The organism is Paenarthrobacter sp., assembly GCF_031180005.1.
In the GTDB taxonomy this organism is placed as follows: domain Bacteria; phylum Actinomycetota; class Actinomycetes; order Actinomycetales; family Micrococcaceae; genus Arthrobacter.
On the sequence record NZ_JAPSHI010000013.1, the window covers coordinates 1 to 115343 of the forward strand.

Annotated in this window: 104 protein-coding genes, 1 tRNA gene and 2 pseudogenes (1 of these 107 running past the window's edge); 66 read left to right on the top strand and 41 right to left on the bottom strand. The window is 61.2% G+C overall.

Features of this window, described 5'->3' with window-relative positions:
* The 4 genes and pseudogenes from RIF72_RS11085 to tkt all read right to left on the bottom strand — a co-directional run.
* A pseudogene (locus RIF72_RS11085) lies at positions 1-169 on the bottom strand (glucose-6-phosphate dehydrogenase); the annotation flags it as partial.
* 15 nt (positions 170-184) lie between these two features.
* On the bottom strand, positions 185-1816 hold the full coding sequence (locus RIF72_RS11090; RefSeq protein ID WP_309074892.1) for a glucose-6-phosphate isomerase: 1632 nt from the start codon (positions 1814-1816) through the stop codon (positions 185-187).
* A 6-nt stretch (positions 1817-1822) separates the two neighbouring features.
* The gene (tal, locus tag RIF72_RS11095; protein ID WP_309074894.1) at positions 1823-2941 is read right to left on the bottom strand and encodes a transaldolase; all 1119 of its coding nucleotides are present in this window, start codon (positions 2939-2941) and stop codon (positions 1823-1825) included.
* A gap of 33 nt (positions 2942-2974) precedes the next feature.
* Positions 2975-5101 carry a transketolase gene (gene tkt / locus RIF72_RS11100; protein WP_309074895.1) on the bottom strand — a complete coding sequence of 709 codons (2127 nt, stop codon included), beginning with the start codon at positions 5099-5101 and terminating at the stop codon, positions 2975-2977.
* A gap of 416 nt (positions 5102-5517) precedes the next feature.
* Between tkt and RIF72_RS11105 the strand changes: the two genes are divergently transcribed.
* Together RIF72_RS11105 and RIF72_RS11110 are read left to right on the top strand one after the other, a co-directional pair.
* Positions 5518-6480, top strand: a complete 963-nt coding sequence (locus tag RIF72_RS11105; protein WP_309074897.1) for a heme o synthase — start codon at positions 5518-5520, stop codon at positions 6478-6480.
* Between the two features lie 281 nt (positions 6481-6761).
* Positions 6762-6899, top strand: coding sequence for a hypothetical protein (locus tag RIF72_RS11110; RefSeq protein WP_309075041.1), 138 nt, complete (start codon positions 6762-6764; stop codon positions 6897-6899).
* 111 nt (positions 6900-7010) lie between these two features.
* Here the strand turns inward: RIF72_RS11110 and RIF72_RS11115 are convergent.
* The 4 genes and pseudogenes from RIF72_RS11115 to RIF72_RS11130 all read right to left on the bottom strand — a co-directional run.
* Positions 7011-7145: pseudogene (locus tag RIF72_RS11115) on the bottom strand (TOPRIM nucleotidyl transferase/hydrolase domain-containing protein); the annotation flags it as partial.
* 167 nt (positions 7146-7312) lie between these two features.
* On the bottom strand, positions 7313-8257 hold the full coding sequence (locus RIF72_RS11120; RefSeq protein ID WP_309074899.1) for a COX15/CtaA family protein: 945 nt from the start codon (positions 8255-8257) through the stop codon (positions 7313-7315).
* Positions 8258-8305: 48 nt separating this feature from the next.
* Positions 8306-9070, bottom strand: a complete 765-nt coding sequence (locus tag RIF72_RS11125) for an ABC transporter permease (RefSeq protein ID WP_309074900.1) — start codon at positions 9068-9070, stop codon at positions 8306-8308.
* The gene (locus tag RIF72_RS11130; protein ID WP_309074902.1) at positions 9067-10032 is read right to left on the bottom strand and encodes an ABC transporter ATP-binding protein; all 966 of its coding nucleotides are present in this window, start codon (positions 10030-10032) and stop codon (positions 9067-9069) included. Before RIF72_RS11130 ends, RIF72_RS11125 begins: the two co-directional genes overlap by 4 nt.
* 109 nt (positions 10033-10141) lie before the next feature.
* On the opposite strand from RIF72_RS11130, the gene RIF72_RS11135 reads away from it, so the two are divergent.
* The 6 genes from RIF72_RS11135 to RIF72_RS11160 are packed head-to-tail and all read left to right on the top strand — an operon-like array spanning position 10142 to position 15294.
* Positions 10142-10963, top strand: coding sequence for a helix-turn-helix domain-containing protein (locus RIF72_RS11135; RefSeq protein ID WP_309074904.1), 822 nt, complete (start codon positions 10142-10144; stop codon positions 10961-10963).
* A complete protein-coding gene (gene sufB, locus RIF72_RS11140) occupies positions 10963-12426 on the top strand; it encodes a Fe-S cluster assembly protein SufB (protein WP_011774792.1) in 1464 nt (487 codons plus the stop codon). Before RIF72_RS11135 ends, sufB begins: the two co-directional genes overlap by 1 nt.
* Positions 12427-12428: 2 nt before the next feature.
* A complete protein-coding gene (gene sufD / locus RIF72_RS11145) occupies positions 12429-13742 on the top strand; it encodes a Fe-S cluster assembly protein SufD (RefSeq protein WP_309074908.1) in 1314 nt (437 codons plus the stop codon).
* A gap of 20 nt (positions 13743-13762) precedes the next feature.
* Positions 13763-14119 (top strand): non-heme iron oxygenase ferredoxin subunit, encoded by a 357-nt coding sequence (locus RIF72_RS11150; protein WP_017200887.1) that lies wholly within the window; start codon positions 13763-13765, stop codon positions 14117-14119.
* Between the two features lie 43 nt (positions 14120-14162).
* Positions 14163-14948 (top strand): Fe-S cluster assembly ATPase SufC, encoded by a 786-nt coding sequence (gene sufC / locus RIF72_RS11155; RefSeq protein ID WP_011774795.1) that lies wholly within the window; start codon positions 14163-14165, stop codon positions 14946-14948.
* 13 nt (positions 14949-14961) lie between these two features.
* The gene (locus RIF72_RS11160) at positions 14962-15294 is read left to right on the top strand and encodes a metal-sulfur cluster assembly factor (protein WP_054808115.1); all 333 of its coding nucleotides are present in this window, start codon (positions 14962-14964) and stop codon (positions 15292-15294) included.
* 103 nt (positions 15295-15397) lie between these two features.
* Here RIF72_RS11160 and RIF72_RS11165 read toward each other — a convergent pair whose 3' ends face one another.
* Complete coding sequence (locus tag RIF72_RS11165) at positions 15398-16300, bottom strand: neutral zinc metallopeptidase (RefSeq protein ID WP_309074911.1); 903 nt, start codon at positions 16298-16300, stop codon at positions 15398-15400.
* A gap of 61 nt (positions 16301-16361) precedes the next feature.
* On the opposite strand from RIF72_RS11165, the gene RIF72_RS11170 reads away from it, so the two are divergent.
* Positions 16362-17753 (top strand): AMP-binding protein, encoded by a 1392-nt coding sequence (locus RIF72_RS11170; protein ID WP_309074912.1) that lies wholly within the window; start codon positions 16362-16364, stop codon positions 17751-17753.
* The gene (locus RIF72_RS11175) at positions 17725-18978 is read left to right on the top strand and encodes a thiolase family protein (RefSeq protein WP_309074914.1); all 1254 of its coding nucleotides are present in this window, start codon (positions 17725-17727) and stop codon (positions 18976-18978) included. The genes RIF72_RS11170 and RIF72_RS11175 overlap by 29 nt, the downstream gene beginning before the upstream one ends.
* Here the strand turns inward: RIF72_RS11175 and RIF72_RS11180 are convergent.
* Genes RIF72_RS11180 through RIF72_RS11190 form a run of 3 tightly spaced genes read right to left on the bottom strand, consistent with a single transcriptional unit; the run spans position 18975 to position 20992 of the window.
* Positions 18975-19601: an energy-coupling factor transporter transmembrane component T gene (locus tag RIF72_RS11180; RefSeq protein ID WP_309074915.1), complete on the bottom strand. Its 627-nt coding sequence runs from the start codon at positions 19599-19601 to the stop codon at positions 18975-18977. The two genes, RIF72_RS11175 and RIF72_RS11180, sit on opposite strands and share 4 nt — an antisense overlap.
* Positions 19598-20335 carry an ABC transporter ATP-binding protein gene (locus RIF72_RS11185; protein ID WP_309074917.1) on the bottom strand — a complete coding sequence of 246 codons (738 nt, stop codon included), beginning with the start codon at positions 20333-20335 and terminating at the stop codon, positions 19598-19600. The genes RIF72_RS11180 and RIF72_RS11185 overlap by 4 nt, the downstream gene beginning before the upstream one ends.
* Positions 20336-20353: 18 nt before the next feature.
* Entirely contained in the window at positions 20354-20992 is a 639-nt protein-coding gene (locus RIF72_RS11190) for a biotin transporter BioY (RefSeq protein ID WP_309074918.1), read from the bottom strand.
* Between the two features lie 269 nt (positions 20993-21261).
* On the opposite strand from RIF72_RS11190, the gene RIF72_RS11195 reads away from it, so the two are divergent.
* Positions 21262-22860: an ABC-F family ATP-binding cassette domain-containing protein gene (locus tag RIF72_RS11195; protein WP_011774803.1), complete on the top strand. Its 1599-nt coding sequence runs from the start codon at positions 21262-21264 to the stop codon at positions 22858-22860.
* An 8-nt stretch (positions 22861-22868) separates the two neighbouring features.
* Here the strand turns inward: RIF72_RS11195 and RIF72_RS11200 are convergent, their stop codons facing one another.
* Genes RIF72_RS11200 through RIF72_RS11215 form a run of 4 tightly spaced genes read right to left on the bottom strand, consistent with a single transcriptional unit; the run spans position 22869 to position 24974 of the window.
* Positions 22869-23354, bottom strand: a complete 486-nt coding sequence (locus RIF72_RS11200; RefSeq protein ID WP_309074920.1) for a YbaK/EbsC family protein — start codon at positions 23352-23354, stop codon at positions 22869-22871.
* Positions 23338-24204: an SURF1 family protein gene (locus tag RIF72_RS11205; protein ID WP_309074922.1), complete on the bottom strand. Its 867-nt coding sequence runs from the start codon at positions 24202-24204 to the stop codon at positions 23338-23340. The genes RIF72_RS11200 and RIF72_RS11205 overlap by 17 nt, the downstream gene beginning before the upstream one ends.
* Positions 24205-24480: a hypothetical protein gene (locus tag RIF72_RS11210; protein ID WP_309074924.1), complete on the bottom strand. Its 276-nt coding sequence runs from the start codon at positions 24478-24480 to the stop codon at positions 24205-24207.
* Entirely contained in the window at positions 24477-24974 is a 498-nt protein-coding gene (locus RIF72_RS11215) for a DUF3099 domain-containing protein (protein ID WP_309074926.1), read from the bottom strand. The genes RIF72_RS11210 and RIF72_RS11215 overlap by 4 nt, the downstream gene beginning before the upstream one ends.
* 153 nt (positions 24975-25127) lie before the next feature.
* Between RIF72_RS11215 and fabG the strand changes: the two genes are divergently transcribed.
* From fabG to RIF72_RS11230, 3 genes are all read left to right on the top strand, one after another.
* Positions 25128-25853, top strand: a complete 726-nt coding sequence (fabG, locus tag RIF72_RS11220) for a 3-oxoacyl-ACP reductase FabG (protein ID WP_309074927.1) — start codon at positions 25128-25130, stop codon at positions 25851-25853.
* A 116-nt stretch (positions 25854-25969) separates the two neighbouring features.
* Positions 25970-26722: an SDR family oxidoreductase gene (locus RIF72_RS11225; RefSeq protein WP_309074929.1), complete on the top strand. Its 753-nt coding sequence runs from the start codon at positions 25970-25972 to the stop codon at positions 26720-26722.
* Positions 26723-27045: 323 nt separating this feature from the next.
* Positions 27046-28548 (top strand): sugar ABC transporter ATP-binding protein, encoded by a 1503-nt coding sequence (locus tag RIF72_RS11230; RefSeq protein WP_309074931.1) that lies wholly within the window; start codon positions 27046-27048, stop codon positions 28546-28548.
* A 99-nt stretch (positions 28549-28647) separates the two neighbouring features.
* On the opposite strand, the gene RIF72_RS11235 is transcribed toward RIF72_RS11230, so the two are convergent.
* Positions 28648-29016: a hypothetical protein gene (locus RIF72_RS11235; protein WP_309074932.1), complete on the bottom strand. Its 369-nt coding sequence runs from the start codon at positions 29014-29016 to the stop codon at positions 28648-28650.
* Positions 29017-29524: 508 nt separating this feature from the next.
* Entirely contained in the window at positions 29525-30418 is an 894-nt protein-coding gene (gene serB, locus RIF72_RS11240) for a phosphoserine phosphatase SerB (protein WP_309074933.1), read from the bottom strand.
* 111 nt (positions 30419-30529) lie between these two features.
* Between serB and RIF72_RS11245 the strand changes: the two genes are divergently transcribed.
* The 5 genes from RIF72_RS11245 (at position 30530) to RIF72_RS11265 (ending at position 34523) form a co-directional block, all read left to right on the top strand.
* Positions 30530-31315, top strand: a complete 786-nt coding sequence (locus tag RIF72_RS11245; RefSeq protein ID WP_309074934.1) for an ABC transporter ATP-binding protein — start codon at positions 30530-30532, stop codon at positions 31313-31315.
* Between the two features lie 19 nt (positions 31316-31334).
* Complete coding sequence (locus tag RIF72_RS11250; protein WP_309074936.1) at positions 31335-32120, top strand: sulfite exporter TauE/SafE family protein; 786 nt, start codon at positions 31335-31337, stop codon at positions 32118-32120.
* 7 nt (positions 32121-32127) lie between these two features.
* Positions 32128-32937: an RNA methyltransferase gene (locus RIF72_RS11255; protein WP_309074937.1), complete on the top strand. Its 810-nt coding sequence runs from the start codon at positions 32128-32130 to the stop codon at positions 32935-32937.
* A gap of 141 nt (positions 32938-33078) precedes the next feature.
* On the top strand, positions 33079-33336 hold the full coding sequence (locus RIF72_RS11260; RefSeq protein WP_017200906.1) for a type B 50S ribosomal protein L31: 258 nt from the start codon (positions 33079-33081) through the stop codon (positions 33334-33336).
* An 86-nt stretch (positions 33337-33422) separates the two neighbouring features.
* The gene (locus RIF72_RS11265; protein ID WP_309074945.1) at positions 33423-34523 is read left to right on the top strand and encodes a biotin/lipoate A/B protein ligase family protein; all 1101 of its coding nucleotides are present in this window, start codon (positions 33423-33425) and stop codon (positions 34521-34523) included.
* Between the two features lie 11 nt (positions 34524-34534).
* Here the strand turns inward: RIF72_RS11265 and pepN are convergent, their stop codons facing one another.
* Both pepN and RIF72_RS11275 read right to left on the bottom strand, forming a co-directional pair.
* A complete protein-coding gene (gene pepN, locus RIF72_RS11270) occupies positions 34535-37138 on the bottom strand; it encodes an aminopeptidase N (protein ID WP_309074946.1) in 2604 nt (867 codons plus the stop codon).
* A 4-nt stretch (positions 37139-37142) separates the two neighbouring features.
* The gene (locus RIF72_RS11275; protein WP_309074948.1) at positions 37143-38192 is read right to left on the bottom strand and encodes a putative sulfate exporter family transporter; all 1050 of its coding nucleotides are present in this window, start codon (positions 38190-38192) and stop codon (positions 37143-37145) included.
* Positions 38193-38302: 110 nt separating this feature from the next.
* Between RIF72_RS11275 and RIF72_RS11280 the strand changes: the two genes are divergently transcribed.
* From RIF72_RS11280 to RIF72_RS11290, 3 genes are read left to right on the top strand one after another with little or no spacing between them, the layout of a single operon-like run.
* Positions 38303-39859, top strand: coding sequence for a circularly permuted type 2 ATP-grasp protein (locus RIF72_RS11280; RefSeq protein ID WP_309074950.1), 1557 nt, complete (start codon positions 38303-38305; stop codon positions 39857-39859).
* Between the two features lie 55 nt (positions 39860-39914).
* Positions 39915-40841 carry an alpha-E domain-containing protein gene (locus RIF72_RS11285; RefSeq protein ID WP_014921898.1) on the top strand — a complete coding sequence of 309 codons (927 nt, stop codon included), beginning with the start codon at positions 39915-39917 and terminating at the stop codon, positions 40839-40841.
* A complete protein-coding gene (locus RIF72_RS11290; RefSeq protein ID WP_309074952.1) occupies positions 40838-41689 on the top strand; it encodes a transglutaminase family protein in 852 nt (283 codons plus the stop codon). The genes RIF72_RS11285 and RIF72_RS11290 overlap by 4 nt, the downstream gene beginning before the upstream one ends.
* Positions 41690-41754: 65 nt before the next feature.
* Here the strand turns inward: RIF72_RS11290 and RIF72_RS11295 are convergent, their stop codons facing one another.
* Positions 41755-43206 (bottom strand): SDR family NAD(P)-dependent oxidoreductase, encoded by a 1452-nt coding sequence (locus RIF72_RS11295; protein WP_309074954.1) that lies wholly within the window; start codon positions 43204-43206, stop codon positions 41755-41757.
* A gap of 73 nt (positions 43207-43279) precedes the next feature.
* Positions 43280-44692, bottom strand: a complete 1413-nt coding sequence (gene glgC, locus RIF72_RS11300) for a glucose-1-phosphate adenylyltransferase (RefSeq protein WP_309074955.1) — start codon at positions 44690-44692, stop codon at positions 43280-43282.
* A 93-nt stretch (positions 44693-44785) separates the two neighbouring features.
* Between glgC and glgA the strand changes: the two genes are divergently transcribed.
* Positions 44786-45982, top strand: a complete 1197-nt coding sequence (gene glgA, locus RIF72_RS11305; protein ID WP_309074957.1) for a glycogen synthase — start codon at positions 44786-44788, stop codon at positions 45980-45982.
* 118 nt (positions 45983-46100) lie between these two features.
* Here the strand turns inward: glgA and RIF72_RS11310 are convergent, their stop codons facing one another.
* Together RIF72_RS11310 and RIF72_RS11315 are read right to left on the bottom strand one after the other, a co-directional pair.
* A complete protein-coding gene (locus RIF72_RS11310; protein WP_309074959.1) occupies positions 46101-48200 on the bottom strand; it encodes an acyl-CoA dehydrogenase in 2100 nt (699 codons plus the stop codon).
* A gap of 46 nt (positions 48201-48246) precedes the next feature.
* Positions 48247-49035 (bottom strand): TetR/AcrR family transcriptional regulator, encoded by a 789-nt coding sequence (locus RIF72_RS11315; RefSeq protein WP_309074961.1) that lies wholly within the window; start codon positions 49033-49035, stop codon positions 48247-48249.
* Here RIF72_RS11315 and RIF72_RS11320 point away from each other — a divergent pair.
* Genes RIF72_RS11320 through RIF72_RS11330 form a run of 3 tightly spaced genes read left to right on the top strand, consistent with a single transcriptional unit; the run spans position 49034 to position 52660 of the window.
* Entirely contained in the window at positions 49034-50386 is a 1353-nt protein-coding gene (locus tag RIF72_RS11320; RefSeq protein WP_309074963.1) for an acetyl-CoA C-acetyltransferase, read from the top strand. The two genes, RIF72_RS11315 and RIF72_RS11320, sit on opposite strands and share 2 nt — an antisense overlap.
* A gap of 10 nt (positions 50387-50396) precedes the next feature.
* Positions 50397-51737 (top strand): 3-oxoacyl-ACP reductase, encoded by a 1341-nt coding sequence (locus RIF72_RS11325; RefSeq protein ID WP_309074965.1) that lies wholly within the window; start codon positions 50397-50399, stop codon positions 51735-51737.
* Positions 51734-52660 (top strand): MaoC/PaaZ C-terminal domain-containing protein, encoded by a 927-nt coding sequence (locus RIF72_RS11330; RefSeq protein WP_309074967.1) that lies wholly within the window; start codon positions 51734-51736, stop codon positions 52658-52660. The genes RIF72_RS11325 and RIF72_RS11330 overlap by 4 nt, the downstream gene beginning before the upstream one ends.
* A 111-nt stretch (positions 52661-52771) precedes the next feature.
* Here RIF72_RS11330 and RIF72_RS11335 read toward each other — a convergent pair.
* Positions 52772-52857: transfer RNA gene (locus tag RIF72_RS11335), tRNA-Leu, on the bottom strand.
* A gap of 267 nt (positions 52858-53124) precedes the next feature.
* Here RIF72_RS11335 and RIF72_RS11340 point away from each other — a divergent pair.
* Positions 53125-54429 carry a M20/M25/M40 family metallo-hydrolase gene (locus RIF72_RS11340; protein WP_309074969.1) on the top strand — a complete coding sequence of 435 codons (1305 nt, stop codon included), beginning with the start codon at positions 53125-53127 and terminating at the stop codon, positions 54427-54429.
* Between the two features lie 42 nt (positions 54430-54471).
* On the top strand, positions 54472-55638 hold the full coding sequence (locus tag RIF72_RS11345; protein WP_309074970.1) for an acyl-CoA dehydrogenase family protein: 1167 nt from the start codon (positions 54472-54474) through the stop codon (positions 55636-55638).
* A gap of 26 nt (positions 55639-55664) precedes the next feature.
* Here the strand turns inward: RIF72_RS11345 and RIF72_RS11350 are convergent, their stop codons facing one another.
* Positions 55665-55898: a DUF5703 family protein gene (locus RIF72_RS11350; RefSeq protein ID WP_017200923.1), complete on the bottom strand. Its 234-nt coding sequence runs from the start codon at positions 55896-55898 to the stop codon at positions 55665-55667.
* Positions 55899-55937: 39 nt separating this feature from the next.
* On the opposite strand from RIF72_RS11350, the gene RIF72_RS11355 reads away from it, so the two are divergent.
* From RIF72_RS11355 to RIF72_RS11415, 13 genes are all read left to right on the top strand, one after another.
* Positions 55938-56195, top strand: coding sequence for a hypothetical protein (locus RIF72_RS11355; protein WP_309074973.1), 258 nt, complete (start codon positions 55938-55940; stop codon positions 56193-56195).
* Between the two features lie 267 nt (positions 56196-56462).
* Positions 56463-58142, top strand: coding sequence for a sugar transferase (locus RIF72_RS11360; RefSeq protein WP_309074976.1), 1680 nt, complete (start codon positions 56463-56465; stop codon positions 58140-58142).
* A 57-nt stretch (positions 58143-58199) separates the two neighbouring features.
* Positions 58200-59309, top strand: a complete 1110-nt coding sequence (locus RIF72_RS11365) for a Gfo/Idh/MocA family oxidoreductase (protein ID WP_309074978.1) — start codon at positions 58200-58202, stop codon at positions 59307-59309.
* Positions 59306-60322, top strand: coding sequence for an NAD-dependent epimerase/dehydratase family protein (locus tag RIF72_RS11370; protein WP_309074980.1), 1017 nt, complete (start codon positions 59306-59308; stop codon positions 60320-60322). The genes RIF72_RS11365 and RIF72_RS11370 overlap by 4 nt, the downstream gene beginning before the upstream one ends.
* Positions 60319-61482 carry a DegT/DnrJ/EryC1/StrS family aminotransferase gene (locus RIF72_RS11375; protein ID WP_309074981.1) on the top strand — a complete coding sequence of 388 codons (1164 nt, stop codon included), beginning with the start codon at positions 60319-60321 and terminating at the stop codon, positions 61480-61482. The genes RIF72_RS11370 and RIF72_RS11375 overlap by 4 nt, the downstream gene beginning before the upstream one ends.
* Positions 61479-62141 (top strand): acetyltransferase, encoded by a 663-nt coding sequence (locus RIF72_RS11380; RefSeq protein ID WP_309074983.1) that lies wholly within the window; start codon positions 61479-61481, stop codon positions 62139-62141. The genes RIF72_RS11375 and RIF72_RS11380 overlap by 4 nt, the downstream gene beginning before the upstream one ends.
* A complete protein-coding gene (locus RIF72_RS11385; RefSeq protein ID WP_309074985.1) occupies positions 62138-63610 on the top strand; it encodes an oligosaccharide flippase family protein in 1473 nt (490 codons plus the stop codon). The genes RIF72_RS11380 and RIF72_RS11385 overlap by 4 nt, the downstream gene beginning before the upstream one ends.
* The gene (locus RIF72_RS11390; protein ID WP_309074986.1) at positions 63607-64878 is read left to right on the top strand and encodes a glycosyltransferase family 4 protein; all 1272 of its coding nucleotides are present in this window, start codon (positions 63607-63609) and stop codon (positions 64876-64878) included. The genes RIF72_RS11385 and RIF72_RS11390 overlap by 4 nt, the downstream gene beginning before the upstream one ends.
* A gap of 170 nt (positions 64879-65048) precedes the next feature.
* Positions 65049-66044: a glycosyltransferase gene (locus RIF72_RS11395; RefSeq protein ID WP_309074988.1), complete on the top strand. Its 996-nt coding sequence runs from the start codon at positions 65049-65051 to the stop codon at positions 66042-66044.
* Positions 66045-66184: 140 nt separating this feature from the next.
* A complete protein-coding gene (locus RIF72_RS11400; RefSeq protein WP_309074990.1) occupies positions 66185-66772 on the top strand; it encodes a hypothetical protein in 588 nt (195 codons plus the stop codon).
* 2 nt (positions 66773-66774) lie between these two features.
* On the top strand, positions 66775-67464 hold the full coding sequence (locus RIF72_RS11405) for a hypothetical protein (RefSeq protein ID WP_309074992.1): 690 nt from the start codon (positions 66775-66777) through the stop codon (positions 67462-67464).
* A complete protein-coding gene (locus tag RIF72_RS11410) occupies positions 67448-68812 on the top strand; it encodes an O-antigen ligase family protein (protein WP_309074993.1) in 1365 nt (454 codons plus the stop codon). Before RIF72_RS11405 ends, RIF72_RS11410 begins: the two co-directional genes overlap by 17 nt.
* Before the next feature lie 2 nt (positions 68813-68814).
* Positions 68815-70149, top strand: coding sequence for a hypothetical protein (locus RIF72_RS11415; protein ID WP_309074995.1), 1335 nt, complete (start codon positions 68815-68817; stop codon positions 70147-70149).
* On the opposite strand, the gene RIF72_RS11420 is transcribed toward RIF72_RS11415, so the two are convergent.
* The 4 genes from RIF72_RS11420 to rfbB form a co-directional block, all read right to left on the bottom strand.
* Positions 70150-70986, bottom strand: coding sequence for a glycosyltransferase (locus tag RIF72_RS11420; RefSeq protein ID WP_309074997.1), 837 nt, complete (start codon positions 70984-70986; stop codon positions 70150-70152). It abuts the gene before it with no gap.
* A complete protein-coding gene (locus RIF72_RS11425) occupies positions 70983-72911 on the bottom strand; it encodes a WecB/TagA/CpsF family glycosyltransferase (RefSeq protein ID WP_309074999.1) in 1929 nt (642 codons plus the stop codon). The genes RIF72_RS11420 and RIF72_RS11425 overlap by 4 nt, the downstream gene beginning before the upstream one ends.
* A 173-nt stretch (positions 72912-73084) precedes the next feature.
* Positions 73085-74494 (bottom strand): bifunctional dTDP-4-dehydrorhamnose 3,5-epimerase family protein/NAD(P)-dependent oxidoreductase, encoded by a 1410-nt coding sequence (locus tag RIF72_RS11430; protein ID WP_309075001.1) that lies wholly within the window; start codon positions 74492-74494, stop codon positions 73085-73087.
* 3 nt (positions 74495-74497) lie between these two features.
* A complete protein-coding gene (gene rfbB / locus RIF72_RS11435; protein ID WP_309075003.1) occupies positions 74498-75496 on the bottom strand; it encodes a dTDP-glucose 4,6-dehydratase in 999 nt (332 codons plus the stop codon).
* Positions 75497-75549: 53 nt separating this feature from the next.
* Here rfbB and rfbA point away from each other — a divergent pair, with 53 nt between their 5' ends.
* A complete protein-coding gene (gene rfbA, locus RIF72_RS11440; RefSeq protein ID WP_309075004.1) occupies positions 75550-76416 on the top strand; it encodes a glucose-1-phosphate thymidylyltransferase RfbA in 867 nt (288 codons plus the stop codon).
* Between the two features lie 7 nt (positions 76417-76423).
* Here the strand turns inward: rfbA and RIF72_RS11445 are convergent, their stop codons facing one another.
* Complete coding sequence (locus tag RIF72_RS11445) at positions 76424-77356, bottom strand: aldo/keto reductase (protein ID WP_309075006.1); 933 nt, start codon at positions 77354-77356, stop codon at positions 76424-76426.
* 52 nt (positions 77357-77408) lie between these two features.
* Between RIF72_RS11445 and RIF72_RS11450 the strand changes: the two genes are divergently transcribed.
* Positions 77409-78242, top strand: coding sequence for an undecaprenyl-diphosphate phosphatase (locus tag RIF72_RS11450; protein WP_309075008.1), 834 nt, complete (start codon positions 77409-77411; stop codon positions 78240-78242).
* A gap of 15 nt (positions 78243-78257) precedes the next feature.
* Entirely contained in the window at positions 78258-79535 is a 1278-nt protein-coding gene (mshC, locus tag RIF72_RS11455; RefSeq protein ID WP_309075011.1) for a cysteine--1-D-myo-inosityl 2-amino-2-deoxy-alpha-D-glucopyranoside ligase, read from the top strand.
* Positions 79536-79607: 72 nt separating this feature from the next.
* Here the strand turns inward: mshC and RIF72_RS11460 are convergent, their stop codons facing one another.
* Positions 79608-80513: a PAC2 family protein gene (locus tag RIF72_RS11460; protein ID WP_309075014.1), complete on the bottom strand. Its 906-nt coding sequence runs from the start codon at positions 80511-80513 to the stop codon at positions 79608-79610.
* Between the two features lie 30 nt (positions 80514-80543).
* Between RIF72_RS11460 and RIF72_RS11465 the strand changes: the two genes are divergently transcribed.
* From RIF72_RS11465 to RIF72_RS11550, 18 genes are all read left to right on the top strand, one after another.
* Positions 80544-81356 (top strand): HAD family phosphatase, encoded by an 813-nt coding sequence (locus RIF72_RS11465; RefSeq protein ID WP_309075015.1) that lies wholly within the window; start codon positions 80544-80546, stop codon positions 81354-81356.
* Entirely contained in the window at positions 81357-82523 is a 1167-nt protein-coding gene (locus RIF72_RS11470; protein ID WP_309075016.1) for a site-2 protease family protein, read from the top strand.
* A 119-nt stretch (positions 82524-82642) separates the two neighbouring features.
* Positions 82643-83704 (top strand): tRNA (adenine-N1)-methyltransferase, encoded by a 1062-nt coding sequence (locus RIF72_RS11475; RefSeq protein ID WP_309075017.1) that lies wholly within the window; start codon positions 82643-82645, stop codon positions 83702-83704.
* Between the two features lie 97 nt (positions 83705-83801).
* Positions 83802-85610: a proteasome ATPase gene (arc, locus tag RIF72_RS11480; RefSeq protein ID WP_309075018.1), complete on the top strand. Its 1809-nt coding sequence runs from the start codon at positions 83802-83804 to the stop codon at positions 85608-85610.
* A gap of 50 nt (positions 85611-85660) precedes the next feature.
* Positions 85661-87280, top strand: a complete 1620-nt coding sequence (gene dop / locus RIF72_RS11485) for a depupylase/deamidase Dop (protein ID WP_309075040.1) — start codon at positions 85661-85663, stop codon at positions 87278-87280.
* 119 nt (positions 87281-87399) lie between these two features.
* Entirely contained in the window at positions 87400-87603 is a 204-nt protein-coding gene (locus RIF72_RS11490; protein WP_017200952.1) for a ubiquitin-like protein Pup, read from the top strand.
* Positions 87604-87682: 79 nt separating this feature from the next.
* On the top strand, positions 87683-88492 hold the full coding sequence (gene prcB / locus RIF72_RS11495; protein WP_309075019.1) for a proteasome subunit beta: 810 nt from the start codon (positions 87683-87685) through the stop codon (positions 88490-88492).
* A 1-nt stretch (position 88493) separates the two neighbouring features.
* Positions 88494-89201, top strand: coding sequence for a proteasome subunit alpha (gene prcA, locus RIF72_RS11500; protein WP_309075020.1), 708 nt, complete (start codon positions 88494-88496; stop codon positions 89199-89201).
* Position 89202: 1 nt separating this feature from the next.
* Positions 89203-90567 carry a Pup--protein ligase gene (gene pafA, locus RIF72_RS11505; RefSeq protein WP_091470747.1) on the top strand — a complete coding sequence of 455 codons (1365 nt, stop codon included), beginning with the start codon at positions 89203-89205 and terminating at the stop codon, positions 90565-90567.
* A gap of 129 nt (positions 90568-90696) precedes the next feature.
* Positions 90697-91623: an FKBP-type peptidyl-prolyl cis-trans isomerase gene (locus RIF72_RS11510; protein ID WP_309075021.1), complete on the top strand. Its 927-nt coding sequence runs from the start codon at positions 90697-90699 to the stop codon at positions 91621-91623.
* An 87-nt stretch (positions 91624-91710) separates the two neighbouring features.
* A complete protein-coding gene (locus RIF72_RS11515) occupies positions 91711-92106 on the top strand; it encodes an FKBP-type peptidyl-prolyl cis-trans isomerase (protein WP_309075022.1) in 396 nt (131 codons plus the stop codon).
* A gap of 95 nt (positions 92107-92201) precedes the next feature.
* Positions 92202-94220: a WYL domain-containing protein gene (locus RIF72_RS11520; RefSeq protein ID WP_309075023.1), complete on the top strand. Its 2019-nt coding sequence runs from the start codon at positions 92202-92204 to the stop codon at positions 94218-94220.
* A gap of 9 nt (positions 94221-94229) precedes the next feature.
* The gene (locus RIF72_RS11525) at positions 94230-94580 is read left to right on the top strand and encodes a hypothetical protein (protein ID WP_309075024.1); all 351 of its coding nucleotides are present in this window, start codon (positions 94230-94232) and stop codon (positions 94578-94580) included.
* A gap of 36 nt (positions 94581-94616) precedes the next feature.
* Entirely contained in the window at positions 94617-94886 is a 270-nt protein-coding gene (tatA, locus tag RIF72_RS11530; RefSeq protein ID WP_309075025.1) for a Sec-independent protein translocase subunit TatA, read from the top strand.
* 6 nt (positions 94887-94892) lie between these two features.
* Entirely contained in the window at positions 94893-95729 is an 837-nt protein-coding gene (gene tatC, locus RIF72_RS11535; protein ID WP_309075026.1) for a twin-arginine translocase subunit TatC, read from the top strand.
* A gap of 24 nt (positions 95730-95753) precedes the next feature.
* Positions 95754-98729, top strand: coding sequence for a DEAD/DEAH box helicase (locus tag RIF72_RS11540; protein WP_309075027.1), 2976 nt, complete (start codon positions 95754-95756; stop codon positions 98727-98729).
* Positions 98730-98778: 49 nt separating this feature from the next.
* Positions 98779-100437: an amidohydrolase family protein gene (locus RIF72_RS11545; RefSeq protein ID WP_309075028.1), complete on the top strand. Its 1659-nt coding sequence runs from the start codon at positions 98779-98781 to the stop codon at positions 100435-100437.
* Positions 100438-100604: 167 nt separating this feature from the next.
* Complete coding sequence (locus tag RIF72_RS11550; RefSeq protein WP_091470758.1) at positions 100605-101348, top strand: polyprenol monophosphomannose synthase; 744 nt, start codon at positions 100605-100607, stop codon at positions 101346-101348.
* A gap of 83 nt (positions 101349-101431) precedes the next feature.
* Here the strand turns inward: RIF72_RS11550 and RIF72_RS11555 are convergent, their stop codons facing one another.
* From RIF72_RS11555 to RIF72_RS11570, 4 genes are all read right to left on the bottom strand, one after another.
* On the bottom strand, positions 101432-101779 hold the full coding sequence (locus tag RIF72_RS11555) for an RNA polymerase-binding protein RbpA (protein ID WP_011774875.1): 348 nt from the start codon (positions 101777-101779) through the stop codon (positions 101432-101434).
* Between the two features lie 256 nt (positions 101780-102035).
* Positions 102036-103013 carry an SPFH domain-containing protein gene (locus RIF72_RS11560; RefSeq protein WP_309075029.1) on the bottom strand — a complete coding sequence of 326 codons (978 nt, stop codon included), beginning with the start codon at positions 103011-103013 and terminating at the stop codon, positions 102036-102038.
* Positions 103014-103105: 92 nt separating this feature from the next.
* A complete protein-coding gene (locus RIF72_RS11565) occupies positions 103106-103567 on the bottom strand; it encodes an NfeD family protein (RefSeq protein ID WP_043471323.1) in 462 nt (153 codons plus the stop codon).
* An 80-nt stretch (positions 103568-103647) separates the two neighbouring features.
* The gene (locus RIF72_RS11570) at positions 103648-104490 is read right to left on the bottom strand and encodes a methyltransferase domain-containing protein (protein WP_309075030.1); all 843 of its coding nucleotides are present in this window, start codon (positions 104488-104490) and stop codon (positions 103648-103650) included.
* A 68-nt stretch (positions 104491-104558) separates the two neighbouring features.
* On the opposite strand from RIF72_RS11570, the gene RIF72_RS11575 reads away from it, so the two are divergent.
* Positions 104559-106580, top strand: a complete 2022-nt coding sequence (locus RIF72_RS11575; RefSeq protein ID WP_309075031.1) for a S9 family peptidase — start codon at positions 104559-104561, stop codon at positions 106578-106580.
* Positions 106581-106601: 21 nt separating this feature from the next.
* Here RIF72_RS11575 and RIF72_RS11580 read toward each other — a convergent pair whose 3' ends face one another.
* On the bottom strand, positions 106602-107276 hold the full coding sequence (locus RIF72_RS11580) for a peptide deformylase (RefSeq protein WP_309075032.1): 675 nt from the start codon (positions 107274-107276) through the stop codon (positions 106602-106604).
* A 53-nt stretch (positions 107277-107329) separates the two neighbouring features.
* Here RIF72_RS11580 and RIF72_RS11585 point away from each other — a divergent pair, with 53 nt between their 5' ends.
* Entirely contained in the window at positions 107330-107737 is a 408-nt protein-coding gene (locus RIF72_RS11585; RefSeq protein ID WP_309075033.1) for a nuclear transport factor 2 family protein, read from the top strand.
* Positions 107738-107754: 17 nt separating this feature from the next.
* Here RIF72_RS11585 and RIF72_RS11590 read toward each other — a convergent pair whose 3' ends face one another.
* From RIF72_RS11590 to RIF72_RS11600, 3 genes are read right to left on the bottom strand one after another with little or no spacing between them, the layout of a single operon-like run.
* Positions 107755-108885, bottom strand: a complete 1131-nt coding sequence (locus RIF72_RS11590; protein WP_309075034.1) for an NAD(P)/FAD-dependent oxidoreductase — start codon at positions 108883-108885, stop codon at positions 107755-107757.
* Complete coding sequence (locus RIF72_RS11595; RefSeq protein ID WP_309075035.1) at positions 108878-109630, bottom strand: class I SAM-dependent methyltransferase; 753 nt, start codon at positions 109628-109630, stop codon at positions 108878-108880. Before RIF72_RS11595 ends, RIF72_RS11590 begins: the two co-directional genes overlap by 8 nt.
* Positions 109627-110763: a type III polyketide synthase gene (locus RIF72_RS11600; RefSeq protein WP_309075036.1), complete on the bottom strand. Its 1137-nt coding sequence runs from the start codon at positions 110761-110763 to the stop codon at positions 109627-109629. Before RIF72_RS11600 ends, RIF72_RS11595 begins: the two co-directional genes overlap by 4 nt.
* Positions 110764-110894: 131 nt before the next feature.
* On the opposite strand from RIF72_RS11600, the gene RIF72_RS11605 reads away from it, so the two are divergent.
* Complete coding sequence (locus tag RIF72_RS11605) at positions 110895-113288, top strand: excinuclease ABC subunit UvrA (protein ID WP_309075037.1); 2394 nt, start codon at positions 110895-110897, stop codon at positions 113286-113288.
* Positions 113289-113394: 106 nt separating this feature from the next.
* On the opposite strand, the gene RIF72_RS11610 is transcribed toward RIF72_RS11605, so the two are convergent.
* Positions 113395-114936, bottom strand: coding sequence for an alanine/glycine:cation symporter family protein (locus tag RIF72_RS11610; protein WP_309075038.1), 1542 nt, complete (start codon positions 114934-114936; stop codon positions 113395-113397).
* A 302-nt stretch (positions 114937-115238) separates the two neighbouring features.
* Here RIF72_RS11610 and RIF72_RS11615 point away from each other — a divergent pair, with 302 nt between their 5' ends.
* Positions 115239-115343, top strand: the beginning of a protein-coding gene (locus tag RIF72_RS11615; RefSeq protein WP_309075039.1) for a DUF6924 domain-containing protein. 309 nt of this gene lie beyond the right edge of the window; only the first 105 of its 414 coding nucleotides appear in the window; its start codon is at positions 115239-115241; its stop codon lies beyond the right edge, outside the window.

Sequence of the window (115343 nt, forward strand, 5' to 3'; positions counted from 1 at the left end):
TCGCCAAGTCATAAACCGCAGGCATGAGCTTCTTACGGGCAAGATCACCAGTGACTCCGAAGAACACCAACGACGACGGCCCGGCAATACGATTCAAGCGCCGATCCCGCGGATCCCGCAAAGGATTCCGGAGGCCGGCGTTCTTCCTGCCGTTTTCAGTTTCTGGCATGTTTGGTTCTGTGCCTTAGCTTTCGAGTGCGCTGGCTTGGTTGGCCAATGCAGCGACGACTTCCTGGAGTTGGGCTACACCCGCAGCGCGCTCAGTGAGGTGCAGGCGCAATACGGGGCGGCCATGGCCTTCGAGGACCTGGGCGTCGCCCGAGGCCTGGGCAGCAATGAGCTGACCGAAGGTGAAAGGCCGCTCCGGGATCTCAAGATCAGTGGAGGATGCTGCAGTTACCTGCAGGAACACACCGATGGCCGGTCCGCCCTTGTGGAACTGGCCGGTGGAGTGAAGGAACCGAGGACCCCAGCCGAACGTCACCGGACGCCCGGATACGGCTGCGAGTTCATCGCGGATGCCTTCAAGCGGCGCGTGGGAAATGCGGTCAAGGTAAGCCTGAACGCTGAGGTAACCGTCCGCGCCGAGCTGGCCAAGGAGCGCCTGCACGGCATCGGAAACAGTGGAGGCAGAGCCGAGCCAGTCGGCGCCGCGAACTTCCACAGCGCCATCAGTGAAGGCTGCGGGTGTGGGTTCTGGGCGGGCGTCCAGCAAGCCACGCGCAGCCACCTTGGCGGCCTCGACGTCGGGCTGGTCAAACGGGTTGATGCCCAGCAGTCGACCCGCCACGACAGTGGCAAACTCCCACACAAACATCTGCGAAGCCAAGCCACCGGCAATGGCAACCTCGTTGTCACGCAGTTCTACATCCGCATCGGCGTCCACCAGCCGGACCACCAGGATGTCCTCGGCACCGTTCAGGGCTTCCGGGGATTCCGGGCCTGCTACGACCGGCAGGACGCCGGTGCCCAGCTTGCCTGTGGACTCCGCGATGAGCTGTTCGGCCCAATCGGCGAAACCTGCTATGCCTGAACCGTCCTCGGCGATGACGATCTTGTTACGCAGCGGGCTGGTACCACCAAGGGCAATGCCCAGAGCCAGTCCGATGTTGTCAGCAGAGTCCTCGTTGAGGATCTCAGCAGCCTCTTCTGCCTCGTCCAGGAACGCCTGGATATCCACGCCGGCCAGCCCGCATGGCACCAAGCCAAATGCGGTTAGCGCCGAGAAACGGCCGCCGACGTTGGGGTCAGCGTTGAACACTGCACGGTAACCGGCCTCGCGGGAAACCTTATCCAGCGGAGAACCCGGGTCAGTAACAATGATGATCCTGCTCTTGGCGTCGATACCGGCATCGTTGAACGCCTTTTCGAACACGCGGCGCTGGGAGTCAGTTTCAACGGTGGAGCCGGACTTGGAGGAAACAACGATGGCAGTTTCCGCCAGCCGGTCCGCCAAGGCAGCACTGACCTGTTCAGGATCAGTGCTGTCCAAAACAGTCAGCTCGACGCCGGCAGTGCCGGCGATGACCTCGGGAGCCAACGACGACCCACCCATGCCACACAGGACAATGCGTGAGACGCCGTCGGCGCGGAGGGCATCGCGAAGTTCCAGAATGCCTTCGACCAAAGGTTGGGACACGGTGGCAGCCTCTACCCAGCCGAGACGAATCGCCGACTCAGACTCCGCTTCAGGACCCCATAGAGTGTGGTCTTTCGCGAAAATCCGGGTTGCGATCTTTTCCTCGACCAGGCTGTCAATGTGCTGGGCGATGGCCTCTTGGGCAGCACCGCTGGCGTCGTAGCTGATTGTGCTCATGATGGGTTAGGAAGCCTTCCGTGCGGTGGCGAGTGCGCCTTCGACGTCGGCGAGGAGTTCCTTCCAGGAGCCTACGAACTTCTCGAGGCCTTCGGTCTCGAGGAGGGTGACGACGTCGTTGTAGGAGACGCCGAGGGCTTCGAGGGCGTTGAGGGTCTCGTTCGCTTCGTCGTAAGTGCCGCTGATGGTGTCACCTGTAACGACGCCGTGATCGAACGTGGCGTCGAGGGTCTTTTCCGGCATGGTGTTGACGACGCCGGCTGCGACGAGTTCGGTCACGTAGAGGGTGTCCGGGTAGGCCGGGTCCTTCACGCCAGTGGAGGCCCACAGAGGACGCTGGGGGAGCGCGCCGGCCTCGGCCAGCACTGCCCAGCGCTCGGTGGAGAAGAGCTCTTCGTAGACCTGGTAGGCCAGGCGTGCATTCGCGACGCCGGCTTTGCCCTTGAGTGCCTTGGCTTCATCGGTGCCGATGGCGTCAAGGCGCTTGTCGATCTCGGAGTCAACGCGGGAGACGAAGAACGATGCCACGGAGTGGATCTTGGAGAGGTCGTGGCCGTTCTCCTTGGCCTGCTCAAGGCCGGACTGGAAAGCGTTGATGACCGCGCGGTAGCGCTCCAGGGAGAAGATCAGGGTCACGTTGACGCTGATGCCCTCGGCCAGCGTAGCCGTGATGGCTTCGAGGCCTTCAAGCGTTGCCGGGATCTTGATGTGGACGTTGTCCTTGTTGACCTTGGCGTAGAGGTGCTTGGCCTCGGCGATGGTTCCGGCGGTATCCCATGCAAGGCGGGGGTCGACCTCGATGGAAACGCGGCCATCCACACCCTTGGTGGCGGCGGCGACGGGCGCGAAGAGATCGCAGGCGTCAGCGACGTCCGTGGTGGTGATTTCGAAGATCGTTTCTTCGACGCTGGCACCGGCCGCGGCCTGCGCTGCGATGGTGGCGTCGTAATCCGTGCCGGCAGTGATGGCGGCGTGGAAGATGGACGGGTTGGTGGTCACACCAACGACGTTCTTTTCGTCGATGAGCTTCTGCAGAGTGCCCGTCTCCAAGCGGTTGCGCGAAAGGTCATCAAGCCAGATGGAGACACCGGCGTCGGAGAGCTGCTGTGTGGGAGTTGTAGACATGTGTTTTTCTCCTTGTGAGAGGGAAGCAGACTGTTATGCGTTGGAGTCTGCGAGGGAGTCTTTTGCTGCGGCGGCGACGGCTTCGGCGGTGATGCCGAATTCGTTGAAGAGCCGCTTGTAGTCAGCCGAGGCGCCGAAGTGTTCCAGCGAGATGGAGCGGCCGGCGTCGCCGACGAATTCGCGCCAGCCCAGAGCCAGGCCTGCTTCAACCGAGACACGGGCCTTCACGGATGCCGGGAGGACCGACTCGCGGTAGGCCTCGTCCTGCTTGTTGAACCACTCAACACACGGCATGGACACAACGCGTGCTGCGATGCCTTCGGCCTGCAATGCTTCGCGGGCCTGCACGGCGAGCTGGACTTCGGAGCCCGTGCCGATCAGGATGACCTGCGCGTCAACGGTTTCGCCGTCCTTGGAGGCTTCGGCCAGGACGTAACCGCCCTTGGCCACACCTGCGGTGGAACCGAACGTGTCACCGTTTGCTTCACCTTCGCCGCGGGCATAGGTGGGGATGTTCTGACGTGTCAGGACAATGCCCGCCGGGTTCTCGTGGTTCTCCAGCATGGCCTTCCAGGCAGCGGAGACCTCGTTCGCGTCGCCGGGACGGACAACGTCCAGGCCCGGGATGGCGCGCAGCGAGGCGAGCTGTTCCACCGGCTGGTGGGTGGGGCCGTCTTCGCCCAGACCGATGGAGTCGTGCGTCCATACGTACAGGGACGGAACACCCATCAGCGCGCCGAGGCGGATGGCCGGGCGCTGGTAGTCGCTGAAGATCAGGAACGTGCCGGAGAATGCGCGAGTGCGGCCGTGCAGCGAGATACCGTTCACGATCGACGCGGCAGCGTGCTCACGAATACCGAAGTGCAGCACACGTCCGTACGGGTTGCCCTTCCAGGCGTCCGTGGAACGGGACGTCGGGATGAACGACGGCGAGCCTTCAATGGTGGTGTTGTTGGACTCAGCGAGGTCGGCCGAGCCGCCCCACAGCTCCGGAAGTACCGGTCCGATGGCGTTCAGGACCTTGCCCGAGGCTGCACGGGTGGAAACATCCTTGCCTGCTTCGAACACGGGGAGGGCAGAGTCGATGCCAACGGGGAGCTTCTTGGCTTCAACGCGTTCCAGCAGCGCAGCAGCGTCCGGGTTGGAAGACTGCCATGCCTCAAACGAGGACTGCCAGGCCGCACGCGACTCGGCACCGCGGTCAAGGACCTTGCGGGCGTGCGCAAGGACTTCTTCGTCGACGTCGAAGGACTTTGCCGGATCAAAGCCAAGCACGGTCTTCAATGCTGCGACTTCCTCGGCGCCCAGGGCGGAGCCGTGGATCTTGCCGGTGTTCTGCTTCTTCGGTGCCGGGTAACCGATGATGGTGCGCAGCGAGATGATGGACGGCTTGTTCGTCTCTGCCTTCGCAGCGAGCAGTGCCGCGTAGAGTTCCTGGACATCTTCGACGTAGTCGCCGGTCTTGGTCCAGTCCACGCGCTGGGTGTGCCAGCCGTAGGCCTCGTAACGCTTCAGGACATCTTCGGTGAACGCGATGTCCGTGTCGTCTTCGATGGAGATGTGGTTCTCGTCGTAGATCACTACGAGGTTGCCCAGTTCCTGGTGGCCGGCGAGCGAGGAAGCCTCGGACGTTACGCCTTCCTGGAGGTCACCGTCGGAAGCGATAACCCAGATGGTGTGGTCGAACGGCGATTCGCCGGCGGGAGCATCGGCGTCGAACAATCCGCGCTGGCGACGCTGGGAGTAAGCGAAACCAACAGCCGAGGCAAGGCCTTGGCCCAGCGGACCGGTGGTGATTTCCACACCGGCGGTGTGCTTGTACTCAGGGTGCCCCGGGGTCAGTGAACCCCAGGTACGCAGAGCCTCAAGGTCCTTCAGTTCCAAGCCATAACCGGACAGGAACAACTGGATGTAAAGAGTCAACGACGTGTGGCCCGGCGACAGGACAAAACGGTCACGGCCGAGCCAATCCGGGTTCTTCGGGTCATGACGCATCAGCTTCTGGAACAGCAGGTACGCTGCCGGAGCCAAGCTCATCGCCGTACCAGGGTGGCCATTGCCGACCTTCTCCACGGCGTCAGCGGCCAACACGCGAACGGTGTCAACAGCCTTCTTGTCCAGATCGGTCCATGACAGTTCTTGCTCTTCCAAATGTGGCACGAAAACCGAGCCCCTCTCTGTGCTGACGGCAGGTGTATGGACACGGCACGCAGGAAGCACAGGATGGCGCCCGCTGCAATGTGTCTACCAGCCGTTCACCATTGAAACGTTGATCTCTCATCCAGACGCACGGATATCCAAGAATACGGTTTCCCGGATGGTCAACGTGTGCTGATCTGCTCAACAGCTTAGCCCTAAACGTGTCATGGAACTCAGGGAATCCCACTAACTGGACAGAATTTCCCTTATATGAATCACTATGGCCCGGCGGAAGAGTGAAGATTCGGAAACATTGACGTATTTTGCGGACATCGGAGCGCTTTCCGCCACGGTATGATATTTGGAGGCCAGCAGCGGTTCATGCGCCCGGTTTGAGGGACGGCAGCCGCTGCGAGAACCCCAGAGCATAGAACAGAGTGACTGCCGCCGTGAGCACAACTGATACGCCCGTTAACGCGTCCCCGGCCCGGGGAAGCATCGGAATGTCCCGTAAGTTCAAGGCGTATCTGGCTCTGACAAAGCCCCGTGTCATCGAGTTGCTATTGGTCAGCACACTTCCCACCATGATCTTTGCGCAGCGTGGCTTCCCGTCCATCGGCCTGATCCTTGCAACCCTCGTTGGTGGCGCATTCGCTGCCGGCAGCGCAGGCGTCTTCAACTGCTACATCGACCGCGACATCGATAAATTGATGCACCGCACGGAGAAACGTCCGCTGGTCACCGGTGAAGTGACACCCCGTGAAGCACTGATCTTCGCCTGGATCCTCGGCGCCGCCTCCATCGCAATCCTGTGGTTCGGCGCCAACCCGCTGTCTGCTTGGTTGGGCCTTGGTGCGATCGTGTTCTACGTGGTGATCTACACCATGATCCTCAAACGCCGCACTGCCCAGAACATCGTCTGGGGCGGCGCTGCGGGTTGCTTCCCGGTGCTCATCGCCTGGGCAGCGGTCACCAACACTGTCGAATGGCCCGCCATCGTGCTCTTCATGGTGATTTTCCTCTGGACGCCTCCTCACTACTGGCCGCTGTCCATGCGTTACGGCGAGGACTATCGCAACGCCAAGGTTCCCATGCTCGGCGCCATTGCCGGCGCGAAGGTGGTCTCTGTCCAGGTAGTTCTTTACGCTTGGGCCATGGTTGCCTGCTCGCTGCTGATGATCCCGGTGGGTGGGGCCGGATGGGTCTACACGATCGTGGCCGTTGTTGCCGGAGCCTGGTTCCTTTACGAGAGCCACGCGTTGTACAAGCGTGCGCAGGGTGGCGATGTTTCCAATAAGGGCGCCATGAAGGTGTTTCACGGCTCCATCAGCTACCTGACGTTGCTCTTCATCGCCTTGGCCGTTGATCCCTTCATCGGTTCAGCGATCGTCGGCGGCTAGCCCACCAACGCTCTCTCACCTCCCACGGGCTTGAGGCCAACGCCCTCTCACCTCCCACGGGTTTGAAGCCAACGCCCTCTCACCTCCCACGGGTTTGAAGCCAACGCCCTCTCACCTCACGACCCGAAAGATGCGACTAGTCGGGCTAGGGGAAGAGGCGCCTGTCCTTCCGGTAGCGCATTGACAAGCAGAGGCGCGTAGCGGATCTTATTCCCGCTGCGCCCCGCGAAGAATCGCCGTAACTGCCCTTCCACAGGCTGGTCCCGCAACGAGGGCTGGCGTTGCAGCAACCCAAAGGACGCGAGCTCCCCTTGGTCCGCGATGACGTTGAGCACGGCATCAACGCCAAGGCATCGGATGAGCTCGTCCTCCAAATCGGCGTTACAGACTTGGAAGCCTTGGTCCCGCAGCCCGCCTGACCCTAGGCCAGCCCGCATGAGCGCACGGGCAATGCCCGCAGCCTCGCCGAAATCGCATAGACCCAACAATCGGTGACCCGCCCCAGTGCGCCCATAGCGGTGGACGAAGTGCACGATGCTCGTGGCACCATTCATCGGCACAATCGAAACGCGTTCCATCCTTAGGTCGTGGCCCAGCCTTTTAGCCAGCATTTCCACAGCCAGCCGGTCGCTCTCGCCCTCCACCAAAACTGTCGTCCTCTGCACAGAACCAGTATGGCAAGGGTGGTGACTACTCTCAGGCCGCGATCCCTTGGTATGCGGCGCTGTGGGGAATCGGAGCCGGTCTGGCCAGCGGAACGTTGTCCGCGCTGTACCCGGCCCTGGTGGCTTCGCGGTCCAACCCCGCCCAGCTCATCCGGGCATAGAACGAGCTAGTTGGCCGGGCTGTGCTTCGCAAGGTCGGCAGCGTTGGTGGCCGCGCTCATCAGGACGGCTGCCCCGAACATATGCGCACCAACCAAGAGAGCCGGAATGCCGTTGTAGTACTGGGTGAAGCCGATGACAGCCTGCAGCAACGTCACGCCCAGCAGGAGATAGGTCGCAGTGCGGAACGGACCTTCGATTTTGTGGCGGACCACCAGGTACACCGCGAACAGCGTTCCGGCGGTGATGAGGTAAGCGGGCACGGCGTGGATATGTGAGAAAAGGTCCCAGTCGAGGTTGTTGCGGGGCGCATCTGCGTCGCCTGCGTGCGGCCCTGCGCCAGTGACAACAACGCCCAGCATCACCGAAACCGCCGAGCAGACGGCAACAGCAAACATCACGGGGCGAGCAAGCGAAGGGACGGACGGGAGGGTGCGATTCATGAAACGGCCGGTCCGACCGTAAGCCCGGTTGACCAGCAGCGTGGCAAATACCACCAAAGCCATGGAGACCAGGAAGTGCAGGCCCACAACCCAGGGGTTAAGGCCGGACAGTACGGTGATTCCACCGATCACTGCCTGCGCCGGGATGCTGGCAAGGAGTCCCACTGCAAGCATGAAGAGGTCCCGACGTTCCTTGCGGAGGTTCCACAAGTACACCAACATCATGGCGGCCACCGCCGCGAGGGCGAAGGTGAGTAGGCGGTTGCCGAATTCAATGAACCCGTGAAGGCCCATCTCCGGCGTGTTAACCAACGAATCGCTGGTGCAGCGCGGCCACGTCGGGCAGCCCAGGCCAGACGCTGTGAGTCGTACGGCGCCACCAGTTACCACCAGAACGGTCTGCCCAATGAGGGACAACAACGCCAGGCGGCGCACGGCCTTGTTGACCTCGGTTGGCAACTTGGAGGTCAATCGCTGGACGGTTTTTGGGAGGCGCGATGCCGTGCTCACAGTTTTCTCACTTCTCAGTTCTGCGTTGGTGGTCGGTGCCTGGTCGGGTTAGTTCCACTTGAACCATCGGATGGCCGCGGCGCCGGCCAGGACGGTCCATAGCAGGAGGACTGCTACGGCGGGGAAAGGCACAGCGCCCAACAGGAAGGCGTCCCGAAGTGCTTGGCCCAAGGCCCCGGAAGGAAGAAATTGAACGATCCCTTGAAGCAACGACGGCAATCGTTCGGCAGGCACCACAATGCCGCCCAATGCCCCGAGGAGGATCCACAGCAGGTTGGTAATTGCCAAGGTAGCTTCCGGCCGCACAGTGCCTGCCACCAGCAAGCCCAAAGCAGTGAAGGCAGCGGCGCCGAGAACCAGAAGCCCCATTCCTGGAAGCCAAGCCTCGAGCCGTGGTTGCCATCCCAGCAGGCCGGCAACTGTCCCGACTACCAGCACCTGAAGGAACAGGACCACCAGCACGGCCAAAATCTTGCCCGCGATGAGTCCGCCCCTGCCAAGGGGAGTAGTAGACAGGAAGCGGAGTACTCCGTATCGGCGATCAAAACCGGTGGCGATGCCCTGACCGGTGAAAGCTGTGGACATGGCGCACAGGGCCAGAATCCCAGGCGTGGCGACGTCTACGCGGGACCCGCCGAGGCCGTCAAGTAATGGAGTAACAACCAGACCCACCAGGGCCATCAGGGGTAGGACGACGGCAAGGATGAGTTGCTCACCGTTCCGCAGCATGGTGACGGTCTCGTAGCGGCCCTGCTGCATGATCCGGCGCGGCAGGGACGCCGGTCCGGCGTTGGGGGAGAGGAGCTTGCTCATCGGAGGTCCCTTCCGGAAATGTCCAGGAACACGTCTTCCAGGCTACGCGCTTCCAACCGCAGCGAGGCGGGCATGATGTTCCGTTCAGCCCACCACGCAGTCAGTGATGCGAGGTCTTTCGGCGTGATCGCACCGGTGATTGAGTAACTCCCTGAGCGAGTCTCCGTTATCTGAAGGCCCGCTCCTAAAGCACCGGTGAAATTCAATCCTCCGGGGGCATCGAAGTAAAGCGTCCGATCCGTGATGGGAGAGTCTGCGCCGTGATCGTGCCGTAGCAGCTCGGCGACCGTTCCCTCCACCACGTTGTGACCGCCGTCGATGATGTATACGTAGTCCGCCAGGCGCTCCGCGTCGTCCATCAGGTGCGTTGTCAACACTATGCCCATCCCGGCATCCCGAAGCTCGGCAATAAGTTCGAAAACCATTTGCCGCGACTGCGGATCCAGCCCGGCACTGGGTTCGTCGAGAAACAGGATTTCAGGATTACCAACAAGGGCCGCCGCTAGTGCCAGACGCTGCTTCTGCCCCCCGGAAAGGCGGCGAACGCTGGTCCTGCTGAACTGGTCAATTCCCAGCCGTTCCACCAAGGCGTCAACGTTCATGGGCTTTTGGTACATGCCGGCAACGTGCCGCAAGAGTGGGATTGGACGGGCCGACGGCGGGAGGCCGCCGTCCTGGAGCATCACACCTACGCGGGACCTGAGGTCGGCACCTGCCGTATCCGGGTCCGCTCCCAGCAGGGAAATGCGTCCGCCCGTCCGCTTCTGCAAGCCTTGGGCGCACTCCAAGGTGGTGGTTTTACCAGCGCCGTTCGCCCCCAACAGGGCGGTTACTTGGCCGCGTTCGGCCACAAGGGACAGCCCACTGACCACCCTGAGCATTTTGCCGTCAAGGGAGGCCAGGGGGCCTACGTCCTTTATGAGTCCATCTATAGTGAGGACAGGGGAATCGGGGGATCGCACCAGAGTATTCTACGGGAAGTAGTACGGTCACACTCAGCGACTGGCTAAGGTCAGTCTTGCCTTACTGGATGCATGAAACAAATTACGACATGATTGTGTTGTGTATTCCATGAGCAGTCCAACTTCCATGCCCTCAACGCGGCATGCTGCAGCGGCAGAGGCCTTCGTTGCCTCGCCTGCGCTGCCGGACGCGGATGACCGTACACGGGACCGGGTCTTGAGCGCTGTTCTGGAGAACGGCCCGGTAAGTGCCGCGGAGCTGGGCGACCTTCTGGGATTCACGCCGGCTGCAGTTCGTCGTCACCTTGACCATCTGGAACGCAGCGGGGTTATTGAGGTCAAACGAGTGGCTAAGGCCGGTTCCGGCGCAGGCCGTCCGGCGCGCCGTTACGTCCTTAGCTCGCAGGGGCAGTCCAAGCTCGGCGACGATTACCTGAACATCGCCAGCTCCGCGCTCAGGCGTCTTCAGGAACTTGCCGGCGAGGATGCAGTCCGCGAGTACGCGGAAGAACGCTTCTCGGACATGGAACGCCGCTATGCCCCCGAGGTGGAAGCCGCCGGTGATGACATCACGGCCCGCGCCATGGCATTGTCAAAGGCCCTCAGCCGTGATGGTTTCGTCGCGTCAGCCCACTCCATAGAAGCCAAAGCACCTTTGCCGGCAGCGTTGTCCAGTGTCCAGCTTTGCCAGGGCCACTGCCCGATTCAGCGGCTTGCCGCACAGTTTCCCGTGTTTTGCGACACGGAGACCAAGGTCTTCTCGCGCTTGGTAGGTGTCGATGTCCGGCGCCTGTCCACGCTCGCGCAGGGCGGACACGTCTGCACCACCCACATACCTACCGGGCGCCCGGCTGCCACGGCATCCCCGGATGTCGCAGAGCAGCCCGGGAACCCGTACCAGGAATCAAACAACCAGCAAGAAAGGCCGTGATGACGGACCAAATAGCAGAGAAAGCGGTAGCTGACGGCACTGTGATCTCGGAGATTCTGGAGAAGAATCCCGAACTGCACGGTATCGGAAACTACGAGTACGGCTGGGCCGACAAGAACGACGTAGGCGCCAACGCCCGTCGTGGCCTCAACGAGGAGGTCGTCCGCGATATCTCCTCGAAGAAGAACGAGCCCGAATGGATGCTCGATCTGCGGCTCAAAGGCCTTAAGTACTTCGACCGCAAGCCCATGCCTACCTGGGGTGCAGACCTCTCCGGCATCGACTTCGACAACATCAAGTACTTCGTGCGCTCCACCGAGAAGCAGGCGGCAACGTGGGAAGACCTTCCGGAAGACATCCGGAACACCTACGAAAAGCTGGGCATCCCGGAAGCTGAGCGCAGCCGCCTGGTTTCGGGCGTCGCAGCCCAGTACGAGTCCGAGGTCGTGTACCACCAGATCCGCGAGGACCTGGAAGCCCAGGGCGTCATCTTCCTGGACACTGACACCGCGCTGCGGGAGCACCCGGAGATCTTCCAGGAGTACTTCGGCACCATCATCCCGGTGGGCGACAACAAGTTCGCGTCGCTGAACACGGCCGTATGGTCCGGTGGATCGTTCGTGTACGTGCCCAAGGGCGTGCACGTGGACATCCCGCTCCAGGCATACTTCCGTATTAACACGGAAAACATGGGCCAGTTCGAGCGCACTCTGATCATCGCCGATGAGGACTCCTACGTTCACTACATCGAGGGCTGCACCGCTCCGATCTACACCTCGGATTCCTTGCACTCGGCCGTCGTGGAGATCATCGTGAAGAAGGGCGCCCGCGTCCGCTACACGACCATCCAGAACTGGTCCACCAACGTGTACAACCTCGTCACCAAGCGCGCCATCTGCGAAGAGGGCGCCACCATGGAGTGGATCGATGGCAACATCGGTTCCAAGGTGACCATGAAGTACCCGGCCGTCTACCTTGTGGGCGAGCACGCCAAGGGAGAGACACTGTCCATCGCCTTCGCGGGCGAGGGCCAGCACCAGGACACCGGGTCCAAGATGGTGCACATCGCACCGAACACCAAGAGCTCCATCATTTCCAAGTCTGTGGCCCGCGGCGGCGGACGCGCTGCTTACCGCGGCCTGGTACAAGTCCGTGAAGGCGCGAAGCACTCGGCCAACACGGTCCGTTGTGACGCCCTCCTGGTGGACACCATCTCCCGTTCGGACACGTACCCGTACATTGACATCCGCGAGGATGACGTTGTCATGGGCCACGAGGCCACCGTTTCACGCGTCAGCGAAGAGCAGCTCTTCTATCTGATGTCCCGCGGCATGCCCGAGGACGAGGCCATGGCCATGATCGTGCGCGGCTTCATCGAGCCGATCGCGCGTGAATTGCCCATGGAATACGCTCTTGAGCTGAACCGCCTGATTGAACTGCAGATGGAAGGGTCCGTCGGTTAACAATGACTGATATCACTACTGAAAAGGCGCGCATCGGCGCGCCCTCGGCCCAGCCGTTTATCAACGGCTTCACCGAGGAAGGCGAGAACCTTTCGCCCGTCAACACCGGAACGAACACCAGCACGACGTCGGAGCAGCCTTCCGCTGGCCCTCTCGCCGGTGCTTCGGCCAAGAGCCACTCGCATGGTGGCGGCGTTGGCATCCCGGACAGCTCCCGTGCGGGGCGTCTCACCTCCTACAAGCTGGCGGACTTCAAGCCGTTGAACGGCCTTGAGGAAGACTGGCGCTTCACGCCGCTGAAGCGCCTGCGTGGCCTCCACACCGAAGTCCTCAATGGCGCAGCTCCGGCTGTCAGCGTCACGGCACCGGCCGGCGTCGTTGTTGAAACCGTTGGCCGCGATGACAAGCGCATTGGCCAGGCGGCCATTCCGGAAGACCTCGTGTCTGCCAACGCCTGGGAGAACTTCGCCGAGGCCACTGTCGTCACCGTGCCCGCCGAGCTGCAGGCCGAAAATGAAGTCTCTGTCCTGATTACCGGCGCTGGAGAGGCACCGTCTGCCCAGCACATCGTGATTGTGGCAGAGCGCTTCTCCAAGGCGGTTGTGGTTCTGGACCACCAGGGTTCCGCAGTTGTGTCCGAGAACGTGGAAATCATCGTTGAAGACGGCGCTGAGCTGACCGTTGTGTCCTTGCAGGAATGGGCAGATAACGCTGTCCACGCGTCGTCGCAGCAGGCAAAGATCGGCCGCGACGCCAAGTTCAAGCACATCGTGGTCAGCCTTGGCGGCGACCTCGTACGCGTCACGCCGTCCACGCGCTTCACGGCGCCGGGTGCCGACGTCGAGATGTTCGGCCTGTACTTCGCAGACGCCGGACAGCACCTTGAGCAGCGGCTCTTCGTTGACCACGCAGTGGCCAACTGCAAGTCACGCGTCCTCTACAAGGGCGCCCTTCAGGGCCGCAACGCCCACAGTGTGTGGGTCGGCGACGTCCTGATCCGCAAGGAAGCCGAAGGCACGGATACCTACGAGGCCAACCGTAACCTGGTCCTCACTGATGGCGCCCGCGCGGACTCAGTTCCCAACCTCGAAATCGAAACCGGTTTGATCGATGGTGCAGGCCACGCCAGCGCCACCGGCCGCTTTGACGACGAGCACCTGTTCTACCTTATGGCCCGTGGCATCCCGGAAAAGGTTGCCCGCCGCCTGGTGGTCCGAGGCTTCCTCAACGAGATCATCCAGCAGATCAAGGTCCCGGCAATCGAAGAGCGCCTGACCGCAGCTGTTGAGCGCGAACTCGCCGCGACCGACAACTAGACAGGCCAGGCAGAGCAACAATGAGTGAAGAAACCAAGGGCGAACTGGTATGCAACGCCAATGACATCCAGGTCAAGCAAGCGCTGCGCGTCCTGATTGATGACTACCCTGTAGCCATCGTCAAGGACTCGATGGGCGACATCCATGCCATCGCCGATACCTGCTCGCACGCGGACATCTCGTTGTCCGAGGGTGAGGTTGAAGGCTGCGCGATTGAATGCTGGGGACATGGTTCCCAGTTCGACCTCCGCAGTGGACAGCCGCTCCAGCTGCCTGCTTACGACCCCGTCCCCGTTTTCGCTGTCACCATCGACGGAGACGACGTTTACGTGGACGTGACCAATGTTGTGAACGGCGCCTCGGTAGATCACTACTAAGCGCCCAGTACCGCCAGACTTACGAACGGAAAGAAAGAAGAGCATGTCAACTCTTGAAATCAAGGACCTGCACGTCAGCATCGAGACGGAGCAGGGCACCAAGGAGATCCTGAAGGGCGTCAGCCTCACCATCAAGACCGGTGAAACGCACGCCATCATGGGCCCCAACGGCTCGGGCAAGTCCACCCTTGCCTCCACCATCGCCGGCCACCCGCGCTACAACGTCACCAGCGGCACCATTACGCTGGACGGCGAAGACGTGCTGGAAATGAGCGTTGATGAGCGCGCCCGTGCAGGTGTCTTCCTCGCCATGCAGTACCCGGTAGAGGTTCCCGGCGTCACCATGACCAACTTCCTGCGGACCGCCAAAACCGCGATCGACGGCGAAGCACCCGCCCTGCGCACGTGGACCAAGGACGTCAAGGCTGCCATGCAGCAGCTCCGTATCGACGCCGACTTCGCACAGCGCAACGTCAACGAAGGCTTCTCCGGTGGTGAGAAGAAACGTGTTGAAATCCTTCAGCTCGAACTCTTCAAGCCGAAGTTCGCCATCCTTGACGAGACCGACTCCGGCCTTGACGTCGATGCTTTGAAGGTTGTCTCCGAGGGCGTCAACCGCGCGCACGAAGAGGGCAACATGGGCACACTGCTTATCACCCATTACACCCGTATCCTGCGCTACATCAAGCCGGACTTCGTCCACGTCTTCGTTGACGGCAAGGTTGTTGAAGAGGGCGGACCCGAGCTCGCGGACCGTCTTGAAGAAGAGGGTTACGACCGCTACGCTCCAGGCGCAGGCGTTGCCGTTGCTCCTGCAGTGCAGGCCTAGTTAGGATCGTTCCATGACCGAAATCAACACGGCGCGAACCAGCCTCGAGGACGTCGAGGAAGCGCTCAAGGACGTCATTGACCCCGAACTGGGGGTCAACATCGTGGACTTGGGCCTTCTCTACGGACTCAAGTACTCCGACGAAGACGGCGCGCTCCTGATCGACATGACACTGACCACGGCGGCCTGCCCGCTGACGGACGTGCTTGAAGAGCAGGTGGGCAAGTCCCTCGACGGCGTAGTTGATGATTGGCGCCTGAACTGGGTATGGATGCCGCCATGGGGTCCCGAGCGGATCACCGACGACGGCAAGGACCAGATGCGCGCCCTCGGCTTCAACATCTGATCAGCAGTTTTCGCTCGCTTCGGCGGGCATGAGGAAGGGTTCCGGGCTTGCCGCCCGGAACCCTTCCTTTTCATGTCGCCAATGCATTCATGTCGTCAACACACTAGGGCACAGCCACCCCAAAGGTGTCGCACTTGTTGATATCGCCAGTGGTATACCCCTGATAGAACCATTTCTGCCGCTGCTCACTGGACCCGTGGGTCCAGGATTCAGGAGACACCCGGCCGGTTGCCGCTTCCTGGATCCGGTCATCGCCAACGGCGGAAGCAGCCGAGAGGGCATCCTGCAGGTCCTGTTGGGTCAGGGGATCAAGGAAGGGTTTGCCGCTGGCGTCCGTCTGGGTGGTGGCATGCCTAACCCACAGTCCCGCATAACAATCAGCCTGCAGTTCCACCCTGACGGCGCCGGACTGGGGACCTTGCGGGTCCTGCTGGGCTTGGTCAAGGTTACCGAGGATGTTCTGGACATGGTGTCCAAATTCGTGGGCGACTACGTACTCCTGCGCCAAAGGACCTCCCGACGAGCCGAACCGGGTTACCAGGTCATCAAAGAACCCAGGATCAAAGTAGGCGGTGGTGTCCGCAGGGCAGTAGAACGGACCCACGGCACTTGTGGCCGCACCGCAACCGGTGTTCGTGGCTTGGCTGAAAATGACGGTCTTGGGACGGGGATATTCCACGTTATAGTCCGCCAGGTAGTCAGGCCAGAAGGCATTGAGGCTGTTCACTGTCCCGGTGATCCGGCAGTCCAGGCGCTTGTCCGCGTCGGCACCTGTCCGGCATTCCTGGACACCTCCGGCCCCACCACCACTTTCGACGGCGGGTGGCTGGCTTCCGCTGCCTGTAAGGTCCCCGAGGATATTGGGATTGATACCGAAAAGTGCCAGCAACAGCACCACTATTCCACCGCCGATGCCACCGCCGATCTTCGTGCCACGGCCCATGCCACCGCCACGTCGGTCTTCCACTTGCGAGGGGTCAAGCTGTGCGCCGTCATTGAAACTCATACAGTCAGAATAGACGTCACTATTGGTGCCCGGCGCCGGACACTGCCGTAAAATTGGATGGATGCCTTTCCTGGACAAACTTCAGCTCTGGGCCGAAGAGCGCCCCCACGACACCGCCGTCGTTGTGGGCAGCAGCCGGCTCACCTGGGCGGGACTTCGCGACGCTGCAGCAGGGTTGCTGAGTGACGCTACTGCCACTACTGTTCTTGCCGAGCCCAACTCCGTTCGCTTTGTTGAGCGTTACGCGGCTGCTGTGGCGGGGGAGCGTCGCTGTGCTGTGCTGGACCCCGAATGGCCGGTCCCGATGATCGAGGAAATTTCATCGCGCGTCTTTGGTGGCATCACATCCATGCAGGCTGAGCTGGTGGATGGAGACCCGTCCAGCACCTTCCTGATTGGCCTGACGTCCGGCACCACTTCGGTTCCCAAAGCGTTCACCAGGTCCCGTCGTTCCTGGCAAGTGTCCTTCCAAGCGTCCATTGAATTTTTTGGCCTCTCACAGGATGATTGCACCCTGGCGCCGGGACCCCTGTCAGCCAGCCTGAACTTGTATGCCCTCTCGGAGTGCCTGTATGCGGGGGCCGCGTTCCACACGCTTGAGTCGTTCGACGTCGGCGACGCCCATGCTGCCATCAGTCACGACGGCATCACCCGGCTGGTCCTGGCGCCCACGGCGCTGCGTCTGCTGAGCGAACGGGGACTCGCCGGCGACGTTGATGCTTCGGGCATCCGCAGCATCATTTGCGCGGGTTCCAAGTTGGACGCCCGGACGTTGGAGGCGGCTCGGCGATGGGCGCCCCGCGCGGCCATTTACGAGTACTACGGTGCCTCCGAATTGAGCTTTGTTTCCGGCACCCGCCTTGCCGCTGGTGAACCACTGGACGCGGGCGGCACCAGTATTGGCTTGCCCTTCCCGGGCGTTGAACTGAGCATTCTGGATGACACTGGCAGGTCCGTGCCGGACGGCGACCACGGCAATATCAGCGTTCGCAGCGGAATGGTCAGCAACGGCTACCTTTGGGGGGACGATGGTCAAGCACTACGGTGCCTTGACGGTTGGTACACCGTGGGGGATCAGGGCTTCCTGGAAAACGGCACCCTTCACATTCTCGGCCGCCGCTCGGACATGATCATTACTTCGGGAAAGAATGTCTACCCCCATGAGGTTGAGCTTGCCGTTAGCTCCGTGCCTGGTGTGGACGTTGCGATTGCCGCCGGGGCTCCCGACGATGTCCGCGGCCAAAAGGTGATTGCCGGCGTCGTGCCTGCCTATGGTGCGGTCACCGCTACCCAGCTCCGCACGGGCCTGGATGGGCTGCTGGCACGGGACAAATGGCCGTTGCAGTACTACTTGTTAACGGAGTTGCCCATGACTGACCGGGGCAAGGTCAGTAGAAAAGTCCTGCTGGACTGGATCAAGAATCATGACTCCCGGGCACAGCCCCTTGGATAGGGGCAAACCTTCGGGTAGCGGCAAGCCTGGCGTCGGATTGTTGCACCACGGATCCGACGAATCCCGGCAACCCGTAATCATTGCCGCGCTTCGGTCTCCGATTTGTCGAGCCAAAGGGCAACTGAAGCACCTCCGGGCACCGGATCTCCTGGCACCCGTGTTGGGTTCCCTTCTCCGGGAAATACATGCGGACCCTGCGGATGTGGACGATGTCATCATCGGAAACGCCGTGGGCGGGGGCGGAAATGTGGCCCGGTTCGCCGCACTCCAGGCCGGCTTTCCGGTGACCGTGCCAGGCCTTACCGTTGACCGGCAGTGTGGTTCAGGCCTTGACGCCATTGCGCTGGCGTCACGACTTGTGACTGCCGGGGGCAATCCGCTGTACCTTGCCGGCGGCGTTGAGAGCATCAGCACCGCACCGGCCCGGGCCAACAGAGCCGACGACGGCGAACTCGAGTTTTATTCCAGGGCCAGCTTTGTGCCTCCACAGTTCGGTGACCCTGATATGGGTGTTGCTGCGGAGAACGTGGCCCGCGAATATGGCGTGACCCGGGAGAGGCAGGACGAGTACGCACTCCGGAGCCATCGCCGTGCGGTTGAAGCGTCGCGGGCAGGGGCGTTCGCGGATGAAATCGTTCCGCTTAAGAGCAACGAAAAACTGGTCGATTCCGATGACGGCCCCCGGGCTACTCTGAGGGCTTCGCTGATGTCGAGGTTCCCTGCTGCGTTCGTCCCGGGTGGAACTGTCACGGCTGCCAACTCCTGCTTCGACGCAGACGCAGCCTCCGCTGTGGTCATAACGTCACTCAAGCGAGCCCGGAAGATGAGTGCGTTGGACGGATTGCTGGTGTTGGGGTGCGACACCGCCGGCGTTGGTCCGGAACTCCTTGGTATTGGGGCCGGCCACGCCGCCGAACGGCTCCTTAACCGCCACGAAGTGGATGCGGGTGACATTGACCTGATTGAGTTCAACGAGGCGTTTGCCTCCCAAACCATTGCGTGCATGGATTACTTGCGGGTAGATCCCGAGCGAGCCAACCTCGACGGCGGCGCCTTGGCTTTGGGTCACGGCTACGGCGCCTCGGGCGCGGTCCTGGTAACGCGGTTGATGGCTCAGGCACGCAGCCGATATTCAGCGCATGGCGACAGTCCGTTGGCGTTGGCAATGATCAGCATTGCAGGTGGCATGGGAACCGCCGCGCTGGTGCGGTACACCAGGCTTTAGTCCCTCTCCGGTTCGCCCAGCCCGCGGGCTGCCAGGGCGTCGCCCGTTTGACGGGCGTACGCCACGGTGGTGATGAAGACAGGCAGGACCAACGCGCGGGGATTGCGTTCAAGCCCACGTGCCCGCGCGGAGTCCCGTACGTCAGCGAAAGTGCCCGCAATGAATGGAATGCTCCTGAGCATTACTGCGATGGTCAAGGCGAAACGTTCAGGATCGGCACCGAAACGCCGGAACGGTTTCGCCACTGCCACCACACCATCCAGCAGCTCCTGCACGGGCGTGGTGGCTGTCAGCACGGACGCTGCCACCACACAAACAAGCACGTTCAGCACGATGCGTGCCGCAGTGGGTCCACCGAGTTGCCACCACTGGAAGAGACCGATGACCAGCAGGATGGGCGCCACCATCCAGATGGCCCTCAGAAGTCGCCGTAAGCCTGCTCCGGTGAGGAGGAACATGCCACACATGATGGCGAAAACCACAAGGGAAACGGCATAATCCACAATGAGGAAGGACGCCGTTCCACAGGCGGCAACCACAATGAATTTCAACCACAGGGGAGTGCGGTGGATGATCGAATTACCGCGGACGTAATTCGCAATCAGGAATCCGTGGCCCCTCACCTCGACACATCGCCCAAGGGACCGTTGAGCAGGGCAGCCGCGCAAAGCGCACGGTAACGTGCGACGCCGTCGGCAGCACCGCCGTCGAACACGATTCGTCCGGACTCCACCACCAGCACCCGGTCCATGTCGAGCGCAAGGTCGAGATCGTGCGTGGACATGATCACCTGTTGGTCGAGTTCGGCTACGGTACGCCGCAGAAGTTCGCGGTTCCGGAGGTCCAGGAGGGTGGACGGTTCGTCAAGGACCAGGACTGCCGGATCAACGGCAAGGACTGCAGCCAGTGCCAACAGCTGCCTTTCACCACCGGACAGTTCGTAGATGCTTTGATCGGCAAGGTGCAGCAGGCCGAAGCGATCGAGGACTACTTCTGCCCGTGCTGCCCGTTCCTTGGAGTTCTTGATGGAGCGGCGCAGGGAAAGCTCAACGTCTTCCCGTCCTGTGGGCATCACCAACTGGGACAGGGGATCGGTAAAGACGAAGCCCACATTGCCTCGGACGCGTCTGACGTCGGCCACGGTGTCATCGCCGTGGACCACAACGTTGCCTTCGCTCGGTTCAACCAAACCGTTCAGGAGACGGAGCAGTGTGGATTTCCCGGATCCGTTAGCGCCGATCACCCCGATTCTGCGCTCGGTCAGGTGCAACGAAACGTCCTGCAGCAACGTCTTGGGCACGACGCTGCCATCAACCGGGACGCGCACCGAGACACTACTGAAACTGATGGAGTTCATCTACTGATTGTTCCTGCTTTACTTGACCCGACGCACCAGCACGTCCGGGAATGCCTTGTGAATCGCCATGGCGATGATCACAGCCAGAACGTTCTTCAGAATGTCACCGGGGACGAAGGGGAGGTCTGCGAGGAGAGCTTTGGTGAAGTCCAATTTGGCATTGACCATCATTCCCAGGACACCCAGCGCGTGGATGACCACGATGCTGCTTACCATCGCCGCTGCGAAAAGCCAGAGCGCACGGAACTTGACCGTCCGGCGGAGGACAACCGCCGCTAGGTAGCCGGTTGCCGCTGCGGCCAGCGGGAACGCGATGATGTATCCGGCGGAGGGCGTTGCAAGAATCCCTAATCCGCTGCGGCCGCCGCTGAAGATCGGCAGCCCGGCGAAGCCGAGCAACACATAGAGCCCGACGGCGGCGAAACCGCGTCCGGCGCCCAGCACCAGCCCGCTGAGCATCACCGTCAGGGTCACCAGGGTGATGGGAACACCTAGAGCGCCTACCGGTATGCCGGGGACGATCGCGGAGGCGGCCACGAGGGCTGCGAATACGGCAATGAGGCCGAGGTCGGTGGCATTCCAGCGTTTGCGGGCAGAGGCGGTGCGCTGCGCTGTCGCCTTGGCCGTGGCAGCAGTGTCAGGTTGGGTCTGGCTCATGACGGTCCTATCGGGTGCGGTGCGATGAAAGTTTGTTTCCCCTCTTGTCGAGGGTACGGAGGTAAGGAGGCCGGGATTTTGGAGCCTTCCAACAAAGTCTTTCGGGAATTGTTTGGCCGTTGGCACAGTTTTCCCCTTTGGAGCCCGATGTCCGCCAGCGGCCGGCGTACCGGTAGACTTGAACAGGCTGTTCTCACGGCCGCACCCCGCCGCACTTATCGGACCCACCGGTCCCCGCGAGCGTTCCCCATTGAAAGGCATCACCCGAATTGATTACCGTCCAGGACCTCGAACTCCGCGCCGGCGCACGCCTGCTCATGGACCAGGTCAACTTCAGGGTGGACAAAGGCGACAAGATTGGTCTCGTCGGACGTAACGGTGCCGGCAAGACAACCCTCACCCGGGTCCTCGCCGGCGAAGGCCTTCCCGCAGGCGGCAAAGTCACCCGCAGCGGCGAGATCGGCTACCTGCCACAGGACCCGCGGACGCCTGACATGGAGCAACTTGCCCGGGACCGCATCCTTTCCGCCCGCGGCTTGGACGTCGTGGTGGGCAAACTCAAGAAGGCCCACGAGGATATGGCAAGCGACGATGCGGCTGTACAGCGGAAAGCCATGAACCGCTATGACCGTCTTGAAGCTGAGTTTCTCTCGGGTGGCGGCTATGCTGCGGAGGCCGAAGCCGCTGCGATCTCCTCCAACCTCGCACTGCCGGATCGGCTGCTCAACCAACCGTTGAAGACTCTCTCCGGTGGCCAGCGGCGCCGTGTCGAGTTGGCACGGATCCTTTACTCGGACGCGGAAACCCTGCTCCTTGACGAGCCCACCAACCACCTTGACGCTGACTCCATTACCTGGCTGCGCGACTTCTTGAAGAACCACCAGGGTGGCTTGATCGTGATCAGCCACGACACGGACCTGCTCGAAGCAACCGTGAACAAGGTGTTCCTGCTGGACGCCAACCGCGCCCAGATCGACTTCTACAACATGGACTGGAAGCGCTACTTGCTCCAGCGCGAAACGGATGAGCGCGCCCGGAAGCGCGAACGCGCCAATGCCGAAAAGAAGGCGCAGGTCCTGATTGACCAAGCCAACAAGATGCGCGCCAAGGCCACCAAGGCCGTGGCGGCCCAGAACATGGCCAAGCGCGCCGAGAGGCTCCTGAGTGGACTGGAGGCCGTGCGCGAAAACGACCGCGTGGCCGCGTTGCGCTTCCCCGATCCGTCTCCTTGCGGCAAGACCCCGCTGACCGCGGAGGGCCTGAGCAAGTCCTATGGCTCGTTGGAAATCTTCACGGACGTCGACCTGGCAATTGATCGCGGCTCCAAGGTGGTCATTCTTGGCCTCAACGGTGCCGGCAAGACCACCCTTCTGCGCATGCTGGCGGGGGTCGATAAGCCTGACACAGGCGACATTATCCCCGGGCACGGCCTCAAGGTGGGCTACTACGCCCAGGAGCATGAAACACTCGACGTCGACCGCACGGTCTTGGAGAATATGCGGTCTTCAGCTCCGGACATGAAAGACGCCGAAGTCCGCGGCATCCTGGGTTCATTCCTGTTTTCCGGTGACGACGTCGACAAGCCTGCGGGCGTACTCTCCGGCGGTGAGAAGACACGTTTGGCCCTGGCGACGATTGTGGCCTCCAGCGCCAACGTGCTGCTCCTTGATGAGCCCACCAACAACCTGGACCCTGCCAGCCGCGCCGAAATCCTGGGGGCGCTCAAGAACTACAGCGGCGCCGTCGTCATGGTCAGTCACGACGAAGGTGCCGTGTCTGCGTTGAACCCGGAGCGCGTTGTGTTGCTTCCGGACGGTGTTGAAGACCACTGGAACGAAGACTACCTGGATCTTATTACCCTCGCGTAAGGCTTCGCCTAGCGGACCTCCAGGGGTTCCGCCGCGGTGATGCGTGCCAGTTCTTCGTAGCTGATGGAGAACATGGAATTGTGGTCGCCGGCGCCGGCCCAGAGGACCGGATGCGCTTGGAGTGAGACGTCCAGAAGTGTCCTGATCTTCCGGGGATGCCCCACTGGCGCGACTCCTCCTACTTCCTGGCCTGTATGTTCCAGCACGAAGTCCGGCGTGGCCCTGCGGATCTTTCCGCTGCCCAGGTGCGAAGCAACCAGCGCAGTGTCTACTTTCGCCGCACCGCTGGCGAGGATGAGCAAAGGTGCGCCGTTGAGCTCGAAGATCAAGCTGTTGGTGATAGCGGCCACTTCGCATCCCAGGACCAAGGCAGCGGCGGCCGCCGTCGGGACCTTGTCCTCGAAAGTTTGAACCGTGTCCTGAGCGCCTGAGGTGGTCAGCGCAGACTTAAGATTGAGCACGGCACGTGGGATCGAATCAGTAGCCTTGGGCATCCAGGATGGCGTCTTCCTCTTCTTCGGCCGTGGGCCGCCTGTTTTTACGGGGAACAGGCGTGCGCTGCCTGGGCATGCCACCGGCGGCGAGGATTCGTTCGTCCTCTTCCTCTTCAGCATCGATGGCCGCATTCCGGGCCTGTTGTCGCGCTGCATATCCGAACCCGATAAACATCAAGACGCCAAAGGCGAACCACTGCAAAGAGTAGGAAAGGTGTGTTCCTTCTTCGGTGGCAGGTTTGGGGAAGGGAGTTGGCATCGGCTGCACGGCGGGATCTTCGCTGGCCAGTTGCCCGTACGCCCCGATGGCGATGGGATAAGGAAGTTCACCGGCAAATCCGGCGAGGTCAATGGAGGCCAACTGACCATCCACCGCGCCCCGGTCCAGCTTGGGTTCGGCGGGCTTAAGCCGCGCCACCACCGTGACCTCGCCGGTAGGAGGAGCAGGGATGACGTCAGGACGGCCCGGGGTATTGTTGCCGATCGGCAGCCAACCCCGATCAATCACCACCGCTTCGCCTGTAGTCAGCCGGAAAGGAACCACGACGTCGTAGCCGGGCTGGCCGTTCAGCGGTCGGTTGCGCACCACCCTCTGACCATCGACGTCGTAGCTCCCACGCAATTCAACCTGGGTCCATTCCCGCTCGGGCTCCAGGGAGTCGAACTGGTCTTTGATCTCCGAGTAGGGGATGGGGGTGGCCGAATAGTTGTTCACTACACGGTTAATTTCCGCCAGCGTCTCAGCTCTGCGATCCATCTGCCAGCGGCCCAGGAAAACACAGGCCGTGGCGAAGATAACAGCCAGCACGAAGTATCCCAGCCACTTGCTGGAGAAGAGGAAACGATACATTCAGCCGGCCTCATTTGCTGTTTCTTCACTGGCTTTGAACGGCACAGTTTCTTTCCAAAGGCCACGCGTCTGCAGATAGTCCTCCAGCCAGTCCCGGTGGTCTCCGCACGCTAGCCACACCTTGCGGCGATCCGGTGTGTGGATGCGCGGATTGTTCCACAGGAGTTGCCACCGGGCTCCAGCCCTGCAGCCTTTACGGGAGCACAAAGCCGGACCCGTGGCACGTTCGGATTCCTGGCTGGCCGCACCCTGACCGCCAATGTTAAAGATATTCATGAAGCCGCCCGTTCGTCGCCGGGATGCCCGGCCTCGCTTGCGTGGCCCGTTGCAGGGCCCGCTTGTTTACTTGGTGGTTCGTCATCCACCAGTTCGCCTTGAAGCACTGTTGGCGCGTCCGCAGGCGCTTCTTCCGGCCCCGGGGAACGTTCGATCTCAGGAACGGCCACGTAGTCCAGCAGGGACTCACTGTGGTCCTCTGCTTTGTCGTTGCCATTGGCAATGATCACAGCGATCCACGGCAGGAACACCGCGCCGGCGATGGCAATAATCTTGAACCAGCCGTCAACCACGAAAATCAGGATGATGCAGACCATGCGGATACCCATGGCCACCGCATACTTGATCATCCGGTCACGCATGTCTTCGGAGTGCGCGGCAGCGGCATCTGTGATGCTGTGGACTTCGGGGTCGCTCGAAACAGCGTCCGGTTCCCCGGGCACTTGCTGCAGGGGACTGTCTTCTCGTGTCACAACTGAATCATCACGCTCCAAAGGCCTCTCTCAATTCTCTCACCAAGGCTGTACCCGCCCAAACCGTGCTGGCGGCCGGTTACCCGCGGGTTGCGGCGGGCTGCGGATAGGATCGAAGCAGGAAATCCCCTCTTCACAGCGGCAAACGAATGCCGCGGAACCTGGAGCGAAAGCATGTCTGAAGCAGTATCCACCGGCCGCAGCGTCCTCATCACCGGCGGCAACCGGGGCATTGGCCTTGCCATCGCCGAATCGTTCCTTGCCAACGGTGACAAGGTGGCCGTCACCTACCGCAGTGAAACACAGCTGCCCGAGGGCATCCTGGGCGTCAAGGCCGACGTCACGGACGAGGCATCAATCGATGCTGCCTTTAAGATCGTCGAAGAGGCGCAAGGGCCTGTGGAGGTGCTGGTAGCCAACGCGGGAATCACCAAGGACACGCTGCTTCTGCGGATGAGCGAGGATGACTTCACGTCAGTTCTGGACACCAACCTGACTGGGGCCTTCCGTGTCATCAAGAGGGCCTCCAAGGGCATGATCCGCCTGCGGAAGGGCCGCGTTGTACTCATTTCCTCGGTGTCGGGCCTCTACGGTGCGCCTGGCCAGATCAACTACTCCGCCTCCAAGGCCGGCATGGTGGGCATCGCACGCTCCCTGACCCGCGAACTCGGCAGCCGCGGCATCACCGCGAACGTTGTTGCGCCCGGCTTCATCAACACCGACATGACGGCCGAATTGCCCGAAGACACCCAGAAGTCATACTTGGCCAATGTTCCGGCGGGACGCTTCGCCGAAGCATCCGAAGTAGCCAACGTGGTGCGCTGGGTTGCCAGCGACGAAGCCGCGTATATCTCCGGCGCCGTGATCCCGGTTGATGGCGGCCTCGGGATGGGCCACTAGGCAACTAGTCTGCGCGGCTGTTTTTGTCCGGGGCCAACAACGGATTTCCTTCGTCCCGCTGGCATGATGGAACCCGAGCCCACGGAATTTGGATGAAGTGAACAAAAGGAGCATGAATGGGAACGCTGGATAACAAAACCGCCATCGTCACGGGATCTTCCAGGGGAATCGGCGCCGAAGTTGCCAAGATCCTCGCAAGTGAGGGTGCCGCCGTCGTCGTCAACTACCGTCAGAAGGCGCCGCGTGCCAACAAGGTAGTGACTGAGATCCAGGCAGCAGGCGGACGCGCAGCTGCTGTCGGGGCTGACCTCACAACTGACGAAGGAGTGCACGCACTGGCAAGCACGGCCATGGAGGAGTTTGGCTCCCTCGACGTGCTGGTACTTAACGCCTCCGGTGGAATGGAATCGGGCATGGAGGAGGGGTACGCACTCAAGCTGAACCGCGATGCCCAGGTCAATATGCTCAACGCAGCCGTTCCGCTCATGCCCGAGGGCTCGCGCGTGGTTTTCGTGACCAGCCATCAGGCACACTTTGTGGAAACCGTGCCCACCATGCCCGAGTACGAGCCCGTAGCAAAGAGCAAGCGCGCCGGTGAGGACGCCCTGCGCGCCCTCCTGCCCAACCTTGCAGACAAGGGCATCTCATTGGTGGTCGTATCCGGCGACATGATCGAGGGCACCGTGACGGCCACCTTGCTGGATCGCTCCAATCCGGGAGCCATCGAAGCCCGTCGCGCGGAAGCCGGCAAGCTGTACTCCGTGGAGGAGTTCGCCGCCGAGGTTGCAAAGATGGTGACCGCAGATGTGGAATCCGGTCATACCGAATACGTAGGTGGGGCAGACTACTTCGGCAAGACTGGCGAGTAGCCAGCATACCGAAGCAGCAGCGGCCCGGGACCAGCGTCCCGGGCCGCTGCTGCTTAACCAGCCACTACTTCAACAGATAAACAGTTCCAGAAAATTATTCAGGTTCTCGCGTCACGAAATAGAGAATTGTGTTTCGTAACTTTTGCTTTGCTTTAAATGGATTCATCTGATTGACTCTCCAAGGCGCCCTCGTCCTTGTTTGCAAGCAGGCCGCATAAACCCGCGATGGGGACTTTATGCCAATCACCCACTCAGGCAACAGGTGGAAGCTTCGCGGTCAACTCACAGGGACGACTATTGTCCCTTTGTTATAGGAGCTTTCTTTGGACCTGTTATTGCACGCTGATGATATTCATGCCTCGTACGATCATCGGCGCATCCTTAAAGGCGTCGGGCTTCAAGTGCAACGTGGCGAGATACTGGGGTTGATCGGCACCAACGGTGCGGGAAAAACCACTTTGATGGGCGTACTCGCCGGATCCCATAGGCACGACGCCGGAATGATGACCCTGGCCGGAGAAAAATATGGGCCGGACTCCATCGAGGAAGCACAGGCCTGCGGGGTCGGGCTCATCCCACAGAACTTTCTCATCGATCCTCAACTAACCATTGCATGCGCCATTTTTCGGGGTACCTTCCAAGCAGGCAAGCCCCATCACGAACTCCGCGATCAGGCAAGCAAGTTGATCCGTGATATTGGCATCAATTTGGATCCCGACATGAAGGTCGGAACGCTGATTCGTGCTGAGCAGGCCCTTGTGGAAGTGCTGAGGATGGTTGCCGAAGAGGCCCAGTTGGTCATCATGGATGAGGTTGCCGCTTCACTCCCGGACCACGACGTTGCTGTTCTGCATCAGGTGTTACGCATGCTGGTCAGGCAAGGACGGGCAATCATTTACATCACCCATCGCCTGGATGAAGTGCGGTCCATTGCGCACCGCATAGCGGTCCTCAGGGAAGGCCGGGTGCACAAAATACTTGAAGCCAGTCATACCGACGTCGACGAATTGGCCTTCCTGTTGCTTCAGCAGGAACTCGAAGGTGGCGCCAGGCCCACCGACCCGGCAGCGGGTGAAGAGGCCTTGCGGGTAGTGAACCTCAGCATGGAAGACAAAGTCCGGGAGGTCACCTTCGATGTGTCCAAGGGCGAGATTTTTGGCTTGGTTGGAACACATCGGTCAGGCGTTTACGAATTGGTCGAAGCGCTTGCAGGAGTTCGCCCCAGCACCTCCGGGCATATCCTTTTGAACGGTCAACCGGTACAGATCCAAGGGGTCCAGGATGCTGCCCGCTTGAAAATCGGTTACTTGTCCGATGCAGTCGACAATAGTGAGGAGACGGGCAGCATTGTGGACGGCATTCAGCCTGCTCCAAAAGCGGGCGAGGCCAATCTACGGGATGAGATCTCCCAGCTCCGTGGGGTAACTGACGTCATTCGACGCATGCGCATCAGCACGACGAACATCCACGGCAACATCACCACCCTCTCGGGCGGGGACAGGCAAAAAGTACAACTCGCCAAATGGATGGCCACAGACTGCGACGTGCTGATCCTCAGCCATCCCAGCCGTGGTATTGACATTGGCGCCAAAGAGACGGTGTACAAGATGCTGAGCGAGCTCAGCGACACAGGTATGGCTATCATCCTGTTGTCTTCTGACTTGTCCGAACTGATCAACTGGTGCCACAGGGTCGGCGTGATGCGCGACGGCGAGCTGGTGACCATCGAGGCCAACGCCAATACCAATGAGGACGTTTTGGTACACCACATGTTGGGTGTGAAGTTTGAATCCGGTGGCGGTGAGGCACGCCGCGTCAGGAATTGACGCTGTTTTTTTCTTCTACGAAAGAACGATTCCGCTTGCAAGAAAGAGAAGGGGACGGTAGCGAGTGCGCTACCGTCCCCTAGGCTTTCGCTTGGGAAATCAGATGGTGATGTCCTTGGCAAGGTTCTTGAGCTTGTGCCGGGCCAACGCCAGGTTCGCGTACGTGCGATCGAGTACAAGGTAGACGAAGAGGCCCCTGGAAGCGCTTGAATTCAGGACGTTGATGAGGTGGTATTGGGTCCCGAGCGTGATAAGGATGTCTTCAATGTCGCCGTCAACGCTGAGCTCAGCCATAGTACGCAGTTTGGCGCTAACCACATTTGAGTTACCCGCAGCAGCAACGCCGAGGTCGAAGCCTGGGCTTCCGCCTTGGGCCAATGCCATTCCACTGGAATAGTCCACCACGGCCGCACCTGTGGCTCCTTCAATGGCCAGCAGTTGCTTTATGGCTTCATCAAGTGTGCTCATATCGTGTTGTTCCTGTTCTGTTGTGTCATTGGCAGTGTCCGTGAAGTTGGCAGTTCGGGCTATGTGAACGTCGAAGTGATTCATATGAAGAATCTCGTGGAGGGGTGTTGGACGCTCGTCCAGTATTTCCTCATTAGATTCTTTTGAGTCGAATGCGTAGCTGCGTTTCCACCATTTCCACGTGCGCTCCGAACGGTTCACTTCCTGTCCCCGCACTTCCCTCGTTCCGGACTGCCGCCTGCTATGCGGAGATATTGTTGGAAGTCTTCACTTTACACAACAACTTCTGCTCGAAAGCACACCATTTACGTAATTATCGGAAAGTAGTTTTCATTACGAAGGATAATGACAGTTTGATAAATTAATGACTCTTCTGCGTCACGAAATTCGTTTGGCTGTTTCACTTCGATTGCTTCGTCTCCGGGCAAACAATAACACCGGTGGAGAAACTCCACCGGTGCCGGGTTAGGGTAACGCGAAACGGCGTCGCACATGCGACGCCCAGCCTTCAGACGTTGGCGATATGCCGCACTGCGTCAAGATACGGCATGGTGATGACAGCGTCGGCCACTGCGCGCACTGCTGGTTTGGCGTTGAAGGCGACGCCGAGGCCGGCCGCACTCAGCATGTCCAGGTCGTTGGCGCCGTCGCCCACCGCTATGGTGTGCTCAAGACTGATGCCTTCGGCGGCCGCCCACTCACGCAAGTACTTCTCTTTGGCAGCCCGATCGATAACTGCGCCGAGAACCTTGCCGGTCAACACGCCGTCGACGATCTCGAGCTCGTTGGCAATCCAATAGTCCAAACCAAGTTCTTCAGCGATAGGCGCCAGGATTTGGTTGAATCCTCCGGATACAACAGCCACCACATGCCCTGCCTCTTTGAACGCGGCTACCAGTTCCGCCGCACCAAGGCTAAGGCGCACCTCCTCGCGAACGGCATCAACGACGGCGGCAGGCAGTCCGGCCAGGACGGCCACGCGGGCATGCAGGCTCTGGGCGAAGTCCAACTCACCGCGCATGGCCGCCTCTGTGACCGCAGCGACTTCCTCGCGTTTGCCTGCATGAGCTGCCAGCAGCTCAATGACCTCCTGCTGGATCAGGGTTGAATCCACGTCCATGATCAGGAACTTCCGGGCGGCTTGGCGCAGGCTTCCGGGAACAATGGCCGTGTCCACCCCGGCCTCGGCAGCTTCTGCAACCAGCCGCCTCACTGTCAAAAGGCCCGCTTCCGTGTCGGCGTCCACCATAAGATCGGCCGTGTGCACACCGAAGCGCTCGTCGCCGCGCTGTGATTCCGATGACACTGAGGCGCCGGCGTCAGCCAGTACCTTGAGCACATTTTCCAGTGATTCGGGGGACAAATTCACGCCGTAGCTGACTGCAGCCAAGTTCGAAGTCATGGCCTCAATCCTACTGAGGGGTGCTACGTGCATCCGAATTCGTTTCCCCTCGTAAACGAGCAGAATGTCCGGTTATCAGTCACAGCTATTTTTGTCCTAGTGTCTACTGCTATGAGTGATGTTCTGGAATTGGCTTCCGTCAGCGTTGTCCGAGGCAAGAAGACCCTGTTGGACAAGGTCGACTGGGAAGTCAACGAAGGCGAACGCTGGGTCATCCTGGGACCTAACGGCGCCGGCAAGACCACCCTCCTCCAGATAGCTGCCGCCCGCATGCACCCGAGCAGCGGCAGGGCCGGGATCCTCGACGAAACCTTGGGGCGCGTCGATGTCTTTGAACTCCGTCCCCGCATCGGCCTTTCTTCGGCAGCACTCGCCATCCAGATTCCCGAACACGAGAACGTCCTGAACGTTGTGGTCACGGCAGCCTACGGCGTCACCGGACGCTGGCGTGAAGGATACGAACGCGACGACGAACGCCGTGCCTTCGGCTTGCTCAACGACTGGGGGATGGGTCCCTTGTTGAACCGCACCTTTGCCACCCTGTCCGAGGGCGAACGCAAGCGCGTCCAAATTGCCCGCGCGCTGATGACCGACCCCGAACTGCTGCTGCTGGACGAGCCCGCCGCAGGCCTCGACCTCGGCGGGCGGGAAGAACTGGTCCATAAGCTCGGTGAACTCGCCAGCGACGAAGCCGCTCCGGCGATGGTCCTTGTCACTCATCACCTTGAAGAAGTACCGCCTGGATTCACGCACGCCATGCTGCTCCGCGAAGGCGGAGTGGTGGCTGCTGGTCCCATCAAGGAAGTCCTTACGGACGAACACCTCAGCAAAACCTTCGGCCTGGCGCTGGACGTTTCGGAAAACGCCGGCCGCTACACGGCCACGGCCCGCCGCTAGACGGGTCGCGTAGTCAACAATGGAGATCCTTAGCAGCATCCTGGTCTTTTTCGCGGGCCTGTGGGCCGGCACCATCAACGCGGTAGTCGGTTCCGGCACCCTGGTAACCTTCCCCGTGCTCATAGCCCTTGGTGTCACTCCGGTGGTCGCTTCCATGAGCAACGCGATGGGACTCGTGGCCGGCACGGCAGCGGGAGCCTGGGGCTACCGACGCGAACTGGCAGGCCGTGGCAGGCAGCTGATGAAACTACTGCCAGCCTCCTTGCTGGGGGGAATCACCGGCGCGTGGCTGCTGCTGCACCTGCCGGATAAGGTCTTCCACTACGTAGCACCCGTCCTTCTGGTCCTTGCCCTCCTCATGGTGCTGTTCCAGCCCAAACTGCAGGCATGGGTCCGCAGCAGGGAAGAGAATCCGGAACACGCCATCCGGGACCGCAGCCACGGATTCCTCCTGGTGGTCCTCGTTTATCTGGCTGGCGTGTACGGCGGCTATTTCGTTGCTGCGCAGGGCATTCTCCTGGTGGGCATCCTCGGAGTGTTCCTCACCGGAACCATGCAAAACGCCAATGCCATGAAGAACATCCTGGTACTGGGCGTCAACATGGTGGCGGCAATTTCATATCTGATCTTCGCCTTTGACCGCATTAATTGGCTGGTTGTCCTGCTCATCGCAATCAGCTCAACCATTGGCGGACTCGTCGGTTCCAAGGTAGGCCGGAAGCTGTCTCCCAAGGTCCTCCGGGCAGTGATCTTCACCCTCGGCATCGTGGCCTTGGGCTTCATGGTCGCCAACCTGCTGAAATAATCACCCGGTGACATTCCATTATCTTGAGTCCGCCAACGATCCCCGAGTGACGGACTACACCACGCTCACCGATGTACACCTGAGGAAGCTGCGCGAGCCCCGGGAAGGCATGTACATCGCCGAATCTTCCAAAGTCCTCCGCAGGGCACTCGGTGCAGGCCACCAGCCACGTTCCTTCTTCCTTGCTGAGAAGTGGCTGGAGGACCTCGACGACGTCTTCCGGGCTCATCCTGATATTCCGGTCTTCATCGGCAAGGCCTCCTTGCTGGAAGAAATCACCGGGTTCCACCTGCACCGCGGAGCCATGGCTGCAATGCACCGGCCGGCTCCCGTCCCGTTGTCGGACCTCTTGGCCAACGCGCAGCGGATCGCCGTCCTGGAGGACATCGTGGACCACACCAACGTGGGTGCCATCTTCCGCTCTGCCGCTGCGCTTGGAGTGGATGCGGTCCTCGTGTCGCCACGGTGCGGGGACCCTCTGTACAGGCGCAGTGTTCGCGTCAGCATGGGCACGGTGTTCCAGGTTCCATGGGCGCGTCTGGAGAGCTGGCCGGGTGATCTGGAGCAACTGAAGGAACAGGGCTTCACAGTGGCGGCCATGGAGCTGACCGATGATGCCTTGGACTTGGACGATTTGGCGGCAAGGAACTTCCCCAAACTGGCTCTGGTGCTTGGCACCGAAGGGGCGGGCATGAGCGAGGAGACGTTGGCCGCCGTCGATCTCGCCGTCAAGATTCCCATGCGTCCGGGCGTCGACTCACTCAACGTCGCAGCAGCCTCGGCAGTGGCGTTCTGGGAACTCCGCCCGCGAGACTGAGCCCGGTTAGTCCGGGCAACCCGTTTCCGCTATGATTGGTTGTTGGCCCGGCCGCTGGAATGTTCGCATTGCAGCAAAGGTCCACCTCCATTCATACCTGGCAGCTGGCAAAATCCAGTTGCGCGAACAAAAGGTCCCATTATGAAGTCTGATATCCACCCGAAGTACGAAGCTGTTGTTTTCAACGACCTGGCTTCCGGTACGCAGTTCCTGACCAAGTCCACCGTGTCTTCCTCGAAGACCATCGAGTGGGAAGACGGAAACACCTACCCGGTTATCGACGTCGAAATCTCTTCGGAGTCCCACCCGTTCTACACGGGCAAGCAGCGCATCATGGACTCCGCTGGCCGCGTCGAGCGCTTCAACGCTCGCTTCAAGGGCTTCGGCGGCAAGAAGTAACTCACTTCACCCCATGGCTTTTCAAGGCCCGTATTGCTGGTTTTCCGGCAATGCGGGCCTTTGCGTTTTCCGGCAAGATGGACCCCATGACTTCCCATCCGGCTCCGGAACCGCACACCCACGACGACGACGCGCACCTTCACGGCGAATATAAAGTCCCCGGCGGCAAACTCGTGGTGGTGGATCTGGAAGTGGCCAATGGCCGTTTCTCCAAGGTATCGCTGAGCGGTGACTTTTTCCTGGAGCCCGATGAGGCCCTTGAGGACATCAATCGAGCACTTACAGGCCTCCAGGAGAATTCAACAGCGACAGAAATTGCCGCGGCGGTTAACGCCGGATTGCCTGAGGACGCCGTCCTGTTCGGGTTCTCCGCCGAGGCGGTGGCCGTGACAGTCCGCCGCGCGCTTTCCAAGGCGACGGGCTGGGCGGACCACCAGTGGGAAGTCATTCCACCTTCTGTATTGCCCACGCAGGTGAACGTGGCGTTGGATGAGGTCCTCACGGAGGAAGTAGGAGCAGGGCGGCGTAATCCCACTTTGCGGTTCTGGGACTGGGAAGAACCGTCCGTTGTCATTGGCAGCTTCCAGTCGGTACGGAACGAGGTGGATCCCGACGGCGTTTCCAGGCACGGAATCACGGTGGTACGCCGCATTAGTGGTGGCGGCGCCATGTTCATGGAAGCCGGCAACTGCATCACCTATTCGCTGTACTTGCCGCAGACGCTGGTGGATGGAATCAGCTTCGCTGACTCCTACGCCTTCCTGGATGCCTGGGTCATGGCTGCGCTTGAGAAGCTGGGCATCTCCGCCTTCTACGTGCCCTTGAATGACATCGCCACCGATCAGGGCAAGATCGGAGGTGCAGCACAGAAGCGGCTCGCCAACGGCGGCATGCTCCATCACGTCACCATGAGCTACGACATTGACGCCGACAAGATGGTGGACGTCCTGCGCATCGGCAAGGAGAAACTATCGGACAAGGGAACCCGGAGTGCCAAGAAGCGGGTGGATCCGTTGCGGCGCCAGACAGGTCTTGCACGCTCGGCAATCCTTAAGGCCATGCAGGATGTCTTCACAGAACGTTACGGTGCTGTGGAAACCCGACTCGCCGACAACGAGCTCGACGAAGCAAGGCGGCGTGTGGACGCGAAGTTCGGCACTGAGGAATGGCTGAACCGGGTTCCCTAGGTCCTGTGCGGTCAGACGGCCGCTTGGGCTGTCAAAGCCCGCAGCAAGTGGCTCCGTTGCTCGATGACGATGCGGCGCAAGGCACGGGGAGCGTCAACGTGGTTACGGAGCCAATGGTCAGCACGCACCAGTACCGGGTGATCAGTAGGCCGCACGCCTTCCGGCAGGTCCTGGGCTCCCGGGAAGAGGCCACGGACAATCCGGCCCGCAATTTCAATGCTGCGTTCGGACCACACACGCTCAAGGCACTCAAAGTAGGGCTCAACGTAGCGTTCCAGAAGGTCTCGGGGAGCCGTAACGAAGCCAGTTATCGTTGCGCTGAGGATCTCATTGGAAAGGCCCGTGCTGTTGACCGCGGAATCCCACGCAGCCGCCTTGACCGATGCGTCCGGTCGGGCTGCTGAGGCCAAGGCGTGGCCCTCCCTGCCCGACGCTGTCTTATCAGCCTCAAGCTCGCGGTCCAGCTCGGCCAGTGTCGCCTGCCCGTGGGCCGCCAACGCCTGCCAGAGGCTCCATCGCAATTCGGCGTCCACGGCCAGACCCTCCACCACAGTGGTGCCCTCCAGGATTGCCCGCACGAGGGTTAGCTGGCTGTCGCCGTGCCTGGATACGTCGGCCAAAGTCCTGGCCCATGCCAGTTGCGGGTCAGAGCCGGGAGCAGCAGACATCAACTGCTCAGCGGCCACCGCCAGGAAATCTTTTCGCACGCCTTCGCGTGTCGCCGAGGGTACATAGCGCTCGATGGCGCTGGCAGCGTTGCCCAACACGTTCAGCAGGACACCTATGCCCGTTTCCGAAGGCGCGAACTGCTCGACGGCGGAAACGTAGCGGGCCGCTGGGGTAACTCCGTCCCGGGCCGAATCCCAGAGCGCGGTCCAGCATAAGGCGCGCGCCATGGGGTCCGAAATCTTGTCCAGGGATGTCCGCACAGTGTGTTCCGACTCGGGGTCCAGCCGCACTTTGACGTAGCTCAGGTCGTCATCGTTGACCAGGAGCAGCGCCGGCCGGCGCTTTCCATTCAAGGCGGTTACCAGCGTACGTGGACCGTCAGCGTCCACCTCGATGCTTTCAGTCCTTACCAAGGCGCCGGCTGAGTCGACGTCATACAAGCCCAGCCGCATACGATGTGGACGGAGTTCCTGATGGCCGGTCAGGGGATCGATGGCCTCTTGTTGGAGGGTCACGGCCCCGAAGACTCCGCCATCCTCCACGATCTCAGCGGCAATGGTGGAGATACCGGATGTCTGCAGCCACTGGTGTGCCCAATCAGCCAAGTCCCTGCCGGAGGCATCGCCAAGGGCCTGGAGGAGGTCCTGGAGGGACGTGTTACCGAATTCATGATCCCGAAAGTACTGACGGGACCCCTTGATGAAAGCATCAAAACCGACATAGGCCACCAACTGCTTCAGTACCGAGGCGCCCTTGGCATACGTGATGCCGTCAAAGTTCTGCTTGGCGGCCTCGAGGTCAGGAATGTCCGCGACGATCGGATGCGTTGTGGGTAGTTGGTCCTGCACATAAGCCCATGCTTTGCGCTTGCTGGCGAAATTCACCCATGCAGTGTCCCAATCCGTAGCCCGGTCTACACCCAGGGTTCCCATGTAGTCCGCGAATGACTCCTTGAGCCAGAGATCATCCCACCAGTTCATGGTCACGAGGTCACCGAACCACATGTGGGCCATCTCGTGCATCAGCGTATTGGCTCGGGCTTGGTACTGGGCATCTGTGGCGCGCGAAGCGTAGACGTACTTTTCCGTGAACGTCACCAGCCCGGGGTTTTCCATGGCGCCGAGGTTGTATTCGGGCACAAACGCCTGATCATACTTGCCCCATGGGTAGGGGTAGGCGAAGAGCTCGTTGAAGAATGCCAGTCCATTCTTGGTCAGCCGGAACAACTCGTCGGCGTCGAAGGAGTCCGCCAAGGAGGCCCGGCAGAAAAGTGCCAGCGGGACGTCAAGGCGGGTGCCGTCGTCGAGCGTTGTTGCCCAGTGATCTTCGGCTTTAAAGTAAGGGCCCGCGAGCACAGTGGTGATGTAGGTGGACATTCGCTTGGTGGTGGCAAAATCCCATTGCGCGGCACGTGGATCACCCGGTATGGGCGTGCGGGCCTCTTCCACCCCGTTGGATGCGACTTCCCAAGCAGCGGGAGCGATGACGTGGAAAGTAAACTCAGCTTTGAGGTCGGGCTGTTCGAAATTGGCGAAGACGCGACGGCTGTCCGCGGGTTCATACTGCGTGTAGAGGTAGCATTCGCCGTCGGCGGGATCCACAAAGCGGTGCATGCCTTCGCCGGAGCGGCTGTAGAACGCCGTCCCGGTCACAGTAACGGTGTTTTCGGCCTTGAGGCCTTCCAGGATGATCCTGTCCCGGTCCACCACTGATCCAACATCAAGAGACTGCCCGTTCAACTGCACTGACTCGACTCCGCCGCCGATGAAATCCAGGAAGGTGGCGGAGCCGGGGGCGGCTGAGAAGGTGATGGTACTCGTGCTCGGATATCCGGCGACGGCGGGATCTGCCGCGTCGCGGAGATCAAGCGTGACGTCGTAGCTATGGGTGGTGATCAGGGCTGAACGGGTGGCGGCTTCATCGCGCGACAGATTGTGATTCGACACACAGCTATCTAATCATGATCCACGCGGCCCCCAAGCCCAGCGATGCTATGAGCAACCACGAACCCAACGCCACCAGAATTGCGCGCCCTCCTGTGTGAATCAGGGTGCGCACGCGAACCGCCGAACCAAGCCCGAACAGGGCAATTGCCAAAAGGATGTCCTGAAGAGCAGCAGCGATCTCCAGCCCTGCCGCCGGCGCCCAACCCAAGGAGCGGACGACCACCATGGACAGGAAGCCGATCACGAACAGCGGGACAATCGGCGGGAACCGCCCCTCAACGCCGCTGGCTGCGTCGCCCGTCCCGTTGCTGCGTTCCCTGACATGGCGAATACGCTGGTGCACCCCGGCTGCTGCCGCAACGGGCGCCAGCAGGACCACGCGTGTCAATTTCACGACGACGGCGATCGCCAGCGCCGAGGTACCCGCGGTTTGCGCCGTGGCAACCACCTGGCCGACGTCATGCACGGAGGCACCGGTCCATGCGCCGAATTGTTCGGGATTGAGGTTTAACGGGTGCATGAGAAGTGGGAGGACGCCGATTGCAAGGGTGCCGCACAGTGTCACAAGCGCCACGGGGAGCACCGTGTCTTGATGCTTGATACGGCGCACAGCTGCCATTGCGCCAATCGCGGAGGCACCGCAGATTGAGAAACCCGTGGCGATGAGGAGGGCAGCTTCTCCAGGGAGCCGCAGCAGACGCGCCAGTCCATAAGTTCCTGCGAAGCTCACCAGGACAACACCGGCGATCAGGAGCAGGGATAACCACCCCAGGCCAAGGACGTCGCCGATGCTGACCTTGAGGCCCAAAAGCACGATTCCGGCACGCATGAGGTGCTTTCCACCGAAGTCCAGGCCGGGTCGGGCGCGCCCCGCGGTCAACACGGCCGTGGCCGGTATATTTGCTGAAAGCAGGCCCAAGGCAACAGCAAGTGTCATGGCCGGAAGCGCCGGAAAGACAGTGTGGATGGCGAAGGCAAGACCCGTTGCGGCGATGCTCAGGACCAACCCGGGTCCCAGCCGGGACAGCTGGGGCGCAAGACTGTTGAAGGGCATGCCTCAACCCTGCCGGATGGGGGCACGGAAGGCGAACCGGGAGTACCCGGAAACGGCCACACAACCAGCGCGAAATGCGCTCGACTCAAAAAGGTGATTACCTGAATCCCATGTCTGACCTATTCCAGGATTACTCCGAGGCCGCCGCGCGCAGCGGCGCCTATGACGAGATGTTTGCCCAGGGCCACGTTGCCAGAAGATCCTATGGTCAGGTTTCCGGGGCTCTCCGCGAGCTTTCCCTGGCGGACGTCACCGCCCGGGCCGATTCCATGGCCCGAACCTTCCTGGATCGTGGCGTGACGTTCGACTACGCGGGGGAGGAGCGGCCGTTTCCCCTGGACATAGTCCCGCGCGTCATTCCTGCCGATGAGTGGGATGTACTGGAGCGCGGCGTCGCCCAGCGTGTCAAGGCCCTCGAAGCATTCCTGAACGATGTCTACGGGCGAATGGCAGTAGTAACAGATGGCGTAATTCCGCGGCAGCTTGTGACCACCAGTGCACATTTCCACCGCGCAGTGCACGGCTTCGAACCCTCGGGTGGCGTGCGCGTCCATGTTTCGGGCATTGACGTTGTCCGGGACGCCGCTGGCACCTTCCGCGTACTGGAGGACAACGTCCGTGTACCTTCGGGCGTCAGTTACGTTTTGGAGAACCGTCGGGCCATGGCCAAGGGGTTGCCCGAGGCATTCGGCCAGCAACACATCCGGCCTGTGGAGGAGTACCCTCGCCGGCTCCTCTCTGCCCTGCGTAAGACCGCTCCAGCAGGCGTGGATGATCCCACCGTGGTGGTCCTGACACCGGGCGTCTTCAACAGCGCCTACTTTGAGCACACCCTCCTCGCAGGACTCATGGGCGTGGAGTTGGTGGAAGGCCGTGACCTCATCTGTCGAGGCAACCGCGTATACATGCGGACCACTGCCGGTGAACAGCGCGTGGATGTCATCTACAAACGCATCGATGATGACTTCCTGGATCCGCTGCAGTTCCGCTCGGATTCCATGCTCGGCTGCCCGGGATTGGTTAACGCCGCCCGCGCCGGGGGAGTGACCATCGCCAACGCCGTGGGTAACGGCGTGGCCGACGACAAGCTCGTGTACAGTTACGTGCCTGACCTCATCCGGTACTACCTCCACGAAGAGCCAATCATCGCCAATGTCGACACATTCCGGCTTGAGGAAAAGGAAGCCAGGGAGCACGTTCTTGACCGCCTTGACGAGCTGGTGGTCAAGCCCGTTGACGGATCAGGTGGCAAGGGATTGGTCATTGGGCCGGATGCCACGAAGGACGAGCTCGACGCCCTGCGCAAGCGCGTCATCGCCGATCCCCGTGGCTGGATCGCACAGCCTGTCCTGCAGCTCTCCACGGTGCCGACGCTCTCCGGAGACAAGTTTGGCCCCCGCCACGTGGACCTGCGTCCTTTTGCAGTCAACGACGGCGACGACGTCTGGGTCCTGCCTGGAGGCCTCACCCGGGTGGCGCTCAAGGAAGGGTCCTTGATAGTGAACTCCAGCCAAGGCGGCGGTTCCAAGGACACGTGGGTTTTGGCCGATTCTCCTCAACTGCCTGCCGAGGTCTTACCCCGCCAGTCCGTGACGGTCCGCGAGCAGGTATCCGTGTGGCCGGTGGAAAGCAACTGGCGGGACCGCCAAACGGAGCAACAGCAGTGAACGCGCTCCACCAACACTTGAACTTCGACATGCACCACGCGAAGGAGGCAGTTCCATGCTGAGCCGCATTGCTGAGTCACTCTTCTGGATCGGACGTTACGTAGAGCGCGCCGACGGTACTTCCAGGATTTTGGATGTGCACCTTGAGCGCCTGAACCACCTGCCACTGGAAGAACAGCGCAGCGTAGCCAGGGAGCTCCTTGCCGTCATGGGTGCTAAACCCCAGAGCGAAGACTTTGGCCTTCCCGAACTCCTTCATGCGTTGGCCTACGACAAACACAGCGCGTCCTCCATCGCCGGATCGCTTGGTGCAGCCCGCGAGAATGCACGGCGCGCCCGCGAAACTGTTTCCCAGTCACTCTGGGAAAGCCTCAACACCACCTATTACGGCCTGAACCAACACCGCAAGGACGTTGTGGGTACTTACCGTTTCTGCAACTGGGTTTTGGAGCGGACCGCCATGGTCCGGGGTCTGGCCGACACCACTGTCAGCCATGACGAGAGCTGGTTGTTCATGGTGCTCGGACGCTCCCTGGAACGGGCCGATATGACAGCCCGCATGCTGTCCACCCGCGATGTCCAGTCTGCTGGAATGTCGTGGGTCAACATGTTGAGGTGTGCGGGAGCCTATGAATCGTTCATTCGAACCCGCCGGGCAGCGTTCGGAGATCAGCACGCGGCGGAATTCCTGCTCCTGGACCGCTTGTTCCCGCGTTCCATTGTCTATGCGTTGCGCGACGCCGACGAGTGCCTCGCCAAATTGGATCCGTCCGCGCAGCGTGTGGGGTTCATCAACGATGCCCGGCGAATTGTGGGCCAGGCCCGGACCTTCCTTGAATTCCACCGCACAGACGATCTCATGTCCGAATTGCCCGAACACATGGAACGTGTACAGAAGGCTGTAACGCAGGCCTCGGACGCAATTTCCCGTAAGTACTTCAATCAGGCTGACGAGCACGCCTGGGTGGGAGAAGTTTCATGACCCGGCTAAGCATCGTTCACAAGACTGCCTACAAGTACAACCGCCGCGTGACCTTGTCCTACAACGAGGCCCGGATGACGCCCCTGACGGATGGCCAGCAGGTTGTCCTGGAGGCCTCGCTGAAGGTCTCACCCAACCAGGCTTCTGTCAGCAACTACCGTGACTACTGGGGAACGCGGGTCACCGCGTTCGACATGCAAATGCCGCATGAGAGTCTTGAGGTCCTCGCGACGGCCACCGTTGAAGTGCACCGCACGGAACGGGTGGCCACCGACGATGACATTGTGGGATGGGACGTCATCGCTTCGGACAAGGTCCAGGACGAATTCAGCGACTGGTTGCCGCAGTCCCGGCTCAGCGGGCCAGGCGAGGAAGTCCTGGAGATTGTTCCGGATATTGTCAAGGGAATGAACCCCCATGAGGCGGCGCTTGCGATCTTCGCATGGATGGCTGGTGAGATGACCTACATGAAGGGCACCACCGGGGTCACCACGAATGCGGAACAAGCGTGGTCCCAGCGCCAAGGAGTGTGCCAGGACCTCGCGCACCTGGCAATCGGTGCCCTGCGCTGCAGCGGCATTCCTGCCCGCTACGTTTCGGGTTACATCCACCCCCGCTCCTCGGCGGACATCGGCGAAACTGTTGCCGGCCAATCACACGCCTGGCTTGAATGGTGGGATGGCGAATGGCGCAGCTGGGACCCCACCAACCACAAGCCGGCAGGTGACTACCATGTCACCGTGGCCCGGGGTCGTGACTATCGCGATGTTCCCCCGCTGAAGGGCATCCTGTCCGGTGGAGGCGGCTCAGGGCTTACCGTTTCGGTGGAGATCACCCGCCTCGCGTAAGTATTCTCGAACAGATGAGGCCCTTAAGAGCCGATCTTAAGGGCCTTATCTGTGCTCAAACTCTTCTACCAGGGGGAAGGCTTGTAGTCCTTGAGGAAGACACCATACTGGTCCTCGCCCTTTTCGCCCATCACTATGGGGTCGTACACACGCGCAGCGCCGTCCACCAAGTCCAACGGAGCGTGGAATCCTTCTTCCATAAGCCGGACTTTGGTGTAGTGCGGCCGTTCGTCAGTAATCCAGCCGGTATCTACTGCGGTCATGAGAATGCCATCGGAATCCAGCATTTCCTGGGCGCTGGTCCGGGTCATCATGTTCAGCGCGGCCTTGGCCATGTTGGTGTGGGGGTGTCCAGGGCCTTTGTAGGCACGGGAGAACTGCCCTTCCATGGCTGAGACGTTGACGATGTATTTCCTATGGGCCGTGGATCGCTTCATGGCCTCGCGAAGGCGGCTTACCAACAGGAAGGGTGCCGTGACGTTGCACAGCTGGACTTCGAGCATCTCCAAGGGATCCACCTCGTCCACCACCTGGGTCCAGCTGTTAATGGACGCGAGGTCCGGAACCAGGCCACCGGCATCGATCGCCGTTCCGGATTCAATTCGCTCCAAGGATGCCGATCCAGTGGACAGCGCCAGTGACGTGATCGCGTCGCCCGCCAGGACCGGGTGTTCAGTGACGCTGCTGGCGAGGGCAAGCGGGTGTTTGTCATGCGCATGACCGAAGGTCACCAGCTCGGGGCCACCGTTGACAGCTTCAAGGGCCGCAGGCAGCGGCTCGTCCTCTGCGTCGACCAAGGGCTTGTACGCGTTGCCGGAGCGCCGCACGGTCTGGGCTGCGTTGTTTATGATGATGTCCAACGGGCCGGCCTCGTTGAGCGAGTCGGTCAACGCCATGACTTGTGCCGGATCACGGAGGTCTATGCCAACAATCCTGAGCCGGTGGAGCCACTCGCCGCTGTCTTCCATGGCAGCAAAGCGCCGCGCGGCGTCCTTGGGGAAGCGGGTAGTGATGGTGGTGTGGGCTCCATCCCTGAGCAGGCGCAACGCGATGTACATGCCGATCTTGGCGCGTCCGCCGGTCAATAAGGCCCTGCGTCCCGAGAGATCCGTGCGGGCATCCCGCTTGCTGTGGCTGAAGGCAGCGCATTCGGGACAGAGCTGGTGGTAAAAGGCATCAACCTGCGTGTAGTGCTTCTTACAGATGTAGCAGGGACGCGAGCGGAGGAGGTGCCCGGCGATCTCGCCAGTGGTTGAAGGCGCCAGTTTGTTGCCGCGGGTTTCGTCGTCAATGCGGTCCGGCGCGGCGGTGGCCGTCAGTGCGATGACGGCGCGGTCAGCCTCGGCAATCGAGTCGCGTTTGGTGACACGGCGGTGGCGTTTGACGGCTTTGAACATCTTGCCGGTGGCACGGCGGACAGCAACGTAGTCCGGGTGCTCTTCGTCGTAGACGTGGATCGTGGTCAGAACCTTGAGGCAGGCCTGGATCTCTTCAGGCGTCAGATCGGTGGAGCTCATTGACCTGATTTTACAGCCTTGGGAGCCTGTGGCCTGCCTCGGGTTCTGTCAGCGCCGGCGGGGTACGTTCGGGCTAATGCGAGGCGCCCTGGGCTGCGGCGTCCGCCACGCGTGACTGGATGCCCGCCGCTACCTTTTCGGCGGAGTCGCGGATGTCGGGATCATCATGGGTGGCCGCCTTGACAGCTTCCGGCAGCCCTCGGCGATGTTGCGCCGACAGAGCGAGCTCTGCTTCACCAGGCTCTGGAACAACTTGGCCCTTGGCCAACACCGTAATACCGGACTCCGTGACTTTATAGCCCCGAGCCTTATCCAAGGCAGGGTCCAGACCGATGGCCGCACCGGCGGGGACCTTGACGTTCTTGTCCAGGATTGCCCGCTTAATCACTGCACCTTCGCCGACTCGGACCTTATCCATCAGAACAGAGTCCTGGACGCGACTGCCGGCCGCAACATAGGCGTCGTTGGAGAGCACGGAACCTTCGACGATGCCGCCCGAAACCACCACGCCGCTGGCAACAATGGAATCGAGGGCCGTTCCCACCGTGTTGTTCTCGCCACGGACAAACTTTGCAGGCGGCGAGATGCTCTGGCGCGTGTAGATCGGCCACTCGGAGTTGTACAGGTTGAAGATCGGCACGGGGGAGATGAGGTCCATATGTGCGTCGTAGAACGAATCGATGGTACCGACATCGCGCCAGTAGGTCCGGTCGCGTTCGGTGGCACCGGGGATGTCATTGAGCGTGAAGTCGTACACGCCGGCTTCACCCTGATCCACGAAGTACGGAATGATGTCCCCGCCCATGTCGTGCTTGGTATCGAGTCGTTCCGCATCCACATGCAGGGCCTCTACGAGGGCGTCTGCATTGAAGACGTAGTTGCCCATGGAGGCGAGGAACTGCGTTGGGTCGGCTGCCAGTCCGGGGGTGCTGGCCGGCTTTTCCACGAAGGCCGCAATCTTCTGGGGATCGTTCTGGTCTACCTCGATGACACCAAACTGGTTGGCCATGTTCAGTGGCTGCCGCACTGCAGCAACTGTCGCTTTGGCACCGCTGGCGATGTGCTGCTCCACCATCTGGGAGAAGTCCATGCGGTACACGTGATCAGCGCCGACCACTACCACAATGTCCGGGGCGTCGTCATGGATGAGGTTCAGCGATTGATAAATTGCGTTGGCACTGCCTAGGAACCAGCTCTTGCCCACGCGCTGCTGCGCCGGAACGGAAGCTACATAGCGGCCCAGTTGCGTTGACATACGCCAGGTTTCCGAGATGTGCCGGTCGAGGCTGTGCGACTTATACTGCGTCAGCACGACGATTTTCAAATATCCCGAATTAACGAGATTGGATAGTGCAAAGTCAATTAACCTGTAGCCGCCTGCGAACGGAACCGCGGGCTTGGCCCGATCCGCCGTCAGCGGCATGAGTCGGTTGCCTTCTCCGCCTGCCAATACGATTGCCAGAACTTTCTTCAACGCCATGGTCACAGCTCCCCGTACGTCTTCGTATCCCCCAAAAGTCCGATTTTCCGGACTCTTTCACACTAGAACACATACGCCGGAACGACTACGTTGGTTAGCGTGCGAATAGACATTGTGACTAAAGAATTCCCTCCGGAAATTTATGGCGGTGCCGGTGTCCACGTTGCCGAGCTCAGCCGGGTGCTGGCAAAGCACGTCGACCTTCACGTCCGGGCGTTCGGCGCGCCCCGTGATGCCGACTATCACGGGGCTTCCGTGGCGTCCTACGCCACGCCCGAAGACCTCGGCGATGCCAACGCCGCCATCCAGACCCTCGGCGTGGACCTGAGGATAGTTCCGGACATTGCGGGAGCGGACCTCGTCCACTCGCACACCTGGTACGCCAACATGGCCGGCCATCTCGCGTCGCTGCTTCACGGCATTCCGCACGTGCTCAGCGCTCACAGCCTGGAGCCCCTGCGCCCATGGAAGGCTGAGCAGCTTGGAGGCGGCTATGCGCTGTCCTCTTGGGTGGAAAAGGCGGCGTATGAGGCAGCCGCCGCAATCATCGCCGTTTCCGATGGCATGCGTCAGGATATCCTCCGCAGTTACCCCAACGTGGATCCCGACAAGGTCCGCGTGGTCCACAACGGCATCGATGTCTCCCTGTGGGAGCGTGATGAAGAGGATGACGCGATCCGTGCGCTTGGTATCGATCCGGCCAAGCCCAGCGTGGTCTTTGTGGGCCGCAATACCCGCCAGAAGGGGGTGCCGTACCTGCTCCGTGCAGCGTCAAGCCTGCCGGAAGATGTCCAGCTGGTCCTTTGCCTCGGGGCTGCGGACACTCCCGAGCTTGCCGCAGAAACTGCACGCCTTATTGAAGAACTGCAGGCCAAGCGGGAGGGTGTCATCCTCATCGAGCGCATGCTGCCCCGGAGGGAGCTTATCCAGGTCCTCAGCCATGCCACCGCCTTCGCCTGCCCTTCGATTTACGAGCCCCTGGGCATCGTGAACCTCGAAGCGATGGCATGCGGTGCCGCAGTGGTGGCAAGTGCCACGGGTGGCATTCCGGAGGTGGTCCAGCATGGCGAAACCGGGCTTCTCGTCCAACTGGAGCAGGTCACTGACGGGACCGGGACGCCATTGGATCCCGGGAAGTTCGTCAGCGACTTCGCTGCGGCCCTGAACGAGGTGGTGGCCGATCCTGCGCGCGCCCGTGAGATGGGCATTGCTGGACGACGCCGTGCGGAAGAACACTTCTCCTGGGAGTCCATCACTGAAACAACCCTTGAGGTCTACCGATCAGTCCTGCGCTAGATCCTAGCCTCCCGCTAGCAGGCCAAACCTCGACGGCGCCGTCCCCCTTTGGTGGGGACGGCGCCGTCGTGCTTTACCAAAGTTCCGCAAATGTTCACCGTTTGGTGGCGGGGGGCTGCTAGCGCGACTTCTTGGCCTTCAGGGCAAGGAGCGTCTTCTCATCTGCAGGAGCGCTTCCGCTGGCCCGCAGCTCGCGGAAATGCTCACGCGCCTCATCCTGCCGGACGGCTTCTGCGCCGGTTGCGATGGCGGCGCGAAGATGCTCCGGGCCGTAGCCGAAGGCGTCGACGAGGTCTACGGCGTGCGGACGGATCTTGACCAGGAGTCGGTTGATATAGGTGCCAACGGTCCGGCCACGCTGCATCGAGAGCCTCCCGTTCATCAAGTACCAGGAGAGGTGCTTCTCGATCAGGGACAAGCCGAACAGGTCGCGCAGCCAGGTTAAGACGCGCTTGGTTCCCTCGTCTGTTACGTGGGTCAGGGCCTCGGTGAAGGCTTCCCACTGAAGAAGTTCCGCATGGGCCTGGGCCGCTTCGATGAGTTCGTGCTGGTGCTGGTTGAACAGGGCCGCGGCCTGGTGCTGTGGAAGTTTATTGGCTCCCTTCAGTGCAGCACCGACTTCGGCAACCATCGACTGAACGCGGTCAGCCAGGAGGGTGCGCTGGCCTTCCTCGTCCCGCAACGCCAAAGCCGCCTTCTGGACCGAGCCGGTATCAGCCACGAACTGGGCAACCTGCCGGAGGCCAGTCCGGTGCAGAGCCACACCCGCAGCCTGATCAACTACATAACGGGCAAGAACACCAAAGTCGGCGCTGCGGAATTCCTTCGCGTAGTCAGCCAGGAGCCGCTTGGCTACCAGCTGCAGCAGCACGGTGTTATCACCTTCAAACGTGACGTACACGTCGAGGTCCGCGCGCAAGGATGCAAAGCGGTTCTCGATCAGGAAGCCGGCTCCGCCACACGCTTCGCGGCACTCCTGCAAAGTGTCCAAGGCATGCCAGGTGCTAAGGGGCTTGAGCGCGGCCGCCAGCGTTTCCAGGTCCTGGCGGTCGCCATCCGTATCGTGTGCACCGGAGAAGACGTCGTCGAATTTCTGCAGGAGCTGTTCGTGGGCGAAGCTGGCTGCATAGGTAGTGGCCAAGCGCGTGAACAAGCGGCGCTGGTGCCGCTGATAGTCCAGCAGGACCTCTTCATCTGTGCTGGATGAGGCATTGAACTGGCGGCGCTCGGTGGCGTACTGAATAGCTGTCTTGAGGGCCAGCTTGCTGGCAGCAACAGCGGCTCCATCGAGGGAGACGCGGCCCTGGACCAGGGTGCCGAGCATGGTGAAGAAGCGGCGCCCCGGGCTCTCAATGGTGGAGGAGTACGTACCGTCCTCAGCGACGTCGCCGTAACGGTTCAGGAGGTTGGTCCGGGGGATGCGTACATCCGTAAAGTGCAGTCGGCCGTTGTCGATGCCGTTCAGTCCTCCCTTGATTCCGTCATCTTCACCGCCTATGCCCGGGAGAAATTCCTTGGTGACAGGATCGCGGAGTTCCACATAGAAGGCATGAACACCATGATTCACGTTCTTGGTGATCAGCTGGGCAAACACCACAGCGGCAAGGCCGTCGTTGGCTGCATTGCCGATGTAGTCCTTCCACGCCGCCCGGAAGGGTGTATTGATGACGAATTCCTGACTGGCTTCGTCGTAGGTCGCCGTGGTGGCAATGCTGGCAACGTCCGAGCCATGGCCCGTCTCGGTCATGGCAAAGCAGCCGGGAATCTCGAGGCTCATGATGCCGGGGAGCCACTTGTCCTGGTGTTCCACCGTGCCGAGGTGCATGACTGCAGAGCCGAAGAGGCCCCACTGGACGCCGGCCTTGATCTGAAGGGAGGGGTCTGCCGTGACGATCTCTTCGAAGCCTGCGATGTTGCCGCCGTGATCGTCAGAGCCGCCCAGCCGGGTGGGGAAGGCACGGTGGACTGTGTTGTTATCCACCAGGAACTTCAACTGCTCAAACACCCGGGCGCGGTGTTCGGTGTGGTGCAGGCCTTCGATCTTTTGCACCGCCGGGTTGCCTGCCACCTTGCGGGCTTCGTGGCGGATATGGGCCCATTTTCCAAGGAGCTGCTCGCCGAGGGCAGCGACGTCGACCACCGGGTCTCCGCCGGTGGCAGCTTCTTCGCGGCCGGAGGGTTGCTGGGCGGATGAGGCCCGATCCACTACTTCAGTCATGTTGCTTCCTTCTTTGGTTCCGACAACTGATGAGTCATTGCTGGTGTCACGTGCTGCTTTTGAGCTGCGGGGCGATGCCGAGGCACAGCCAATCCGTAATCTGCGCGGCCATGGTTGCCTGATTTGGCTTGGTGCTGCCGGCAGGACTTCCCAACCACATTTCTCCGGCGTTCCGAACGAGTCCGATAGCGGCCGTGGGCCAGTAGACGATGACCGCTTCTTTCTCTTCACCCAGGTGTTCCCGCATGGGAGTGGCGATCATGTCCGTAATTTGCTCGAAGAAGTTGCCCAGGGCCCCTGAGGCCGCGATGGCGTCCTGAGCTGAGGCCTCCCCGGGGGTAAGACGGGTGATGAAGGCGTACACGTTGGGGCTGGATTCGGCCATCTGCAGATAGGCGGAAACCATGGCGAAGAGTCCCTCCCGCGGGGTTTGCGCCAATTGTGCGGCCTCCCGCATGCGGCGTTGCATCTGCCCCAGCACGACTTCACCCATTGCTTGCTGAAGACCTGCTTTGTCCCCGAAGTAACGGTAGAAGACCGATTTGGATGTACCCGCGGAGCCGGCTATGTCCTCCATGGAGGCGTCGCTTCCGAGCCTATGAACAGCTTTTCGCGCGGCTTTGATGAGTTCGCGCCGGCGCTCCTCACGGTGGGACTGCCAGCGGGCCGCACGTCCATCTACCAAGGCTTCCGCCTCCGTGGCTGCAAGGACTTCAACGGCAACCCCTGCCGAGCCTGCGGCGCTTCCGGATTCTTCATCGCGACTGTTCACGATACCCAGCGTATCAGGTACGCTGGGTATCAGTAACTGGCATTGATCGAAGGAGACAAGCATGGCTACAGCAGACGTGACTACGGACGGGCCCTTGGAACCAACCTTTGGCCCGCCATCAACCCGCAAGGCGTTCATCGTGGGCGGCAACCGCATCCCGTTCGCACGAACCGGCGGCGCCTACGTAAAGTCCTCCAACCAGGACATGCTGACCGCGGCCTTGGAGGGGCTGGTGGCCAGGTTCGGACTCCAGGACGAACGCATCGGAGAGGTAGCGGCCGGGGCAGTGCTTAAGCACTCAAGGGACTTCAACCTCACCCGGGAAGCTGTCCTCGGTTCTGCTTTGTCGCCCGAAACCCCCGCTTACGACCTCCAACAGGCCTGCGCAACGGGCCTGGAGACCGTTCTTGGGTTGTCCAACAAGATCAAGTTGGGCCAGATTGATTCAGGAATCGCCGGTGGCGTGGACTCGGCATCGGATGCCCCGATCGCCGTGAGTGAGGGACTGCGCGAAATACTGCTCGACCTGAACAGGGCAAAGACCACCGTGCAAAAGCTGAAGATCATCGGCCGGATCCGACCCAAGGATCTGGCCCCCGATGCTCCCAACACCGGGGAGCCCCGCACGGGGCTGTCCATGGGCGAACACCAGGCCCTCACTACTGCGCAGTGGAAAATCTCCCGGGAAGCGCAGGACGAGCTGGCTTTTAGCAGTCACCGCAACCTGGCTGCCGCCTACGAACGGGGCTTCTTCGACGACCTGATCACCCCGTACCGTGGTCTAAACCGGGACTCCAACCTGCGCGCGGACACCACGTTGGAGAAGCTCTCAACCCTCAAGCCTGTCTTTGGCAAGAACCTTGGTTCCGAGGCAACCATGACCGCGGGCAACTCCACACCGCTCACGGACGGTGCATCAACCGTCCTCCTGGCCACCGAAGAATGGGCAGATGCCCACGGCCTGCCGAAGCTCGCCACAGTCTTGGATGGCGAAGCGGCCGCCGTCGACTTCGTTCACGGCAAGGACGGCCTCCTCATGGCTCCGGTCTTCGCGGTTCCCCGCTTGCTGGCTCGTCACGGACTCACTTTCGAGGACATCGACTTCTTTGAAGTCCACGAAGCCTTCGCCGGAACCGTCCTGAGTACCTTGGCCGCGTGGGAAGACGAAGAGTTCGGCCGGACGCGCTTGGGACTTGACGGCGCACTGGGAAAGGTGGACCGAGCCAAGCTCAATGTCAACGGCTCGTCGTTGGCTGCCGGCCACCCGTTTGCGGCCACGGGTGGCAGGATCGTAGCTTCACTTGCGAAGATGCTGCATGAGAAGGGCACCGTTAATGGTCGCCCGGCGCGGGGCCTGATTTCCGTCTGCGCCGCCGGCGGTCAGGGCGTTGTTGCGATTCTGGAAGCAGCATAGGGGGAGTGCGATGACAGACAAGTACACACAGCTGGTAAGTCAGGGACTAGGGAAGGACGTAGCTAAGAAGCTGGGCCTGCCGCAGCCCGTGGTGCTTCGACGCCACCAACCCGGCGCACCGCTCATCACGGGCCCGGTCTTGGTCAGTGGCGACAGTGCAGGGGCAGATGACATTGCCACCACCCTGCTTGGTTGGGGCCTGGACGTCCGCCGCAACGCGCTGCCCAAGGAGAAACTAGGGGCAATCATCCTGGTACTGGATTCAGTCCAGCACCCTGAGGACCTGGGAAAGTCAGTACTTACCGCCGGCGCATCCCTGCGCGACCTCTCGCCCAACGGCCGTGTCGTCACCATGTCTCGAACATCGCAGTCAGCCCGGACTCCGGCGTCTGCTGCTGCGCGGCAGGGCATTGACGGATTCCTGCGGTCCCTTGCCAAGGAACTACGCGCGGGAGCCACGGCCAACGGTATTCTCCTGGATGACCAGCTCGCGACCACCAGCCCATCGGCTCTGGGTGCCCTGCGGTTCTTCCTCTCGGGCCGCTCTGCTTATGTGGATGGACAGTTCCTGACCGTCCGCTCAACATCAGGCAGCTTGCCGAGTGACGCCGACAAGCCCCTCGCCGGGAAAGTAGCAGCGGTTACGGGTGCAGCGCGGGGGATCGGTGCAGCCATCGCCCGGACCTTGCACCGTGACGGGGCCAAGATCGTGGCAGTGGACATCCCGGCGGCCGGGGACCACCTTGCAGCTGTAGCCAACGAGGTACGCGGGACGGCCCTGCAGCTTGATATCAGCAGGGATGACGCCGGCCACCGCATCATCGAACATGCCGTGGAACGCCATGGCCGGCTCGACATCGTGGTACACAATGCAGGGATTACCCGTGATCGGCTGCTTGCCAACATGGACGAGGGCCGCTGGCAATCAGTCATAGCCGTCAACATCGCCGCCCAGCTGAGAATCAACGAGGCACTTCTGGCCTCGGAGCATTTCAAAGAATCGCCGCGCATTGTGTCGGTTGCCTCCACAAGCGGCATTGCCGGAAACAGGGGCCAGACCAACTACGGCGCATCCAAGGGTGGCGTCATAGGCATGGTGAGATCCACGGCGGCTCTGATGGAGCCTTTCGGCGGCACCATCAACGCGGTAGCTCCGGGTTTCATCGAAACGGAGATGACGGCCAGGATGCCCTTCGCGATCCGTGAGGCGGCCCGCAGGCTCAACTCCCTCAAGCAGGGCGGTCAGCCCCAGGATGTGGCAGAAGCCATCGCCTTCCTTTCAAGCGATGCTGCCGGCGGAATTTCCGGTGAAGTTCTGCGCGTGTGCGGGCAACAACTGGTGGGAGCATGAACCATCCCCAGCCTGTTGTCCTTGGTGAGCTCCCGTCACTCTCCAAGTTGTATGTCAACGCCGCAACCGCAGCAGCCCGCCGTCGGGTTCTGGGAGCATCCTCCGGGAAGAAGCGGCTTCCTGCGGTCAGCCACGAGGTCCGGGGCGTGCGGGCCGACGTGGAGAATCTGACCGCCTACCAACATTTGGTGGGTGAAACGGCCAGCGATACCCTCCCTGCCGGCTATGTTCATGCCCTGGCTTTTCCCGTTTCCATGAGCGTCATGAACCGTGAAGACTTTCCGCTGCCGCTTCTTGGCATGATTCATCTGAAGAACCGCATCGAGCAGCTGCTCCCCATCCAGTTCTCAGAGGAACTGGACATACGCGCCTGGGCGGAGGACCTTGCGGGCCACAGGGCCGGAACCCAGCTGGATGTAGTGGCCGAGGTCCGTGCCGGTTCCAGCGGGGACTTGCTGTGGCGCGGCGTGTCCACCTACTTGGCCAAAGGCGTCTTCCTGCCAGGTATCGACAAGCCAGGCAGTTCCAACGGCGCCTCCGGGGCGAGCGACTTTGTCCCTCCCAATCCCACCGCACTCTGGCAGTTGAATCTGGACACCGGCCGAAGTTACGCAGCGGTTTCCGGTGACTTCAATCCGATTCACCTAAGCGTCCTGTCGGCCAAGGCCTTGGGGCTTCGGGGATCCATTGCCCACGGCATGTACCTGGCCTCCCGGGCGCTGGCTGACGTGGGAGCAGTCAAATCGGACTCGTTCTCGTGGGACGTCACCTTCGAAGCCCCTGTGTTCCTTCCAGCGCGTGTTGCCTTGGACATCACTACCGTCCAGGGGGAGGCAGGCACGTGGGAACGCTCGGACTACGTGGCGTGGAATCCCCGCAGCGGTAGGCGGCACTTTGCCGGAAGTGTTGTTGCTTTGGCATAAGTTGCCATAACAAAAAATGGCGGCGGCCACCATCAGGTGACTGCCGCCATTTCTGAGTTATTGACGAGTAACAAAACAAGGCCCGAAATCCGTGGATTTCAGGCCTTGCGATGGTGCGCGGAGGGGGACTTGAACCCCCACCCCCTTTCGAGGACTAGCACCTCAAGCTAGCGCGTCTGCCATTCCGCCACCCGCGCAGGTGGTGTTCAGATGGTCCATTTTGCGCCTTGCGGCGCTTCACTTTCCTCCGAAGCAGCGAGAAAAACTCTAACACGGTTTCAGGTGGCTGAAAAATCGGCCCTGGTCCGGGAACATCCGATGTCACCCCGGCGCGTGCGCTTATCCACATTTCGGACGTCTCCCGCCACTGGTGGGTAGGCTGAGGGGACACGGGACGGAAACGCTGGGAAAACCACAGCGCTCGTCACCGGAACCTGCAGCCCAGCCACGCAAGGAGAGTTTCCATGTCTGTCATCCGCCCCGAAGACGAAGTTGTCCGGATCTGCCAGGAGCTCATCCGCATCGACTCCTCCAACTTTGGAGACGACTCGGGTCCGGGGGAGCGTGCGGCAGCCGAGTACACGGCAGGGCTGATCACCGAAGTCGGACTTGACGCCGAGATCTTCGAGTCCGCCCCGGGCCGCGCCAACGTGGTAACCCGCCTGGCCGGCGAAGACCCCTCGGCGGACGCCCTGGTGGTACATGGGCACTTGGACGTTGTCCCGGCCCTCAAGGACCAATGGAGTGTGGACCCGTTCAGCGGGGAACTGAAAGACGGCTTGGTGTGGGGTCGCGGGGCCGTGGACATGAAGGACATGGACGCCATGATCCTTTCAGTCATGCGTAACTTTGCCAGGACGGGCCGAAAGCCAAAGCGAGACATTATCTTCGCTTTCTTCGCGGATGAAGAGGCGGGCGGCACCTACGGTGCCAGATACGCCGTCGAGCACCGGCGCGAACTTTTTGACGGCGCCACTGAGGCGATCTCGGAAGTAGGCGGATTCTCCGCCACTATTGGCGGACAACGTACCTACCTGCTGCAGACTGCAGAGAAGGGGTTGTCCTGGTTGCGGTTGGTAGCGCACGGCCGGGCAGGTCACGGCTCCCAGATCAATACTGACAACGCCGTCACCCGGCTTGCCGCTGCCGTCACCAGGATCGGTGAACACAAGTGGCCTGTGGAATTGACGCCAACCACCCGACAGTTCCTGGACGGCGTCACCGAACTCACCGGCGTCGAGTTCGACGCCGATAACCCGGACATCCTTCTCAAGGAACTTGGTACTGTGGCCCGGTTCGTCGGTGCCACACTCCAGAACACCTCCAACCCCACGTTCCTGCGCTCCGGCTACAAGCACAACGTCATTCCCGAGTCGGCCGAGGCGTTCGTTGACTGCCGCACACTGCCGGGGCAGCAGGAACTGGTGTTCGAGACCATCAAGGAACTCGCCGGAGACGGCATCGAGATCAGCTACGTCAACAAGGATGTTTCGTTGGAGGTGCCCTTCGCGGGGAACTTGGTGGACTCCATGATCGATGCCCTGCACTCCGAGGACCCGGGCGCCAAAGTCCTCCCGTATACGCTCTCCGGTGGCACGGACAATAAGTCGTTGAGCAAGATCGGAATCACCGGGTATGGCTTCGCTCCGCTGATGCTGCCCGATGAACTCGACTTCACTGGAATGTTCCACGGTGTTGACGAACGAGTGCCGGCCGAGTCCCTCCAGTTCGGTGCCCGGGTCCTGAACACCCTCCTCAGCAACTACTAACGGGTTCAGCAACTACAAAAGCAAGCACCAAAAGGACCGGCCATGACTCCCGAAGAAATTCTGCCCGACGAACTCCTTGAACGGCTACGTGGCCGCGCCGCCGGCTACGACCAGAATAACCAGTTCTTCCACGAGGACTTGGAAGAGCTGGCAGCCGCCGGTTACCTCAAACTCTTCGTACCGGCGTCCGACGGCGGCTTTGGGCTCGGTCTCGAAGCGGTGGCTGCGCTTCAGCAGCGTCTCGCCACGGCCGCCCCGGCCACGGCGCTGGCGGTGAATATGCACTTGGTCTGGACCGGCGTCGCCCAGGTATTGACCGCCCGAGGGGACACTTCCCTGGATTTCGTGTTGAAAGAGGCCGGCCGTGGTGAGGTCTTTGCTTTCGGCATATCCGAGGCCGGCAATGATTCCATGTTGTTCGATTCCGGCACTGTTGCGGAGCCGCTGCCTGACGGGAGCTACAAGTTCACCGGCCGGAAGATTTTTACCAGCCTCTCCCGCGGCTGGACCCGGCTGGGAACATTCGGCAAGGACGCCGAGGCCAGGCACGGTGAGGGCGAGCTCGTCTTTGGCTTTCTCCGCCGCGATGAGCCGGGCCACGAAACCCTGAGCGACTGGGACACCCTGGGTATGCGTGCCAGTGCCTCCAACACCACGCTCCTGCACGGAGCTGTGATTCCGGCGGAGCGGATCTTCCGCAAGCTTCCTGTGGGACCCAACAAGGACCTGTTGATCTTCGCGATCTTCGCGTGCTTCGAGACATTGCTCGCCGCTGTATACACGGGCGTTGCCGAACGTGCATTCACCCTCGGCGTGGCGAACGTCAAGCGTCGGGTTTCAGCCAAACACGGTGGTCGGAGCTACGCCCAAGACCCTGATATCCGCTGGAAGGTGGCTGACGCTGCCTTGGCCATGGACGGAATCGCACCTCAAATCTCTTCTCTGGCTCGCGACGTGGACAACCTGGTTGACCACGGCGCCCAGTGGTTCCCCAAACTTGTGGGGCTGAAATCCCGGGCTACGGAAAATGCGCGTCACGTTGTGGACTTGGCCATCCGAGTGACGGGAGGATCCAGTTACTTCCGCGGGTCCGAAATGGAGCGGCTCTACAGGGATGTCCTGGCGGGCATCTTCCATCCTTCCAATGATGAATCAGCCCACAACACCGTTGCGAATGCATGGTTGGGTCCGTTGGAGGACCAGCGGTAACACCCGGACGGGAGGTGCAGCTGCGGTCAGACCGTCCGCTGTACCGAATAGACTTTGCGGCGCAACCAGAAGCGGCGCCCGCCTCCGAGGTAGAGCACGCTTCGCTCGAGTTCCCACTTGCCGTATTCGGAATGCTCGGCGAGGCGGCGTCGGGCTTCCGGCAGTGAATCGTCAGGTCCCACCGTCAGTACGAGGTACTCGTACTGACGTGCGTAGTCTCGTTGGCGCTCAACGGAGCTGCCCGGAAATTGTTCTCTCATCCCTCTCCATTTTCGTCCTTTTCCGGCTAACGTGAAGTCATGAGCATCGATCCGCGTGTCGCGCTTCAATCACTGACCGCCGCCCTGGAAGAACATCTGGCTGCCGCATCAGCGCGTAGGGGCGAAGGTGACCCCAACGTAGAAGCGGCTTTTTTCGCCGTCGCCGATGCCTTCGAAGTTTATGAAGATGCGCTGTACGAGGCCTACTCCGAGGTTACTCCGCTCCAAGTCTTTGACGATGAAGAGGAAGAAGACGAGGAAGTCCTTGACGAAGACATGGAAATCGTAGAGGACTAACCGCCCTGACGAACCGGCCACCCTGGGGTGGCCGGTTTTTTGTGCCCCCTCCCGACACCTTTTGTGCTGGTTCCAGCCCGGATTTCCGCGGTTCTTGCCTTCCTGCGCGGCACGAAAGCACGTAGTGCCGCTGTGGCCGGCTAGGTACTCGCACGTAGGTGTGATAGGTAAACCTGCGCAAACTTGAGTACCGACTACTGGTGCGCCTCCTGACAGCCGCCGCTTCACTGATAAGTAGGCAATGGCAGGTCTGCAAAGAAGGCTGACATGGTGAAAGTTCCAATCTTGCGTACGGGCAAGGTAGCGGCACCCACGGGTGCGGACCATGCCCTGGCGGGTTCAGTCTTTCCCGCAAAAACTGCCATCGCCGACGTCAATCCGCCAATGTCTCCCTGGATTGACAAGTCCGTTGCTGCACAACGGACTGAAAAGGCGGGACTGGCGGCACCGAGCTCCGAGGTCACCCTGGACTTCGTGCCGCCAGTCACCCGCAGGACCCCGCGCATCACCTTCCCCCGCCGGGGCGCCACCGACTGGGCGCACTCTCTGACCAACAGTCTTCGTCTGACGGACACGGCCCTCGTGACTGGAGCTGTGTTCGCCGGCTTTGTCCTCAACACCGAAGGGCTGACGCTGGCTGCGGAGAGTCCTGCCTACACACGCCATCTGGTGATGGGATTGATTCTTGGACTTGTTTGGTTGGGCTCATTGGAGGTGTACCGCACCCGTGATCCCAAAGTCTTGGGCGTGGGTCCGGAGGAGTACAAGCGCGTCCTGTCGGCAAGTTTTCGTGTCTTTGGCTTCCTGGGCATTGTCGCCGTGATTTTCCGGCTTGATGCCGTCAGCTCATTCGTACTCGTCTCCCTACCGCTTGGCCTGGTTGCTCTCACCGGCAGCAGGTGGAGCTTCCGCCGGTGGTTAAGCCACGAAAAGTCCCGTGGCCGCTGCCTCTCCCGCGCCATCGTTGTAGGTGAACCCCAAGACGTTCGCTACGTCATCAAGCAGATAAACCGCAAGTCCGGCACCGCTTACGACATCCTCGGAGCATGCCTTCCCGGGGCCAGGCGGGGTGCGGTCCTGAAGGTGGACCACCTCCGTGTCCCTGTCCTTTCTTCAATCTACGGGGTCGCCCATACCGTGCGGCAAACAGGCGCCAACGCGGTGATTGTGGCAGGTCCAGTGCCTGGCGGAAACCAGTTCATCCAGGAGCTCGGGTGGCGGCTGGAGGAAAATTCGGCGGAACTCGTCCTCGCGGCGGCCCTAACCAACGTGGCCGGCCCACGGATACACTGGCGGCCGGTCGAGGGACTTCCCCTGATGCACGTGGACATCCCGCACTACTCCGGGGGTAAGCACACGCTCAAGCGTTTGATGGACATTACAGTCTCAGCGGCGGCGTTGCTGGTACTGTCACCGATCCTGCTGCTCTTGGCGGCCATCGTTCACCGTGACAGCCCCGGCCCAGTACTTTTTCGGCAGGAACGGGTTGGCAGGAGGGGCACCACGTTCCACATGCTGAAGTTCCGTTCCATGGTGGTGGACGCCGAAACCCGCTTGGAGGAACTTAGCACCCAGGACGAGGGCTCGGGTGTCCTCTTCAAGATCCGGGGCGACCCCCGTGTAACCAGGTGCGGGCGTTGGATGCGCAAGTACTCCCTCGATGAATTGCCCCAATTCTGGAATGTTCTGGTGGGCAACATGAGCATGGTGGGGCCGCGTCCGCCTTTGGCCCGTGAAGTGAGCGGATACGAACGCCATACGCATCGTCGGCTGCTGATCAAGCCAGGTATCACCGGCCTGTGGCAAATCAACGGGCGGTCGGACCTGCCATGGGACGAGGCCGTACGACTGGACCTCTACTACGTCGAGAACTGGTCCATAGCAGGAGACCTGATGATCATGTGGCGGACGTTCAGGGCAATGATTCAACCTTCCGGAGCCTACTAGCCAATACCTCCAACAAACCCAGCGAATCGCGCTGTCAACACAGAAGCAGAGTGGGAAATGAGTATACGAACCATTCCATCAGGACAACTAAACGGTCACGGCCTGCAGTCACGGCTCCGCATCGCGGTGGTCGGGGCAGGATACTGGGGCCCGAATCTCGCCCGGAACCTCAAAGCCAGCCCTGACTGGGATCTCGTTGCCATCTGCGACCTTGACGTCGAACGCGGCCTTAGGCTCGCGGAGACGGTTGGCGGGGTGGCCGTCGTCGAATCCTTGGACGAGCTGCTTGATACCTACAACCTGGACGCTGTAGCAGTAGCGACGCCGGCCCACACCCACCACGGAGTGGTGATGACGGCACTGCGCGCAGGCAAACATGTCCTGGTGGAGAAGCCGCTGGCGGATAGCCGTGCCAAGGGCCTGGAGATGGTGGAAGAAGCAAAGGCCAGGGGTTTGGTCCTCATGGCCGACCACACCTACTGCTTCACGCCAGCGGTCCTTAAGATTCAGGAACTGGTAGCCAGCGGCGCCCTGGGCGACATTTTGTATGTGGATTCCGTCCGGATCAATCTTGGACTCGTCCAACCCGACGTCAACGTCTTCTGGGACCTGGCACCGCATGACCTTTCCATCTTGGACTTCGTCCTGCCCGGTGGCCTGCATCCCACGGAAATTTCCGCCCACGGCGCGGATCCCCTGGGAACCGGCAGGGACTGCGTCGGACACCTCACGTTCGGCCTGCCGAATGACGCTATGGTGCACATCCATGTGAATTGGCTCAGCCCCACCAAGATCCGGCAAATGATCATCGGAGGGTCAAAGAGGACCCTGGTGTGGGACGACCTCAATCCCCAGCAACGGCTCAGCGTATACGACCGCGGGGTCAGCCTCGAGCATCAACCCAGATCGGCCGCAGACAAACGGACCTCCGCCATCTCCTACCGTTTGGGGGACACGTGGTCCCCGGCATTGCAGGAACGCGAACCACTGGGCCAGGTGGTGGGCGAACTTGCCTCCTCCATCCGCAACCGGACAATGCCACGGACAAGTGGCGAATCCGGACTCCGCGTCTTGTCCGTTCTCGAAGCCGTCACTCAAAGCCTCAGTACCGACGGACAATCAACAATCGTGGCCGGGAATGAAGTCTCACTCCAGGTAGCGCGGTGAAAGAGCTTCTAGGGGCCAGTATCCTGGTCACCGGAGGCGCCGGCACCATTGGTTCGACCCTGGTTGACCAACTGCTCGACGCCGGTGCGGCGCACGTGGATGTACTGGACAACCTCGTACGCGGCCGCCGCGCAAACCTCAACGAGGCTCTCTCCTCTGAGAGGGTACGGCTGATCGAGGGGGACCTTCGTGACCGCGACCTCGTCCACGACCTCACCAAGGGTAAGAACTTGGTTTTCCACCAGGCCGCCATCCGCATCACCCAGTGCGCGGAAGAGCCACGGCTTGCCCTCGAAGTGCTGGTCGATGGGACCTTCAACGTCTACGAGGCAGCTGCGGCGCACAAAGTGGAAAGACTCATTTCCGCCTCCAGTGCTTCCGTTTACGGTATGGCGGAGGAGTTTCCCACGAAGGAGAGCCACCACCACCACAATAACGACACCTTTTACGGCGCGGCGAAGTCCTTCAACGAAGGAATGGCGAGGAGCTTCCGCGCAATGTCGGGCCTGGACTACATCCTGCTGAGGTACTTCAACGTTTACGGGCCCCGGATGGACGTGCACGGGCTTTACACCGAAGTCCTGGTTCGTTGGATGGAGCGCATAGTTGATGGTCAGCCTCCTCTGATTTTCGGCAGCGGACAGCAAACCATGGACTTCATCCACACCGCGGACGTCGCGCGGGCCAATGTCCTTGCTGCCGTCAGTGAAGTACGCGAGGGCGTCTATAACGTGGCCAGTGGTACTGAGACCAGCCTGGCGGAATTGGCGCAAACCTTGCTCAAGGTCATGGCTTCGCCTCTTCACTTGGAGCACGGCCCGGAACGTGCCGTTAACGGAGTTGCCCGACGCCTTGCAGACGTCACAGCAGCACGCAAGGACCTTGGCTTCGAGGCAGCCGTCGGTCTTGAAGACGGCTTGCGCTCGCTGGTCTCGTGGTGGCGTCCACTCCGAGCGGAGATTGCTGCAGCCCGCACAGTAAGTGGCCCCGCTCCGACAGTCGGTGCGCGATGACCATTTCCGAAACCCGCTTGGGCCGTATTGACGTCATGAAGCCCTGGCTCGGCGAAGAAGAAGCCGAGGCGGTTGCAGAGGTCATCGCCTCCGGTTGGGTGGCCCAAGGTCCCAAGGTGCGGCAATTCGAGGACGCTTTCGCAGCCGAGCAACATGCTGGATTCGCGGTCGCAACGTCGAGCTGCACTTCGGCGCTCCACTTAGCCCTCGCCGTGGCAGGCGTCGCAGCCGGTGATGACGTGGTGGTGCCGTCGTTCTCCTTCATTGCCACTGCCAACGCGGCAACGTACGTGGGTGCGCATCCGGTTTTCGCCGACGTCGATATCCTTACAGGCTGCGTTACAGCAGAGACCATCAAGGCTGCCCTGACTCCCGCTACTACAGCAGTCATCGCCGTCGACCAAGGCGGAGTCCCGGTTGACCTGGAACCCATCCGGGCGCTGTGTGATCCCTTGGGAATCATCGTGGTGGAAGACGCCGCTTGTGCCATCGGCTCCAGGTACCGCGGACAGCCGGTAGGTTCAAACGCCGAGTTGGCTGCTTGGTCCTTCCACCCGCGCAAGATCCTCACGACGGGTGAGGGCGGCATGATCACCACTCCTCGTCAGGACTTCGGCGACAGGGCACGACGCCTCCGCGAACACGCCATGAGCGTTTCAGCCGCTGACCGCCATGCCAGCCTGCTCGCCCCTGCAGAGGAGTATCTCGAGGTCGGGTTCAACTACCGCATGACCGACCTCCAGGCCGCCGTCGGAATCGTCCAACTTGGCCGCCTCAATGCGGCTGTCCAGCGGCGGCGCGAACTGGCCGCTACCTACGCCAACGCCTTTGCCGGAGTGGAAGGCTTGCGCCTGGTGAGCGATCCGGAGTATGGCATCAGCAACTTCCAGTCATGCTGGTTGGAGGTCGGCCCGGCGTTCCCCCTGGGACGGGACGCCCTTATGGCACGTTTGGCCGCGGATGGTATCTCTGCCCGCCGTGGGATCATGGCAGCGCACCGGCAGCCTGCGTACGCAGGCACGGACACAGGCACAGCGGAGCTGGACGCAACGGAGTGGTTGACGGATCACACTCTGATACTGCCCCTCTTCCACCAACTGGCACTGAGCGACCAAGTCCGCGTCATCGACTCCGTGTTGCGAGCAGCGGGCCAGCCATGAGCGAGCTACTCCTCATCGCGGCAAGCGGCCTCGCCCGGGAGGTCCTTGCCATGGTCCGCAGCAGCGGGCCCTTCGACGTCATTGGGATCCTCGACGACGACGAAGACAAACTAGGCCGCGTGGTGGACGGGGCACACGTCCTGGGGCCCGTCCGGGAAGCAATGAATTACCCCCACGCCCTGCTCCTGATCTGCATCGGATCCGGCAGCGGCCGGGAAAGCGTGGTGATGCGACTTCGGGCCCTGGGACTCGCAGAAGACCGCTACGCCACAGCGATCGATCCTACCGTGCGCGTTCCAGAGGGGTGCATGATTGGCCGGGGGAGTATCCTCCTCGCCCACGTGAGCATGACAGCTTCGGTGACTATCGGCGAGCACGTAGTCGCGATGCCAGGGGTCACCTTCACCCATGATGACGTCATCAGCGATTACGCCACCCTGGCGTCCGGGGTGTCCCTCGGCGGCAACGTCCACGTTGGCCGGGCCGCCTACATCGGCATGAATGCCAGTGTCCGCGAGCGCCTGACCATCGGTGCGAAAGCGATGATCGGCATGGGCGCCGCTGTCCTTGCCGATGTTCCCGAGGACGAAACCTGGGCTGGTGTACCGGCCAGGGTGATCCGGCGGGGAAACAGCCCGGAACTGGAGGGCATCCTGTGACACTTCGGAACCCGGTCACTCCCCGGCAGACACCAACGCCCACCAGGGCCTTCGTGATCAGCGTGGTTAACGCTTTCATCACGAAGCTGGGCACGATCGGAATCGGAATCGCGCTGGCACGCCTACTGGGGCCCGAAGAATTCGGAACCTACGCCGTAGCGTTTGTAGCTTTGGTTGCGGTCTTGAGCTTCAACGAATTGGGAGTCAGTCTCGCGATCGTTCGCTGGCCGGGTGATCCCAAGGACATAGCGGCAACCGTCACCACTATTTCGGCAACTTGCAGCGTCCTGTTGTTCGGCCTGTCCTATGCAGTTGCGCCCTACTTCACAGCCGCCATGGGAAATGAAGCGGCCACGGACGTGGTCCGGGTCATGGCGGTCTGCATCGTGCTGAACGGCTTGGTGGCCACCCCTGCAGCCCTGCTGCAACGGAACTTCCGTCAAGGCCAGCGCATGGTCATTGACCAAGTCAACGTATGGCTGGGGGCAGGCGCCTCCCTGATCATGGTGATCGCCGGGATGGGCGCCATGAGCCTTGCCGTTGGGCGGGTCCTGGCCAGCCTGGTAGCCGGCGTCCTGTTCCTCATCTATTCGCCTTTGCCCTATCGCTTTGGATTCTCATTGAAAAGTGCCAGGCAGTTGCTGGCGTTCGGCCTGCCGCTTGCCGGCGCCAGCATGGTGGTCTTTGCGGTTGGCTACGTTGATCAACTCGTTGCGGGCAAGATGCTGGGGCCGGTCGCGTTGGGCCTGTATGTCATGGCGTTCAATATGGCTGGCTGGCCTTCCAGCTTGTTATCTCCGCCCCTCCGTGGCGTGGCACCGGCGACCTTTGCCAGGTTGCAGGACAAACCGGGGGACATGCAGTCCGCCTTGTTGTCCCTTACGGGGTCGCTGGCAGCGGTCCTTTTGCCAGTGTGCGCGGTCATGATGGGATGCGCTGTCCCACTGGTCATGCTGGTTTATGGCGATGCCTGGGCTCCGGCCGGCCTCGCCCTTTTTTGGTTGGCTCCGCTGACCGCCGTGCGAGTGCTCCACGAGCTGTTCTACGACTACCTGGTCATTCTTGGTTTGTCCGGTCCGATTTTCACGGTTCAACTGATGGCGCTCGCAGCTTTGGTCCCTGCCCTGATTGTCGGGGCGTTTTATGGCGGCATGTCGGGACTGGCTGCAGCGCCGGTGGCCGTTGCTGTTGTGGTGACCTCACCGATGTACCTCAGGGCCATGAAGCGGGCAAACGTTTCACTGCGGGCGTTGGCCGTTCGACTGTTCCGGCCCTTCATGGTGGCTGTTGCCGCCGGTATTGGTTGCGCGCTGCTGAGCCAATCTGTGCGGTCACCGGTGGAGGCCGTTCTCTGGTCTGCTGGTGTGGGCGTCCTGGCGATGGGCCTCACCCTTGCGTTCGGGAGGCATGACATTGCCGATGTCCGGCGTTGGGGCCGAGGCCGCGCCCCAGAGGAGGCCTGGACATGAAAATCCTCGTTTACCCACACGACCTCCGCTTGGGCGGAAGCCAGCTGAATGCAATTGAGTTGGGCGCAGCCATACAGCGTCTGGGGCATGATGTCCTGCTTTTTGGGCAACCGGGTCCACTGGCGCAAACGGCTGTTGAGTTGGGCTTGGAGTTCGTTCCTGCACCGCTTCCCGGGAAGCGTCCTTCGCCTACTGTCATCAGCGCCCTGGTACGTACTGTCCGCGAGCGCGGTGTGGACGTTCTTCACGGATACGAGTGGCCACCGGCCTTGGAGTGCCTGGCTGCTTCCAAAGTGGTCCGTGGGACCACAGCGGTCGCCACCGTCATGTCCATGGCTGTGGCTCCGTTCATTCCAAAGACCATGCCACTCATGGTGGGTACTGAGCAGATCCATCAGTGGGAGTCTTCGCGGGGCAGGGGAGAAGTGCACGTCATGGAGCCGCCAGTGGACACGCACGCCAACCAGGCTTCAGCGACGGTGGGCATGGACGCATTTAGCCGGAAGTTTGCACTGAATGGCCGTCGCCTGACCGTTGTGTGTGTTTCACGCCTGGCGCAGGAATTGAAACTTGAAGGCCTTATGAGCGCCATGGACACCATGCGGCTGCTCTCACTTGAACATCCGGCGCGGCTCATCATTGCGGGAACAGGTCCGGCATCGGATGCAGTCGCTGGCAAGGCTGCGCTTACCAATGCAGCCACCGGTCAAGAGACGGTGACGCTCACGGGGGAACTCGCGGACCCGCGGCCCGCCTATGCTGCTGCTGATGTGGTTCTGGGGATGGGTGGTTCAGCGCTGCGCGGGCTCTCCTTCGGGAAGCCCCTTGTGGTGCAAGGTGAGCGCGGGTTTTGGGAACTTCTCACACCCGGTTCCCTGCCTACCTTCCTGTGGCAGGGATGGTACGGCTCTGGTCCGGGTACAGGCGGCGAAGGACAAACCGCCTTGCTTGCTATCCTGCGAACCCTCATGAACGATGAGCAACTTCGCCGCGATTTGGGGGTCTTTGGTCGACAGCTCGTCGAGGAGAGGTACTCATTGGACTCCGCGGCTCAACGTCAGGTTCGTCTTTACCAGGATTTTGCCGCTGCCCGCCATAGCTTGGCTTCGACCTTGGCGTCGGAAGTGGCCGCCATGGGCCGGTACTCAGGCTATGTAGGGAAACGACGTGTTCAGCGCGTGCTGCGGCGACTGCCCAGGGACGATTTTAATGCCCGTCCTGTTGCCATGACGGCCGCTTCGAACATACCCGCGGCGGTGAAGGCATGAGTGGCACCATCATGTACATCTCTGGTGGCCAATGGGATGGGGTGCCCGGCACCGACAGGCTTCTGGCAGAGGCTTTGAGCGCCCGTGCAAGGGTTCTCTGGGTTGATCAACCAGTCTCTGTCGCCAGGAATGGGAACGTACGTCGCCACACCATACGCAGTTTTCATGGTGTGTCTGAGAGTGTGGCGCCCACGGTCAGCAGGTTGCGCGTGCCTTCCCTGCCCGGCTTCAGCCGCCCCTTGGTACGACGTTCCACTGAGGCGATCGCCCGATGGACCATGCGGTCGGCAGCCAGGAAAGTGGGGGAAGGCCTGGCAGGGGTGGTCAATGCATCCCCCTTGGTTCATTTCCCCCCGGGACTATCCGCGCCACGTCTCCTCCATCTGACCGATGATTGGCTTTCCTCCGCGGAGCTCATGGGACTATCCCGCACGCATGTGGAACGTGTCCTCACTTCCAACATCGCTGCGGCCGACGTCATCACTGCGGTGTCGCCCGTACTGGCTCAGAAATACTCCGAATTCTCCGGCCGTAAGGTCGAGTTCCTGCCCAACGGTTGCAGGACGCCCGTTCCGGCCGAATCCGGGACAGTCAGCCAACCGGTCGCCGTGTTGGTGGGCCAACTCAATGAACGTCTTGACTTTGCCACACTCAATGATCTGGGCAAGACGGAGATTCCCGTCATCGTGCTGGGTCCGAGGACGGACCGGGAACCGTCAGCCCGAAGAAGCCTCGACGAATTCCTGTCCCGGCCCAATGTTGACTGGCGCGGCGAGGTGTCGCCGCTGGAAGTTGCCAGGGTACTGGGCACGGCAGCCATAGGTCTGACGCCTTACACGGCTTCGGAATTCAACCGTTCAAGTTTTCCCCTCAAGACACTCGAATATCTCGCCTCCGGGGTGCCCGTGGTTGCCGCCGACCTTCCGGCTACGCGGTGGATCGGCTCCGATTTCGTGAAGATAGCCACGACTCCCCGGGACTTTGTGGGTCTGGTGCGATCAGGCCTGGAGAAGGAATTGACGTGTGATCAGCGACGAAGAATCCAATCCTCAGCGCAACAGCACACATGGGACGTAAGGGCAGAGAAACTGCTTTCCCTTTTGGGTAGGCAACAAACCACGGAGCCGGTCAGTCAACGCGCTCCCCGTCACATTGGGAGCAAATGATGCAGTTGCGAACTGTTCTGGCGAGTGTTGCAAGGCGGTGGTACCTGGTAGTTGCAGGCATCCTCATTACGGGCCTGCTATGCATGTCGATCCAAACGAGCGCACCGGAAAATTACAAGTCCCAAGCAAGCCTGGTCCTCATGCCCTCAAGCCAAAGCATTGGCGACGCTGGCAATCCATACCTGTATCTGGGCGGAATGAGTGAGGCCCTCGACATCCTGATCCGCAAGATTACATCGCAACCTGTGAAGGAACGGCTTCTGGCCAACTTCGGATCCGCAACCTACGTCGCAGAACCCGACCGCGGCACCAGTGGCGCGATCCTGGTCATTACTGCCACAGCGGACAACCCCGAAGAGACCATGGCAGTCCTGAAGGCAGTGATGGACGAAACCCCGCGCTCCCTCAACGACATGCAGGCAGCCCTCGACGTCGCAGTGCCGGCCAGGATCACCACCATGAGTCTTCTCGTGGACCGGCAAGCCTTGCCCGAAGTGAAGGCCCGCACGCAACTGGTTCTCATTGCGGGGGCCGGGGGAGTAACACTGACCCTGGTGCTCTCTGTCTTGGTGGATGGCCTGATGATGACCAGGAAACGCAAGAAGGAAGCTTCGAGGAAGGATGACCTGCGGACTGGAGAGCCCAAAAATAGGCGCTCTTCCCACAATGCCAAGGAAACGGATCAAGAACTTCACGGCGTCCTACCGCTGTCCTCAGGGTCAAGTTAGCCATGACTGCGTCAACTTTCCTGGGTATCCTGCTGCGCCGATGGTACATGGTGGCCTTCGGGCTGGCAGTAGGTCTGGCCGCCCTTGGCGCCATCCGGTCTTCGGAGCCCGTCTTCTGGACCGAAGCCGACGTTACTTTCGTGGCCCCTGAACGGGAACCGGCTTACTGGATCTCCGGCGGCAGCGCCATGACCCTGACGGAATTCGCCGACATGGTCAAGCGTCGCGTCAATCAGGAAGCTCCATCCGTAGATCTGGGCCTCACACGGGGAACCCTCTACGGGGCTGGCGTTCAAAAGGGGTTCTCGGTGACGCTACCCGCCAACGGCGGTCAATGGAACAAGACATTCAGCCAGCCGGTGCTCAAGATACAGGTAGTGGACACCAGCGCCGAAAGAGTGAACCTGGTCCTCGCAGGCGTACTTGACCGTATAAACGAGGCCACGATCCAGCTGCAGAACGAAGCAACCGTAAAAGCCGACCGAATTTCCACGCAAACCACCCCGTCACAAGCAGAAGTCATCTTCGGCGGCGGCACTCCGGTGACCCGTATGAAGGGATCAGTAGTGTGGGCTGTCCTGTCCCTGGCCCTCACCTCAGTAGCAACCCTTTACGCTGATCGCGTCCTTGTCCGACGCAAGCAAAACCGCACCAACCACGTTGAGGGGACACTCAATGCATCCCCCCTATGAAACCACCGCCGCCCTAAGCAGAGCCAGTGCCCTGGATGCGCCGGAGCGCAAAGATGTTTCATGGTTTGTCATCGTTTACTTGTTCGCTACCTGCCTCATCCCCTCAAATCTCACGATCACTGCATTGGGCTCCGTTGGACGGCCAAGCACACTCTGTGGGCTCTTGGCCTTCGCCTGGTGGCTGCTGTATCAGTTGCAACGGACAACGCCAAGCCGCACAGGTTCCCAAGCTGTCCGAATCGCCATGGTGGTCTTCCTGGCCGCCGCCCTGACCAGCTACTCATTGGCAATGCTGCACGGCGTCCCCGACTCGGAGGCCAGCCCCGCAGACAGCGGGCTCATCAGGCTGGCCAGCTGGGCCGGGATCTTCCTGCTCATCAATGACGGACTGGCCAGCCGCCAAACTTTGATCAAAGTGCTGCGAAGCTTCGTCATTTTAGGGACCGCGACGGCCGTCTTGGGATTGATGCAATTCGCCACAGGATCCTCCCTCGTGGACTGGATCAGCATCCCTGGTTTCAGCGCCGCTACGGAACTGACGGGCGTGCAATCCAGAGGAGGCTACATTCGTGCTGCCGGGATGGCCAGCCACCCCTTGGAGTATGGAGTGGTGCTCGCCGCGTCACTCCCCATCGCCATCGCGCTCGCAGTTACTGACCGGGCCAGAGGCTGGCTCCTGCGATGGCTGCCTGTGGCGGCCATCTCTTCGGCCGCCGTCCTGTCGGTCTCGCGCTCGGCGTTGATGGCCTTCGGCGTCGCTGTGCTTGCTTTGGTGCCGTCCTGGCCCAAGAAGGTTCGGCGTGGTGCCCTGCTGCTCGGCCTCGTGCTGGCCGCGGGAATGTACCTGTTGACTCCCGGGATGCTTGGAACGCTCCGGGGGCTTTTCACGGTGGGGACAGCAGACCCGAGCATCAGTTCGAGGACCAGTGCCTACACGACGGCTTTTGGGATGCTGGCAAACAACCCCGTGGTTGGGCGCGGATTCGGAACCTTCCTCCCGGACTACGTCATCGTGGACAATCAATTCCTCGGCATCCTGGTGGAACTGGGTTTCGCCGGATTGGCGGCATTCGTAGCGTTGATTGTATGCGCCATCGTTTGCGCCTGGCGGGCCCGTAAGCTGGCGTCCGATGACCAAATGCGCCAGGTCAGTCAGGCCGTTTTGGCCTCAATAACCGCGATCGCCGTGACCTTCGCGTTCTTTGACGGATTGTCGTTCCCCATGGCGGCCAGCCTCTTCTTCTTCATGCTTGGAATCGCTGGTGCACTATGGCGTTTGGCACGACAAACCGATCTCGTCGATGCCGGACCGACATACCGCGTCGAAGGCCGGCCAGGAAAGCGGTAGCCATGAAGCAGAAAACAACCACAATGCTAGGCGCTCTTGCGTTGTTCTGTCTCTTGGCCGCAACAGTGGTCGTTGGTGGCGCGCAGATCCCAGGCCCCGTTGCCGAACCAGAACCCAGCATCCAAACGCCGCGAAGCACAACGACGCACCCGCCCGGAATCGAACTCCGCGACGTTGACGGCGGCCTCGACTTCTACTCCCGATTCACGAACGGCCTACCCATCGAACCCCATTTCTTCCCTGTCGGCGTTTGGTTCGAAAGCGCCCTGGAAAAAGACTACGTCGCAAAGGATCGCGCCGCAGGACTTAATACCTACGTGGTCCTGACCTCGGATTCGGACCTCGACCTTGTCAGGGCCTCGGGAATGTACGCGATTCCCACTTTCGCTGCAGCCCAGGCATCCGGCTATGCACTGGGTGACGAAGTAGATATGTGGGGTGGGGCAGGAGACGCTCAATGGACCGGCAAGTTCCCCGGCGAAGGCCCTATTTGCTCCCCAGAACAGTCCAAATGCGGTTATACAGTCCAAAAGCAGTTACGCGCCGTTGCACCACCGGGAATAATGACCTACGCGAACTACGGCAAAGGGGTAACGTTCTGGCTCTCCGACGAACAATCCCGGGCATTCATCAACGGAACCCAGGACCTCGTATCAGCAGACAACTACTGGTTCACAGATCCCAACATCTGCGCCCAAACAGAGGGCGGCGCAATCACCGGCTACACAAGGGACCTGACAGACTCCGAATGCCGACTGGCAGCCAACTATGGGTGGACAGTTGAGCGCATCCGAAAACTCACGGAGGGCAAAGCACCAGTTTGGGCTTTCGTGGAGGTAGGCCACCCCTTTGAGGACTCGCCACAGGCGACAACAATCAGCGGACCGGAAATTCGGGCAGCAGTCTGGAGCAGCCTCATCCACGGAGCCCGCGGAATCATCTACTTCAACCATAGTTTCGGTGGAGACTGCGTGACCCAACATGTGCTGCGTGATTGCCCAGGCGAAGCCCGCCCCACAGTTACCGCCGTCAACAAGCAAATCCAAAACCTCGCCCCTGTCCTCAACGCCCCCTTCCTGGACGGCGCCACCACAGCCACCGGTCCAGTGGACCTCGCCACCAAAATCCACAACGGCAAGGTCTACGTCTTCGCGGGAGCAAACAAGGGCACCGGCGGAACCGCAACCTTCACAGTGAACTGCGGCGGCAGCACCGCCGTCGTCATTGACGAAAACCGCACCATCCCCATAGTGGACGGCAACTTCACAGACGCCTTCGCCGACGGCAACGCCGTCCACCTGTACAGCATCGAAGGCGGCGGCAGCTGCGGCTACTGACTAACGGCTGCTGTCGTCCCGCTCCCAAACGGGCACCATCTTGCGTGCCAACAGCGGACGACGACGGCCCGCACCTGCGAATGCGACATAGACGGCGGCATCGAACAAACTCAGCGGCCCCCGGACCGAGGCCAGCAACTCCCGTATGGTCCGCACACCGGAAGCACCGCCGGATACACGATCCTGCTCCGCGTTCCCCCTATACGTACGCCTGAGGACAGCCAACAGCGCCGAGCACGTCCGCGGCGTCCGGACAACCACCGGCTCAGTAGGCAGCACCGCCTTCTCCCCGTCCGAAAAAAGGCGGTCCACATAATAGTCATCACCGGTAAAAGCAGGGAATCTGCCCAGCCTCTCGTGCCCCGAAAAGCTCAAGGCATACGCGCCTGCACCCCAAAGCCCCTGAGTGTTACCCGGTATACGGGAACGGGCACGGTAGTAAGCCCTGACCAACACGGAAGCGCCCTCGGTGTCATATCGAAAAGCAGGACGGGCGGCCAGCAAACGGTTGTCCTCCAATGCAATAAAGACCGCACGAAGCGCAGGGGCGCTCACCTCAATATCAGCATCCAGGTAAAGCCGCGGCCAACGCTCCGTGGCCTGGTCGGCAGCGTTCAACGCCGCAGTCTTGGACGCCTCGCGCACGTGAACCACGTGAACACCCTTGCACCGCGACGCAATAGCCGCCGTAGCGTCCCTGCACCCGTTACAGGCCACGACGACATCAACCGTGCCCCACTCAATAACCTCCCTCAATGCCTCCAGCGTCCTGCTGATGACGCCGGCCTCATTATGCGCCGGAATGATGACAGCACCGGAGGGATGGGACCCGATCATGGCATGGCTGCTGTCTTAGCCGGCGTAGCGTGGGGGAGCGCCGCCCAACGCCGTTGACTCAGGACCGCCAACGCCGCATCCCGATGCCCGGGCTTATTGAAACGGGCAACCTCCGCCGCGAGCACAGCACCCCTGAAAGCCAAAGCCCGGCCACGCCCAAGATACTTCACTGCGTAACGGACCCTGTTGACCGACATCAAAGCAGCCAACTGCGCCGACGACCCCGAACCTCCACGCTCATGCCACATCCGGGCCGCCGGCTCAAACCAGATGGAAAAACCCGCGTCCCTCACACGATGGCAATAATCCGTTTCTTCCGAATACAGAAAAAACTGCTCATCCCATTCACCCACCGCTTTCGCTGCCTCAGCACTAACCAGCAGAGCCGCACCCGTCGCCCAATCCACCCGATGCCCGTGCAGGTAACTCTCCGGATCAAAGTCCATCTCCGACAACCAACCCGGCCTGATCTTCACATGGCTGCCCAACGCAGCGTCACCCAGCGCTCGCAGAACACCCGGCTCACGGCGCAAGGACGGGTAGATACTGGCGTCATTGTCCAACAGGACCGGTACCACCATGCCGGCCGCCTGTGTGTTCATGCGCTGGAGCATGGCGGCCAACGCACCCGATTCCACGCGCAGGTCCGGGTTAAGGATGAGATAGCTTCCGGCTTCTCCGGCCACGGACAACGCTGCATTGATACCGCCGGCATACCCGAGGTTTCCTCCCGTTCGAACCGCCGTGATATCCGGGTGATGTGACAGTTCAAGAAAGGTGCTGTCATCGGGAGAGTTGTCGGCCACCACCACTTTGATTCGAAGAGCCGCCGCTTCCTTCCGCAGACTGGCGACCAGTGGCCCGACGTCGTCGGCATTGTTGTAGGTGACAACAACGACGGCGACATCGGCCCTGTCGGTCGTCGGTACGAACGATCCCTGAGCCCGGCTGGGCACGGGCTCAGGGACGAAGTTGGCCCCGATGCCTGGAGGGCTTGCCTCCGCACCGCCCGTGGCCGTGTCACGGCTGCTCGCCATGCGTAGCTTCACGTAGGCCTCCGGTCCCTCCACCAGGTAACGCCGGGCCAAGCGGCGTGGCTCCAGCATGAGGCGCCATGCCCATTCGAGTCCATGCGAGCTGGCCCATACGGGAGCGCGTCGGACATGCCCTGCCAGGAAGTCCACCACGGCGCCGAATGCGAGCAGGACCTTGGCGCCGGTCAGGTGGCCGTACTCGGCTATCCACAGTTCCTGGCGGGGTTTTCCCAAACCAACCACCAGGACATCGGGGGCCGCCTCCCGTATCTCATCGGCGAGCTTGCGGGATGCTGCCGCATCGCCCAGCGTGGATCTGGCAGGAGCCCACCATCCCACCACCGTCAAATCGGGCCGCTCTGCTGCGAAATTCCTCGCGATCATTTCCTGGGTCTCTTCTGAACCTCCCAGGAAACCAAGGCGCAGTCCCCGTGCAGTTGCTCCATCCAACAGGGGGTGAATGAGGTCGCTGCCGGCAAGGCGGGGCCACATCTGCGAGGTGAGGCGCCGGGCCTCGGTGGCCAATGGTGCGCCATCGATCAACGTTAGCCATTCAACATGCCCTGGTGGTTCCAAAGTGCCTATCCAGCGGCTTCCCGCTCCAAAATGCCGGATGTGGTCCAAATTTGCAGAACAAACACCTAAGGGTGCCGCTTCGGTGGAGCTTGCGCGGTCCAGAATCTCCCCGAGCGCGCCGTCGGCTTCCATGAGCCTTACTGGAACCCCGCCAAGATTCACCCAAGGCGAGTCGGACGCGCGCCCTCCGGTTTCAACCACACGTGCACGCGGTTCAGGATGGAGATCGCTGGCAGCGACGCCACGTCGCGGGTAAAGGTACGGGATTACCCGATGGAGGAGATCTCCGGTGGGCATGATTTTCGGTAGCAGCATTCTTGGCTCCAACTCAAAGCATCACCATGTGACCGACGATCCGAGGCTGCTGCACTGCCTGAATCGTCGGTGGCGGACCTGTGCCGCCAAATCAACATGTTCATTTGAGTTGTCTCCCGGCCTCCTGCAAGAGGCTGCCGTAGGGCTACTTTAGGACGTTTGAGCGGTCTCCGCTAGAGTTCCAGGCCTTTGAGGTATTCAGCCAGGCGCTCTCTGGCATCGGGCGGGTCAAAACCGGTGGCGCGGATCCTTGACAGGTCCAGGACGCTGCTTGGCGGTCTTGGGGCAGAGTTGGGCTTCACATAGTCCGCAGTGCTGATGGGTTTCACAAGAACTGGATCGGCGCCCTGTAAACCGTAGATGTCGCGGGCCACCTCATACCAGGACTTGGCTTCACCGCTGTTGCTGACGTTGTATGTCCCATAAGGCGCTTTGCTGCGGAGCAGATGCTGAATGCCCGCCGCGATGTCAGACGCGAAGCTCAACCGGCCCCGCTGGTCATCGACCACCGATGGCGAGGCCCCCTGGGCGGCCAATGAAGCCATGGTTCGAACAAAGTTCTTCCCGTCGCCCACTACCCAACTTGTCCTCACGATGTAATGCTTCGGTACGGTGCCCACAGCAAGGTCACCCGCGGCTTTGCTTTGGCCGTAGACACCCAGGGGAGTGGGAATCTCATTTTCGTGATGCACTTCGTCTGTGCCGTCGAAAACGTAGTCGCTGGATACGTGGACCAGCGTCAGGGAATGCTCGACGGCGGTACGCGCCAAACGGGAAACGGCAGCTGAGTTGATGCTCCAGGCAGCTGCGCGGCCTTCCGGGGTTTCGGCGGCATCCACTGCGGTGAAAGCGGCTGCGTTGATGATCGTGGAGTAATCGCGCCAGTTGAGTGCCTCATAGGAACTCTCAGCGGTGATGTCGAATTGGGCCCGGCCGGCGAACTCCACCGTGGAGTCGCCCGCGAACGCATGCCTGAGGGCTGTACCCAGCTGGCCGTACGCTCCAAGGATCAGCGTGCGTCGCCCTTGCATGGGAACAACGTCCCCCAGCCGCGGATGCTTCCTGTCCTGTGCAGACACTATGGATTTCTCCAAGGGGATCGGCCATGGCACGGCTACGTCCTCATCGGCAAGGTTGAGGAACGTGTACTCCTTCTGTGCCTCCGCGCTCCAGTGATCATTGACCAGGTACGTGTACGCCGTGTCGTCATCCAGCGTTTGGAAGGCGTTGCCGACGCCACGGGGGACGAAAACGGCATCCTGAGGAGTCAGTTCAGCCGTAAACAGTGTCCCGAAAGTCGGACCCTCGCGCAGGTCAACCCACGCACCGAAGATCCGACCGGAGGCCAAGGAAACAAACTTGTCCCAGGGTTCGGCGTGAATGCCCCGAACCGTACCGCGCGCTGCATTGAAGGAAATGTTGTTCTGCACCGGACCAAAGTCGGGCAGCCCGGCATCCAGCATCTTGGTCCTGTGCCAGTTCTCTTTGAACCAGCCCCTGTCGTCCCCATGGACAGGCAGCTCGAAAAGGAGCAGGCCAGGGATGGGCGTGGTCCTCGAACGTAGCTGCCGTCCCGGATCCACGCTTTAGTGCCCTTGTCCAGCGTACTTGGACTCCGTGGCTGCCTTCTGTGGCCGCCACCAGTGCTCGTTGTCCCTGTACCACTGCACTGTGTCCGCCAGTCCGGCGTCGAAGTCCGAATAACGTGGCGCCCACCCCAGCTCGCTGCGAAGTTTGCTTGAATCGATGGCGTAACGCAGATCGTGACCTGGCCGATCGGTCACCAGGTCATAAGCATCGCGGGGCTGCCCCACGAGGTTAAGCAACATCTCCACTACCTCGCGGTTGGAACGCTCGCCGTCGGCACCGATTAAGTAGGTTTCGCCCAAGCGGCCACCCTCCAATATCGCCAACACTGCGGAGGAGTGGTCCTCCACATGGATCCAGTCCCGGACGTTCCGCCCGTTCCCATAAAGCCGCGGGCGGAAACCGTCAAGGATGTTGGTGATCTGCCGGGGAATAAACTTCTCCACATGCTGGTAAGGGCCGTAGTTGTTGGAACAATTACTGATGGTTGCCTTGAGGCCAAAGGAGCGAACCCAGGCACGCACCAGCATGTCCGAGCCCGCTTTCGTGGCGGAATAGGGGCTTGTCGGCCGGTAGACGGAATTCTCCGTGAAGCGGTGGGGATCATCCAGGGTCAAGTCACCATAGACCTCATCCGTGGAAATGTGATGGAAGCGTGTGCCGAACGTTCGTGCGGCTTCGATCAGGGTAAACGTGCCCAAGAGATTGGTGTCCAGAAAAGGGCGGGGATCCTGCAACGAATTGTCGTTGTGTGACTCGGCTGCGAAATGCACCACTGCATTTACTGTCTCCGTCAATGCCTCAACCAACGCCGCATCGCAAATGTCGCCTTTGACGAAGGTGAAGCGTTCCGCCGGCAGGCCGGAGAGGGAATTCATGTTTCCGGCATACGTCAATTTGTCCAAGACCGTGACATGGAGCCCCGTGTGCTCCATGATGTAGTGGACAAAGTTGCATCCAATGAATCCGGCGCCGCCGGTGACAAGGATTCTCTGCATGGCCCTAGAGTAACCGTCCGCGGCGAGGCTGGGCATAGGTGAGGACGGCAGGTTTGCGAGGAATTGTTCTTGCAGGTGGGACGGGTTCACGGCTGCACCCCATCACGCTCGGAATCAGCAAGCAGCTGGTCCCGGTCTTCGACAAGCCGATGATTTACTACCCCCTGTGTACCCTGATGCTGGCTGGCATCCGTGACATTCTGGTCATTACCACCCCCGGGGATGCTGCCCAGTTCCAGCGCCTCCTTGGCGATGGTTCCCAATTCGGCATAAATTTGAGCTACGCGGAACAGCCAACGCCGGACGGGCTTGCCCAGGCATTCATTTTGGGGGAGCGGCACATCGATAGCGGAAAAGTGGCGCTGATCCTGGGTGACAATATTTTCAACGGCCCAGGCATGGGCAACCAGCTACGGCATTATGCCGACGTCGACGGCGGAGCCATCTTCGGGTACTGGGTCAAAGATCCGTCCGCCTACGGTGTGGTGGAGTTCGACGACCATGGCATGGCCATCTCCATCGAGGAGAAGCCGGCGATGCCCAAAAGCAACTATGCCGTTCCCGGGCTCTACTTTTATGACAACAACGTGGTGGCCATGGCCAAGGACCTGCAACCGTCCCCGCGTGGGGAGCTGGAGATCACGGATATCAACAGAAAATATATGGAGCTTGGCCGGTTGCATGTGCAGAAATTTCCGAGGGGAACGGCTTGGCTGGACACCGGTACCTTTAGCGACCTGAATGATGCCTCAAACTATGTCCGGACCACGGAAAACCGACAGGGCTTGAAGATTGGTGCTCCAGAGGAAGTGGCCTGGCGAATGGGCTACCTGACGGATGACGAGCTCCGACAACAGGGGGCCAAGCTCGCAAAGAGCGGCTACGGCAGCTACCTTTTGGACATTCTGGACCGTCAATAAGCCGAAACTACGCTGCTGAAACGTCTTCCAGCGCGCGCGCAATCTCAGCTGGCAGCGCCGTCAATTGAGCGTCCAACAGTTCCTTAAGCTGAACGGCGTTCCTGGGGCCGACGATTGCCGTGGCGACGCCAGGTCGGGATAGCAACCAGCTGAGGGATACGTCCATCGGTGTCCGGCCCAGTCCGCGGGCTGCCATGGCCACGGCCTCCACTACACGGGACGGCCGCGACTCAAGATACGGCTCGACGTAACCAGCCAGGCGATTCTGTGCGGCACGGGAATCGGCAGGGATCTGGCCGCGGTATTTACCGCTGAGTACCCCACGGCCCAAAGGTGCCCAGGACATCAGCCCTAATCCGGCGTCTTCTACTGCAGGAACGAGTTCTTCCTCGGCTTTGCGCTGAAGCAGGGAGTATTCGGACTGGTTGGCCACGAGGGTGAAGCCGGCCACAGCCGCTGCCTTGGCCGTCTGCCAGCCGTTGTAATTGGAGATGCCCACGTAGCGGGCACGTCCGCTCCGCTGGGCAAGTTCCAACGCCGAAAGAGTTTCGTCCAAGGGCACGTTCGGATCCCACTCGTGGGCGAACCATATGTCGATGTAGTCGGTGCCGAGCCTGGCGAGACTGGCATCAAGTGCGGACAGCATCGCTCCCCGGGACGCGTTGACGCTACGCCTGGCGTCCGAGGACGACACGCCGGCTTTGGTGGAAATCACAATCTCGGAACGGGCCACGACGTCGCCCAGCATGGATCCCAACATGGCTTCTGCCCGGCCTTGTGCATAAGAAGCTGCCGTGTCCACAACAGTGCCGCCGGCGGCAACGAATTCATGGAGCAATTCAGCCGCGTCCTGCTGGTCGGTCTCCTGGGCCCAGGACATGGTTCCAAGAGACAATGAGGACACACGGAATCCACTGTTTCCGACATAACGCTGCTGCATAGCAGTTAGCTTACGGGGAGTTAGCGGAGTTCATGACGTAGGGTCTATTCACGTGAACTGGATAGAAGCAGCCTTGCTGGGCCTGGTGCAGGGCCTCACCGAATTCCTCCCGATTTCCTCAAGCGCACACCTGCGGATTGTCGGCTCATTCCTTCCGAATGCCGCAGACCCGGGTGCTGCCTTCACGGCCATCACACAGTTGGGAACTGAAACGGCCGTGATCGTCTATTTCTGGCGTGACATCGTACGGATCGTCGGTGCATGGTTCGGCTCCCTCACGGGCAAGGTGGAGCGAAACAATCCGGATGCCCGCATGGGTTGGCTGGTCATCCTGGGCAGCTTGCCGATCATCATCCTGGGCCTGCTGTTCCAGGACCAGATCGAGTCGGTGTTGCGCAGTATGTGGATCGTTGCCACGATGCTGATCGTCTTCGGCATGATTCTTGCCGTAGCCGATGCCATTGGCCGGCAGGAGAGGGACCTCACACAGCTGACATACAAGCACGGCATCCTCTACGGCTTCGCGCAAGCCATGGCGCTGATCCCGGGCGTTTCCCGTTCCGGCGGCACCATCACAGCCGGCCTTCTCATGGGCTACACCCGTGAAGCAGCTGCCCGATACTCCTTCCTCCTGGCCATACCAGCGGTGTTCGGCAGTGGCCTTTACCAGCTCTATAAGACGGTGACGAAGGAAGGCCTCGCTGGTCCCTATGGTCTTCCCGAGACTGCGTTGGCCACCGTCATCGCTTTCGTGGTGGGTTACATCATCATTGGCTGGTTCCTGAAGTTTGTCTCCACCCGCAGCTACAGGCTCTTCGTTTGGTACCGGATCCTCTTGGGCCTGGCCTTGTATGTCCTGCTCGGTTTCAATGTGATCAGTGCCTAGCACTAAGGTTGAGTCGTGAAATCGTGGACCTCCCGCCCTGTTCCTGAACTGCCCGGCAGCATGCCGCAACTACGGCTGCACGACACAGCCCTCGGCCGTGTGGTGGACGTCGAGAGGCAGCCGGAACAGTCGATGTACGTCTGTGGCATCACGCCGTATGACGCTACCCACATGGGACACGCAGCCAGTTATGTGGCCTTCGACCTCCTGAACCGTGCCTGGCGCGACGCCGGCGTCCGGGTCTCCTATGTCCAGAACGTCACAGACATCGATGATCCGCTCCTGGAGCGCGCCACGGCAACAGGCGTGGACTGGCGTGAGTTGGCCCAGAGCCAAATCGACTTGTTCCAGACAGACATGGACGCCCTGAATGTCCTCGCACCGAACCATTACATCGGGGCAGTCGAGGCGATCCCGGACATCGTGCCCGCCATCGAGCAGCTTATTGCCGACGGCGTTGCTTATCGCGTTGCTGGTTCTGAAGAAGAGCCCGACGGCGACGTCTACTACGACGTCGAGACGGCGGGCAAGCGCTCCGACTCCACAGACGCCTGGACACTGGGCGATGTCTCCGGCCTCGGCGAAAAGGAAATGCTGGAGCTGTTCGCAGAGCGCGGTGGCGACCCAGCCAGGGCGGGTAAGCGCCATGCCCTCGATCCCTTGCTCTGGCGCGTTGCACGGGACGGCGAACCGAGCTGGCCCGGAGCTACCTTGGGTGATGGCCGGCCGGGTTGGCACATCGAATGTACGGTGATCGCGCAAAAGTTCCTTCCCGCCCCCTTCACTGTTCAGGGCGGCGGCTCGGACTTGGTCTTCCCGCACCATGAAATGGGCGCCGGCCACGCCTACTCCTTGTCCGGCGTTCCGCTGGCGCGCCACTATTCACACGCCGGCATGGTGGGCTTGGACGGCGAGAAGATGAGCAAGTCCAAGGGCAACCTGGTACTTGTCTCAAAGCTGCGCGCTGCAGGGGAGGAGCCGGCGGCCATCCGCCTTGCTATCCTTGCCCACCACTACCGCTCAGACTGGTCCTGGACCGACCAAGAGTTTGCCGAAGCCAAGGACCGGCTCACGCAGTGGCGCGCTGCCCTGGAACATGCGCCGACCGGCTCCGCAGCGGCACTGATATCTGCCATGCGCGATGAACTTGCAAACGACCTCAACGCTCCTGGCGCAATCGCCGCCGTCGACTCTTGGGCGAAGGAAGCGATTCGCACTGGCGCCGGCAAGTCAGCGCAGGATGCCGCCCTGGTTACCGACGCCATTGATGCTCTGCTCGGGGTGGAGCTCTAAACCACCCCGGAAAACCAGCACCGGCTCTGACACGCTGTCAGAGCCGGTGCTGGTTTCCACGGTACTTATCCCTTAGGGACGCTCTTTGCCGCGCCGCTTCAAATACCGCTCGAACTCCCGGGCGATGGACTCACCGGACGCCTCCGGGAGATCGGCGGTGTCCTTCGCTTCCTCCAGTTGCCGCACGTAAGCAGCAATCTCAGGGTCTTCCGTGGCGAGCTCGTCCACTCCACGCTCCCAAGCCTCCGACTCTTCAGCCAATGCCTGGCTGTCTACAGGAACCTGCAGCAGATCTTCGATCCTGTGCAGGATCGCGAGCTGCGCCTTGGGAGAGGGCGGCTGGGCGACGTAATGCGGAACTGCTGCCCAGAGGGAGACCGTCGGCAGCCCGGCCAGCATTGCGAACTCTGCGAGCACACCCACGATGCCCACTGGTCCTTCGTACTGGGAGGCCTCCAGGTTGAGGCGCTCCCGAAGGGAACTGTCCTCAGTGGTGGTGCTGACCGGAATTGGACGGCTGTGGGGCACATCGGCCAGCAGCGCGCCGACCAAAATCACGGAGTCCACTTTAAGCGCTTCCGCATGGACCAGTAATTCGGTGGTGTAGGCGCGCCAGCGATATGACGGTTCGGTACCGAGCACCAGGACCACGTCAACATTGCTGTCGGGAACTTCAGCCTTGTAAATCCGCGTCGACGGCCACTTCACCTTTCGGGCGCCTGAGGACGTACGCCGCACGGTGGGCCGCGTGAACTGGAAGTCGTAGTACTCCTCGGCGTCCACAGTGGCAACCTTCTTGCCGTCCCAGAGCTTGTTCAAGTAGTGCAGCGCATCGCTAGCAGCCTCACCGGCGTCATTCCAGCCCTCAAACGCGGCGAGCATTACGGTGACACGTTTGCCGTCCGCGGGTTCCTTGAGGAAACGCTCGGGCTCCGCGGTGATGTCCTGTCCTTCGGGGGTCCCGTCCACACTGTTCATCCACTCACCCTACGTCCAAGACCCTCGTGGATGCATGGCATTTCACACCGAAGCGTGTCCGGGATTCGCCCACAGCGCAACGGACGAACAGCCGCCCGCCAGGTTCCACGTAGACTGGAAACCATGCATTCCTTACCCAGCCAGCCCCTCCTCAAAGCCGTGCTCTGGGATATGGATGGCACACTCGTGGACACGGAACCCTACTGGATCGCCGCAGAGCGCGCGCTGGTGGAATCCCACGGCGGCACCTGGTCCCACCAGCAGGCCATGCAATTGGTGGGGCAGTCCCTGCTTCACTCAGCCGCCGTTCTGCAGGCCGCAGGCGTCAGGCTTGAAGCCCGCGAAATCGTGGACACCCTGAGCTCGCAAGTCATCCAACAGGTCCGCAAAGAAGTCCCCTGGCGGCCCGGCGCACGCGAACTGCTGGATGAACTCCACCTGGCAGGCATCCGCTGCGCCCTGGTAACAATGTCAGAGGGTCCTCTGGCCGGCGTGGTGGTGGACAGCCTTCCCAAGCCCTACTTCGAGTTCATGGTGACCGGGGATACCGTCACCAACGGGAAGCCACACCCGGAGGCCTACCTCACCGCCGTGGAACGGCTCAGCTTGGACGACCCGTCCGTCACCATTGACCACTGTGTTGCATTGGAGGATTCCATTCCAGGTGCCACAGCCGCCATCGCGTCAGGTGTGGTCACAGTCGGAATTCCCCATCAGGTACCCCTCCCGGAAGACCCCCGGATGATCATGTGGCCCACATTGGTGGGTCGTACCGCACCCGATCTACAGCAGCTCGTGGCTGACCGTTTCGCCGCAGCGAACTTGTTTGAAGGGGCCAACTAGGTGAGCAGCCCCTCCACACCGCATCACTCGCAAACCAAAAAGAGGGACGGCATCCCCCTCGGACGAATCGCCGGCATTCCGGTCTACCTGGCCTATTCGTGGTTCGTCATCGCAGCCTTTACCGTGTTCGTCTACGGACCCGTGTTGATGGACTACATGCCCTATCTGAACAACTGGGCCTACATCGTGGCGCTGTGCATTGCCCTACTGCTCGCCGTTTCCGTCCTGATCCACGAACTTGCACATGCGCTCAGCGCAAAGGCCTTCAAATGGCCCACCGAGAAGATCGTGCTGAACCTTTGGGGTGGACACACTCAATTCGAGAACTTCACGGCTTCGCCGGGGAAGTCCGTCATTGTCGCCCTGGCCGGGCCCGTTTCGAACTTCGTCGTCGCAGCGGTCATGTGGGCAGTCATGTCTGCCGACCTACTCAGCGGGGTGTCGGCCACCCTGGGCGACATCCTGATGAGGGCGAACCTCTTGATCGGCATCTTCAACATACTTCCCGGAATGCCACTGGATGGCGGACGTTTGGTGGAGTCTGCCGTGTGGAAGGCCACCGGCAGCCAGGACAAAGGCACCATTGCCGCAGGATGGTCAGGCCGCATCATTGTTGTGGTGCTGGTCATTTGGTTTATTGGCCTGCCCTTGATCACCGGCGCTTGGCCGGACCTAACCTTTATAGTGATCACCGTGCTGGTGTGCGGCTTCCTCTGGATGGGCGCTTCCAGCTCCATCCACCACGCGAAGCTCCGCAGTCGTTTGTATCTGGTAAGTGCCGCCGGGTTGGCTGAGCCCGCAGTGGGGGTGCCGAACTCTGCCTCAGTGGCAGATGTCCTGGATATTTCACCGGCCGGAAGTCCCGCCGTCGTGATTTGCGGTCCGGACGGCAAACCGCAGGGAGTGGTGGATTTCGGCGCAACACTCGCTGTTCCAGCCGCAGCTGCCACGACGACGCCGGTCACCGCAGTGTCGCATGCCCTGGCCGCCGGGGCGTACGTCCCCGAATGGTCCAAGGGGCAGGAACTAATTCAGTACTTGGCTCGGCTGGAGGGTGGCGAATACGCTGTGGTGGACCACAACGGAATCGTCACAGGACTGCTCCGCCAGCAGGCCGTAGTGACGGCCATAACGGGTAAGGAAGCACGCAGGAGCGGGCGCGCCTGACTGCCTTGCCGGTAGAGTTACATGCCGGCGGTTATACAAAGAAGAGACCCATTAGTTTTTTGGCGCCCACCAGCCGGTAACACACCGCGGCACAGCCGTACAGGAGCGAGGAACACCACATGAGCAGCGAAACCGCCGCCCCCGCAGCAACCACAGGCACCAACGAGCCCGCCACCGGCTCAGGACAGCCGACGGGCGCTGCACGACGCCGCGGGCCTTTCCGCGTGGGCGAGCGGGTCCAGCTCACGGACGAGCGTGGGCGCATGAACACCATCACCTTGGAGGTGGGCGGCGCTTTCCACACCCACCGCGGCTTCTTGAACCATGATGAAATCATCGGCAAGGTGGACGGCTCGGTGGTCAGCAACAACGTCGGCCAGCAATACCAGACGTTGCGGCCTTTGCTCTCTGACTTCGTACTGTCCATGCCCCGTGGTGCGGCTGTGGTTTATCCGAAGGATGCCGGCCAGATTGTCACCATGGCCGATATCTTCCCGGGCGCTCGTGTGGTGGAAGCCGGAGTGGGCTCCGGCGCCCTCTCCATCTCGCTGCTGCGCGCAGTCGGCGACGGCGGTTACCTTCACTCCTTCGAGCGTCGCGAAGAATTCGCGGACATCGCGCGTGGAAACGTTGAGACCATCTTTGGAGGCCCGCACCCCGCATGGCAGATCTCCCTGGGAGATTTCCAGGAAGAGGTTGTCAAGGCCGAGGCCCCGGGATCCGTGGACCGGGTCGTGCTGGACATGCTTGCGCCGTGGGAATGCTTGGATGCCGTCGCCACTGTCCTGGCTCCCGGCGGTGTCTGGATAAACTACGTAGCAACCGTCACCCAGTTGTCCCGCACCGCAGAAGCGATCCGTGCTGACGGCCGCTTCACCGAGCCGGACGCTTGGGAATCGATGGTACGCGGCTGGCACCTTGAAGGCCTCGCCGTTCGGCCGGACCACCGGATGGTCGCGCACACCGGATTCCTGCTCGTTACGCGCCGACTCGCCGATGGCGTCACCGGAATTTCCGTGAAACGCCGCCCCTCCAAGACCGAATTCAGCGAAGAAGACCTTAACGCCTGGACCCCTGCTGCAGTGGGGGAGCGCTCCGTCTCGGACAAGAAACTGCGCCGTGCAGCACGTGATGCCATCGCCGGGACCAACGTTCAGGATGACCCCACAGTCACAAACTGACAAAGGTCACAATAGGGTTCGCATTCCGAATGTCACCAAGCACCCTGAGCTTTTCGGGACTAAGGTCTTGTTAAGCGCAGGAAGGGGCTGATGAATCGTGGATACGTCAAACAACGACCTTGGACGGCCGACGCCGGAAGAAGCAAACGACGCAGCGGAGAATACGGCAAGCCGGAGGCTTGGTGCTGTGCAACCGCCGGAGTCCTCGAGTGAGCTGACGGTTGCCGAACGGCAAATCAACATCCTTCGGGACAAGCTTCGCCACATCGACCGCCAGTTGGCAGCCGCGACCCAGAACAACAGCAAACTGGTCAGCATGCTGGAAACGGCCAAAGCTGAAATTCTTCGTTTGAAGGGCGCCCTGGAGCAGGAGGGCCAGCCTCCTTACAGCTTCGGTACCGTGGTGCAGATCAACCCACGAAAACAGCCGGCCGCCGGCAGTTCAGGGCAGGCAGCCACCGAAGAGTCCGTAGATATCTTCAACGCCGGCCGCAAGATGCGCGTGGGAGTCAGCCCGCTGGTGAACCTCAACCAGCTCGCTGTAGGACAGGAAGTCCTGCTGAACGAGGCACTCCTGGTAGTGGCCGGGCTCGGCTACGAACGTGCCGGCGAATTGGTCACCCTCAAGGAGCTGCTGGGCAAGGACCGCGCACTGGTGGTCGGCCGAGCCGACGAAGAACGTGTAGTCAGGTTGTCCGGGGCGCTCCAAAGCGTCCACTTGAAAGTGGGCGACGCGTTGTCGCTCGATTCACGGACTGGCTACGCGCTTGAGAAGGTCCCTCGCGCCGAGGTAGAGAACCTCGTCCTCGAAGAAGTTCCCGACATCACCTACCAGGACATTGGTGGGCTTGGCCCACAGATTGAGCAGATCCGCGATGCCGTGGAGCTGCCATTCCTCCATCCCGACCTCTACCGTGAGCACGGGCTGAAGGCACCCAAGGGCATCCTGCTCTACGGCCCTCCGGGTTGCGGCAAGACCCTTATTGCCAAGGCCGTAGCGAATTCCCTTGCTGCCCGGGCAGCCGAACGGGCCGGCAATACCGATCTCAAAAGCTACTTCCTGAACATCAAGGGTCCAGAGCTCCTGGACAAGTATGTGGGTGAGACCGAACGCCACATCCGGCTGATCTTCTCCCGCGCCCGTGAAAAGGCTTCAGATGGCAGCCCCGTGGTGGTCTTCTTCGACGAAATGGACTCCTTGTTCCGCACCCGCGGTACAGGGGTCTCCTCCGACGTCGAAACCACCATCGTGCCGCAGCTTCTCAGCGAGATCGACGGTGTGGAGCGTTTGGACAACGTGATCGTCATTGGTGCCTCAAACCGCGAGGACATGATCGATCCCGCCATCCTTCGTCCCGGCCGCCTTGACGTGAAGGTCAAGATCCAGCGACCCGACGCAGAAGCTGCAGCCGACATCTTCGCCAAATACATCACCACTGACCTGCCCTTCCACCCTCAGGATTTGGCTGAGTATGGCGGCGACGTACAGGCCACCGTGGATGCCATGGTCCAGCGCACCGTGGAGGCCATGTACTCCACGGAGAAGTCCAACGAGTACCTCGAAGTCACCTACGCCAACGGCGATACCGAAATGCTGTACTTCAAAGACTTCAACTCCGGCGCCGTGGTCCAGAATGTGGTGGATCGGGCAAAGAAGTACGCCATCAAGGATTTGCTGACCAACCACCAGAAAGGTCTTCGGATCGATCACCTGCTTCGGGCCGTCGTGGATGAGTTCCGTGAGCATGAGGACATGCCCAACACCACCAACCCGGATGATTGGGCGCGGATTTCGGGCAAGAAGGGCGAAAGGATCACCTACATCCGGACCATTGTTCAGGGCAAGGCAGGGCAGGAGCCAGGCAAGTCCATCGAAACCACCGCCAACACAGGTCAGTACCTGTGACAGCAAGGCCCGAGGGTTCACCCGCAGAGAAGCTTCCCGCAGGCGGCGCCATGCGCGTCATGGGCTCGGAAACTGAATATGGAATCCATGCACCGTCAGCGCCGGGAGCCAACGCCACCATGATGTCCGCACGGATCATCCAGGCGTATGCCACGGTTACCCGTCAGCGTGCGGCAGGCGGCGCGGAGACGCGGTGGGACTACACAGACGAGGAACCGCTGCACGATGCCCGCGGTTGGACATTGGATAGGGCAGCGGCGGATCCCAGCCAGCTGACGGACCAGCCGCCTGTGCTCGACGCCGAAGCTGTCGCCTTGGCCTATGGCCGCCAGGAGTTGGAACTTGACGGCGCAGACGAGTCCGGTTCCCTGCTGATGAACATGGTCCTCGGCAATGGTGCCCGCCTGTACGTCGACCATGCGCACCCTGAGTACTCCAGCCCGGAGGTCACCAATCCACGCGATGCCGTGGCGTGGGATGCCGCCGGTGACTTGGTTGCCTTGGCCACGGTCAGGAAAGTCGCGTCCGATGCCGCGCTTCCTCCGATCAACCTGTACAAGAACAACACCGATAACAAGTCTGTGTCCTATGGCTCGCATGAGAACTACCTCATGCCGCGCTCGGTGCCCTTCGGGGACATCATCCGCGGGCTGACTCCGTTCTTCATCTCCCGCCAAGTCATCTGTGGTGCAGGCCGGGTGGGGATCGGGCAGGACAGCTCAACCCCCGGCTACCAGATCAGCCAACGGGCTGACTTTTTCGAGGCAGAGGTGGGGCTGGAGACAACCATCCGCCGCCCCATCATCAACACAAGGGACGAGCCACACGCCACGGCGGACAAGTATCGCCGACTCCACGTGATCATTGGTGACGCCAACCTCAGCCAGGCCTCCAATTTTCTGAAGTTCGGAACCACTGCCATGGTTCTGAGCCTCATTGAGGCGGGACAGGCTCCGAGGATCGAAGTTCATGAGCCGGTGCAGGCGCTCCAATCCGTCAGCCACGACACCACCTTGGCCGTCACCGTAAGGCTCCTCGACGGGAGACGCGTTACTGCACTCGATCTCCAGTGGATGTATTTCGAGGCAGCCGCCAAACTTGCCCAGGAGACTGGGGTAGCGGATTCAGTCACTGGAGACGGCCATACGCATCAGGTTTTGTCCCATTGGGAGTCCACGCTGACAACTCTCGGTACAGATCCTGATGCCGCTGCCTCGTCGGTTGAGTGGGTGGCCAAAAAATCGCTGCTGGAAGGTTACCGAAATCGCGACGGACTGACGTGGGACGACGCCCGTCTCGGCTTGGTGGATCTCCAATGGTCAGATATCCGACCCGAGAAGGGCCTCTACTACAGGCTGCTCTCCAGGGACCGGATGATGCGCATTGTCGACGACGGCGACATTACCCGTGCGGTCACCGAACCGCCGTCGGACACCCGGGCCTACTTCCGCGGCCGGTGCGTTTCCAGCTTCGGCAAGGACGTTGTTGGCGCCAGTTGGGACTCAGTCATCTTCGATGTTCCAGGGCTGGGGAAACTGCAACGGGTGCCCACGCGTGAACCCCTGAGGGGGACACAGGCTTTGACCGGCGCACTCTTTGACCGCCACGAGGATGCTGCGTCTTTCCTGGCCGAATTGTTGGGTCAGGCGCCACCGCCGGCAAGGAGTTGATGGATGCCCGCCACAGGATTATTCGTGCCTGGGTAAAGCCGTCCGCAGCACCGGTGCGCGTGGCAATATGGCATTAGGAAGTCTCCGTCTTCAGGAGACTGACAGTAGGGAGAAAGAAAATGGCAGCACAGGAGCAGCAACAACCGCAGTCACGGGACACCGAGACTGAAGTCGACGTACCGGAGGCACCACCGGCAGCACCCGAGGCACAGGCTTCGGAAGCAACGCAAGGTGTGGATGACCTCCTCGATGAAATCGACGGTGTTCTCGAATCGAACGCTGAAGAGTTCGTCCGGGCGTTTGTCCAAAAGGGCGGCCAGTAGGCGGACCCGTCAGAGGATGTACTGCCCGGCCGGTGTGAGGCCGCCGGGCATCGGAATGCAGAGTCGAAGGAGTGCAGCAATGCAGGACCCATCAACCGGCCCCCTGGCCACCCAGGCAACGTCTTCTTTCACGGAGCATCTTCAACGCTCGCGTCCCGAACTCCTTCCGTTCAATCAATCGCTACCAGCCGGCACGGTCCCGTCCTCGCCGCACGCCACCACGATCGTGGCCTTGACCTACGCCGGTGGCGTGCTCATGGCCGGGGATCGCCGCGCCACCATGGGCAACATTATTGCCAGCCGGCACATCGAGAAGGTTTTTCCGGCTGACGAGTATTCAGTCCTTGGCATTGCAGGGACTGCCGGCTTGGCGATCGATATCACACGCCTTTTCCAAGTGGAACTGGAGCACTACGAAAAAATCGAAGGCACGCTCCTCAGCCTCGTCGGCAAGGCCAATCGCCTGGGCGCCATGATCCGGGGAAACCTTCCCATGGCGATGCAGGGGATGGCAGTCATTCCACTGTTTGCAGGTTTCGACCACGTCTCCGGTGTGGGCCGCTTGTTCTCCTACGACGTCACAGGCGGACGCTACGAAGAGCAGGAGCATCACTCCGTCGGTTCGGGCTCCGTATTCGCGCGTGGCGCCCTCAAGAAACTGTGGAAGCCGAACTTGTCGGAAGAGAACGCCGTGGCAGTGGCTGTTGAGGCCCTCTACGACGCCGCCGATGACGACTCCGCCACCGGCGGCCCTGACCCCGTCAGGCAACTGTGGCCTGTGGTGTATACCGTCGACCGTTCCGGCAACCGGCGCGTTCCTGAACGGGAGCTGGCCGCGATAGCCGGCGCCATTGTCGAGTCGCGGGCCGCCGCGGGACGGGAGGCCTGAGATGACACAGCAGTTCTATGTCTCTCCCGAACAGCTGATGAAGGACCGTGCGGACTTCGCGCGGAAGGGCATCGCCCGCGGACGTTCCGTGGTGGTTATCAGTTGCGCCGACGGCATCGCATTGATCGCCGAAAACCCTTCACCCTCGTTGCATAAAATCGGCGAGATCTACGACAAAATCGCCTTCGCGGCGGTGGGCAAGTACAACGAATTTGAAAGCCTCAGGCAAGCGGGCGTCCGTTACGCGGATGTGCGTGGCTATTCCTATGATCGCGAGGACGTGACGGCGCGCGGGCTGGCCAGCGTTTATGCTCAGAGCCTCGGAGCTGTGTTCACGGCCGAGCAGAAGCCATTCGAAGTGGAGTTGGCCGTAGCCGAGGTCGGCTCTACCCAGGAACGTGACCACCTGTACCGCCTCACCTTCGATGGATCAATCGCCGACGAGAACGGCTTCGTTGTCATGGGCGGGCTTGCAGACCAAATTTCCGATGTCGTCAGCGGGGCGTGGGAGGCGGACCTCAGTTTGGCGGGGGCCATGCAGTTGGCACTTCGTGCCTTGGCCACGAATAAGGAAGTGGAAGAACTGCCCGCTACCGCCGTCGAAGCCGCCGTGCTGTACCGCGATTCGGAAAGCAACCGCGGATCCCGCAGGGCGTTCCGGCGGCTCTTGCCGGACGACATGACCCGGTTGCTCACAGAGGAGAGCTGAGATGGATAAACGGATATTTGGCATCGAAACGGAATTCGGAATCTCCTACTCCAGTCCGGATTCACGTCCGCTGGCTCCTGAGGAAGTTGCCCGATACTTGTTCCGTAAGGTCGTCAGTTGGGGTAGGTCCTCCAACGTCTTCCTCACCAACGGTTCACGGCTCTACCTGGATGTGGGTTCCCACCCGGAGTACGCCACGGCCGAGTGCGACGACCTTGCCCAGCTCATCGCCCATGACCGGGCTGGCGAACTTATCCTGGACGACCTCGTCGATGAGGCCCAGGCAAGGCTCGCGGCAGAAGGCTTCAATGGCACGGTTTACCTCTTCAAGAACAACACTGATTCTGCTGGAAACTCCTACGGCAGCCATGAAAATTACCTCATACCGCGGCGGGGGGAGTTCTCCCGCCTGGCCGAGATCCTGATTCCCTTCCTGGTGACACGGCAGCTGATCGCCGGCGCCGGCAAGGTATTGAAGACCCCGCATGGTGCTACGTTCGCTTTCTCCCAGCGCGCCGACCATATCTGGGAAGGCGTGTCCTCGGCCACCACCCGGTCCAGACCCATCATCAACACCCGCGATGAGCCGCATGCGGACGCGGAGTTCTACCGCCGCCTCCACGTGATCGTAGGCGACTCCAACATGTCTGAGACGTCCGCGCTGCTCAAGGTCGGCACTGTGGACCTCATCCTCCGCATGATCGAGGCAGGCGTCATCATGCGGGACATGCGCATGGAGAACCCCATCCGCAGCATCCGCGAAATTTCCCACGACCTTACGGGCCGCGCATTGGTTCGTTTGGCCAATGGACGGCAACTCACGGCCCTTGATATTCAGCGGGAGTACCTCAACAAGGTGACAGACTTCGTGGCCACGAACGGCGCGCACAACGCCCACGTACCACTCATCCTGGACTTGTGGGAGCGGACGTTGAATGCCATTGAGAGCGGCGACACAAGCACCATCGACACCGAAGTGGATTGGGCTATCAAGAAAAAGCTCATGGACGGCTACATGCGCCGTCATGACCTCAGCCTGGATTCACCTCGTATTGCCCAATTGGACCTCACGTACCACGACATTTCGCGGCAACGCGGCATCTTCTTCCTCCTGCAGGCGCGCGGAGCAGCACGCAGGCTGGTCACGGAAACCGACGTCAAAGATGCCGTGGACGCACCACCTCAGACGACTCGCGCAAAGCTTCGGGGGGACTTTGTACGGAGAGCGCAGGAGCTTGGCCGCGATTACACAGTCGACTGGGTGCACCTGAAACTCAACGACCGCGCCCACCAAACGATCCTGTGCAAGGATCCTTTCCGGAGCGTGGACGAACGAGTGGATGCGCTCCTGGACTCAATGGGCTGACGGGCTCTATAAGCTGGCTCCCAGCTTCACGGGCTATTCTGGATAGTGGTCTCTTCCCGAGATACACCTTGCTCGGATGTGCTAAGCGCCTTTCCGAGTTTCCCTTTGCCCCGACGAAAGTGTCTTTTTGTGCGCCGACTCCTAGCAATTCTCCTTCCCGCCCTGTTTCTCATTACCGCCTGCGGTGGGGAAAGCACGCCGGCCGCCGAGCCCACCAGCAAGTCCGTTGGTGACGTCTCCAAGCTTGACTCCCTGAAGGTAACGGACAACGGCAACGACAAAGCGCCCGGCATTGAATTCTCCAAGCCCTTGGCTGTGACGGGACCCACCGTTGACGTCGTGAGTGAAGGTGATGGGGAGCGCGTGAAAACGGGCCAAACTGCCGAGTTGGCCTACATTGCAGTGGATGGCACTGATGGCAAAACACTTGAGGACGGCTACGCAAACGGACCCCAACCGATCGAACTGACGGACCAGGTGAAGACCGATAACGAGCTGATCTACAACGCCGTCATCGGTGCAAAGGTGGGAAGCCACATTGCCATCGCTGCGCCAGGTAACTCCTCCGGTTCCACTCCGGCGTCCACGCAGCTGGTGGTATTCAAGATCGTCTCCGCCAAGGATGCAGCTCCGGTGCTCGAAAAGCCGGAGGGCGAAACTGTGACCCCGCCTGCCGGTCTTCCCACCGTGACGGAAGACGACAAGGGCATTCCGCAGCTCTCAGTTGACGGGGTTTCAGCTCCCAAGGAACTCATTTCCCAGGATCTCATCAAGGGAACCGGTGCCGCCGTCAAGGCATCGGACACCCTGACGGTCAACTATGTGGGAGTCACCCTTGCGGGCGGAACCAAGTTCGATTCCAGCTACGACCGTGGAGAACCCGCCAGCTTCCCGCTGACGGGTGTCATCAAGGGTTGGACACAGGGCCTTGAAGGCAAGACCGTTGGCTCCCGGGTTCTCCTTGTTATTCCGCAGGACCTCGCCTATGGCGAGGCCGGACAAGGTGAAGCCAAGGGCGACCTCGTATTCGTCGTGGACATCCTCGGCGTCAAGTAACTTGGCCTGAGACTTCGACAAGACAGGCAGGCGCTGGCTTAGGCTGGTTCCTGACATCCATCCGTTCCCCAATAATTAGGAGCAACCATGTCATTTGGTCAGCGTGACTTCGACCGCACCAAGCCCGAAATCGACTTCCCTGAAGGCGACGTCCCCACGGACCTCGTCATCACGGACCTCATTGAGGGCTCCGGCCCCGAGGCCAAGGCAGGCGACACTGTGTCCACCCACTACGTCGGCGTTGCCTGGTCCACTGGCGAAGAATTCGACGCTTCCTGGGGCCGTGGCGCCCCGCTGGACTTCCGCGTCGGCGTCGGCCAGGTCATCCAGGGCTGGGATCAGGGCCTGCTGGGCATGAAGGTAGGCGGCCGCCGTCGCCTGGAGATCCCCTCGGAGCTCGCCTACGGCTCACGTGGCGCTGGTGGAGCAATCAAGCCCAACGAGGCTTTGATCTTCGTAGTCGACCTCGTGGCTGTCCGCTAGGATTCTGGCTGTTCGCAAGGCGCGTTACCTTCCGGTTTTGCCGGTCGGTGACGCGCCTTGCTGCTTTCCCGCTGGTTTTTAGTAACGTAGCAACCGTGTCCGCATCCCGCACTGAACGTCTCCTGAACCTTCTCCTTGCTTTGCTCAATACCAAAGTGGGCCTTCCGCGTGCCGTGCTGCGCGACAAGGTCTACCACGATTCGGCGGATAATGACGTGGCCTTTGGACGTATGTTCGAACGCGACAAAGTGGATCTGAAGCAGTTTGGCTTCGAAATTGAGACCTTGATGGACCCGCGCAACTTCGGTGCGGACGACCCCGCCTCGACGCGCTACCGTATCGGCAAGGACTCCAATCGGCTTCCTGACGTGAGCCTGACGACTGCAGAGAGTACGGTGCTTTTGCTGGCGGCCCAGTTATGGGAACGGGCTGCTTTGGGAACAGCGGCGGCTAACGCCGTTCGCAAGCTGCAGGCCGCAGGAGGCTTCACGGACGTTGACCTGCCTGCCGGCGTCCAACCCAGGATCAAACCAGCCGGACAAGCCTTCGACGACGTCGTTGCGGCCATGCATGGCCGGCATCCTGTCCGCTTCGGCTACCTCGCGGTCAGTACCGGACGGGAAGAGGTCCGCGAAGTCGAGCCATGGGGCTTGGGCAGCCGCTTCGGTCAGTGGTACCTCGCGGGCCGGGATCGGGGGAGAGGGGCCAAAAGGCTCTTCAGGCTCTCACGGATGACCACAGCAGTAAGCGTTGTAACCACGAGCACTTTCCAACCACCGGAGGGCTTCAGTGCCCGGGCGGAGTTGGACGCACTCAATGAGCTGCCCGTCCAACAAGCCACACTGGACGTCGATGAGGACAAACTGCTTGCCTTGCGCAAAAGGGCCGTGTCCGTCGAGGCAGCCCCTGGTGCAATCAGTCGTGACCGCATCACGGTGGAGTTCCGGGATCCTGAGCAGCTGGCAGAGGAGCTGGCCTCCTACGGCCCCCACGTCAAAGTGGTGGGGCCCACAGAGCTGCGTTCCGCCGTCGTACGCCGCCTCAAAGCTGCCGCAAACTTTGATGACGCTCCACCCGTATCCATTGAATTTCCCGCAGCCGGCCGTGCACCCCGCACGCGCAAGCGCACCTCTGAAGACCAACTCGCCAGGATGCTGCAACTAGTTCCTTTCCTGGTTCACCACCAAGGTTTGCACATCCAGCAGGTGGCCGATCATTTTGGCATCAGCCGCAAGGCGCTGATCGATGACCTGAAGATCCTTATCTGTTCGGGGCTGCCGGAGGGGTACCCTGACGATCTGCTGGACATCCAATGGGAGAACGATCACGTCTACATCTCCGAACACCTTGATTTGAACCGTCCTGTGCGTTTCAGCGAAGACGAAGCGGCTGCGTTGCTGACCGGCTTGGCCATGCTGGGCGATCTGCCGGCACTGGCGGGGATGCTTGAGGATGAGTCGGGAAGCGCCCTGGAATCCGTCACCATCAAGCTGACAGGCGCTGCCGGACAAGCTGCACGATTGGCCGGCTCAGTCTCCGGTCAGTCGGTGGCGCCGGAACAGTCACAAGCTTTCGCCGCAATAACCCGCGCAATCCGTGAGGGGCAGCAACTGCGACTCAGGTACTTCTCACTGCAACGCGACGAAGTGACCGAGCGGGACGTTGACCCCCTCCGACTCTACTCACTGGACAATACCTGGTACTTCGAGGCGTACTGCCACAGCAAGGCGGGTATCAGGAACTTCCGGCTGGACAGGGTGGAAGCGCTGGAAACAAACGGCCGCGCCGTGTCCATGCCGGCAACGGGCGGGCAGGACTTTCCGGCCCGACTGTTCACGCCCAGCGACGATGACGTGCTGGTGGTTCTTCAGCTGACCCGTCAGGCAGCCGGACTCGCTGACGACTACTACGCCGAGCGAACCGCTCAACTGCCCGACGGCGGCCTGCTCGCCGAAGTCCGGTTCGGCAATGCAGAGTGGCTGCCGATGTTCGTTTCACAGCATGGAGGCACCGTTCGGATCCTCGATCCCGGGCACCTGCGGCAGGAAAGCCGCGCTTGGGTCGACGCGGCCTTGGCGCAGTACAACTCACCTTCCGGCTCGAAGGCTGGCTAGACTACTCAGATGCCATGGTGGTTTTGGATCCTGTTGTGGATCGCGCTTATAGCCCTTTCGTTGCTCCTTCACCTGACTTTGGGCTATCGCCTGTACAAGAAATTCATGTCAACTGTTCATGAATTGGGTGCCGCGGGTAAACGTTTCAGCAACCTGACTCCCGCCCAAGAAACCTCTGACGTTGAAACCGCCGAATCTCAGCCCGCGCCGGGGTCCGCAGTTTTTGCCTCACCGGAACAGATGCGTCATGATTACCTGACGGCCAAAGCCTTCCGTCAGGAAGTTCGTCGGCAACGACGCATCAAGCGCAAAGCCGAGCGGGGTCAACCCCAATCCCTGCACGACATTGAATTCAGATAGACGTAGGATGTATCCAAAAGGAAAGGACCTCCCCACATGAGGCTCGAAGGCTGGCATCTCATCATCATCATCGTCCTGGCTCTGGTGCTCTTTGCAGCGCCGAAGCTGCCGTCCATGGCGCGCAGCATTGGGCAGTCGATGCGTATTTTCAAGTCTGAAGTCCGGGAAATGAAGAAGGATGGTTCTTCCGAAGCCAAGGACTCCCAGGAAGCTTCCGACGCCGTGGAAGGCAAAGTAGTGGGCCACCCGGACGCCAAGGCCAAGAACAACGGCGAGACTGACGTACCGCCCTCCAACCGCGTCTAAAGAGAAGTGGTAGAGACGAAGGGGCGCAAGGCCAACCCCGAAGCCCGGATGGCGCTCCTGGATCACCTCAAGGAGCTGCGAAACCGGCTCTTCAAGGCTGCAATCGGCGTCATCCTGGGAACAGTGGTGGGCTTCATCGTCTACCAGCCTCTCCTGGAAGCACTGATCAAGCCGATCAAGGACCTCAACGAAAAAGAGGGACGCGCTGCCACGCTGAACTTTGATGGCGTCGCCAGTTCGTTCGACCTCATGGTGCAGGTGTCGGTTTTTCTTGGCGTGATCCTGTCAAGCCCGGTCTGGATTTACCAACTGTGGGCCTTCATCGTTCCAGGTCTCCACAAAAAGGAACGGCGCTTGGCATTGTCCTTCGTGGCGGCCGCCGTACCCCTTTTCATCGGCGGCGTCCTGCTTGCCTGGTTGGTGTTGCCCAATGCGGTTCGCGTCCTGACCGACTTCACTCCGGTGGGCGGTTCAAACTTCATCAGCGCCGAAATTTATTTGGCCTTTGTCCTCCGACTCCTGTTGGCTTTCGGCATCGCCTTCCTCGTCCCCGTGGTCCTTGTGGGATTGAATCTCGCAGGAATTGTGAAGGGCAAGCAGCTCATCAAGAGTTGGCGAATCACCATCTTCCTGGTGTGCCTGTTCGCTGCAATGGCCGCTCCCGGCGCTGACGCCATGAGCATGTTCTACCTCGCAGCTCCCATGCTGCTCCTGTTCTTCGCGGCGATCGGTATCTGCGTCCTGAATGACCGCCGCCGTGAGCGCCGCGCCATCAAGCGGGCGGCTGAGACTGAGGCCACTGCAGACATCGCAACCCCGGCCACCGATCTGGAGAATCTCTAGACGTTGGGCCACTAGGCTTGATGCATGTCCTCCATTTCCGGGTCTTCATCTCCATCAGACCGTTACCAGGCGGCAGCCCAGCGGGCAGCTGAGTCGAAAACGTATCTGGGCGCCTTCGCGCGTTCCCTGGACTTTGAACTGGACGACTTCCAACGTGAGGCGTGCAGGTCTCTCCAGGAAGGCCGGGGCGTTCTGGTGGCAGCCCCAACAGGCGCTGGTAAGACGATCGTGGGTGAGTTCGCGATCTACCTGGCCTTGGAGCGTGGGCTCAAGGCGTTTTACACCACGCCCATCAAGGCCTTGAGCAACCAGAAGTACTCGGAGTTGGCAGCAAAATACGGGTCAGCGAACGTTGGCTTGCTGACGGGTGACACCACTATCAACGGCGATGCTCCGGTGGTGGTTATGACAACCGAAGTTCTTAGGAACATGCTTTACGCCGACTCCGAGACACTTGGCGATCTTGGGTTCGTGGTGATGGACGAAGTTCATTACCTGGCCGACCGCTTCCGCGGCGCCGTGTGGGAAGAAGTCATCATCCACCTGCCCAGCGAAGTGCAGGTTGCCTCACTGAGTGCCACGGTTTCCAACGCGGAAGAATTCGGCGCGTGGCTGGATACAGTGAGGGGAGATACTGACGTCATCGTCTCCGAACACCGCCCAGTCCCGCTGTGGCAGCACGTCATGGTAGGCCGGGAAATAGTGGATCTCTTTGCCGGCGACACAACGTTCGACGAAATTGCGCCCCAGGCCCCCGGAGCACAGGAAACCGAAGCCCCGGATCTTTCCGAAGCGGACGAGGTCCTGGCCGAGCCGGCAACCACCAACCACCGGCGCGCCTCAGCCAAGCGCTCCACGGCAGAAACGGTCCGCCAAGCAGTCACCGGCCCTGAGTTCGAGGTCAATCCGGACCTGTTGGCCATGGCCCGCTCCGAGAGCCGGATGAACATGAACGGACGATTCGGCCATGGCGGTCGGAGTCGGCGTCGTCAGGACCGATACCGCGATGAGCGGCAGCAGTCCGAGCAGCGCAGTCCCGTGCGGAAAGCCAGCCGCCCCCAGGTCATTGAGAGCCTCAGGCGCCAGGATCTCCTGCCCGCCATCACCTTTATTTTCTCCAGGGCAGGTTGTGACGCTGCGGTAGCGCAGTGTGCATCATCGGGACTTTGGCTGACCACCGAACGTGAGCAGCAAATCATTGCCCAGCGCGTGGACGAGGCGAGCCACGAGATTCCAGCGGACGACCTCGACGTCCTCGGATTCTGGGCTTGGCGGGACGGTCTGATCAGGGGCTTTGCTGCCCACCATGCAGGCATGCTTCCCACGTTCAAGGAAGTAGTGGAGAAGCTCTTTGCCGACGGCCTGGTCAAGGCAGTCTTCGCCACTGAAACACTCGCCCTTGGCGTCAATATGCCCGCACGCTGCGTAGTGCTTGAAAAGCTGGAAAAGTTCAATGGCGAAGCGCACGTCAACATCACGGCGGGGGAGTACACCCAACTCACCGGTCGCGCCGGGCGCCGTGGCATCGACGTCGAAGGCCATGCCGTGGTGCTGTGGCAGCCGGGAACGGATCCGGCGGCCGTAGCTGGTCTTGCCTCACGCCGCACCTACCCCCTGAACTCCAGTTTCAGGCCTACGTACAACATGAGCATCAATCTGATTGCCCAATTCGGACGCGTTAGGGCCCGCGAAATCCTTGAATCGTCGTTCGCCCAATTTCAAGCTGACCGTTCCGTCGTAGGCCTTGCCCGGCAGGTGCGGGGTCGCGAAGAATCGCTGGCGGGCTACGCCAAATCCATGCAGTGCCACCTGGGTGACTTCACTGAGTACTCAAAGCTCCGGCGTGAGCTCAGCGATGCCGAGAATTTCGCCGCCCGCGACCACCAGCGGGCCCGTAAATCCCACGTATCGGATTCCCTGGCCCGCCTTATCCCCGGTGACGTAATCAGCATCTACAGCGGCCGGCTGGCAGGACATGCCGTTGTGCTGGAGGTGGACCGCAATGCCCGGGAACCAAGACCCTCGGTCCTCACCTCTGATAACCAATTGCGACGCATCGGTGTCCACGACCTCGACGGTCCGGTGTCGCCAGTGACGCGTATCCGTATTCCGAAGTCCTTCAATGCGAAGGTCCCCAAATCCCGCCGGGACCTCGCTTCGTCGATGCGGCACGCCATCAGTGAGGACGCACCCCACAGCCGTCGCAACAGCAGACACGAAGACTTTGGCCTCGGGGCGCGCCTTCCGGATCAGGAGAAGAAGATCGCGGACCTTCGGCGAGCACTGCGGGCTCATCCGTGCCATGGCTGCAGCGAACGCGAAGACCATGCTCGGTGGTCGGAGCGTTGGTGGAAGTTACGCAGGGACACCGATGGACTGGTCCGGCAGATCCAGAGCAGGACGAACACCATTGCCAAGACTTTTGACCGCGTCTGTGATGTTCTGTCGGTCTACGGTTACCTGGAAACCAGCGACGCCGGACTTGTCACCATCAGTGCCGACGGGCAGCGGCTTCGTCGGATTTACGGTGAAAAGGATTTGCTCATTTCCCAGACTGTTCGGCGCGGTGCCATCAACGACCTCGACGCCGCCGAACTGGCCTCGCTTGCCAGCACCCTGGTTTACCAAGCCAAACGGGAAGACCGCGGCCTGCGGCCCAGAATGCCCAGCGTTGCCCTGGAATCAGCCATAGACATCGTCATCCGCGAATGGTCCCAGCTGGAGGATACCGAAGAACGCAACAGGTTGCCTTTGACCGGCGAACCGGAACTTGGTCTGATGTGGCCCATGTACAAGTGGGCCAAGGGACGCCATCTTCAGGACGTGCTCAGCGGAACTGACCTCGCTGCCGGGGACTTTGTCCGCTGGGCCAAGCAAGTGGTGGACCTCCTTGACCAGCTGGCCAAGATCCCTCAACTCGACCCACGCTCGGCCCGTATTTGCCGCGAATCCATCGACTTGGTTCGCCGCGGCGTCGTGGCCTACTCCACAGTGGCTTAGCGCCGCCCTACTCTCATTGAAAGTTTTCAACGCTCGAGGAGCACAACGCATGAACCAGCCAGGCGTAGCAGCCGGCCAAGACCGCACCGCGAACGACCGCAAGGTCACGATGTACCGCAACGGTTCGATCTATACCGCCGCAGATCCTTTTGCCACGGCCCTGGTGATGGACGGCGATACCGTGGCTTGGGTCGGGTCCGAACAGGCTGCCACCTCAATAGCTGACTCGTCCATGGAGGTCATCGACCTCCGCGGAGCACTCCTGGCACCAGGTTTCGTAGACTCCCATGCACACCTGACGGAGACAGGCCTTGCCCTGTCCGGCCTGCAACTCACCGGGGTGCGTTCAGCCACGGAACTGCTCGACGCCGTTGCCTCCTCCAGCGGCACAGGTGCAGTCCTGGGTCACGGTTGGGATGAAACGACGTGGCAGGATCCCACGCTCCCTACCTTGGAGGAAATTGAAAGGGCGTCTGCCGGGCGGGCTGTCTACCTGTCACGCATCGACGTCCACTCCGCCTTGGTTTCGTCGTCGTTGGCCGCGGCCGCAGGGCTGGACGGCCTCGATGGTTTCTCCGGAGCCGCCCGCGTTGTTCGTGCGGCACATACGGCCGCCCGGCTGACTGCACGGAAGTTCCCGGAACACGAACGGCGCGGATACCAGGAATCGGCCCTGCAGGAGGCGGCGTCCCAAGGGTATGTAGCCTTGGCCGAGATGTCCGCACCTCACATTTGCGGGTCCGAAGACCTGCGAATGGCCGCCTCCTGGAACGAGGACGTGAACCGGCCTGAGGTGCTTCCCTACTGGGGCGAGCTGGCGACGTCGGAGGAGCACGCGCGGTCAATTCTGGACAAACTTGATACGCGGGTCGTGGGCCTTGCCGGTGACCTCAACATTGACGGTTCAATCGGCTCCCGCACAGCGGCCCTCGTGGACGACTATTCCGATGCACCGGGCCAACGCGGCAGTTTGTACCTGTCAGTGGACGACGCCACCAAACATCTTGTGGCCACGTCTCTTCTGGGAGTCCAGGCTGGCTTTCATGTCATAGGTGACGCTGGCCTCGGGGCAGTGCTGGACGCATTGGACGCAGCGGCCGCAGAGGTGGGGGAGCAGCGCATCCGGGCAGCCGGCCATAGGCTTGAACACGTAGAGATGGCTGACCAGGCCGCCATCGAACGGCTGGCCAAGTACTCCGTGTCGGTCAGTGTGCAGCCCGGCTTCGATGCCGCATGGGGTCAACCGGGTGGGCTCTACGAACAGCGGTTGGGTGGGCGCAGCCAAACGATGAACCCCTTCGCTTCCTTCTACGCCAGCGGCGTCCCTATCGCCTTCGGCAGTGACAGCCCTGTCACCCCTCTCCGCCCGTGGTCGAGCGTGCGTGCCTGCCTGGAGCACAGCAACCCGGAGCAAAGAATCTCGGCTCGTGCCGCCTTCTTGGGCCACACGCGTGCAGGGTGGCGGGCCACCAAACACCGGAACCCCCTGATGGGCCAATTGGTCCCCGGCGCACCTGCCAGTTTCGCTGTGTGGGAAGTGGACGAACTGATGGTCCAGGTGGCTGATAGCCGCGTACAGTCGTGGAGCACTGATCCTCGGGCACGGACACCCCTTTTGCCTGCCCTGGACACGGGCAGCGACCCCCGATGCCTTCAGACAGTACGCGAGGGCCACGAGTTGTTCGCCCACGAGTCGCTGAGGGCGTGAAACTCGTAGGCCTCACCATCGACGTCCCGCACTACCCTCATCGTGTGTCCCGGGCCACAACCGCCAAACGAATCCTATCCGGCGTCCTATAATGGAGAGTTGCGCCAGAACGCCAGCCGCCAGGCTGCTCCGGCACACTGACCGCTCCATCAAGGAAAGGCCTCTTCTTGCGTGTCCTGACGATCATTCCCACCTACAACGAGCTGGAATCGCTCCCCGTGACATTGGGACGGCTGCGCGCAGCGGTACCCGACTCCGATGTCCTGGTGGTCGACGACAACAGCCCTGACGGCACGGGAAAGCTGGCCGACGGCTTCGCCGCGGAGGACAGCCAGGTGCACGTCCTGCATCGTAAGGGCAAGGAAGGCCTGGGGGCCGCCTACATCGCCGGCTTCAAGTGGGGACTGGCCGCAGGCTATGACGTCCTGGTTGAAATGGACGCCGACGGTTCTCATAAGCCGGAGCAACTGCCGCTTCTTCTCGACGCCGTCAAGGAGGGAGCAGACCTCGCCATGGGATCCCGGTGGGTCCCCGGTGGCAGTGTGGTTAACTGGCCGCTCTACCGCCAGGCAATCTCCCGCATTGGCAGCACCTACGCCCGCATCATGCTGGGCGTCAAGATCAAGGACGTCACCGGAGGCTACCGGGCGTTCCGCCGGAGCACGCTCGAGGCGCTCAACTTGGACGAAGTCGAGTCGGTTGGCTACGGCTTCCAGGTTGACCTCGCATGGCGCGTGGCAAAACTTGGCCTCCGCATCGAGGAGCGCCCCATTACATTCGTCGAACGTGAGCTCGGGGCATCGAAGATGAGCGGCAACATCGTGGTGGAAGCCATGATCAACGTCACCAAATGGGGACTGGCAGCACGTTGGGAAAAGCTCACCCGCAAGTCACCCGCAGTGGCCAAGTAGCTCGACACTTTTACAGGCAGAAAGGCCGGGTCCGGTTCCCATAAGGAACCGGACCCGGCCTTTATCTTTGGATCTGTCACCCGCTATGCGGAGCGGCGTTCTCCACGGCGCTCACGCAGGATGTTCAGCCGATCCTCAAGGATCTGCTCCAGCTCGGGGAGGCTGCGGCGCTCCAAGAGCATGTCCCAGTGGGTGCGGACGGCTTTCTCGTTGGCGTCCACAGGTCGCTCACCATCAACCAGCAGTGCTTCCTTGCCGGTCTTGGAAACCCATACGGGGGGAATTTCGGCTTCGGAGGAGAAGGTCACGAAGACCTGCTCGCCATCCTCGCAACGGTACTCGACCCGCTGGCGCGGTGCCGGTTCAACGCCGGATTCTGTTTCCATGCTTTGGGCGCCAAGACGCATACCCCGCAGGCTGCGATCGCTCATGATTACTCCCTCTGTCTGTTCGCGGAGCAGGAACTCCGCGCTAGCCGTAAGCCGTTTTCACGATCCTTACGGACTACTTCTGCACACCTTGCATCACTAATTGCAACGCCTGGCCAAGCTTTAATGTTCCATCCACGCTGAACCAGCCGGACAAATATCCCATTATACGCGGTTCAACGCCCACTACTCAAAAGGGACCAACAAACAACGAACGGCCAGCCGAAGGGGCTGACCGCTCGTAGCGCTGAAACTCTGGTTACTCGGCGGGTCTTGCGTGCTCTGCGGACGTGGTGGGCGCCGGCACCTTGGCTTCACCGTTGTCGCCGAAGAGGCCAACGGGGGAGTCCCCGTTATTACCTCCAAGGGCGCCGCCGATGCCCTTAAGTGCCTCGCCGACCTCACTTGGAATGATCCAGAGCTTGTTCGAGCTTCCCTCGGCGATCTTGGGAAGTGTCTGCAAGTACTGGTAGGCAAGGAGCTTCTGGTCCGGGTTGCCCTTGTGAATGGCATCGAAGACCTTCTGGATGGCTTGAGCTTCACCATCTGCCCTGAGGATGGCCGCCTTCGCGTCACCTTCAGCCGCGAGGATGGCTGCCTGCCGTTGACCTTCGGCGGTAAGAATCTGCGACTGCTTGGTGCCTTCAGCGGTCAGGATGGCTGCACGGCGATCCCGTTCAGCGCGCATCTGCTTTTCCATCGAGTCCTGAATGGAGTGGGGCGGATCAATCGCCTTCAGCTCCACGCGGGAAACGCGGATTCCCCAACGGCCCGTAGCTTCGTCCAAGACTCCGCGCAGCTGGCCGTTGATCTGGTCGCGGGAGGTGAGTGCTTCTTCGAGGTTGAGCCCGCCCACCACGTTACGAAGCGTGGTGGTGGTCAACTGCTCCACGGCCTGGATGTAGTTGGCGATCTCGTAGGTTGCCGCCCTCGGATCGGTAACTTGGAAGTAGACAACGGTGTCAATCGAAACAACCAGGTTGTCCTCGGTGATGACCGGCTGAGGCGGGAACGACACCACCTGTTCACGCAGGTCGAGCAACGGCAGCAGCCGGTCGACGAACGGGATCAGGATGGTTAGTCCCGGGTTGAGCGTCCGCTGGTACTTGCCGAGGCGTTCAACGACGCCGGCACGTGCCTGCGGGATGATCCTCACCGAACGGACCAACACGATGATGACAAAAATGACGAGAACAATCAGCACAATTGCCGCTGCTGTTCCTCCTAAGCCGTCCATACATCTCCTTCATTCCCCAATTGCGTGGTTTGATGCGGCTGGACCCGGGCAGGCTGCCCGGGTCGGCAACCATTGAAATTCAAGGGCGCGCCTTAGCGCGGGCTGTTCTCGGCAGGCGAGGCTACTACCGCCGTCGCACCGTCGATCCTGGTGACCTGGACTGTAGAACCGGCGTCCAGAACACCAGCGGTGCTGCGGGCGCTCCACACGTCGCCGCCGATCTTCACCAATCCACTGGTTCCGCTCACGGCTTCGATAACGAGTGCGGACTGACCGATGAGCCGGTCGATATTACTGCGCTGTTCCGCCGGTCCCTTGTGAAGGTGCTTCATTGCTACGGGCCGGACAAAGACAATCATCAGGAGAGAGACCACTGAGAAGATCACGATTTGGAGCCAGAAATCGGCTCCCGCGAAGTCGGCGATCAGCCCGGCAAGGGCACCGCCGCCCAGCATGATGAAGAAGAGGTCGAGGGTAAGCATCTCCACCACTGCGAACGCGAGGAAGACCGTGAGCCAGAGGGCCCACCAATTCTCGCCGAGCCATTCAAACATCATTTCCCCCTTGGTCCCGGATCCCGCGAGCGGGATCACAGTCACTGTCCCTCCATCCTAGCCCGACGTCCCTTCCCATGTCAGGAGACGGCGAATTCGCTGATCCGGAACTTCGCTGTGGTTGCCACGGAACCTTCCAAGGATGCCAATTCGGCCAACTCTTCACGATCCAGATGGTGCCCGGCCGGACCCATATAGGCCAGGTCAGCTACCTCCTGACCAGTCAGCATCAAGGGAAGATCCAGGCTTTGGCTGGTGCCTGAGTCAAAATAGCCCTTCATGGATTCTGCCAACCGATCTTCTTTGCCCTCTTGAATGCCGAGCATCCCGGTTCGGGCTGCAATCTCAGCAAGGTGGCCTGGCATGGGCGTCACAACGATCAACGAGCCGCCTGGCCGCAGCACCCGGGCAAACTCGGCGGGGTTCCGCGGGGCAAAGACCACCGTTACCACGTCGGCGGTGTTGTCCTCCATGGGTAACGGACGCCAAATGTCCCAAACAAGATTGGCGGCCTCCGGATTGAGCCGGGCGGCGCGCCTCAGGGCGAATTTGGAAATGTCCACGCCGACTCCCGTAGCCCCTGACATCTGAAGGACCGCATGCAGGTAGTGCCCGGTGCCGGTGCCTGCGTCCAGAACCAGCGCGTCGGAACGTTGAAGGGACCCGGCGGCTGCTTGGGCAAGGGCTTGGGATAGTCCGGAGTAATGACCGGCGTCCAGGAACCTGTGCCGGGCTGCCACCATCTCCGCCGAGTCGGCTTCGAAGACCGTGCCTTTGCCCGTCAGCAGGTTGAAGTAACCCTGTTTAGCGGCGTCGAACAGGTGCCCGGCCTCACAAGCGAGAGTCCGTTGCTGGCCTTCCCTGAGCTGGAACGTCCCTTGGCAAACAGGACAGCGGAGGGCAGCAACAGCGTGGGACAACATGGCTTCAATCCTACGGCGGACGGAGTGTCAGGTGCCGGGTGCTGAACCGCCGGGCTAGGCTCACCAACGTGAAACCCGAGCAATTGCACCTGCTGAACACTGTGTCCGCCCCGGCAATCCACCCCGACGGCAGCAAGGCGGTGGTCTCCGTCGTGAGGCCGGACTTTGATGCTGACAGCTACGTAGGCCAGCTGTGGAGCGTTCCTTTGGACACCACCAAGTTTCCGCGACGCATCACGCGCGGCTTCCGGGACAGCTCTCCTGCTTTCTCTCCCGACGGGCTGGTTTTGGCGTTCCTCAGGAACGACCCGGACGGCAAACCACAGCTATTCGTCGTGGAGGCCGCAGGCGGCGAGCCACAACGGATCACGGATCAGCAGGCCGGCGTGGGTGGGTTCGTGTGGGCGCCGGATTCCCACCGAATCGCGTTCGAGGCCCGCGCGCCGGAACAAGGCCGCTACGGCACGGTGGATGGCGTCACATCGGGCGGTGAAGATGCCCGACTCATCACCACCAACCAATACAGGATGAATGGCGTCGGATACACCGCAGACCAGCGTCAGCAGCTGTTTGTGGTTGAAGTCCCGGAGTTGGGCGGGGAACCATTCGTTGTTCCGCGCGGGAGGGCCGCTCACGAACAGCCGACTCGGACGGTTACGGGGGTTCCGACTGCACGGCAGGTCACGTTTGGCGACTCGGACCACGAATCGCCGTGCTTTTCAGCCGACGGCTCCCACCTGTACTTCGTTGCTGCCCTTCATGAAGGAAACGACGACGACCTCGTCACCTCCGTCTATCGGGTCGGCGCCGGCGGCGGCCAGCCGACCGTCGTCGAACCTTCCAACAAGAAGTTGCAGACCGTCACTGCTGTCCGTACCTCCACGGACGGCCGTCGGCTGTTCTACGTGGCCCAGGATCTGGGGGACACCGGCAAGGACTTTGTGGCTCGGAATTCTGTTCTGTACGTCATTCCCATCGAGGGGGGAGAGTCGGTGGCGTTGACTGACGTGGAACATCTGGACGTGTCGGGACCGCTGGAACCCAACGGTCCAGCAAGTGTACTGGTGCTGAACACGGCGTTGGGAAGTGTCGAACTGCTGGACGTCACTGCGCAAGGCGAAATCACACCGCTGATCCATGGTGCGCGGGTAGTTTTCGGGGCAACAGTCGCCGCAAACGGGGAAATTGCCGTGAGTTTCTCCGATTCCTCAACGGTGGGAGATGTCGCGTCACTGGAACGGGGAGAGATCCGCCTCCTCACGGATTTCTCCGCCGCCCTGCGCAACAACACACGTGTAACTGAACCCTTGGACTTCGACGCTGAATCCGCCGACGGACACCCGATTCATGGTTGGGTGGTATTGCCTGATGGCCCGGGGCCACACCCGGTACTGCTCACCATCCATGGCGGCCCATTCTCCCAGTACACCAGCGCGTTCTTCGACGAAGCGCAGGTTTACGCCGCTGCAGGGTATGCCGTTGTCATGTGCAATCCACGAGGGTCGTCCGGCTACGGCCAATCCCATGGGCGCGCCATCAAGGAACGCATGGGTACGCTGGATATGCAGGACGTTCTTGCCTTCCTCGACTCAGCATTGGCCTCTTTTGACGCCCTGGATAAAGACCGGGTGGGGATCATGGGTGGTTCCTATGGTGGTTATCTCACCGCCTGGACCATCGCCCACGAGCATAGGTTCAAGGGTGCGATTGTGGAGCGCGGCTTCCTGGACCCTGTCAGCTTTTTGGGTTCCGCTGACATCGGTTGGTTCTTCGGGGCTGAATACATTGGAGGAACACCGGAGCAGATGACCGCGCAAAGTCCCATGGCGGTGGTTTCGCATGTCGGCACACCGACCCTGGTGATTCACAGCGAAAACGATCTACGGTGCCCCATCGAACAGGGGCAGCGGTACTACGCACACTTGAAGGCCCAGGGCGTGGACACTTCCCTGCTGATCTTCCCCGGGGAAGACCACGAGTTGTCAAGGTCCGGGACGCCTCACCACCGGAAGCAGCGCTTTGATCACATCCTTCGTTGGTGGGCGCAGTACCTTCCAACGGATGCCAATCGCTTCGAGGACCAGCCGTAGCCGTACTCGCCGGATTCAGCGTCAGTGAAGGAATCCTAGAGCCCGGCGAGCCTCGTCAATCTCCGGCTTGAACCACCGGGCCGAGTGTTCAGCATTGCTGGACAGGGAGCGAAGTTCGGCCCGGTCCAGGTACAGGATGCCGTGGAGGTGATCCGTTTCGTGTTGCACGATGCGGGCCTGCCACCCCGAGAACCACTCTTCCACGGGTTCGCCTGAGGGACTGGTGTAGCGCAACTCCACGTTCCGGTGGCGTGTCACAACCGCTTGGTACCCGCTGAGAGAAAGGCACCCTTCATAGAATGCGGCAGTCTCCGTACCGAGTGCACGGTACTCCGGGTTGATGATCGCAAAGAATTCCAGCTGTTCCCTGTGACGTACCGCCGCAGACTCCGGGTCCACCTCATATTTGTCCTCCAGAACAGCCAGCTGCAGCGGGATACCCAGCTGGGGGGCGGCCAGTCCGACGCCCGGGGCGTCATGCATGGTGTCCCTCATTCGCTCGATAAAAGCCGCCAACTCAGCATCATCAATCTGGCCGTCATACGGGGCCGCCAGCTGGCGCAGTACAGGGTGCCCGGCCTGCACAATGGGCGGGAGCCCTTCTGCATCAAGCAAGCGACGGACCGCGTCACGTATCCGGGTGGGGTTGTAGTCCGTGGCAGGGCTCGTCGCCCCAGGATGAGGTTGGTGCGTCATACAGTGAGCCTAACGCGATGAGGGCATTCGCGAGTGTGGGCTAGGCTCGTCGAATGATCGATTCCACCCCTTTGGATTGTGTACTCGGGTTTGTTCGAACGGTTGAGGCTGGCGGCGGGGCTGCTGAGCTCCGGCCCTTCCTGGCCGATGATTTCAAGCTCACGGAGTGGCCACACGCCTTGTCCAAAACGGGCTCCACTCGGAACCTGGCGGAAACGTTGGCTGGCGCCGACCACAGCAAGGATATCGTCTCCAATCAGCGCTTTGAGGTGGTCCGCGCAACGAGCCAGGACAACCGCGTGGTGCTGGAGATGAATTGGTCAGCCACGCTGCTTCTTGACCTGCCGCACTGGGACCGCGGCGATACCATCCGAGCCCGGAGCACTGCGGTTTTCGAGTTGCGGGACGGCCTGATCATCAGCCAGGACACGTACGACTGCTACTACACGACGTCGGAATAGCTACCGCCCCGGAATAACTAGCGCATGGTGAAGCGGCGCTCCACCAATTCTGAAATTGCCGGTACGGTAAGGGCGCATGCGAAAAGCGTGTTCCTGGCTGACATGGCGGGAGGCGGCAGCGGTCTGCCCAGCGCCATGTTGAGCCCGGCCTGACGTGACGCGCGAAGCGCCGCTTTCCTGCGTGACTTCTCGAAATTCGCCACATCGCGTCCTACGTTGGCGCCCCGGAGGGAGGCATCCACGATCGGGGCCAAGGCTGCAGCATCCAACCAGCCAAGGTTCATGCCCTGCCCTCCGATCGGGCTGATTTCGTGCGCGGCATCCCCAAGAAACACCATCCTGCCGTGAACCATGCGCTTGGTCAGCCGCGACCGTACTTCAAAAGCACTCAGCATCGAATTGCCGGCGATGTCCAGCACCTCACCGGTCCTGGCTGTGATCAGCTCAGCGAGCCCTGCCGGCGTCGGATTCTTGTGCGGTGCGCCCAGCCTGACAACCCATCTGCGGATACCTCTTGGCAGGGGAAAAGACTCTACGATTCCTTCGGGTTCCAAGTACAAGACGGCGTCGACGCCATGCCCGGTGTCATCCGGGAAGTCGCCCATGATGTAGCAGTCCGGATAGCTGCGGGATGGCACACCCGGCTGGTAGCGCGGACGGATGGTTGAATGCGCTCCGTCGGCGGCTATCACCAAACGGGCTGGCACCTCCAAGCTGCCGGAAGGCGAATCTGCGCGTACGCGCAAGGTACCGCCGGCGTCGTCGATCTCCTGGACGTCGGCGCCCCGGACGACCGCATCGGCATCCAGTTCCTTCACCGCCAACTCCAGGACTTCCTCGGTGATCATCTGCGGAACGGCAAGGATGAAGGGAAAGGCTGCGTCGCCGTCGAACGCAAGTTCGGCCACCCGTCGTCGCCGACTGTAGGCCACACCCCGTTGGATGTGGACCCCGGCAGCTACCAAAGGGTCGGCAGCTCCGGCCCGTGCCAGCTCGGCCAAAGCCGGGGGGTGGATTCCGATGGCCCTCGAACTGTTGCTCCTGTTGCTCCGGCGCTCCAGTATTCGGACCTGGTGCCCCCGCTGCAGCAACAGAAGTCCCATGAAGAGGCCCACAGGGCCGGCACCCACGATCACAACGTCAGGCACGGTCCTCCAATAAGTGCTCAGCATCAGTTTGGAGAAACTCACGAACCGGACGTTCCCGAAAAAGGAGATGGTGCCACGGCCCGTTTCGTTCCACTGACCATGAGGAAGGAACAACGGCTTTCAATTCCGCCGCGGTGTAACTGCGCCTGATGGAGGTCAAACCATCCCCGCAGATGTAGGAGCCTACGCCCAACGGCCAAAAGCCTGCCAGAAACAAAAGGTACGCGACGTTGCTGCGATTGAGGTCGTTATGGAGGCAAAGCCCCCGGCTGAGCAACTCCGAATCGTGGAGGACCGCCGCCAGCTGCCCCGGATCGAGGTGGTGAATGATGTGGTTGGAGATGACGACGTCGAACTTCCGGCCTTCAGCGACCAGCTCGGAGCTGTGCGCCTTACGGTAGCTGACACCTTCCACATGAGGCGCCTTGGAGGCAAAGGCGAAAGCTCTCTCATCCGGGTCAATTGCTGTCACGGTGAGCCTGAAACCGTCCCGCCGGGCCCACCGCGCAAGGCTCCTCGCCACGTCTCCGCTGCCGCTGCCGATGTCCAGCACGGACACCGCGGCGTTCGTTGCCAAAAGCGGACGGAGTCGCCGATGATACGTCCCGTGCCATCCCGACAGCAGACGGTTCACCACCGGAAATCGAGCGTAAGTCCTGTTGAGGCGCCTTGGGTCGCAGTCAGCTTTGTCCATCTCCTCGACTGCGTGCAGGTCCCTCTCTTGGAGGGATCCCCAAGGCCTCACAGCGCAGGGGAGACCAGCGTGAAGAGTCCCGTCTCCACGGTCAGGCCCGGGCCGAACGCCATGGAACAAATACGCTCCTCACGTTCACTGACCGGCTGCTCCAACATGTACTTCAGGACGAACAGCACAGTAGCGCTGCTCATGTTCCCGTACTCCCTCAATGTTTCCCGAGCCGGAACCAACTGCTCCTGGGTGAGTTCCAACTTGGACTCCACCTTGTCCAGGATGCTGCGTCCGCCGGGGTGGATGGCCCAGTGGGTAATGTCGCGGTAGGGGAGGCCCGCTACGGAAGGCTCCTTGGCGAGCAGCGGCGCCAGGGCACCGGTGATGTGTTCCTCAATGATGTGCGGCACGTACGAGCCCAAGACCATTTCAAATCCTTCGTCGCCGATGTTCCAAGCCATCGCTTCCTCACCCACAGGCGTCAGGACCGTCTCGAAGTGGTCCAGCCGAATGGCCGGCTCCGGCCCCTGCAGTTCCCTCGCACTTACGACGGCGGCCGCCGCACCATCGCCGAAGATCGCCGATCCCATGATCGTGTCGGGGTCGTTGGAGGTCCTCACATGCAAGGAGCAGAGTTCAACACAGATCACCAGGACAACTGCGGTAGGGTCAGCAAGGCAAAACTGCTTGGCTGCTTTGAGCGCGGGGAAAGCTGCATAGCAGCCCATGAATCCAAGGTGATAGCGCTGGACAGCGGGGTTGAGCCCCAGAGCCCTGACCACCTTGTAGTCCGGACCGGGGTTGAAGAATCCTGTGCAGGAAACGGTGATGACGTGCGTGATGTCATCGAGGTCTATCCCGGGCGCCTGAGCCACTGCGGCTTTGCCGGCCTCCACGAACAACTTGGTGGCTTCAGTTGCAAAGATCTCGTTCCGGACTTTCGTGCTGGGGCTCAGGACTCGATTGGTCTCGGGGTCGAAAAACTGCGGATTCTCCGGATGTGCATCAAGGCTGAGCTCCGGAACAGCGGTGTAGCGGGTGTCTATTGCTGCTGAGTCGAAACACGTGCTGACGAGCCGCGTTCCCAGCCTTGTAAGCCCGGGTTGGGATGCGAAGACGTCACGGGCCTGCTGCTGGACGAGGATGGTTTGGGGAACGGCGGTTTCAAGGGACCTCATGTATACCGGCATGCTTCATTCTTAGCGAGTAACCCAAGGAAGACAATGGCAGAATCAAACGTACTGACCGTTGCCGGTCAGTGAGAGCCAGGCGACGCCGACGGGGGACTGTTGGGCAGCGCCGCCTAACAGATGGAGAAATCATGACTACTGCCACGAGCACTGACACGCAATCTCCCGGATCCCATGTGGCGGATACCCACGATTTGATCCGGGTGCAGGGCGCACGGGAAAACAACCTGAAAGACATCAGCATCGAAATTCCGAAGCGCCGGCTCACGGTCTTCACAGGCGTCTCCGGCTCCGGGAAGAGTTCATTGGTCTTCGCGACCATCGCCGCCGAGTCGCAGCGCATGATCAACGAAACCTACAGTGCCTTCGTGCAGGGCTTCATGCCCTCCCTGGCCCGGCCCGACGTTGATGTACTTGAAGGACTGACGACGGCCATCATTGTGGACCAGGAGCGAATGGGCTCCAACCCACGCTCGACCGTGGGGACCGCCACAGATGCCAATGCCATGTTGCGGATTCTGTTCAGCCGCCTTGGCCAGCCCCACATTGGTTCGCCCAACGCCTACTCGTTCAACGTGCCCACGGTGAAGGCCAGCGGTGCCATCACAGTGGAACGTGGCGAAGGTAAAACAAAGACCGAGAAAGCCACGTTCAATCGCTTGGGCGGCATGTGTTCGCGCTGTGAGGGCATGGGTTCGGTCAACGACTTTGATCTCACGGCTCTCTACGATGACTCCAAATCCCTGAGCGAAGGCGCCCTCACCATCCCCGGCTACACCATGGATGGCTGGTACGGCCGCATTTTCAGCGGCTCAGGGTTCTTCAACATGGACAAGCCCATTGCCAAGTTCACCAAGAAGGAACTCCATGATCTGCTCTACCGTGAGCCCACCAAGATCAAGGTGGAGGGCATAAACCTCACTTACGAAGGCGTGATCCCCAAGATCCAGAAATCGATGCTTAGCAAGGACGTAGACGCCTTGCAACCGCACATCCGCGCCTTCGTGGAGCGGGCCATAACCTTCACCACCTGCCCCGAATGTGAAGGCACCAGGCTGAGCCCCGAGGCAAGGTCCTCCAAAATCAACGGCAAGAGCATTGCCGATGTCTGCACCATGCAAATCAGCGACCTCGCAGACTGGGTCCGCGAGCTGGATGAGCCTTCCGTAGCTCCTCTCCTCCAAGGCCTCCAGCACCTCCTGGATTCTTTCGCCGGAATCGGATTGGGTTACCTCTCCCTTGACCGGCCCGCGGGAACGTTGTCCGGGGGAGAGGCTCAGCGGACAAAGATGATCCGGCACCTGGGGTCGTCCCTCACGGACATCACCTACGTCTTTGACGAACCAACCATTGGTCTGCATCCTCACGACATCGAGCGAATGAACCAGCTATTGTTGCAGCTTCGCGATAAAGGCAACACAGTGCTCGTGGTGGAACACAAGCCGGAAACCATCGCGATCGCCGACCACGTGGTTGACCTGGGACCTGGCGCCGGGACCGGAGGCGGCAGAGTGTGCTTCGAGGGCGATTTGGAGGGTTTGCGGGGGAGCGACACCATCACCGGGCGCCACTTGGACGATCGGGCCTCGATTAAGGACAGCGTGCGTTCCGCCTCCGGCCACTTGGAAATCCGGGGGGCGTCAACAAACAACCTCAAGAACGTCGACGTCGACATCCCCCTTGGCGTTCTCTGCGTCCTCACCGGGGTGGCAGGGTCAGGCAAGAGTTCGCTGATTCACGGCTCTGTAGCCAAGCGTGACGGTGTCCTGGTGATCGATCAAGGTGCCATTCGCGGATCCCGCAGAAGCAACCCTGCCACGTATACAGGGCTGCTGGAACCCATCCGCAAGGCGTTTGCCAAGGCCAACGGTGTCAAGCCTGCGCTGTTCAGCTCGAACTCCGAGGGCGCGTGCCCAACGTGTAACGGAGCGGGTGTAATTTACACGGATCTAGGTGTGATGGCCACCGTTGAATCACCCTGCGAAGAGTGTGAAGGTAAGCGCTTCCAGGCATCTGTGCTGGAGTACCGGCTGGGTGGACGCAATATTGCAGAGGTGCTTGCAATGTCTGTGGATGAGGCTGAAGTCTTCTTCAGCGAGGGCGAAGCCCGGACCCCGGCGGCCCACAAGATTCTCGATCGCCTCGCCGATGTTGGCCTGGGCTACCTGACGCTGGGTCAGCCACTCACCACGTTGTCCGGTGGTGAGCGTCAGCGGCTCAAGCTGGCCACGCAGATGTCCGAAAAGGGAGACATCTACATCCTGGACGAACCGACTACCGGCCTACACCTGGCGGACGTCCAAAACCTGCTCGGCATGCTGGATCGTCTCGTTGAGTCCGGAAAATCAGTGATCGTCATCGAGCACCACCAGGCTGTCATGGCACACGCCGACTGGATCATTGACCTTGGACCAGGCGCCGGGCACGACGGCGGCAAGATCGTTTTCGCCGGAACGCCGGCTGATCTCGTGGCCGGGAAATCGACGCTCACGGGCAAACACTTGGCTGCCTACGTTTCGGAATAACGTCCGTTGACTGATCCCTGGTGCGGCTGGCAGGTAGCCAGCCGCACCGCCGTCGTGCGTTTACTGCAGATGCCGCCCGCCCGGGAGGGGGCAGGCGTCACTGAGGCTAGCTTCGCACGGATTCCTCTTCGCGCTCGGCCGGCTTGTAGGACTCCCAGAAGGTAGCACCGACAATGCCCAGTGGCTTCGGGTCGAAGATCGGATCCAGGCCCAGCTTCTGCTGCCGCTCGTAATCCTTCAGGGCCTTGAACGCGGGCTTCTGCAGGATCAGGATGCCGATGATGTTCAGCCAGGCCATCAGCCCGACGCCGATGTCGCCCATAGCCCATGCGTCCGTGGCTGTGTTCACACAGCCGTAAGCGACGGCGACGAGAATCGCCACCTGCAGGCCCATGGTGGTCACGCGCCCGACACTTGCCTTCACGCCCGGGATGAGCTTCTTGGAAGAATTGCCCACCAGGAAGCGCAGGTTGGTTTCCGCCATGTAGTAGTAGGCGATGACCGTGGTGAGGCAGAAGAAGATCAGCGTGAACGCGATGAATGAGGCGCCAAAACCGGGGAACACGGAGTCGAATCCGGTCTGCACGTACTGGGGGCCCACGGTGGCTGTAGCCGAAAGCAGGCCGCCCTCCACCAGTATCCCGCCATCTTCACTGCCACCGGAGAAGACGCGGTAGGCGCCGGTGGAGAGGATCAGGAAGCCAGTGGCCGAGCATACGAACAGCGTGTCGATGTAGACCGCGAAAGCCTGGACCAATCCCTGCTTCGCCGGGTGCGACACCTCGGCTGCAGCAGCGGCGTGCGGCCCCGTACCCTGACCGGCCTCGTTCGAGTACACGCCGCGCTTGACGCCCCACATCACGGCCAGGCCGATGACGGCACCGAGAGCCGAATCCATACCAAAGGCGCTACGGAACACCAACGAGAGGATTTCCGGCAGCTGGGTGGCGTTAACAAAGACCACGATCAGGGCAAGGATGATGTAGGCGATGGCCATAAACGGCACGACGAATGCAGCGACGCTGGCGATGCGCTTCACGCCGCCGATGATGACGAACGCCAGGAGAATGACGGAGCCGACGGCTACCATCCACGGCTCAAGGGTCCAGGCGCCACTGATTGCGGTGGCCATCGAGTTGGCCTGGACACCCGGCATCAGAACGCCGCAGGCCAGTACGGTCACGGCTGCGAAGATATAGCCGTAGACCTTGAAGAACCCGGCACCCTTGGTGTGGGCGAACGCGCGGGAGAAGTAGTAGGCCGGGCCGCCGCGGTACTCGCCAGTGAGTGGGTCGCGGGTCTTGTAGATCTGGCCCAGAGTGGATTCAATGAATGACGTGGACGCGCCGAGGAAGGCCACCGCCCACATCCAGAACAGGGCGCCTGGTCCGCCGAAGGCGATTGCGGTGGCGACGCCGGCAATGTTACCGGTTCCGACGCGACCGGACAGAGACATTGCCAGGGCTTGGAATGAGGAAACGCCGGCTGCGGACTTCTCACCCCGCATGATCTGCTGCATCATGCCCTTGACGTGCCGTACCTGCAGGAAGCGCGAACGGACGGAGAAATAGACGCCGGTGGCGAGGCAGAGATAAACGAGCCAATCGCTCCAGATCACGCCATTGATAGCTGATAAAACATCGCTCATAAGTGTGGGGTCCCTCCATGAAGAGCGTGGGTGATGCGATGGATGTCGGGCGCTGCGCACAGTCGATCGACTCGGTGGCGCGCACCACACAAACCTGTGAAGTGTCTCACAAACTGGGGCGCGGGTCCATTTGGGGCATCTCGGCTGCCATCCGGGGTGGACAACTGAGACGGGTTGTCTCACCTACTTCTACTCGCCCTACTCAATTGGCATGCACGGGTATTCATGGGCGGGGAGTAGATCGCCAAAAGCGACGTCTGCGTGTCGTGAACTACCTCCGATGCGCATGGTTGGATTGCAGCATGTCGACTCTTCCGAGCACCGCAGACTCGCTTCTGGTCCGCACGAATTTCTCGGATACAGAAACTTGGCTTTCTGCACTTTCCTTTGTTTTAGCCCAGAACGGC

What these genes read in the sequence shown, in the direction of transcription:
- RIF72_RS11090 (WP_309074892.1), bottom strand. Translation starts at nt 1,816, where the DNA reads ATGAGCACAATCAGCTACGACGCCAGCGGTGCTGCCCAAGAGGCCATC.
- tal (WP_309074894.1), bottom strand. Translation starts at nt 2,941, where the DNA reads ATGTCTACAACTCCCACACAGCAGCTCTCCGACGCCGGTGTCTCCATC.
- RIF72_RS11125 (WP_309074900.1), bottom strand. Translation starts at nt 9,070, where the DNA reads ATGAGCAAGCTCCTCTCCCCCAACGCCGGACCGGCGTCCCTGCCGCGC.
- RIF72_RS11135 (WP_309074904.1), top strand. Translation starts at nt 10,142, where the DNA reads ATGAGCAGTCCAACTTCCATGCCCTCAACGCGGCATGCTGCAGCGGCA.
- sufB (WP_011774792.1), top strand. Translation starts at nt 10,963, where the DNA reads ATGACGGACCAAATAGCAGAGAAAGCGGTAGCTGACGGCACTGTGATC.
- sufD (WP_309074908.1), top strand. Translation starts at nt 12,429, where the DNA reads ATGACTGATATCACTACTGAAAAGGCGCGCATCGGCGCGCCCTCGGCC.
- RIF72_RS11150 (WP_017200887.1), top strand. Translation starts at nt 13,763, where the DNA reads ATGAGTGAAGAAACCAAGGGCGAACTGGTATGCAACGCCAATGACATC.
- sufC (WP_011774795.1), top strand. Translation starts at nt 14,163, where the DNA reads ATGTCAACTCTTGAAATCAAGGACCTGCACGTCAGCATCGAGACGGAG.
- RIF72_RS11160 (WP_054808115.1), top strand. Translation starts at nt 14,962, where the DNA reads ATGACCGAAATCAACACGGCGCGAACCAGCCTCGAGGACGTCGAGGAA.
- RIF72_RS11165 (WP_309074911.1), bottom strand. Translation starts at nt 16,300, where the DNA reads ATGAGTTTCAATGACGGCGCACAGCTTGACCCCTCGCAAGTGGAAGAC.
- RIF72_RS11170 (WP_309074912.1), top strand. Translation starts at nt 16,362, where the DNA reads ATGCCTTTCCTGGACAAACTTCAGCTCTGGGCCGAAGAGCGCCCCCAC.
- RIF72_RS11175 (WP_309074914.1), top strand. Translation starts at nt 17,725, where the DNA reads ATGACTCCCGGGCACAGCCCCTTGGATAGGGGCAAACCTTCGGGTAGC.
- RIF72_RS11185 (WP_309074917.1), bottom strand. Translation starts at nt 20,335, where the DNA reads ATGAACTCCATCAGTTTCAGTAGTGTCTCGGTGCGCGTCCCGGTTGAT.
- RIF72_RS11190 (WP_309074918.1), bottom strand. Translation starts at nt 20,992, where the DNA reads ATGAGCCAGACCCAACCTGACACTGCTGCCACGGCCAAGGCGACAGCG.
- RIF72_RS11200 (WP_309074920.1), bottom strand. Translation starts at nt 23,354, where the DNA reads ATGCCCAAGGCTACTGATTCGATCCCACGTGCCGTGCTCAATCTTAAG.
- RIF72_RS11205 (WP_309074922.1), bottom strand. Translation starts at nt 24,204, where the DNA reads ATGTATCGTTTCCTCTTCTCCAGCAAGTGGCTGGGATACTTCGTGCTG.
- RIF72_RS11210 (WP_309074924.1), bottom strand. Translation starts at nt 24,480, where the DNA reads ATGAATATCTTTAACATTGGCGGTCAGGGTGCGGCCAGCCAGGAATCC.
- fabG (WP_309074927.1), top strand. Translation starts at nt 25,128, where the DNA reads ATGTCTGAAGCAGTATCCACCGGCCGCAGCGTCCTCATCACCGGCGGC.
- RIF72_RS11225 (WP_309074929.1), top strand. Translation starts at nt 25,970, where the DNA reads ATGGGAACGCTGGATAACAAAACCGCCATCGTCACGGGATCTTCCAGG.
- RIF72_RS11235 (WP_309074932.1), bottom strand. Translation starts at nt 29,016, where the DNA reads ATGAGCACACTTGATGAAGCCATAAAGCAACTGCTGGCCATTGAAGGA.
- serB (WP_309074933.1), bottom strand. Translation starts at nt 30,418, where the DNA reads ATGACTTCGAACTTGGCTGCAGTCAGCTACGGCGTGAATTTGTCCCCC.
- RIF72_RS11245 (WP_309074934.1), top strand. Translation starts at nt 30,530, where the DNA reads ATGAGTGATGTTCTGGAATTGGCTTCCGTCAGCGTTGTCCGAGGCAAG.
- RIF72_RS11250 (WP_309074936.1), top strand. Translation starts at nt 31,335, where the DNA reads ATGGAGATCCTTAGCAGCATCCTGGTCTTTTTCGCGGGCCTGTGGGCC.
- RIF72_RS11260 (WP_017200906.1), top strand. Translation starts at nt 33,079, where the DNA reads ATGAAGTCTGATATCCACCCGAAGTACGAAGCTGTTGTTTTCAACGAC.
- RIF72_RS11265 (WP_309074945.1), top strand. Translation starts at nt 33,423, where the DNA reads ATGACTTCCCATCCGGCTCCGGAACCGCACACCCACGACGACGACGCG.
- RIF72_RS11275 (WP_309074948.1), bottom strand. Translation starts at nt 38,192, where the DNA reads ATGCCCTTCAACAGTCTTGCGCCCCAGCTGTCCCGGCTGGGACCCGGG.
- RIF72_RS11280 (WP_309074950.1), top strand. Translation starts at nt 38,303, where the DNA reads ATGTCTGACCTATTCCAGGATTACTCCGAGGCCGCCGCGCGCAGCGGC.
- RIF72_RS11285 (WP_014921898.1), top strand. Translation starts at nt 39,915, where the DNA reads ATGCTGAGCCGCATTGCTGAGTCACTCTTCTGGATCGGACGTTACGTA.
- RIF72_RS11290 (WP_309074952.1), top strand. Translation starts at nt 40,838, where the DNA reads ATGACCCGGCTAAGCATCGTTCACAAGACTGCCTACAAGTACAACCGC.
- RIF72_RS11295 (WP_309074954.1), bottom strand. Translation starts at nt 43,206, where the DNA reads ATGAGCTCCACCGATCTGACGCCTGAAGAGATCCAGGCCTGCCTCAAG.
- RIF72_RS11310 (WP_309074959.1), bottom strand. Translation starts at nt 48,200, where the DNA reads ATGACTGAAGTAGTGGATCGGGCCTCATCCGCCCAGCAACCCTCCGGC.
- RIF72_RS11320 (WP_309074963.1), top strand. Translation starts at nt 49,034, where the DNA reads ATGGCTACAGCAGACGTGACTACGGACGGGCCCTTGGAACCAACCTTT.
- RIF72_RS11315 (WP_309074961.1), bottom strand. Translation starts at nt 49,035, where the DNA reads ATGCTTGTCTCCTTCGATCAATGCCAGTTACTGATACCCAGCGTACCT.
- RIF72_RS11325 (WP_309074965.1), top strand. Translation starts at nt 50,397, where the DNA reads ATGACAGACAAGTACACACAGCTGGTAAGTCAGGGACTAGGGAAGGAC.
- RIF72_RS11330 (WP_309074967.1), top strand. Translation starts at nt 51,734, where the DNA reads ATGAACCATCCCCAGCCTGTTGTCCTTGGTGAGCTCCCGTCACTCTCC.
- RIF72_RS11340 (WP_309074969.1), top strand. Translation starts at nt 53,125, where the DNA reads ATGTCTGTCATCCGCCCCGAAGACGAAGTTGTCCGGATCTGCCAGGAG.
- RIF72_RS11345 (WP_309074970.1), top strand. Translation starts at nt 54,472, where the DNA reads ATGACTCCCGAAGAAATTCTGCCCGACGAACTCCTTGAACGGCTACGT.
- RIF72_RS11350 (WP_017200923.1), bottom strand. Translation starts at nt 55,898, where the DNA reads ATGAGAGAACAATTTCCGGGCAGCTCCGTTGAGCGCCAACGAGACTAC.
- RIF72_RS11355 (WP_309074973.1), top strand. Translation starts at nt 55,938, where the DNA reads ATGAGCATCGATCCGCGTGTCGCGCTTCAATCACTGACCGCCGCCCTG.
- RIF72_RS11360 (WP_309074976.1), top strand. Translation starts at nt 56,463, where the DNA reads ATGGTGAAAGTTCCAATCTTGCGTACGGGCAAGGTAGCGGCACCCACG.
- RIF72_RS11365 (WP_309074978.1), top strand. Translation starts at nt 58,200, where the DNA reads ATGAGTATACGAACCATTCCATCAGGACAACTAAACGGTCACGGCCTG.
- RIF72_RS11375 (WP_309074981.1), top strand. Translation starts at nt 60,319, where the DNA reads ATGACCATTTCCGAAACCCGCTTGGGCCGTATTGACGTCATGAAGCCC.
- RIF72_RS11380 (WP_309074983.1), top strand. Translation starts at nt 61,479, where the DNA reads ATGAGCGAGCTACTCCTCATCGCGGCAAGCGGCCTCGCCCGGGAGGTC.
- RIF72_RS11390 (WP_309074986.1), top strand. Translation starts at nt 63,607, where the DNA reads ATGAAAATCCTCGTTTACCCACACGACCTCCGCTTGGGCGGAAGCCAG.
- RIF72_RS11400 (WP_309074990.1), top strand. Translation starts at nt 66,185, where the DNA reads ATGCCCTCAAGCCAAAGCATTGGCGACGCTGGCAATCCATACCTGTAT.
- RIF72_RS11405 (WP_309074992.1), top strand. Translation starts at nt 66,775, where the DNA reads ATGACTGCGTCAACTTTCCTGGGTATCCTGCTGCGCCGATGGTACATG.
- RIF72_RS11410 (WP_309074993.1), top strand. Translation starts at nt 67,448, where the DNA reads ATGCATCCCCCCTATGAAACCACCGCCGCCCTAAGCAGAGCCAGTGCC.
- RIF72_RS11415 (WP_309074995.1), top strand. Translation starts at nt 68,815, where the DNA reads ATGAAGCAGAAAACAACCACAATGCTAGGCGCTCTTGCGTTGTTCTGT.
- RIF72_RS11420 (WP_309074997.1), bottom strand. Translation starts at nt 70,986, where the DNA reads ATGATCGGGTCCCATCCCTCCGGTGCTGTCATCATTCCGGCGCATAAT.
- RIF72_RS11425 (WP_309074999.1), bottom strand. Translation starts at nt 72,911, where the DNA reads ATGCTGCTACCGAAAATCATGCCCACCGGAGATCTCCTCCATCGGGTA.
- rfbB (WP_309075003.1), bottom strand. Translation starts at nt 75,496, where the DNA reads ATGCAGAGAATCCTTGTCACCGGCGGCGCCGGATTCATTGGATGCAAC.
- RIF72_RS11445 (WP_309075006.1), bottom strand. Translation starts at nt 77,356, where the DNA reads ATGCAGCAGCGTTATGTCGGAAACAGTGGATTCCGTGTGTCCTCATTG.
- RIF72_RS11460 (WP_309075014.1), bottom strand. Translation starts at nt 80,513, where the DNA reads ATGAACAGTGTGGACGGGACCCCCGAAGGACAGGACATCACCGCGGAG.
- RIF72_RS11465 (WP_309075015.1), top strand. Translation starts at nt 80,544, where the DNA reads ATGCATGGCATTTCACACCGAAGCGTGTCCGGGATTCGCCCACAGCGC.
- RIF72_RS11475 (WP_309075017.1), top strand. Translation starts at nt 82,643, where the DNA reads ATGAGCAGCGAAACCGCCGCCCCCGCAGCAACCACAGGCACCAACGAG.
- dop (WP_309075040.1), top strand. Translation starts at nt 85,661, where the DNA reads ATGCGCGTCATGGGCTCGGAAACTGAATATGGAATCCATGCACCGTCA.
- RIF72_RS11490 (WP_017200952.1), top strand. Translation starts at nt 87,400, where the DNA reads ATGGCAGCACAGGAGCAGCAACAACCGCAGTCACGGGACACCGAGACT.
- prcB (WP_309075019.1), top strand. Translation starts at nt 87,683, where the DNA reads ATGCAGGACCCATCAACCGGCCCCCTGGCCACCCAGGCAACGTCTTCT.
- prcA (WP_309075020.1), top strand. Translation starts at nt 88,494, where the DNA reads ATGACACAGCAGTTCTATGTCTCTCCCGAACAGCTGATGAAGGACCGT.
- pafA (WP_091470747.1), top strand. Translation starts at nt 89,203, where the DNA reads ATGGATAAACGGATATTTGGCATCGAAACGGAATTCGGAATCTCCTAC.
- RIF72_RS11515 (WP_309075022.1), top strand. Translation starts at nt 91,711, where the DNA reads ATGTCATTTGGTCAGCGTGACTTCGACCGCACCAAGCCCGAAATCGAC.
- RIF72_RS11525 (WP_309075024.1), top strand. Translation starts at nt 94,230, where the DNA reads ATGCCATGGTGGTTTTGGATCCTGTTGTGGATCGCGCTTATAGCCCTT.
- tatA (WP_309075025.1), top strand. Translation starts at nt 94,617, where the DNA reads ATGAGGCTCGAAGGCTGGCATCTCATCATCATCATCGTCCTGGCTCTG.
- RIF72_RS11540 (WP_309075027.1), top strand. Translation starts at nt 95,754, where the DNA reads ATGTCCTCCATTTCCGGGTCTTCATCTCCATCAGACCGTTACCAGGCG.
- RIF72_RS11545 (WP_309075028.1), top strand. Translation starts at nt 98,779, where the DNA reads ATGAACCAGCCAGGCGTAGCAGCCGGCCAAGACCGCACCGCGAACGAC.
- RIF72_RS11555 (WP_011774875.1), bottom strand. Translation starts at nt 101,779, where the DNA reads ATGAGCGATCGCAGCCTGCGGGGTATGCGTCTTGGCGCCCAAAGCATG.
- RIF72_RS11560 (WP_309075029.1), bottom strand. Translation starts at nt 103,013, where the DNA reads ATGGACGGCTTAGGAGGAACAGCAGCGGCAATTGTGCTGATTGTTCTC.
- RIF72_RS11565 (WP_043471323.1), bottom strand. Translation starts at nt 103,567, where the DNA reads ATGTTTGAATGGCTCGGCGAGAATTGGTGGGCCCTCTGGCTCACGGTC.
- RIF72_RS11570 (WP_309075030.1), bottom strand. Translation starts at nt 104,490, where the DNA reads ATGTTGTCCCACGCTGTTGCTGCCCTCCGCTGTCCTGTTTGCCAAGGG.
- RIF72_RS11580 (WP_309075032.1), bottom strand. Translation starts at nt 107,276, where the DNA reads ATGACGCACCAACCTCATCCTGGGGCGACGAGCCCTGCCACGGACTAC.
- RIF72_RS11585 (WP_309075033.1), top strand. Translation starts at nt 107,330, where the DNA reads ATGATCGATTCCACCCCTTTGGATTGTGTACTCGGGTTTGTTCGAACG.
- RIF72_RS11600 (WP_309075036.1), bottom strand. Translation starts at nt 110,763, where the DNA reads ATGCCGGTATACATGAGGTCCCTTGAAACCGCCGTTCCCCAAACCATC.
- RIF72_RS11605 (WP_309075037.1), top strand. Translation starts at nt 110,895, where the DNA reads ATGACTACTGCCACGAGCACTGACACGCAATCTCCCGGATCCCATGTG.
- RIF72_RS11610 (WP_309075038.1), bottom strand. Translation starts at nt 114,936, where the DNA reads ATGAGCGATGTTTTATCAGCTATCAATGGCGTGATCTGGAGCGATTGG.